The 112,784-nt window shown below is 62.2% G+C and carries 100 protein-coding genes, 2 tRNA genes and 2 pseudogenes; 37 read left to right on the forward strand and 67 right to left on the reverse strand.

Going from position 1 to position 112,784, the window contains the following annotated elements; translation table 11 throughout:
* Positions 1–504, forward strand: a 504-nt coding sequence (locus tag KLP40_RS03845; protein ID WP_215592339.1) for an ATP-binding protein, incomplete at its 5' end; no start/stop codon positions are given.
* A 163-nt stretch (positions 505–667) separates the two neighbouring features.
* On the forward strand, positions 668–1,093 hold the full coding sequence (locus KLP40_RS03850) for a BLUF domain-containing protein (RefSeq protein ID WP_215592340.1): 426 nt from the start codon (positions 668–670) through the stop codon (positions 1,091–1,093).
* A 62-nt stretch (positions 1,094–1,155) separates the two neighbouring features.
* Here KLP40_RS03850 and KLP40_RS03855 read toward each other — a convergent pair whose 3' ends face one another.
* Positions 1,156–1,377 (reverse strand): hypothetical protein, encoded by a 222-nt coding sequence (locus KLP40_RS03855; protein WP_215592341.1) that lies wholly within the window; start codon positions 1,375–1,377, stop codon positions 1,156–1,158.
* 20 nt (positions 1,378–1,397) lie between these two features.
* A complete protein-coding gene (locus KLP40_RS03860) occupies positions 1,398–1,802 on the reverse strand; it encodes a thermonuclease family protein (protein ID WP_215592344.1) in 405 nt (134 codons plus the stop codon).
* A gap of 101 nt (positions 1,803–1,903) precedes the next feature.
* Here KLP40_RS03860 and KLP40_RS03865 point away from each other — a divergent pair, with 101 nt between their 5' ends.
* The 4 genes from KLP40_RS03865 (at position 1,904) to KLP40_RS03880 (ending at position 4,331) form a co-directional block, all read left to right on the forward strand.
* Entirely contained in the window at positions 1,904–2,092 is a 189-nt protein-coding gene (locus KLP40_RS03865; protein ID WP_215592345.1) for a hypothetical protein, read from the forward strand.
* A gap of 20 nt (positions 2,093–2,112) precedes the next feature.
* Entirely contained in the window at positions 2,113–3,630 is a 1,518-nt protein-coding gene (locus KLP40_RS03870; RefSeq protein WP_215592346.1) for a S41 family peptidase, read from the forward strand.
* Between the two features lie 87 nt (positions 3,631–3,717).
* The gene (locus KLP40_RS03875) at positions 3,718–4,092 is read left to right on the forward strand and encodes a hypothetical protein (RefSeq protein WP_215592347.1); all 375 of its coding nucleotides are present in this window, start codon (positions 3,718–3,720) and stop codon (positions 4,090–4,092) included.
* Positions 4,089–4,331, forward strand: coding sequence for a hypothetical protein (locus KLP40_RS03880; RefSeq protein ID WP_215592348.1), 243 nt, complete (start codon positions 4,089–4,091; stop codon positions 4,329–4,331). Before KLP40_RS03875 ends, KLP40_RS03880 begins: the two co-directional genes overlap by 4 nt.
* 82 nt (positions 4,332–4,413) lie before the next feature.
* On the opposite strand, the gene KLP40_RS03885 is transcribed toward KLP40_RS03880, so the two are convergent.
* From KLP40_RS03885 to KLP40_RS03900, 4 genes are all read right to left on the reverse strand, one after another.
* On the reverse strand, positions 4,414–5,727 hold the full coding sequence (locus KLP40_RS03885) for a tyrosine-type recombinase/integrase (RefSeq protein ID WP_215592349.1): 1,314 nt from the start codon (positions 5,725–5,727) through the stop codon (positions 4,414–4,416).
* A gap of 149 nt (positions 5,728–5,876) precedes the next feature.
* Positions 5,877–5,949 (reverse strand) — tRNA-Thr (locus KLP40_RS03890).
* 156 nt (positions 5,950–6,105) lie between these two features.
* The gene (locus KLP40_RS03895) at positions 6,106–8,424 is read right to left on the reverse strand and encodes a DUF349 domain-containing protein (RefSeq protein ID WP_215592351.1); all 2,319 of its coding nucleotides are present in this window, start codon (positions 8,422–8,424) and stop codon (positions 6,106–6,108) included.
* Between the two features lie 53 nt (positions 8,425–8,477).
* Positions 8,478–9,044: a YqgE/AlgH family protein gene (locus KLP40_RS03900; RefSeq protein ID WP_215592352.1), complete on the reverse strand. Its 567-nt coding sequence runs from the start codon at positions 9,042–9,044 to the stop codon at positions 8,478–8,480.
* A gap of 239 nt (positions 9,045–9,283) precedes the next feature.
* Between KLP40_RS03900 and pdxH the strand changes: the two genes are divergently transcribed.
* The 3 genes from pdxH (at position 9,284) to KLP40_RS03915 (ending at position 12,074) form a co-directional block, all read left to right on the forward strand.
* Positions 9,284–9,934 (forward strand): pyridoxamine 5'-phosphate oxidase, encoded by a 651-nt coding sequence (gene pdxH / locus KLP40_RS03905; protein WP_215592353.1) that lies wholly within the window; start codon positions 9,284–9,286, stop codon positions 9,932–9,934.
* A 146-nt stretch (positions 9,935–10,080) separates the two neighbouring features.
* Positions 10,081–11,403 carry a DUF1015 domain-containing protein gene (locus KLP40_RS03910; protein WP_215592354.1) on the forward strand — a complete coding sequence of 441 codons (1,323 nt, stop codon included), beginning with the start codon at positions 10,081–10,083 and terminating at the stop codon, positions 11,401–11,403.
* A 59-nt stretch (positions 11,404–11,462) separates the two neighbouring features.
* On the forward strand, positions 11,463–12,074 hold the full coding sequence (locus tag KLP40_RS03915) for a Maf family nucleotide pyrophosphatase (protein WP_215592356.1): 612 nt from the start codon (positions 11,463–11,465) through the stop codon (positions 12,072–12,074).
* A gap of 87 nt (positions 12,075–12,161) precedes the next feature.
* Here the strand turns inward: KLP40_RS03915 and KLP40_RS03920 are convergent, their stop codons facing one another.
* From KLP40_RS03920 to parS (KLP40_RS03945), 6 genes are all read right to left on the reverse strand, one after another.
* The gene (locus KLP40_RS03920) at positions 12,162–12,563 is read right to left on the reverse strand and encodes a DUF4259 domain-containing protein (RefSeq protein ID WP_215592357.1); all 402 of its coding nucleotides are present in this window, start codon (positions 12,561–12,563) and stop codon (positions 12,162–12,164) included.
* Positions 12,564–12,712: 149 nt separating this feature from the next.
* Positions 12,713–13,366, reverse strand: a complete 654-nt coding sequence (locus KLP40_RS03925) for a flavin reductase family protein (RefSeq protein ID WP_215592358.1) — start codon at positions 13,364–13,366, stop codon at positions 12,713–12,715.
* Between the two features lie 152 nt (positions 13,367–13,518).
* Entirely contained in the window at positions 13,519–14,091 is a 573-nt protein-coding gene (locus KLP40_RS03930; protein WP_215592359.1) for a fasciclin domain-containing protein, read from the reverse strand.
* 224 nt (positions 14,092–14,315) lie between these two features.
* Positions 14,316–15,746 carry a L,D-transpeptidase scaffold domain-containing protein gene (locus KLP40_RS03935; RefSeq protein ID WP_215592360.1) on the reverse strand — a complete coding sequence of 477 codons (1,431 nt, stop codon included), beginning with the start codon at positions 15,744–15,746 and terminating at the stop codon, positions 14,316–14,318.
* 182 nt (positions 15,747–15,928) lie between these two features.
* Complete coding sequence (locus KLP40_RS03940; RefSeq protein WP_215592362.1) at positions 15,929–16,381, reverse strand: RES family NAD+ phosphorylase; 453 nt, start codon at positions 16,379–16,381, stop codon at positions 15,929–15,931.
* A gap of 70 nt (positions 16,382–16,451) precedes the next feature.
* A complete protein-coding gene (parS, locus tag KLP40_RS03945; RefSeq protein WP_215592363.1) occupies positions 16,452–16,904 on the reverse strand; it encodes a type II RES/Xre toxin-antitoxin system antitoxin in 453 nt (150 codons plus the stop codon).
* A gap of 137 nt (positions 16,905–17,041) precedes the next feature.
* Here parS (KLP40_RS03945) and KLP40_RS03950 point away from each other — a divergent pair, with 137 nt between their 5' ends.
* The 7 genes from KLP40_RS03950 to KLP40_RS03980 all read left to right on the forward strand — a co-directional run bounded on the left by KLP40_RS03950 (position 17,042) and on the right by KLP40_RS03980 (position 25,598).
* Complete coding sequence (locus tag KLP40_RS03950) at positions 17,042–17,737, forward strand: HD domain-containing protein (RefSeq protein WP_215592364.1); 696 nt, start codon at positions 17,042–17,044, stop codon at positions 17,735–17,737.
* Positions 17,738–17,821: 84 nt separating this feature from the next.
* Complete coding sequence (locus tag KLP40_RS03955) at positions 17,822–18,043, forward strand: hypothetical protein (protein WP_215592365.1); 222 nt, start codon at positions 17,822–17,824, stop codon at positions 18,041–18,043.
* 91 nt (positions 18,044–18,134) lie between these two features.
* Positions 18,135–18,377, forward strand: coding sequence for a hypothetical protein (locus KLP40_RS03960; protein WP_215592366.1), 243 nt, complete (start codon positions 18,135–18,137; stop codon positions 18,375–18,377).
* A gap of 140 nt (positions 18,378–18,517) precedes the next feature.
* A complete protein-coding gene (gene gyrA / locus KLP40_RS03965) occupies positions 18,518–21,103 on the forward strand; it encodes a DNA gyrase subunit A (RefSeq protein ID WP_215592368.1) in 2,586 nt (861 codons plus the stop codon).
* Positions 21,104–21,189: 86 nt separating this feature from the next.
* The gene (locus KLP40_RS03970) at positions 21,190–22,329 is read left to right on the forward strand and encodes a tetratricopeptide repeat protein (RefSeq protein ID WP_215592369.1); all 1,140 of its coding nucleotides are present in this window, start codon (positions 21,190–21,192) and stop codon (positions 22,327–22,329) included.
* 943 nt (positions 22,330–23,272) lie between these two features.
* Positions 23,273–24,250, forward strand: a complete 978-nt coding sequence (locus tag KLP40_RS03975; RefSeq protein ID WP_215592370.1) for a hypothetical protein — start codon at positions 23,273–23,275, stop codon at positions 24,248–24,250.
* A gap of 334 nt (positions 24,251–24,584) precedes the next feature.
* Complete coding sequence (locus KLP40_RS03980) at positions 24,585–25,598, forward strand: GDP-mannose 4,6-dehydratase (protein ID WP_215592371.1); 1,014 nt, start codon at positions 24,585–24,587, stop codon at positions 25,596–25,598.
* 97 nt (positions 25,599–25,695) lie between these two features.
* Here KLP40_RS03980 and KLP40_RS03985 read toward each other — a convergent pair whose 3' ends face one another.
* From KLP40_RS03985 to hisG, 12 genes are all read right to left on the reverse strand, one after another.
* On the reverse strand, positions 25,696–26,388 hold the full coding sequence (locus KLP40_RS03985) for a lipid-A-disaccharide synthase N-terminal domain-containing protein (RefSeq protein WP_215592372.1): 693 nt from the start codon (positions 26,386–26,388) through the stop codon (positions 25,696–25,698).
* 10 nt (positions 26,389–26,398) lie between these two features.
* A complete protein-coding gene (locus tag KLP40_RS03990; protein ID WP_215592373.1) occupies positions 26,399–27,178 on the reverse strand; it encodes a glycosyltransferase family 2 protein in 780 nt (259 codons plus the stop codon).
* A 790-nt stretch (positions 27,179–27,968) separates the two neighbouring features.
* Positions 27,969–28,499, reverse strand: coding sequence for a GNAT family N-acetyltransferase (locus KLP40_RS03995; protein WP_215592374.1), 531 nt, complete (start codon positions 28,497–28,499; stop codon positions 27,969–27,971).
* Positions 28,500–28,598: 99 nt separating this feature from the next.
* Positions 28,599–29,237 carry a bifunctional phosphoribosyl-AMP cyclohydrolase/phosphoribosyl-ATP diphosphatase HisIE gene (gene hisIE / locus KLP40_RS04000; protein ID WP_215592376.1) on the reverse strand — a complete coding sequence of 213 codons (639 nt, stop codon included), beginning with the start codon at positions 29,235–29,237 and terminating at the stop codon, positions 28,599–28,601.
* A gap of 94 nt (positions 29,238–29,331) precedes the next feature.
* Positions 29,332–30,090: an imidazole glycerol phosphate synthase subunit HisF gene (gene hisF / locus KLP40_RS04005; RefSeq protein WP_215592377.1), complete on the reverse strand. Its 759-nt coding sequence runs from the start codon at positions 30,088–30,090 to the stop codon at positions 29,332–29,334.
* Positions 30,091–30,307: 217 nt separating this feature from the next.
* The gene (hisA, locus tag KLP40_RS04010) at positions 30,308–31,024 is read right to left on the reverse strand and encodes a 1-(5-phosphoribosyl)-5-[(5-phosphoribosylamino)methylideneamino]imidazole-4-carboxamide isomerase (protein ID WP_215592378.1); all 717 of its coding nucleotides are present in this window, start codon (positions 31,022–31,024) and stop codon (positions 30,308–30,310) included.
* Positions 31,025–31,142: 118 nt separating this feature from the next.
* Complete coding sequence (gene hisH / locus KLP40_RS04015) at positions 31,143–31,733, reverse strand: imidazole glycerol phosphate synthase subunit HisH (RefSeq protein ID WP_215592379.1); 591 nt, start codon at positions 31,731–31,733, stop codon at positions 31,143–31,145.
* Positions 31,734–31,949: 216 nt separating this feature from the next.
* Positions 31,950–33,062: a bifunctional histidinol-phosphatase/imidazoleglycerol-phosphate dehydratase HisB gene (gene hisB / locus KLP40_RS04020; protein WP_215592380.1), complete on the reverse strand. Its 1,113-nt coding sequence runs from the start codon at positions 33,060–33,062 to the stop codon at positions 31,950–31,952.
* 62 nt (positions 33,063–33,124) lie between these two features.
* Positions 33,125–33,556, reverse strand: a complete 432-nt coding sequence (locus tag KLP40_RS04025) for a hypothetical protein (RefSeq protein ID WP_215592381.1) — start codon at positions 33,554–33,556, stop codon at positions 33,125–33,127.
* 241 nt (positions 33,557–33,797) lie between these two features.
* Entirely contained in the window at positions 33,798–34,850 is a 1,053-nt protein-coding gene (gene hisC, locus KLP40_RS04030) for a histidinol-phosphate transaminase (RefSeq protein WP_215592383.1), read from the reverse strand.
* A 170-nt stretch (positions 34,851–35,020) separates the two neighbouring features.
* Positions 35,021–36,322: a histidinol dehydrogenase gene (gene hisD, locus KLP40_RS04035; RefSeq protein ID WP_215592384.1), complete on the reverse strand. Its 1,302-nt coding sequence runs from the start codon at positions 36,320–36,322 to the stop codon at positions 35,021–35,023.
* Between the two features lie 128 nt (positions 36,323–36,450).
* Positions 36,451–37,302, reverse strand: a complete 852-nt coding sequence (gene hisG, locus KLP40_RS04040) for an ATP phosphoribosyltransferase (RefSeq protein ID WP_215592385.1) — start codon at positions 37,300–37,302, stop codon at positions 36,451–36,453.
* A 552-nt stretch (positions 37,303–37,854) separates the two neighbouring features.
* Between hisG and KLP40_RS04045 the strand changes: the two genes are divergently transcribed.
* The 4 genes from KLP40_RS04045 to KLP40_RS04060 all read left to right on the forward strand — a co-directional run bounded on the left by KLP40_RS04045 (position 37,855) and on the right by KLP40_RS04060 (position 41,811).
* A complete protein-coding gene (locus tag KLP40_RS04045; protein WP_215592386.1) occupies positions 37,855–38,790 on the forward strand; it encodes a DUF2911 domain-containing protein in 936 nt (311 codons plus the stop codon).
* 264 nt (positions 38,791–39,054) lie between these two features.
* Complete coding sequence (locus KLP40_RS04050; protein WP_215592387.1) at positions 39,055–40,284, forward strand: PQQ-dependent sugar dehydrogenase; 1,230 nt, start codon at positions 39,055–39,057, stop codon at positions 40,282–40,284.
* Between the two features lie 93 nt (positions 40,285–40,377).
* Positions 40,378–40,944 (forward strand): Crp/Fnr family transcriptional regulator, encoded by a 567-nt coding sequence (locus KLP40_RS04055; protein ID WP_215592389.1) that lies wholly within the window; start codon positions 40,378–40,380, stop codon positions 40,942–40,944.
* 72 nt (positions 40,945–41,016) lie between these two features.
* Complete coding sequence (locus KLP40_RS04060) at positions 41,017–41,811, forward strand: sterol desaturase family protein (protein ID WP_215592390.1); 795 nt, start codon at positions 41,017–41,019, stop codon at positions 41,809–41,811.
* Between the two features lie 113 nt (positions 41,812–41,924).
* On the opposite strand, the gene KLP40_RS04065 is transcribed toward KLP40_RS04060, so the two are convergent.
* From KLP40_RS04065 to mnmA, 6 genes are all read right to left on the reverse strand, one after another.
* The gene (locus KLP40_RS04065; protein ID WP_215592391.1) at positions 41,925–44,486 is read right to left on the reverse strand and encodes a TonB-dependent receptor; all 2,562 of its coding nucleotides are present in this window, start codon (positions 44,484–44,486) and stop codon (positions 41,925–41,927) included.
* Positions 44,487–44,512: 26 nt separating this feature from the next.
* Complete coding sequence (gene rpe / locus KLP40_RS04070; RefSeq protein ID WP_246558634.1) at positions 44,513–45,211, reverse strand: ribulose-phosphate 3-epimerase; 699 nt, start codon at positions 45,209–45,211, stop codon at positions 44,513–44,515.
* Positions 45,212–45,451: 240 nt separating this feature from the next.
* The gene (locus KLP40_RS04075) at positions 45,452–45,772 is read right to left on the reverse strand and encodes a hypothetical protein (protein ID WP_215592392.1); all 321 of its coding nucleotides are present in this window, start codon (positions 45,770–45,772) and stop codon (positions 45,452–45,454) included.
* 180 nt (positions 45,773–45,952) lie between these two features.
* Positions 45,953–47,662 (reverse strand): S8 family serine peptidase, encoded by a 1,710-nt coding sequence (locus KLP40_RS04080; protein ID WP_215592393.1) that lies wholly within the window; start codon positions 47,660–47,662, stop codon positions 45,953–45,955.
* A 156-nt stretch (positions 47,663–47,818) separates the two neighbouring features.
* Positions 47,819–48,568, reverse strand: coding sequence for a hypothetical protein (locus tag KLP40_RS04085; RefSeq protein ID WP_215592395.1), 750 nt, complete (start codon positions 48,566–48,568; stop codon positions 47,819–47,821).
* Between the two features lie 170 nt (positions 48,569–48,738).
* Complete coding sequence (gene mnmA, locus KLP40_RS04090; RefSeq protein ID WP_215592397.1) at positions 48,739–49,872, reverse strand: tRNA 2-thiouridine(34) synthase MnmA; 1,134 nt, start codon at positions 49,870–49,872, stop codon at positions 48,739–48,741.
* A 268-nt stretch (positions 49,873–50,140) separates the two neighbouring features.
* On the opposite strand from mnmA, the gene KLP40_RS04095 reads away from it, so the two are divergent.
* Entirely contained in the window at positions 50,141–50,767 is a 627-nt protein-coding gene (locus tag KLP40_RS04095; RefSeq protein ID WP_215592398.1) for a beta/alpha barrel domain-containing protein, read from the forward strand.
* 91 nt (positions 50,768–50,858) lie between these two features.
* Here KLP40_RS04095 and KLP40_RS04100 read toward each other — a convergent pair whose 3' ends face one another.
* The 9 genes from KLP40_RS04100 to KLP40_RS04140 form a co-directional block, all read right to left on the reverse strand.
* Positions 50,859–51,698, reverse strand: a complete 840-nt coding sequence (locus KLP40_RS04100) for a maleylpyruvate isomerase N-terminal domain-containing protein (RefSeq protein ID WP_215592399.1) — start codon at positions 51,696–51,698, stop codon at positions 50,859–50,861.
* 337 nt (positions 51,699–52,035) lie between these two features.
* Positions 52,036–52,698 (reverse strand): tRNA (guanosine(46)-N7)-methyltransferase TrmB, encoded by a 663-nt coding sequence (gene trmB / locus KLP40_RS04105; protein ID WP_215592400.1) that lies wholly within the window; start codon positions 52,696–52,698, stop codon positions 52,036–52,038.
* A gap of 131 nt (positions 52,699–52,829) precedes the next feature.
* The gene (locus KLP40_RS04110; protein WP_215592402.1) at positions 52,830–54,131 is read right to left on the reverse strand and encodes a bifunctional folylpolyglutamate synthase/dihydrofolate synthase; all 1,302 of its coding nucleotides are present in this window, start codon (positions 54,129–54,131) and stop codon (positions 52,830–52,832) included.
* A 282-nt stretch (positions 54,132–54,413) separates the two neighbouring features.
* Entirely contained in the window at positions 54,414–55,295 is an 882-nt protein-coding gene (locus KLP40_RS04115; RefSeq protein WP_215592403.1) for a hypothetical protein, read from the reverse strand.
* Positions 55,296–55,391: 96 nt separating this feature from the next.
* On the reverse strand, positions 55,392–55,796 hold the full coding sequence (locus KLP40_RS04120) for an ExbD/TolR family protein (protein WP_215592404.1): 405 nt from the start codon (positions 55,794–55,796) through the stop codon (positions 55,392–55,394).
* 135 nt (positions 55,797–55,931) lie between these two features.
* Positions 55,932–56,663, reverse strand: a complete 732-nt coding sequence (locus KLP40_RS04125; RefSeq protein ID WP_215592405.1) for a MotA/TolQ/ExbB proton channel family protein — start codon at positions 56,661–56,663, stop codon at positions 55,932–55,934.
* 249 nt (positions 56,664–56,912) lie between these two features.
* Complete coding sequence (locus KLP40_RS04130; protein WP_215592406.1) at positions 56,913–58,145, reverse strand: HU domain-containing protein; 1,233 nt, start codon at positions 58,143–58,145, stop codon at positions 56,913–56,915.
* A 192-nt stretch (positions 58,146–58,337) separates the two neighbouring features.
* Positions 58,338–60,035 (reverse strand): TonB-dependent receptor, encoded by a 1,698-nt coding sequence (locus KLP40_RS04135; RefSeq protein WP_215592408.1) that lies wholly within the window; start codon positions 60,033–60,035, stop codon positions 58,338–58,340.
* 153 nt (positions 60,036–60,188) lie between these two features.
* Positions 60,189–63,389 (reverse strand): tetratricopeptide repeat protein, encoded by a 3,201-nt coding sequence (locus KLP40_RS04140; protein ID WP_215592409.1) that lies wholly within the window; start codon positions 63,387–63,389, stop codon positions 60,189–60,191.
* Positions 63,390–63,734: 345 nt separating this feature from the next.
* On the opposite strand from KLP40_RS04140, the gene KLP40_RS04145 reads away from it, so the two are divergent.
* The 3 genes from KLP40_RS04145 (at position 63,735) to KLP40_RS04155 (ending at position 67,998) form a co-directional block, all read left to right on the forward strand.
* Positions 63,735–66,731 carry an Eco57I restriction-modification methylase domain-containing protein gene (locus KLP40_RS04145; RefSeq protein WP_215592410.1) on the forward strand — a complete coding sequence of 999 codons (2,997 nt, stop codon included), beginning with the start codon at positions 63,735–63,737 and terminating at the stop codon, positions 66,729–66,731.
* Between the two features lie 130 nt (positions 66,732–66,861).
* On the forward strand, positions 66,862–67,515 hold the full coding sequence (locus KLP40_RS04150; RefSeq protein ID WP_215592411.1) for a helix-turn-helix domain-containing protein: 654 nt from the start codon (positions 66,862–66,864) through the stop codon (positions 67,513–67,515).
* A gap of 63 nt (positions 67,516–67,578) precedes the next feature.
* Positions 67,579–67,998: a hypothetical protein gene (locus KLP40_RS04155; RefSeq protein ID WP_215592412.1), complete on the forward strand. Its 420-nt coding sequence runs from the start codon at positions 67,579–67,581 to the stop codon at positions 67,996–67,998.
* Positions 67,999–68,323: 325 nt separating this feature from the next.
* Here the strand turns inward: KLP40_RS04155 and KLP40_RS04160 are convergent, their stop codons facing one another.
* Positions 68,324–69,391 (reverse strand): LLM class flavin-dependent oxidoreductase, encoded by a 1,068-nt coding sequence (locus KLP40_RS04160; RefSeq protein ID WP_215592413.1) that lies wholly within the window; start codon positions 69,389–69,391, stop codon positions 68,324–68,326.
* A gap of 261 nt (positions 69,392–69,652) precedes the next feature.
* Here KLP40_RS04160 and KLP40_RS04165 point away from each other — a divergent pair, with 261 nt between their 5' ends.
* Positions 69,653–71,368, forward strand: a complete 1,716-nt coding sequence (locus KLP40_RS04165; RefSeq protein WP_215592414.1) for an alpha/beta fold hydrolase — start codon at positions 69,653–69,655, stop codon at positions 71,366–71,368.
* Between the two features lie 6 nt (positions 71,369–71,374).
* On the opposite strand, the gene KLP40_RS04170 is transcribed toward KLP40_RS04165, so the two are convergent.
* From KLP40_RS04170 to holA, 5 genes are all read right to left on the reverse strand, one after another.
* Positions 71,375–71,638 carry a hypothetical protein gene (locus KLP40_RS04170; protein ID WP_215592415.1) on the reverse strand — a complete coding sequence of 88 codons (264 nt, stop codon included), beginning with the start codon at positions 71,636–71,638 and terminating at the stop codon, positions 71,375–71,377.
* Between the two features lie 55 nt (positions 71,639–71,693).
* Positions 71,694–72,155 carry an RES family NAD+ phosphorylase gene (locus tag KLP40_RS04175; protein WP_215592417.1) on the reverse strand — a complete coding sequence of 154 codons (462 nt, stop codon included), beginning with the start codon at positions 72,153–72,155 and terminating at the stop codon, positions 71,694–71,696.
* Positions 72,156–72,167: 12 nt separating this feature from the next.
* Positions 72,168–72,629, reverse strand: coding sequence for a type II RES/Xre toxin-antitoxin system antitoxin (gene parS, locus KLP40_RS04180; protein WP_246558635.1), 462 nt, complete (start codon positions 72,627–72,629; stop codon positions 72,168–72,170).
* Between the two features lie 179 nt (positions 72,630–72,808).
* Positions 72,809–73,405: an FMN-dependent NADH-azoreductase gene (locus tag KLP40_RS04185; protein WP_215592418.1), complete on the reverse strand. Its 597-nt coding sequence runs from the start codon at positions 73,403–73,405 to the stop codon at positions 72,809–72,811.
* Between the two features lie 160 nt (positions 73,406–73,565).
* On the reverse strand, positions 73,566–74,642 hold the full coding sequence (gene holA / locus KLP40_RS04190) for a DNA polymerase III subunit delta (RefSeq protein ID WP_215592420.1): 1,077 nt from the start codon (positions 74,640–74,642) through the stop codon (positions 73,566–73,568).
* A 181-nt stretch (positions 74,643–74,823) separates the two neighbouring features.
* Between holA and tyrS the strand changes: the two genes are divergently transcribed.
* Positions 74,824–76,173: a tyrosine--tRNA ligase gene (gene tyrS / locus KLP40_RS04195; protein ID WP_215592421.1), complete on the forward strand. Its 1,350-nt coding sequence runs from the start codon at positions 74,824–74,826 to the stop codon at positions 76,171–76,173.
* A gap of 180 nt (positions 76,174–76,353) precedes the next feature.
* On the opposite strand, the pseudogene KLP40_RS04200 reads toward tyrS, so the two are convergent.
* Positions 76,354–76,521, reverse strand: a pseudogene (locus tag KLP40_RS04200) (histone H1); the annotation flags it as partial.
* Positions 76,522–76,761: 240 nt separating this feature from the next.
* The gene (locus KLP40_RS04205) at positions 76,762–78,012 is read right to left on the reverse strand and encodes an aminotransferase class I/II-fold pyridoxal phosphate-dependent enzyme (RefSeq protein ID WP_215592423.1); all 1,251 of its coding nucleotides are present in this window, start codon (positions 78,010–78,012) and stop codon (positions 76,762–76,764) included.
* 337 nt (positions 78,013–78,349) lie between these two features.
* On the opposite strand from KLP40_RS04205, the gene accC reads away from it, so the two are divergent.
* Positions 78,350–79,858, forward strand: coding sequence for an acetyl-CoA carboxylase biotin carboxylase subunit (gene accC, locus KLP40_RS04210; RefSeq protein ID WP_215592424.1), 1,509 nt, complete (start codon positions 78,350–78,352; stop codon positions 79,856–79,858).
* Positions 79,859–79,870: 12 nt separating this feature from the next.
* Here accC and KLP40_RS04215 read toward each other — a convergent pair whose 3' ends face one another.
* Positions 79,871–80,206: a hypothetical protein gene (locus KLP40_RS04215; RefSeq protein ID WP_215592425.1), complete on the reverse strand. Its 336-nt coding sequence runs from the start codon at positions 80,204–80,206 to the stop codon at positions 79,871–79,873.
* A gap of 173 nt (positions 80,207–80,379) precedes the next feature.
* Here KLP40_RS04215 and KLP40_RS04220 point away from each other — a divergent pair, with 173 nt between their 5' ends.
* Positions 80,380–81,837, forward strand: coding sequence for an aldehyde dehydrogenase family protein (locus tag KLP40_RS04220; protein ID WP_215592427.1), 1,458 nt, complete (start codon positions 80,380–80,382; stop codon positions 81,835–81,837).
* A gap of 75 nt (positions 81,838–81,912) precedes the next feature.
* Here KLP40_RS04220 and KLP40_RS04225 read toward each other — a convergent pair whose 3' ends face one another.
* The 9 genes from KLP40_RS04225 to KLP40_RS04265 all read right to left on the reverse strand — a co-directional run bounded on the left by KLP40_RS04225 (position 81,913) and on the right by KLP40_RS04265 (position 92,001).
* A complete protein-coding gene (locus tag KLP40_RS04225) occupies positions 81,913–82,566 on the reverse strand; it encodes a membrane-associated protein (protein WP_215592428.1) in 654 nt (217 codons plus the stop codon).
* A gap of 348 nt (positions 82,567–82,914) precedes the next feature.
* The gene (gene bshB1 / locus KLP40_RS04230) at positions 82,915–83,634 is read right to left on the reverse strand and encodes a bacillithiol biosynthesis deacetylase BshB1 (RefSeq protein WP_215592429.1); all 720 of its coding nucleotides are present in this window, start codon (positions 83,632–83,634) and stop codon (positions 82,915–82,917) included.
* 95 nt (positions 83,635–83,729) lie between these two features.
* On the reverse strand, positions 83,730–84,863 hold the full coding sequence (locus tag KLP40_RS04235; protein WP_246558636.1) for a M23 family metallopeptidase: 1,134 nt from the start codon (positions 84,861–84,863) through the stop codon (positions 83,730–83,732).
* A 141-nt stretch (positions 84,864–85,004) separates the two neighbouring features.
* On the reverse strand, positions 85,005–85,952 hold the full coding sequence (trxB, locus tag KLP40_RS04240) for a thioredoxin-disulfide reductase (RefSeq protein ID WP_215592430.1): 948 nt from the start codon (positions 85,950–85,952) through the stop codon (positions 85,005–85,007).
* Between the two features lie 177 nt (positions 85,953–86,129).
* On the reverse strand, positions 86,130–86,993 hold the full coding sequence (locus tag KLP40_RS04245; RefSeq protein WP_215592431.1) for a sigma-70 family RNA polymerase sigma factor: 864 nt from the start codon (positions 86,991–86,993) through the stop codon (positions 86,130–86,132).
* A gap of 136 nt (positions 86,994–87,129) precedes the next feature.
* Positions 87,130–89,289 (reverse strand): polyribonucleotide nucleotidyltransferase, encoded by a 2,160-nt coding sequence (gene pnp / locus KLP40_RS04250; RefSeq protein WP_215592433.1) that lies wholly within the window; start codon positions 89,287–89,289, stop codon positions 87,130–87,132.
* A gap of 198 nt (positions 89,290–89,487) precedes the next feature.
* Positions 89,488–89,763, reverse strand: a complete 276-nt coding sequence (gene rpsO / locus KLP40_RS04255; protein WP_215592434.1) for a 30S ribosomal protein S15 — start codon at positions 89,761–89,763, stop codon at positions 89,488–89,490.
* A 281-nt stretch (positions 89,764–90,044) separates the two neighbouring features.
* Positions 90,045–91,469 carry an LptF/LptG family permease gene (locus KLP40_RS04260; RefSeq protein ID WP_215592435.1) on the reverse strand — a complete coding sequence of 475 codons (1,425 nt, stop codon included), beginning with the start codon at positions 91,467–91,469 and terminating at the stop codon, positions 90,045–90,047.
* A 118-nt stretch (positions 91,470–91,587) separates the two neighbouring features.
* On the reverse strand, positions 91,588–92,001 hold the full coding sequence (locus tag KLP40_RS04265; protein WP_215592436.1) for an START-like domain-containing protein: 414 nt from the start codon (positions 91,999–92,001) through the stop codon (positions 91,588–91,590).
* 137 nt (positions 92,002–92,138) lie between these two features.
* Here KLP40_RS04265 and KLP40_RS04270 point away from each other — a divergent pair.
* From KLP40_RS04270 to KLP40_RS04295, 6 genes are all read left to right on the forward strand, one after another.
* Positions 92,139–92,212 (forward strand) — tRNA-Met (locus KLP40_RS04270).
* 531 nt (positions 92,213–92,743) lie between these two features.
* On the forward strand, positions 92,744–93,196 hold the full coding sequence (locus KLP40_RS04275) for a hypothetical protein (RefSeq protein ID WP_215592437.1): 453 nt from the start codon (positions 92,744–92,746) through the stop codon (positions 93,194–93,196).
* A 1-nt stretch (position 93,197) separates the two neighbouring features.
* Positions 93,198–93,605: a hypothetical protein gene (locus KLP40_RS04280; protein WP_215592440.1), complete on the forward strand. Its 408-nt coding sequence runs from the start codon at positions 93,198–93,200 to the stop codon at positions 93,603–93,605.
* An 84-nt stretch (positions 93,606–93,689) separates the two neighbouring features.
* Positions 93,690–94,028: a hypothetical protein gene (locus KLP40_RS04285; RefSeq protein ID WP_215592441.1), complete on the forward strand. Its 339-nt coding sequence runs from the start codon at positions 93,690–93,692 to the stop codon at positions 94,026–94,028.
* 480 nt (positions 94,029–94,508) lie between these two features.
* Positions 94,509–94,802 (forward strand): hypothetical protein, encoded by a 294-nt coding sequence (locus KLP40_RS04290; protein ID WP_215592442.1) that lies wholly within the window; start codon positions 94,509–94,511, stop codon positions 94,800–94,802.
* Positions 94,803–95,013: 211 nt separating this feature from the next.
* Positions 95,014–95,445, forward strand: a complete 432-nt coding sequence (locus KLP40_RS04295) for a hypothetical protein (protein WP_215592443.1) — start codon at positions 95,014–95,016, stop codon at positions 95,443–95,445.
* A gap of 304 nt (positions 95,446–95,749) precedes the next feature.
* Here the strand turns inward: KLP40_RS04295 and rplT are convergent, their stop codons facing one another.
* The 8 genes and pseudogenes from rplT to KLP40_RS04335 form a co-directional block, all read right to left on the reverse strand.
* Entirely contained in the window at positions 95,750–96,094 is a 345-nt protein-coding gene (rplT, locus tag KLP40_RS04300) for a 50S ribosomal protein L20 (RefSeq protein ID WP_119654080.1), read from the reverse strand.
* A 164-nt stretch (positions 96,095–96,258) separates the two neighbouring features.
* A complete protein-coding gene (gene rpmI, locus KLP40_RS04305; protein ID WP_215592444.1) occupies positions 96,259–96,453 on the reverse strand; it encodes a 50S ribosomal protein L35 in 195 nt (64 codons plus the stop codon).
* 228 nt (positions 96,454–96,681) lie between these two features.
* Positions 96,682–97,239: pseudogene (gene infC / locus KLP40_RS04310) on the reverse strand (translation initiation factor IF-3); the annotation flags it as partial.
* Between the two features lie 264 nt (positions 97,240–97,503).
* Positions 97,504–99,453: a threonine--tRNA ligase gene (gene thrS / locus KLP40_RS04315; RefSeq protein WP_215592446.1), complete on the reverse strand. Its 1,950-nt coding sequence runs from the start codon at positions 99,451–99,453 to the stop codon at positions 97,504–97,506.
* 178 nt (positions 99,454–99,631) lie between these two features.
* Positions 99,632–100,750, reverse strand: coding sequence for a tetratricopeptide repeat protein (locus KLP40_RS21515; RefSeq protein WP_215592448.1), 1,119 nt, complete (start codon positions 100,748–100,750; stop codon positions 99,632–99,634).
* 56 nt (positions 100,751–100,806) lie between these two features.
* Positions 100,807–101,682, reverse strand: a complete 876-nt coding sequence (locus tag KLP40_RS04325) for a tetratricopeptide repeat protein (RefSeq protein ID WP_215592450.1) — start codon at positions 101,680–101,682, stop codon at positions 100,807–100,809.
* Positions 101,683–101,885: 203 nt separating this feature from the next.
* Positions 101,886–104,669: a DNA gyrase/topoisomerase IV subunit A gene (locus KLP40_RS04330; RefSeq protein WP_394369985.1), complete on the reverse strand. Its 2,784-nt coding sequence runs from the start codon at positions 104,667–104,669 to the stop codon at positions 101,886–101,888.
* 249 nt (positions 104,670–104,918) lie between these two features.
* Positions 104,919–106,829 (reverse strand): DNA topoisomerase IV subunit B, encoded by a 1,911-nt coding sequence (locus KLP40_RS04335; RefSeq protein WP_215592452.1) that lies wholly within the window; start codon positions 106,827–106,829, stop codon positions 104,919–104,921.
* A 198-nt stretch (positions 106,830–107,027) separates the two neighbouring features.
* On the opposite strand from KLP40_RS04335, the gene KLP40_RS04340 reads away from it, so the two are divergent.
* Together KLP40_RS04340 and KLP40_RS04345 are read left to right on the forward strand one after the other, a co-directional pair.
* Positions 107,028–108,212 carry an AI-2E family transporter gene (locus KLP40_RS04340; RefSeq protein WP_215592454.1) on the forward strand — a complete coding sequence of 395 codons (1,185 nt, stop codon included), beginning with the start codon at positions 107,028–107,030 and terminating at the stop codon, positions 108,210–108,212.
* 219 nt (positions 108,213–108,431) lie between these two features.
* A complete protein-coding gene (locus KLP40_RS04345; RefSeq protein ID WP_215592455.1) occupies positions 108,432–109,943 on the forward strand; it encodes an exonuclease domain-containing protein in 1,512 nt (503 codons plus the stop codon).
* Positions 109,944–109,965: 22 nt separating this feature from the next.
* Here the strand turns inward: KLP40_RS04345 and KLP40_RS04350 are convergent, their stop codons facing one another.
* Positions 109,966–110,403: a hypothetical protein gene (locus KLP40_RS04350; protein ID WP_215592456.1), complete on the reverse strand. Its 438-nt coding sequence runs from the start codon at positions 110,401–110,403 to the stop codon at positions 109,966–109,968.
* A 169-nt stretch (positions 110,404–110,572) separates the two neighbouring features.
* Here KLP40_RS04350 and KLP40_RS04355 point away from each other — a divergent pair, with 169 nt between their 5' ends.
* Complete coding sequence (locus tag KLP40_RS04355; protein ID WP_215592457.1) at positions 110,573–110,992, forward strand: hypothetical protein; 420 nt, start codon at positions 110,573–110,575, stop codon at positions 110,990–110,992.
* Positions 110,993–111,101: 109 nt separating this feature from the next.
* Here KLP40_RS04355 and KLP40_RS04360 read toward each other — a convergent pair whose 3' ends face one another.
* Positions 111,102–112,697 carry a hypothetical protein gene (locus KLP40_RS04360; RefSeq protein WP_215592460.1) on the reverse strand — a complete coding sequence of 532 codons (1,596 nt, stop codon included), beginning with the start codon at positions 112,695–112,697 and terminating at the stop codon, positions 111,102–111,104.
* Positions 112,698–112,784 lie beyond the last annotated feature (87 nt).

The raw sequence follows: 112,784 nt of genomic DNA on the forward strand, positions 1-112,784 counted from the left end.
CTGGATCTGGCCCAGACCGTACAGACGCAACGCGCGCACCAGGACCCGGTGGAGTTGCTGGACATGGGCCTGCTGCTGGAAGAAGTGCTGCTGGGATTGCGCGGGCAGATCATCGACCAACAGGCCCAGGTGGAGGTGGAGGTGGCCCAGGCCCCCGGCCTGTACTACAGCCGGGCCAACCTGCGCTCGGTCGTGCACAACCTGGTCAGCAACGCCCTCAAGTTCGCCCACCCCGCCCGCCCGCTTCGGCTGCGGCTGCGCACCTACCTCACGCCGCAGGGGCACCCGGCCCTGGAAGTAGCCGACAACGGCCTGGGCATGAACCTGCAGGATCCCTTCAACCCCGTCTTCCAGCTCTTCAGCCGCCAGCACCCGGCCATCGAGGGAACCGGGGTGGGCCTGTACCTGGTGCAGCGCATCGTGCGCAGCAACGGCGGGCAGGTGACGGTAACCAGCACCCTGCAGGAGGGCACCACGTTCACCATTCACTGGAAAAACTCGTAAGCCCTCCCGCCCGCATCTACCAGGGCAGGCGGGAGGCTTGTTGACCCGCAATCAGCTACGCGCGTATCATCTAATGATGAGCCGGTTTGCTCCTGCGGCACTTCGTCGTGGTTAGCCCTTCTCTGTTCACCCCCCTCCAGCGCATTCACAACCGTAAAAGACAATGCTCCATCACCTTATTTACATGAGCCGCGAGGCTCAACCGCTGCAGGAGCCCGAGCTCAAGCACCTTCTGGTGCAGGCTCAGCAGGCCAATGCTGCGCAGGGCATCACCGGCGTGCTGATCTATGGCGACCAGCAATTCATGCAGATTATCGAAGGCGAAGAGGCCAGCCTGGCCCGGCTGTACGCGAAGCTGTTGAACGACCCGCGCCATACCAGTGTGGTGAAGCTGGCGGACAAGCAGATCAGCCAGCGGAGTTTTGCTTCCTGGTCGATGGCCTTTCAGGTGGCCTCCCCCGAGGAGTTTCGCAAGCTTACGGCGTACACAGCGCCCGAACAGCTGGAATTGCAAAAACCTACGATGAGTGCGGCGGATGCCTTATTGCTGGAAATGATGCAATCCTTTGTTTTAAAGAAGTCTTCCTGAGCAGCGGATGAGTCAGTGCGCGCCAAAACTGCTAGCGCGCAATTTTCACTGTATTTTGCTTTTCACTGCCGCTGACCGAGTGAGCCTGGATTTGCTTTAAACATCCGCCATGGCTCCCAGAGGCGTTTGCTCGCCCCGTCCTCGAGGCCGGGGCTGCCGTCGCCGCGGGTCACGTCCGCGTCGGCCGAGCCCACCACCCGGCCGGTGGCCTTGTTGACCACCACGGCCTTGACGCCATCCGTGTCCAGGGCCGTGTTGCCGTTGCTGTTGTCGGCGAAGCGCACGCTCACGCGGCCCGTGGCCTTCAATGCCGCCGAGCAGGCTCCGAATACGTGCCATCGGAAAAATGGAAAAGAGGTGAGAAAAACGGCTGCTTCAGCGGCCTTGCTGCAGCCGGGGGCAGCCGCCCCGGTTGCGCCGATTCGTTTCGTTGCCCAGGCCGCGCCACAGGTGGGGCTCCACCGGTTACGGGCTCGGGCCCGAAGGGCTGGTCCGCTTCCGGAGCGTCGTCCCCCAGCAGGTGCACCCGGACCCGGCCGCCGCCGGCGGCCACCTCGTAGGTGTCGGCGTCCACCACCCGCTCCACCCGCAGCAGCTGCCAGACCGGGGAAGTCGGCAGCGTAACGGCGGCCGGGGCAGGGAGCAGCAGCCGGGCCAGCCGGCTGGCGCGCACCTGGGCCTGAGCCGACCAGTTACTGGTCAGCAGCATACTCGCCAGAAGTGCTCTGAATACCTGCATAGGCCGAACTTAGTACGGCATCGGGCTGGTTCGTATCTTCACTTTCCGATACTACCCCACGATACCCCGATATGCCCCAGGTCTGCGTATTTCCCAAGGACGTGGCCACGCTCACCGGCCACAGCAACGAGGGCGCCAAGCGCCTGCTCCAGCGCCTGCGCCGGCAGTTGGGCAAGCCCGCCGGCTCCTACGTGTCGGTAGGGGAGTTCTGCCGCTTCACCGGCCTGCCCGAGCAGGAGGTAGCCGCCGCCCTGCGATGAGGTGGTGGCCCTGGGGGCTGTTGGCCGTTCTGCTGCTGCTCGCCGGTCGCCCGGGGCTGGGCCAGCCCGCTCCGTTTCCAGCCAGTCCCCATCTGACCCGGGCACAGGCCCTGGCTGATCTGCAGCTGCTGCGTCAACTGCGCGAGCGGGCGCACGCCGGGACGTACAAATACCGTACGCGGGCCCAGCTCGACAGCGCGTACGCCGCGGCCAGCCGTCAGGTCGGGGAGGGCCTGAGCGTGCTGCAGCTCTACCGGCTGGTGGTCGGGCTCACGGATCTGGAAGGCAGCCTGCACAACGATACCGAACTGCCCGCGAAGCTGCAGCAGGCAGGCGAGCAGCAGCCGGCGTACTTTCCGTACCTGGTGCGCCTGGTGGCGGGCCGGCTGCGGCTGGACGACCGGCAGGGCCCCTGGCCGGTCGGCACCGAGCTGCTGACCATCAACGGGCAGGCGCTGCCGGAGCTGCAGGCCACGCTGGGGCGCTACTACACCACCGACGGTACCAATACCACCGGCCGCTACCCGGCGCTGGGGGAGCACTTTGCCCGGTTCTACCATGCCGCTTACGGCCCCCAGGATACGTTCCGGGTGGCCGTGCGGCTCCCGGGACACTCCGCGCCGGTCGTGCGGGCGCTGCCTGCCGTGCCGTATGCGGCCGTTGTGGCCCGCCGCCGGCAGCGGCACTCGCGCCTGCTCGACTCCCTGCAGCAGCCCGCCGCCAGCCGGCCGTACGGACTGCAGCTGCGCGGGGCGGCCGCCGTGCTCACCATCCGCTCGTTTGACATCGGCGACAACGCCCGCTCCGGAGCGCACCGGGCCTATGCTCTCTTCCTGGATTCGTGCTTCACCCTGATTCGCGACCGGCCGGCCATTGCCGCCGTTCTGGTCGATATCCGTGGCAACGGCGGCGGCTCCGACCCTAACGATCTGCTCACGTTCAGCTACCTGGCCCGTCAGCCGTTTCGGGAAAATACGTCGGCCTTCGTGCGCTGCCGCCGTCTGCCCGCCCGGGCGCACCAGCTCACGGAAAGCCGGGGCCTGGCCCGCTGGGTTGAGCAGCTGGCAGAAACCTGGGCGTTGCACCGGGAATTCGGGCCGGCCGATACGGCCGGCCGCCACTACCAGCGGGCCCGCTGGAACCCGGTGTGGCCGCCCAATGCCTTGCATACCACCAAACCCCTCTACCTGCTGGTGGATCAGGAAGTGGCTTCTGCCGCCTCCCTGTTTGCGGCCCTGGTGCGCGGCAATACCGAGGCGGTGGTCATCGGCACGGAAACCATCGGGGGGTACTACGGGCACACGGGCCATACCCCCGTCGCCTACCAGCTGCCGCACTCCGGCATCATCACCCGGTTTTCGCTGGTCGATCTGGAGCAGCAGGTGCTCCGGCGCGCTACGCAGCCAGTGGGCCGGGGCATCCTGCCCGACATAGAAGTAGTTCAGTCCTACGAAGATTATCTGCAGCACCAGGATACGCAGTTACAGACTGCCCTGCGGCTGCTGGAAGCGCAGGCAGCCTCCCGTCACGCCCGGTAGGGAGCCCGCCGGGCGGGCTGCGGTTTTGCCCTGGCCCCGGAATGATTTGTAAGTGCTTCCTTGCCGTTGAGTTCTCTGATTCCGCCCATGCTGCCCGTCTTCCGCCCCCTGCTGCTCACCGTCCTGCTGGCCGTGCTGGCGCTGCTGCTGGGCTTCGCCGTCAACTCTGCCGCCCCGCACCCGCCCACGGCGGCGCTGGTGGCCGGCCGTTGCACCCGCTTCTGCCACGACCACGCCTGCCCGCACGCAACGCCGGCCACCAGCCCGGCCTACTACCGGCTGCGCCCGCTCTACGGACTTACCATCCGCGTGCTGTCGGCCGGCGGGGGCGGGGCCGCCTACGTGCTGGCCAACCTGTTCGTGTTCCTGGTCGTCATCCCGCTGCTGCTGCTGCGCCTGACCTACGCCGTGCTGCGCGACGCCCGCGCCATCCGCCACCTCTCTCACTCCGTCCGTCCATGATCGGCTCCTTCTTCTCCCTGCTGCTGCGCCTGGGCCGGCTGGCCTACTGGTACTGCGTCGACTTCATGGTGAACCTGGCCAATCTCACCGGCACGAGCTACCCCGAGGCCAATACCTGGGTGCTGCTGCTGCTGATTCCGGGGCTGCTGGCCTTGCTGCTGTTGGTTCGCCTCTGGCAGCGCCGCCGTCTGCGGCAGCTGCGCGACCAGATTCGTGTTACCCCAGCCGCACTCAGATAATGCGGGGCCTGTACTGGCTATACCCAAACACCCCGACTCACTCAGTGGGCCGGGGTGTTTGGGTAGCACATACGCTGCCTGATCAGGCGGCCGACGATTCCACCGTGCAGATCGTATCGGCCGCTACCGGTGCGGGTGTGGGGGCGTCTTCCCAGATGCGGCGCATGGTCTGGTGCTGGAAGTCCTCCACGATTTTGGCGTACACGAGCGTGGTCTTGATGCTGGCGTGGCCGAGAATCTTCTGCAGCACTTCCACGGGCATGCCGCGCAGCAGACTCTGGGTGGCAAAGGTGTGGCGGGCCGTGTGCATGGTCACCAGCTCGTGCTTGGGCCGCATGGACTTTATCACCTGCCCGGCCCGTACCTCCACGACTTCCACGCCGGCCGTGACGCCGGCCAGCTGACAGATGCGTTTGAGGTAGCGGTTCATCACCTGGTTCTGGTAGACGGGCAGCAGGCGGGCGCCCGGGCCTTCGCGCTCGGGACCGGCGTATTTTTCCAGCAGGCTGGCGGCGGCGGCTGTCAGGTAGACGCTCACCCGGGTGCGGGTCTTGGTCTGGGTCAGGCGCAGCACCCGGCCCGAGCCATCGGGCAGGGCCTCCACGTTGCCGCCGTGCAGCTGCAGCACGTCGGAATAGCGCAGCCCGGTATAGCAGCAGAACAGAAATACATCCCGTACGGGCGCCAGCGTGGTAGGCAGCACCGTCACCCGCAGGCGCTCCAGCTCCGGCCCCGTGAGGTACACTTTCTCCGTGTCCTGACAGGCCACGCGCAGCTTGCGGGGCTCCACGCTCACCGTCAGGCCCCGTTCCTCGCGCAGGTAGCCGAAGAGGCGCCGCAGGTCCTTGCCCACGGTGTAGAGGGAATTGGGGCTGAGGGCCCGCTCGTGGCGCAGGTAGGCCAGCACCAGGTCGTGGGTGGCCAGGTCGTAGCCGCTGACCGTGAGCTTGCGGCCGGCCCACCGCTCGAAGTCGCGCAGCCAGTTGGCCGTGACCAGGTAGTGGCGCAGCGTGTTCCACATCAGCCCGCGCCGGCGCATGACCTCGCGGAAATCCATGATTTCCGCGACCACCAGCCGCTCGGGGGCGGGCGCGGGCGCCGGGGCCGGCCGCAGGGCGGCTTTCAGGCCGGCTACGGTAGGGGTCTGGCCGGCAGCGCGCACGGCGCGCCACCAAGCCAGCACGTCGGTGGCCATGCGGGCCAGTAGGGCGTTGGCGTCCTCGGCCAGCGGGTAGGAGCGCCGGAACTGTTGCCGCTCGGGGTTCCAGTCGGTGGGTTTACACTTTTCGCCGGTGGAGCAGGCCAGCCGGGCCCCGTCGAAATAGACGAGCAGGTACACGGGACAAGCTCCCGCTTTGTTTTGCTTCTGCTTACGCAGCACGAATTGGGTAACCATAAAGGGTAGCGTAGAGGGTAGCGTCGCTGCCGCCTTAAAGTGAAAGATTCGCGCCCGGAAGTACCAATTCCCCGAAACGCAAAAAACCCGGAAAACGCCTTTCTCGGTGCGAGAAAGCATTTTCCGGGTGCTTCGGTAGGGATAATGTGAGCCTCCTGTCGGGATCGAACCAACGACCTACTGATTACAAGTCAGTTGCTCTACCAGCTGAGCTAAGGAGGCGGGGAAGTGGTGCAAAAGTAGGCGGCTAAAGTCAAGGGGCCAAACTATCAGGCGGATTTTCTGTGCTCCTAAAACTAACTAACTGAATTTCCGCAAACTAAAAACACCTCCCCGCATTCGGCAAGGAGGTGTTTTATGAAAGAGACTATGACCAGGTTAGCTCCGGACGGCGCGCAGCTGACGCTTCAGGCCATCGATGCGGGCTTCGGCCTCGTCGATGCGGCCCTGGTACTCCTGGCGGAGCTGGCTGGCATTCTTGGAGCGGGCGAAGAATTCCAGGTTGGTTTTGAGCGTCGAAATGTCGTTTTCCAGCTCGTTGATTTCCCGGCGCAGGGTCTGCTCCTTCTTGTAAAGCAGCTGTTGCGAATCGGGAGACGCTTTCAGGCGCTCGACCTGCAGGCTGAAGAGCAGGTCGGTGCGGTCGGCGTAGGAGAGGTCGGGCACCTGGGTCAGGTACTGGTCCATCAGGGCCTGGAACCGCTCATCGGCCTGGCTGGCGTTGCGCGAGGCGGCTCCGTCGAAGGCGCGCCACTCGGCTACCTGCTGGCGGAAACCCTCCAGGGTGCCGGGCTGGTCGGCCGAAAGAGCGGCTACCGTTTCGCTTACCCGGCTCAAATGCTGGGTCTGCTCCTGGCTCAGCTGCTGGGCCTGGTGCTCGCGCTGGCGGCCTTCCTCTTTCTTGCGGTCAAAGAAGGCGTCGCAGGCCGTGCGGAACCGGTTCCAGACCTTATCCGACTGCTTTTCGGGGACCCGGCCGATGAGCTTCCAATCCTTCTGCAGGCGAATAACGGTCTGGCGGGCTTCCTCCCAATCGGGGTTCTGCAGGGCCGCTTCGGCCTGCTCGCACAGGTCCAGCTTGCGCTTGAGGTTGGTGCTCTTTTCCTCGTCGAGGGCCTTGAAAAACTGGTTTTTCTTCTGGAAAAAGCCCTTATAAGCGCCCCAGAACTGCTTGTTCATCTGTTCGGCCTTGTCGCGGGGCACGAGGCCGGCGGCATCCCAGGCTTCCTTGAGCTTCTGCAGCTCGTCGGTTTTGGCGCGCCACTCGTTCACGCGCTCCGTCTCGAAGTCGCCGAAAGGCAGCAGCTGCTCCAGCAGGGCCGTTTTGCGCTCCAGGTTGGCGTTTTCCTGGCTCTGGCGGGCCGAGAGGAACTCCTGCTTGCGGTTGTGCACCTGCTCGGAGGCCTGCAAAAAGCGCTGCCACAGGGTTTCGCGCTGCTCATTGGGCACGGGGCCGATGTGCTTCCACTCTTCGTGCAGCTGGCGCAGCTCCTGCAGGGCCTTATTGATGCTGCTCTGCTGGGCCAGGGCCTCGGCCCGCCCGATGAGGGCTTCCTTGGCTTCCTGATTGCGGCGGCGGTCCAGCTCCTTCATCTCGAAGAACAGGCCGCGGTTGTTGTAATAGATGTCGAGCAGGGCGTGGTAGCTGTTCCAGAGTTCCTGGGCCTCCTGCTGGGGCACCGGGCCGGTGGCTTTCCAGTCGTTCTGCAGGGCCTTGATGCGGGCCGAGCTGTCCTTGGTTTCGGCCGACTCCACCAGCTGACGCAGCTGGGAGAGCAGGTACTGCTTGTGGGCCAGGTTTTTGCCGCGCTGCTCGTCCTCGGCCTTGGCGTCGCGGGCCCGGGAGTCGCGGAATTCCTGGTAGGCTTTGGTCAGTTCGGCGTGGCCTTCGGGGCCGGCGTAGGAGAATTCCTCCTCCGCGCCGCCGCCCGCCAGAAACTGCTCCCGGCTGCTGGCGCGCTCGGTCTTGAGGGCCGTATCGTAGCGGCGGTAGAGGTCGGAAATGGACTTGCGGTTCTTGCGGGCCTGGGGGTGGCGCAGCAATTCCAGCAGGTGGGTGGTCTGGCCCGCCCGATCGAGTCCGTCGAAATCAACGGTGGGCGTGGCCGGCTCCGGGGTCGGGGCAGCTTCCGCAGTAGCGGGCGTAGTGGCGGCCGCGTCGGAGGAGGTCGGCAGCGAGCCCACCGTCGGTGCGTTTTCCAGCGCTTCGGCTACGGTTTCGGTGGGTGCCACGTCTACTACCGGCGTGACGTGCGGAGCCTCGGCTTCCGGCTGTTCGGCGGTGGGCTGGGCCTCGGGGGCTTCCGATTCCGGCTCCGCTTCGCCGTGGGGAATGGTGCCGTAGTGAGCCACGGCCCGGGCCTGGCTGGCCGAATGCACGTCGGGCGCGTCCGCGTTGTCGGGCAGGTGGGGTACGGATTCTGGCAGGGCCCCGGCTTCAGGCGAACCGGGCCCGGGCGTGGTGGCTTCAGTCGTGTCGGCGTCCGGTTCGGCGGTACCGGCGCCGGTGGGCTGGTCGGCGGGCAGGGGCGGGGTGCCCTGGACGGGGCGCTCGGTAATGTCTTCGGAAGCGGGGGCAGAAGCGGGGGAAGCCGGGCGGGCACTGAGCTCGGCCAGGCGGCGCTCCAGAATCTGCTGGGGCGACTCCGCCGGGGCGTTGGAATCCGTGGAGTTGGGGGTCGGTTGGTCGGGTTGCATATGCATCAGAAAGGAAGCCCCCGCGGCGGCGGCGGGGTGCTGGATGAGGCGAATTAGTTCAGGCGCGGGTCGGTGGGGTAGTTGGAGAGCATGCGGTAGCGGCCGCCTTTTTCCCGCAGGATGGCCTGCCAGAAGGCATCCGTAGTCAAAGTAAACACTTTCGCGGCAGCATTGGGGTGTACAATCCAGACATTTTCCCGCACTTCCTTCGCCAGCTGCCCCGCCGTCCAGCCCGAATAGCCCACGTACAGGCGCACGGCATCAGGGGAAAGCCGGCCCTGAAGGAGCTGGTCCAGCAGCTGGCCGAAGTCGCCGCCCCAGGCCACCGCCTCGCCCAGGGCCACGGCCTGGGGCAGGTCGGGGAGCCGGTGCAGGAAGTGCAGGGTGTCGGGCTGGACGGGGCCGCCGATGCCCAGGGGCAGGGCCGCGGCCAGCCCGTCCGCGCCGCCGGGCAGCTCCAGCACGTCGCTGAGCTGCAGGTTGGCGGGGCGGTTGAGCACCAGCCCGAACGAACCATCAGTCTCCGAGTGGGAGCAGAGCAGCACCACGGTGCGCTCGAAGTTCGGGTCGCCCAGAAAGGGCTGGGAAATGAGCAGACTACCAGGACGAAGACGCGGCATGGGGAGTCGGGATTTAGTGAGCGAAGGGTAGGGCGGCGCGAAGGGCGGAACCCGCTGCCGCCGCAGGCCGGTTCCTGCCTACGTTGGACGGACCGAAACGGGTTCCCCGCCGACGGGCATTGTGCTACCTTTGCCCGCGTGAGCTCCCCGCCATAAGTTGCCAGCAGGCGCACGTTGTGTAAACCAATCAGCCGGCGTATCGCTTGTAGGTGGCGACTCCTTTTAGCTCCATTCCGCTTATGAACGACCAGCAACTGGCCGATTTGCGCCAGACCTATTCCCAGCGTACCCTCACCGAGGCCGACGTGCTGCCCGGGCCGGTGGCCCAGTTCCGGCGCTGGCTCGAGGAAGCCCTGGAAGCCCGCCTCGACGAGCCCACGGCCATGAACCTGGCCACCGTGGACGCGGCCGGCCAGCCCGCCGCCCGCATCGTGCTGCTCAAGGGCCTGCCTAATGATGAAGGCTTCCTGTTTTTCACCAACTACGACTCGCGCAAGGGCCGGGAGCTGGCCACCAGTCCGCTGGCGGCCCTCACGTTTTTCTGGCCGGGGCTGGAGCGGCAGGTGCGCATTGAGGGCCGGGTGGAGAAAGTGCCCGAACCGGATTCCACCGCTTACTTCCAGAGCCGCCCGCGCAGCAGCCAGATCGGGGCCTGGGCCTCCCCCCAGAGCCAGCCCATTGCCAGCCGGGAGTTTCTCGAAGCCCGCGAGCAGGAGGTGGCCGCCCGCTTCGAGGGCCAGCAGCCGCTGCCGCGCCCCGAATTCTGGGGCGGCTACCTGCTGCGACCCCACCGGGTGGAGTTCTGGCAGGGCCGCCCCTCGCGCCTGCACGACCGCATCCTCTACGAGCACACCGCCGGCACCTGGAACCGCCATCGCCTGGCCCCCTGACTTATTAGTGCCTAGTGGGTAGTGCATAGGACTTAGTTTTTTGACAGTGGGCAGAATATCACACCTCAAAGATTTTATGGACCTATACATCGCCCACTAGGCAGCAGCTTGCCAAGCACGAAGCACTACCTACTAAACACTACATCTTGGCCGAAATTCAACCCCTGCGGGGCTGGCGCTACAGCCCTGCGCTAAGCCAGCAGATTGACCAGTACGTGTCGCCGCTCTTCGACGTGGTGTCGGCCCGGCAGCGGGAGGCGCTGTATCAGAACGCGCTCAACAGCATCCACCTCTCGGTGCCCCGGGGCGAGGACCCGGCCGGCGCGGCCCGGGCGCGGCTGCAGCAGTGGCAGCAGCAAGGCATTCTGCAACTCGATGAGCTGCCGGGCATTTACGCCTACTACCAGTACTTCCGCTTGCCCGGCAGCTCCCGCGAGTTCTGCCGCAAGGGCTTCATGTGCCACATCCGGGCCTACGACTGGGCCGAGAACGTGGTGCTGCGCCACGAAAACACGCTGCCCGCCGCCGTCAACGACCGGGCCGAGCTGCTGGCCCGCACCGAGTTCCAGACCAGCGCCACCCACGGCCTCTACCGCGACGAGGACTTCGAGCTGGAGGGCTACCTCGACGAGGCCATGCGCCACCCGCTCTACGAAACGGCGGAGGACTACCAGGGCGCCCGCGACGTGCTGGCCGTGATTCAGGACGCGCGCATCATCCGGCGGTTTCAGCAGGTACTGGCCGCCCGGCAGGTGATTCTGGCCGACGGCCACCACCGCTACGAGGGTTCCCTGGCCTACCGCCAGGCCCGGCGGGCGGCGGGCGGCGCTGCCTACACGGGCCGCGAAGCCTGGAACTTCCACCTGATGTACCTGACCAACGCCGCCGCCGACGACCTGCGCATTCTGCCCACCCACCGCCTGCTGCTGGAGTTGCCCGGCATCAACAGCCCGGCCGAGCTGCTGGCCCGGCTGGAACCCTACTTCACGGTGCTCACGCTGGAGGACCCCTACGACCTGCCCGAACGCATTGCCGGCAAGCCCTGGGCCTTCGGACTCTACCTGGGCGAGGGCGAGGTGTACAAAATCCGCCTCCGCCCCGAAGTGCACGCCCAACTCGACTGGCTGACTACGCCTGAGGTGAAGGCCCTGGACCTGACGGTGCTGCACTACTTCGTGCTGGAGCGGGTGCTGGGCATCGTCGGGCCCGAGGCCCAGCGCCAGTGGCCCGGGGTGGCCTACGTGCGCAACTTCCCCGAGTGTCTCACCCGCGTGGACCGGGGCGAGGCCCGGGCGGCCTTTATTACCAGTGAGGTGACGATGGCCGAGGTGGAGCGCGTGTGCCATTCCGGGGCCGTGATGCCGCCCAAATCCACCTTCTTCTTCCCCAAAACCATCGGAGGATTTCTGTTCAGCAGCATCCGCGAATCCGAAACCGAGGCCCCGTTCCTGTCCGTCTTTCACGTTTAAATCTGCCCGTCCGGCCCGACCCGCGGTGTTGCGCGCCGGGCCGGACGCTGCTGCCCGCTATGTCGTTACCTGCTCCTGATCCGATACCCGGCCGGCCCCGGCTGGTGCTGGCCTCCGGCTCGCCCCGCCGCCGCCAGCTGCTCACCGACCTGGGCCTGCGCTACGAAGTGCGCCTGCGCGAAGTCGAGGAATCCTTTCCCGCCACCCTGCGCCGGGCCGAAGTAGCCGAATACCTGGCCGCCCACAAAGCCGCCGCCTACGCCCCCGACCTGGCCCCCGACGAGCTGGTCATCACGGCCGATACCATCGTGTGCCTCGACGACGACGTGCTCAACAAGCCCGCCGACGAGGCCGAGGCCGTGGCCATGCTCCAGCGCCTGCAGGGCCGCGCCCACGAGGTGTATACCGGCGTGTGCCTGCGCTGCGCCGACGGCCGCCAGGTGATATTTTCCGACGAAACCCGGGTGCACTTCCGCCCGCTCACGGAATCCGAAATCACGCACTACGTCCGCCAGTACCAGCCGCTCGACAAGGCCGGGGCCTACGGCGCCCAGGACTGGATCGGGATGGTGGCCGTCACGCGGCTGGAAGGTTCCTACTTCAACGTGATGGGCCTGCCCGTGCACCGCGTGTGGGAAGAGCTGGCCAGACTGGGCGCCGTGGGCGTGTAGCTTCTCGGGCGTACCAAAACACCCCAGCCCGTCGTTGTGAGCGGTACTCAGTACGACGGGCTGGGGCGTTATCGGGTCAGGCGGGTTTTATTCGGCGCTGAGGCGCTGCAGCAAATCCTGCTGCACGGCCCGCCACTGGGCGAGCTGGCCCGAGGCCTGCCACAGCTCCTGCAGTTCCGACTTGGCGGACTGACCCAGCGCCGCCTGCACGGCCCGGCGGGCCAGGTCCGGGAGCTCGTCCTCGTCGCTCACGTCCAGCTCGTCGGTGGGGGCCAGCAGCTCGGGCGGAAAGGCCGGGGCGGGGCTGCCCCGCCAGGCGGCCACGATTTCGGCGGCGGCCAGGGCGGCGGCGGCGGCATCGCGCTCCAGGTAGCCTTCTTCTTCGGCGGCCGTTACCAGCACTTCTAGCAGCTGAACCTCACTCGGGTCGTCGGCAAAGTCAGCCAGAAAATCGGCCGCGTCATCGTTATCAAAGTTGTGCAAAGCCATCGGCGGGTTGGGGTTGGGGGAGTTGGCCGGGGTTCAGAACAAGAAGCCCCCAGCCCCGCAAAGGTAACAGTTCCCACTCCCAGGAGCCGCCCGCCGTATTTTACTCACTACTCACTACTCACTACTCACTACTCACTACTCACTACTCACTACTCACCGTCAAGCGAGAGCTCGGGCAGGGGCTGCCCGGGGCGGGCGTAGCCGTAGCGGGCCACGGGGCGGGCCGCGTAGTACGTATCGAGGCCACTCAGGGCCACGGTGCCGGCGGCGGCCAGGTCCAGGGAACCATCAGGGCGCAGCACGCCGGGCGTATCGGGCAGGTAGACGTGTTCCACCTGGCCGATGACGAGGACCGTACCGTTGGCCTCGATGGGCACGTGCTGAAGAAGGCGCAGCCCTATTTTTATCGGGCTTTCCAGTACATATGGCGCTGGGAAGCCATCGAGAAACTCTTCCGTCAGGCCGGTTGCTGCAAACTCGGAAACTTCCCGCGGATAATTGGCGGAGGTCAGGTGGGCGGCGGCGGCTATGTCGGTGTGCACGTGGTTAAGCGTGTAGGTGCCGCCGGCCCGGATGTTGTCGTAGGAGTGGCGCTCTACCGAGGGCGGGCGCATCACCAGGCCCAGCAGGGGTGGGTTGGAGCCCAGGTGCACCACCGAGCTGATAACCGCCAGGTTGGTCTGGCCCGAGGCGGCCACAGTGCCCAGTAGGTTGACGGGTTTGAAGCCGGTAATGGCATTGATGAGGTTGAGCCGGTACACTTTCTCCAACTGGTGGATATGCTCGGCGCTGAAATGAGGCATAAAAAAACGGAGGTGACAACAGGTAGAATAGCACAACCCATAGCATGTGGAAAAGTTGTGAAATGAAAATAGCATTAAATAAAACGGGTTTCTCCTTTCAATTAATTTAATTGAAAGGAGAAACCCGTTTTATTTAGAACGTTGCTGCCGTACTAGGGCATCAACACGCTGTTTATTACGTGAATGACGCCGTTGCTTTGCATGACATCGTAAGTTGAAATCGTAGCCAGGTTGCCTTTCTCGTCCTGCAGTACAATATTTTTCGGGCCGTTCATCATGGCCTTCAGAGTGCCGCCACTAACGGTCTTGAGCGTAGCCGTGCCTTTGCCGGCTTTGATGGCGGCCATAATTTTGTCCGCCGTCATGTTGCCGGCTACCACATGGTAGGTCAGAATGCTGGTGAGCGTGGCTTTGTTTTCCGGTTTAACCAACGTTTCTACGGTGCCGGCGGGCAGGGCGTTGAAAGCGGCATTCGTGGGGGCAAACACTGTAAATGTGCCTTTGCCTGCCAGGGTTTCCACCAGGCCGGCCGCTTTTACGGCGGCTACCAGGGTGGTGTGGTCGGCCGAATTAACCGCGTTTTCCACAATGTTTTTATTCGGGTACATGGCTTGTCCACCCACCGTAACGGTGCCGGGAGTCATCTTGGCCTGGGCCGAAACGGAAGTAGCAGATGCGGCGCTGAATAAGGCAAGGAAGGCGAGGGAAAACAAATGCTTTTTCATCAGGATTCGGGGGATTTGAAGGAGGATTTTGAATTTATTTCCCTCACTTACGCCCCATGTTCCCTGTTGGATTGACCCCGGTAATAAAAACAACGGATCCGGTCCTGCTGGCTATGGGCAACAACCTGATGATGCGTGCATTCTGTGGCTAAAAAAAGACAGCAGAAATAATTAAAAAAACAGGAAATGATGCTGAAGATATCCGGTTATTCCTGGCCATTTTGTCAGCTGTTTTCAAACAAGGCCGCCGCCAGCTGAGCATCCTGGTGGTAAACATCGGGCAGGAATACCAGCCGTCCGTTGTCGGTTTCGCAGGTGTAGTAGCGCAGGTAAATCGGGAGGCTGCGCTGTAACCGGAATGTCTGCTTCTCGTGGGCCTTTACCCGCTGGTAGAGGCCCACGAGCTCCCGGGCCCGGCCTTCGCGGCGCAGCAGGTAATCGGCGAGCTTAAACGGGTTTTCTACCCGCACGCACCCGTGGCTCAGGGCCCGGTCCGCCAGGCGGAAAGCTGCGCGGGCGGGCGTATCGTGCAGAAATACGGTGTGTTGGTTGGGAAAGTAGAACACCACATTACCCAGGGCATTAAAGGAGCCGGCCCGTTGCCGGATAGCATAGACGAAGGTTTCCGGGGTAATCTTTTTCCAGTTAATGTGCCAGGGGTTTACCGGGCGGTTACGGCCGTCGTAGAGGCGGTAGTGGTGGTCGGAGAGGTAGCCCGGGTCGCGCCGGAGTTCGGGCAGAAACTCGCGTACGGCAATGCTGTAGGGTACGCGCCACTCCGGCGCCACCACAAACACCACCACCTCGCTGCTGAGTACGGGCGTCGGAAACTCCGGCTTGCCCACAATTACCCGGTGGGTCAGCACCACCCGCCCGTCGCGCACGAGCTGCAGCCGGTAGGCGGGAATATTAACGACGGCGTACTCCGAGTCGGCGGGAGCACTCCAGCGCAGGCGCTCCAGGTTCAGGGCCACGCGCCGGAAGCCGGCCGTGGTATCCTGCATAAGCCGGGCTGAATCGAGCGGGGACTGATGCAGGGCCTGCACCCAGGCCGACTGAAGCAGGCGGTAGGCGCGGGCAGTGGGCTGGTTGCGCAGCAGGGCCGGCGCCAGGTCGGGGGCCGCCAGGGCCGCGTGCAGCAGGTCGGCGGTGGCCTGCGCCGTCAGGCTGTCGGCCGTGGGGCGAGGCGTGAGCGTATGGGCTGTGAGCAGGCCGTAGCGCAGCTCGTGCAGGTACTGCAGCAGGGCATCGGTGAGATGAAGCTCCGCCCGGGCTAGGTCGGCGGCCGGCACGGGTACCTGGGCCGGCAGATCGGTGAAAGGCGGCCGGCTATAACGGGCCGGGTCGAGGCCGACGTCGGCTGAACGATGCAGCAGCGCCAGTGCTTCCCGGGCCCGGGGCGTCCAGCCTGAATCGGCTACCCAATACGTGGTCGACTCGTGCTGGCGGTAGAACGCCCGGACGGTAGCTTCGGCCCGCAGGCCCAGGCCCTCGTACCGGGCCACTGCCTCCGCGCTGGCGTCCAGCAGCTGACGCAACTCGGCCCGGGCGCCGGTGGGCGTTGGGGCGGCCGGACCCCCGGCGGCGGCTCCCGGGCTCAAGGACAAGGCCAGCGCCAGGAAAACCAGCTGGGTAATCCTTCTGATGCGGTTCATGCCGGCTGGGAAAGAAGATGACCGAACCCGGGCCCGCTGTAGAGATGGGCCCGGCCCCCAAGCCGGCAGGTGGTACCCGCTGGCTCAGGGCTACTTCTATAAGTTCAGCAGAAAAATCGATTTATCCTATTGGCATAGCCGGCACGGGTTCCGTTGGCCAGGCCGACTCTTGCTGGCCGGACTTACTTCAGGCGGGCATCAAAGGGGTGAGGCTCCACGCTCAGCACCCGCAGGAGTCGGTTGTGGTCGGGGTGCAGGGGGTTGAGCAGGTAGTTCCACTCGTCGGGAGCGTGGGCCGAGGACACGCGCAGGATCCAGTACCGGCCCTCGGCCAGCCAGGCGGCGCCCAGTTCGGCCAGTACGGCCGGGTAGGGGACCTGCTGCCAGTTGGCCGGCAAATCGGCCGGACGGTACTGCAGGTAGGGCGTGTCGTCGGGGATTTCCAGCGTGAGGGCGAAATACTTGCGCGGCAGCACCGGCGAATTAGCCAGCACCTCCAGCTTGGCCAGCGACAAATGCTCGGCCGTGTACAGAATCTGGCTCCCGATGCGGTGCCACCGCCCCCCGTAATACAACCCGCCCTGCCCCGACGTATCCGCTATATAAGGCGCTTTGCCCAGCCGGTAAAGTTTCATGTTTGAGGAGTCAGGAGTGACGGAGAGAGGAGTTAGAATTCGGAATTGGTGCTCCCGGCTCCTGGCTTCTTCAGGAGAAGTGTCCGTGTTCGATGCGGCCGAGTACGTCCTGAACCTGGGCGCGCCCGATAACCGAGTGCAGCAGGTGCTTGGGTTTTTGCCCCCCGAGGGCTGGAATGGGGGAGTTGAGCCAGAAATGCAGCTCCTGCTCGTCCTCGAACACCTCCATGCCCTTGGCCAGCACGGCCGAGAGCTGAATGGCTTTTTCGCCTTCGTCGAGGGTGAGGGGCTTGCGGGTTTGCTCGCGCCGGGTCAGGGTGCTTTCCGATACGCCCAGCACGGCACTCATTTCCCGGTTGGAAAAGCCCAGGTGACGCTGCAGGGCCCGCACAGCCTGCACCGAAATGCCCTTGATGGCCACGGCCAGCAGATCCATCTCGTTGCGCACGAGCTGGGGAATCACGGCCGGGCCGCCCATCAACTCCACCATGCTGGCGACGGAAGTGTTACGAACAGTTGTCATTTGCGGAAATTTTACGCGTCATTTGACGACAATATACGAGTAAACTTCCAAACCGGCCGCTTGGTTCCGCCGCCGTGCCCGGATGACGTGGCCCGTTTTGCTGTACTTTTGCCCGACACCCTTTTCCCTTGCTCCTGATGGCTCTTTCCGCCGCCGATGCTGACCTGATTGCCCGCACCGCCGAGTTTATCCGCGCTAAATTCCTCCACGAAGGCTCCGGCCACGACTGGGAGCACATCCGCCGGGTGTGGGAGGTGGCCCGCCGCCTGGCCGCCCAGACGCCCGGGGCCGACCCGCTGGTAACCGAACTGGGCGCCCTGCTCCACGACGTGGCCGACTGGAAATTCCACGACGGCGACGAGGAGGCCGGCCCCCGCGCTGCCCGGGCCTGGCTGACCAGCCAGCAGGCCAGTCCCGCCGTTATAAACCAGGTGGAGGCCATCATCCGTGAAATCAGCTTCAAGGGGTTGGGCGTGGCCACGCCCATGAGCACGGTGGAAGGGGAACTGGTCCAGGACGCCGACCGGCTCGATGCCATCGGGGCCATCGGAGTGGCCCGGGCCTTCGCCTACGGGGGGCACAAAAACCGCCCCCTCCATGACCCGGCCGTTCCCCCCGTCACCCACGACTCGTTCGAGAGCTACAAGCAGAACACGGCGCCCACTATCAACCACTTCTACGAAAAGCTGCTTCACCTGCGGGAACGGATGAACACGCCCGCCGCGCGCCGGGTGGCCGAGCAGCGCCACGCCTACCTGGAGCAATTTCTGGCCCAGTTCCTGCGCGAGTGGGAAGGGGAGGACGTGGGCGAACAAAAAGGCCAAAAACTGTAGTGCGAAGCGTTTGCTTCGCGTTTTGCCGAGCCGTATCCAGCCTGTCCTGTTGCCAAGCTTCAGCCTTTCCTGTCCTCTGCCACCGTGTCTATACTCAATTGCCTGATCGGGTGTTTAGACCCGGTTACGGGCACGAAGAAATACCTCAAGATTATCTGGCCAATCAAGGAGGCGGTCACAGTGAACGAACGGCGTCGGCAGGCCGGTTTTGAGCAAACGGTGGAGGACAATGCCCGGCGGCTGGGTATTGTGTACCATGTGTACACGCTGGCGCAGGTACACCAACTGAAACAGGCCGGGCACTAAAGGAATTTTGAGTTCGGGGGGCGGGTCTGGGGCACGCCGGTGGCGGCTGGTACTGCAATGGGCCTGCACCTAATTTGATATCTTTACTCGAATGAATACACGTCTGTTGCTCTCCCGCCTTTCTGTACTGGTGCTGACGGCCCTGCTGGCCGTTTCCTGCCGTACCTGTCCCATCGAGTCCTGCCATACCCGTAAGGTGCACTTCCACAACGGCAGCAAGTTCCGTGGTCAGCCCTGGTTCAAGAAGCAGAACCCGGCCATCGGGGAGAAAATCAAGACCCACAACCCCAAGTCGGGCCAGCATAAAAACGACCGGAGCAAAACGCTCAAATAGGCGCCCGGTGGAGCCCGTAAATCGGGTTTTAACGGCGGCAGAACGCGTTTTTTTGTGTATCTTGCAGGCTTAACGAAGTTCACTCTCACGGGCTGTCCAACCCCCTTAGCCGGGGCTGGCCGGCCGACTACATGCTCCCTATGGCGGAAGGCGAAAAGATCATTCCGATAAACATTGAAGATGAGATGCGTGGGGCCTACATCGATTACTCGATGTCGGTTATCATCTCCCGGGCTTTGCCCGATGTGCGCGACGGCCTGAAGCCCGTGCACCGGCGCGTGCTCTACGGTATGTCGGAACTGGGCGTATCGTACAACAAATCCTATAAGAAAAGTGCCCGTATCGTGGGCGAGGTGCTGGGTAAGTACCACCCCCACGGCGACTCCTCGGTCTACGACACGATGGTGCGCATGGCCCAGGAGTGGAGCCTGCGCTACCCGCTGGTGGATGGCCAGGGCAACTTCGGCAGCATCGACGGCGACTCGCCGGCCGCTATGCGCTACACCGAAGCCCGCCTCAAGCGCCTCTCCGACGAAATGCTCGGCGACCTGGATAAGGATACGGTGGACTACCAGCCCAACTTCGATGACTCCCTGGAGGAGCCCTCGGTGATGCCGGCCAAGTTCCCCAACCTGCTCGTCAACGGCACCACCGGCATTGCCGTGGGCATGGCCACCAACATGGCCCCGCACAACCTGACGGAAGTAGTGGACGGTATCGTGGCCTACCTGGCCAACCCCGATATCACCATTGCCGAGCTCATGGAGCACGTGACGGCCCCCGACTTCCCGACCGGCGGTATTATCTACGGCTACGAGGGCGTGAAGCAGGCCTTCGAAACCGGCCGCGGCCGGGTGGTGATGCGGGCCAAGGCCCACTTCGAAACCACCCCGACCGGCAAGGAGCAGATCGTCATCACCGAAATTCCCTACATGGTGAATAAGGCCTCGATGATTGAAAAGACCGCCGGCCTGATCAACGAGAAGAAAATCGAGGGCATTGCTGACCTGCGCGACGAGTCGGACCGCGACGGGATGCGCATCGTCTACGACCTGAAGCGCGATGCCATGCCCACGGTCGTGCTCAACAACCTCTACAAGTACACCCAGCTGCAAAGCTCGTTCGGCGTCAACAACGTGTGCCTGGTAAAAGGCCGCCCGATGACGCTCAACCTCAAGGAGCTGATTCACTACTTCGTGGAGCACCGCGCCGACGTGGTGGTGCGCCGCACCCGCTACGAGCTGGCCGAAGCCCAGAAGCGGGCCCACATTCTGGAAGGCCTGCTCATCGCGCTGGATCATCTGGATGAAGTCATTGCCCTGATCCGGGGCTCGCGCGACGGCGATGTGGCCCGGGCCCAGCTCATCGAGCGGTTCACCCTCAGCGAGGTGCAGGCCCGCGCCATTCTGGACATGCGCCTGCAGCGCCTCACGGGCCTGGAGCGCGACAAGCTCATGCAGGAGTTCAACGACCTGATGGCCCTCATCGACCACCTGAAAGCCGTCCTGGCTTCCGATGAGATGCAGCGCGACATCATCCGCCAGGAGCTGGCCGAAATCAAGGAGCGCTACGGCGACGCCCGCCGCACCAGCATTGAGTACGCCGGCGGCGACTTCTCAATGGAGGATATGATTGCCGATGAGAGCATGGTCATCACCATCTCCCGCGAAGGCTACATCAAGCGCACGGCCCTTGATGAGTACCGGGCCCAGGGCCGGGGAGGAGTGGGGGCCCGCGGGGCTGCCTCCAAGCAGGACGACTTCACGGAGCACCTGTTTGTGGCCACCACCCACGAGTACCTGCTGTTCTTCACCGAAGCCGGCCGCGTGTTCTGGCTCAAAGTGTATGAAGTGCCCGAGGGCGGCAAGAACACCAAGGGCCGGCCGATTCAGAACCTGATCGAGATTCCGCGCGAGGACAACATCCGCTCCGTACTCAACGTGCGCGGCCTGCGCGACCCGGATTACCTCGATAATACGTACCTGATGTTCTGCACCGAGCAGGGCACAGTGAAGAAAACCCCGCTCGAAGCCTACTCGCGCCCCCGCACCGCCGGTATCAACGCCATCACCATCAACGAAGGCGACCGGCTGCTCGACGTGCAGCTGCTCAACGGCAACTCCGAGGTCGTACTGGCGCTGCGCTCCGGCCGGGCCGTGCGTTTCCCCGAGCACAAGGTGCGCTCCATGGGCCGTACCGCCGCCGGCGTACGCGGCATTACGCTCGACGAGAGCATGGCCAATGACCGGGTGGTGGGTATGGTGTGCCTTGACAAGGACAGCGAGCAGGAATTGCTGGTGGTGTCCGAAAACGGGTACGGCAAGCGCAGTCCGCTCGAGGAGTACCGCATCACCAACCGCGGCGGTAAAGGCGTGCGGGCCATGAAGCTGACCGATAAAACCGGTCTGCTCGTGACCATCAAAGCTGTGGACGACACGGATGATCTGATGATTATCAATAAGTCGGGTATTACCATCCGCCTGCGCATGAGCGAGTTGCGCAGCATCGGCCGCGCCACCCAGGGCGTGCGCCTGCTGAAAATCAGTAACGGCGACGAAATTTCGTCGGTGGCCAAAGTGGCGGCCGAGGAAAAGGAAATTGAGCCGGAAACGGAGCCGCTGGCAGGGCAGACCCCCAACGGTAACGCGGACGGGGAGGGGCCGGCCCCCGCACCCGACGCGGACCTGACCGGGCTCACCGACCCGGATTTGCTCAGCGCTAATTAACTTGCGACGGCAGAACTCCCCCGGGAGTTCTGCCGTTTGCGTTACAATTCCTTTCCACCAAACCGCACATTCTTCAGCAAACTCCCATGAAGAAGACTATTTTGACACTCGTGGCCGCTGCGGCCCTGCACACCGCTTCGGCCCAGAACTCGGCCGTTACCAATGCCATCCTGTACCAGCGCCAGGGTACGCTCGATAAAGCCCGCGTCGAAATCGACAAGGCAGCCATGAACGAGAAAACCCAGGGCAAAGCCAAAACTTGGTATACCCGGGGCGAAATCTACGAAGGCATCGTAGCCAGTCCGATTTATGGCAAATCACTGCCCGTGATGGAAGGCACCAAAACGGCCTTCGAATCGTATTCCAAAGCCCTGAGCCTCGACGGCAAAGACGGCGAGTTCGGAAAGCAGGCCGCAGCTAAGCTCGACGGCTTATACGGACTGGCGCTGAATGCCGGTGTGGAGAGCTACAACAGCAAGGACTTCGCCAAGGCCATTGACTCGTACCGGATGGCCCAGGAAATCCGTCCGCAGGACACGACGGCGTATCTGTACGCTGCCTATGCTGCGGAAGCCAACCAGGATTTTGGCGGGGCCAAGGAAATGTATGGCAAGCTCCAGGGTATCGGCTACAAAACGCCCCAGATGTACGGCCGCCTCTTGCAGATTGCCCGCCAGGAAAAAGATGATGCCGCCGCTATGAAAGTCGTGCAGGATGCACTGGTGGCATACCCGACCAATAAAGGGTTCATGCTTGAGGAACTGAACATGTACCTGAGCGCCGGCCGGGGCAAAGAAGCTCTCGAAAAAATCGACCGCGCCATTGCCGCTGACCCCACCAACGCAAATCTGTATGCCGTAAAAGGCGGCATTCTCGACCAGGATAAGCAACCCGCTTTGGCTTTAGCTGCCTACAAAAAAGCGGTTGAGGTAGAGCCGGCAAATTTTGAAGCCAACTTCAACCTGGGTATCTATAACTACAACAAAGCGGCTGAGCTTTATACCAAAGCCAGTAAAATGACTCTGGCGGAATACCAGAAGTCGGGCAAGAAATACGAAGCCGATGGTAAGAAGTACTTTCAGGACTCTTTGCCGTACTTTGAGAAAGCGCTAGAAGTGCAGCCGGATGACCGGGCGACCATCAGTGCTTTGCAGAAGGCATATCTGCGAGTAGGTCGTACAGCTGACTCGCAGCGTATGTCGGCTAAGCTGGACTCGATGAAGTAGCATGTGAAGTGCCCCTGAGTGAGATAGGGGATGATGATTTAAGGCCCACTGCCTTGTGGGCCTTAAATTACGGAACATTACTTAACATAATATAAATTATAAGACAAAAATACTAGTCGATATTTGGCGCGTTTATGTTGCTCTATTCATCCAAGTACACTGCGCCTGCGCGGCAAGTGGCGTAGCGACTTGATCTTGTCCTGCACCCTGACCCTACACAACCTATGTGCGCGCAGCCCCCAGCGAGCCGCGCGCCCGATAAACTCAACACATTAGGAGCCGACCTACAGTTGCCTTATCTGATCAGCGGGGCCAATAATAGCTAAATGCTAGAGATTCTGAAGCGGCTTCAGAAGCGGCTTCAGATTTCACCATCCTGTGTAATACCTGTGTAATAAGCGCCACCCATCATACACAGCTGGTCAATAACGAGTGTTCTCTTGCAGAACCTTAGCCAGCCAATTACTTCGGCCTCACTCTGAGGGATTAAACTGCTTATGGGTGCGTGTAGCTCAGAAAGCATTTCCCTGCAAGCGTCTCCACTCCTACTTCTTGTGACCAGATACAAATTACAAATTTTAAAGCAGATAGAAAATCTGATTTGCGGTTCATGCCATTGAAGGCCTTTAATCCTATCTGTAGTGAAGCTATTAGATTCGGGGATAAATCATGGCATCACTTAGCTGAAAATCAGGCTAAGGCGCATGTAAGGTCTGAATATTAGGAACTATTGGTTGGTTCCGCCCCCCCGGGCCGATTATAAGAAAGGTATTTAATTATGTAATGTGATATAAGAGTTGATAGTATCATAAATAAGTAAATAAAAGTACAAAAAGTATAATAAAGTTTAACTTTTATATACTATATACTGCTTATTATTACTTTATGCTGCTTATTTTATCCTATTATCCTTTATTTTTGCCAAACCTAATCCTGTATTCCCATGCCCAAGACTATAGACTACCCACGTACTTCCTACCAGAGCGCCTGGGAGGTAGCTGAAGTTGTTGATGATACGGGTGGCAAGTGTGCCATTGAAACTGCCGCCCGCAAGTTGAACCGTAAAGTCAGTGGATCCTTTAAAGCTATCATTGGCTCCGCGGTTAAGTTTGGCTTACTTACCAGTAAGCGGGAACTCCTGACTACTACCAACCTCTTCCGTCGTATTAAAAATGCCTACGATAAGCAGGAAGAGAAAATATACCATCGGGAGGCATTCCTGCATCCTCCTCTCTTCACGCAGATCTGCCGTAAGTTTCGTAACCGCGAGTTACCCGTTCACATGTTTGATGTGATGCTGGTCCGGGAGTTTGGAGTAGAGGAAATCAATACGCAGAACGTTTCCCGAGCTTTCATCGAAGGCGCCCGCATGGCTGGTATTCTGAACGAGCAGAACATTATCGTCGATATTGACCAGTTACTAGCCCAACAGGTGCCCCGACGAGAACTAGCCAGCACGGAAATGCCCCTGAATGTATTCCAGGTACCGACAGTTACTCCGGCTCCTTCAGGCCCTACCGATGTACCAGGACTATCACTTTCCCCCGGTATATTGCCCGCACGCCCGGTTGTACCCTCCGCCCGGACACTGGATGTAGTATCCAGCCTCTTCGGACTCGACACGGATGACCTGGATGCCGCGGAGCAGGCACCTACTCCTGCATCCGTACCCGAGCCTGTCTCAGAACCCATAGCTGTCCCAAAGGCCACAGCGCAGCCAGTTATACCAATACCGGAGAGTTTGCCTGTAACCGCCGCACCCGAAGCCGGGACTGCACGTACCGGGATGCCTGACGCAACCACCTTTGCCATCCATATTCATGGACCAGGCCTGGATACTCATCTGACTATCTCTGATCAGGAAGACCTGCTACTCGTGAATGCTTTACTCAATAAAATCCGTCGTCAACTGCCAGAATAGAGCATTCATCGGGTGGGCTTCTCCCCCTTAGCGTCATCTAAAAAGTGTGGCCCAGCTTGCGGAGAGTTGGGCCACACTTTTTTAAGCATGTTCGTCACTTAGTTGCTATATAAATATTATGTTAACATATGATCTAGATCAAATAACTTGTAATCAGTCAGTAATGAGTCTGAGCTTATTAAACAGAATATAATATGATCCAGTATGTATCATGTAAATCGAAGACAGATCTGCTCCGAGCGAAACTGCCTGCCGACCGGGTAAATACGATTACATTTGCGCCAGTGGCTTTTTACTGACTGCTTTCGATTCTCTTCCTCCCTGCATTACACGCATGGCATCCATTCTGGTAACGGGCTGCGCGGGCTTTATTGGCTCACACCTGACCGAACGCCTGCTCCGCGACGGGCACCGCGTGGTCGGCATAGATAACTTCGCCCCGTTCTACAACCCTGATCATAAGCGCCGCAATCTGGCCACCAGCCTGAGTCATCCCCGGTTCAGCCTGCACGAAACCGACCTACGTCACGGCCTTGATGCATTGGTAGATGCCCTCCCCGCTGATCCGATTGACGTAGTGGTACACCTGGCGGCCAAAGCCGGCGTGGGCCCCTCGGTAAAGGAGCCGGTGGCCTACCTTGAGAACAACATCATCGGCACCACTCACTTGCTGGAGTGGATGCGCCATCGTGGCATTGTCAAGCTGTTCTTTGCCTCTTCCAGCTCCGTGTACGGCAACACCCGCGAACAGCCCTTCCGGGAAGATATGAACCTGCTGAGCGCCTGCATTTCGCCCTATGCGGCCAGTAAACTCAGCGGCGAGCAGCTTACCGCCACCTACCACCACCTCTACGGCCTGGACGTGCTCAACGCCCGGTTCTTTACTGTATACGGTCCCCGCCAACGCCCCGACCTGGCCATTCATAAGTTTGTGCGCCTGCTGCGGGCCGGAAAGCCCATTCCCGTATTCGGCGACGGCAGCACGGCCCGCGACTACACTTTCGTGCTCGATACAGTGGACGGCATCAGTCGGGGCGTGGACTATCTGCTCAGGCACACGGGATTCTACGAAACCATTAACCTGGGTAACAACCGCCCCATACCCCTGCTGGAGCTCATTGCAGCCGTGGGACAGGCCGTGGGGGTTGAACCGCAGCTGGCATTCCAGCCCATGCAGGCCGGCGATGTGGACGTGACCTACGCCGATATCCGCAAGGCCCAGGAGCTACTCGGCTACTCTCCCCAAACCAGCTTATCCGACGGTTTGCAGGCCTTTGTGGAATGGCTGGCTGAAGTCCCGCAACCAGTTAGCGTGACGCCCTATCCCCCGCACTCTTCGGCCAGGTGATTGGAGCGGGGCAAGGACTCACCCCGTCGGCAGGATGAACAGGGGTTCCCAACTTCACATCAAGTTGGGAACCTCTTTTGCTGAGATGGAGGATGCTTCAGGAAATGGCTTCTGTTTCGCTGGCTGCGTTTTGGACCACCACGGCCGGCATCCCGCGCAGTTCCCGGCGCAGCAGCACCATGTTACGCGCGTACACCACAGTACCAAAGACGTTACCAATAACCAGGACCGCATCACGCCGCATAATAGCATACGTCAAAATCAGCACCGAGCCCACCAGACTGATAACCCAAAAGCTGAGCGGCAGCGTCGACTCGCCCTTGCGCTCGGAGTAAATCCACTGATACACGAAACGGAGCAGAAAAATGACCTGCCCCACGGCCCCGAGCAACAGCAGTCCGCCCGGAATTTCGGTACCCAGCATGGTCCGCAGGCTGAAGTGCTGGTTGCCGGCCACAAACCAGCCCAGCATGGCCACCGGAAACGCGTAAGCCCCCGCCCGAAACCACGGACTCAACTTGCCCCACTCCCGCAGCAGCTGCAGGTTACGGATGTAGATGGCGTAGCTGATGAGCTGAGCCCCCAGAATGACCGGATCGTGACGCAGGATACCGTACACAATCATCAGAAATGACGACACCAGGCTGATTTGCCAGAACAGCGTGGGTACCAGCACGCGCTTGGCCCGCTCGCTCTGAATCCACTGCAACACGATGCGGCTCGAAAACAGCAGTTGCGAGACCAGCCCAATCACCAAAGCCACGTTGGCCGTTGTCAGGAGCGACTTCATAACGGCCGGCTTACTGCTCGGTTACGGGCTCAAGGGATTCGGGCTGGCGCTGCTGCTCCCCGATTTCGTAATTCTTCCAGCGGCTGCGGATCCAGCGGAAGCCGAACGTATCCACCAGCGGCTTCCAGGCCCGGTTCCAGAGGTTGTACTTGGCCGTACCCGCAAAGCGCGGAAAGTGGCGCACCGGCAACTGCTTGACCCGGCCGCCCTGCAACTGCACCAGCGCCCCCAGGAAGCGGTGCATGCCGTGAAACAACGGAATCCGGCGGGCATGCTCGGTTTTGATGATTTTCAGCGGGCAGCCCGTATCCTGAATGCCGTCGTTGATGAGCGTGCGGCGCACGGTATTGGCCACCAGCGACGACATCTTCTTCACGAACGTATCCTGGCGCTTGGCCCGGATGCCGTTCACCATGTCAAACTCGGGCAGGAACTCGAAAAAGGTCAGGAAATCGAGCGGGGTAGTCTGAATATCGGAGTCGATGTAGCCGATGAGCGTGGTGCGGGCGTGGTCGATGCCGGCTTTCACGGCCGTGCTCAGCCCCCGGTTCTGACTCAGGCTGATGAACTCATACTGGGGCTTCTGCCGGCACACGTCGCGCAAAATGGCGACGGAGCCGTCGGTAGAGCCGTCGTTCACGAACAGCACGGTAGTGGGCACCGGCGTTTCGGCCAGAAACTTGTCCATCTCCACCACGAACTGCCCCAGGCTTTCTTCTTCGTTATACACGGGTACCAGTACCGTCAGACTTTGGGAGGCAAGGTAAGCGGCGTGTTCGGGAGCAGACATAGAAACAGAGGGGTAAAACGGGCTGCAAGGTACGGAAGGTTTAGCAGCGAATAGTTGTACCGGACTGCAACCATCGGCCCATCGGCAGTATCTTACTGCCAGCTATCCGAATAGGTTCTATGCACTACCGAATGAGCGGCCTACTGGCCTTGGTTTCTCTACCCACGTTCATTGCTTCAGCTCAGACGATTGAGCCCATCAGTATTCCGCGCCCGGTCAAGCAGGTTCTTAAAATCGGGCTGCGCGCATTTGACCAGCCCGATATAGCCCTTAGTTACGAAAGGCGGCTATCTGCCCGCTGGAGCCTGAGCAGCACGTTGGGCTATTTTCCCCAGCATTATTCTTCCTATGGGTTGTGGTACACAACCGCGGCCGGGCAGCAGCAGCCAACCGTTGTACGGGGGGTAAACAGGTACTATAACGTTGATGTGCAGGTCCGGCACTATTTTCGGCGGCGTACAGTTGGCCAGCCCCTGACGGGTTGGTATGCTGCCCTGGTGGCACATGGTTCCCACATCCGTACCCGGCAGGAGCATGAGTCCACGCCCACCACGGCGGCCTACGTCACACATGCTGCCAGTACCCGCACACAGCCCCAGCTTCAACTGGGCCGCCAATGGGCCCTGGGCTCACGACTCGTACTAGACACGTTTGTAGGAACGGAAATTTTGCGGCGGGCCACTTCTCGCAACACCCGCAACCGGTATCAGCCCCTCAACCGAGGAGCAGGCCTGCAACTGGGTATACGGTTGTGAGCCGCAGAGTAGCCACGTACTTCCCTTTCATTTCTTTATCGGTCACGCCACTCCTCCCGCAGAACTGACATCACTAGCTTATCGTGAAAGGCCCCGTTGCGGAAACACGCCTGCCGCAGCCGGCCTTCCAGCTGAAAACCGGCCCGCTGGTACGCTTTCACGCCGCCCTGATTGGGCTCCGAAACCGTGAGCATCATCCGGTTCAGGCCCAGCTCCGCGAAGCCGCGCGCCACCACTTGCCGGGTAACCTCCGTGGCAATACCCTGGCCCCAGTACTGTTTTTCGCCCAGCAGAATAAAATACTCGCCCGCCTGATTGACCGCGGAAATACCGGAAATACCGGCGTGCCCGATCAACTCCTGCGTCTCGGCCAGGTACACCCCCAGGTTCAGGCAGCGCGCATCCGCCAGCGTAGCTTCCAGCCACTGCGAAACCTTCGCCAACGAATCCATCTGCTGAAAGGCATTCAAGGAATACAGAATAACCTCCGGGTCCTGAATCCAGCGGTGGAAAATTGCAGCCTGGTCAATTCGCAGGGGTACTAACTGAATAGCGGCAGAAGGCATTGGAAACGGAACTAGCAGGGTTGCAGAAATGGAAAAACGCTGCCCGAACCTACGGAGGGCACCGGCAGCGTTTTCGAATTTGTTTGAAAGCGAAGAACGTTACTCCCGGCGTACCCCGCCGGAAATGGTGGTGTGGCGCTGCTTGAGCACTTCTACCACGTCTTCCATGGAGAGTCCGGAGGCCGTCAGCAGGACCAACAAATGGTAAAGCAGGTCGGCGGCCTCGCCTTTCAGGCCCTCCACGTTGCCCCCCACGGCGTCGATGACGGTTTCCACGGCCTCCTCTCCCACTTTCTGGGCGATTTTGGGCATGCCCTTGCGGAACAGGGAGGCAGTGTACGACTTGGGGTCTTCGTCAGGGTGCTGGTGGCGGCGCTGCACCAGGCGCTCCAGCTCCGCCACGAAACTAACGGCCGGCGCCGGATAGCGCGTCTGCCGGGGCTGCTCGAAGCAGCTGGTGGTACCCCGGTGGCAGGTGGGGCCGTCAGGGCGGGCCAGAATGAGCAGGGCGTCCTGGTCGCAGTCCTCGTGCTCACTCACCACGGTGAGGTAGTTCCCGGAGGTTTCGCCCTTGGTCCAGAGGCGCTGCTTGGAGCGGGAGAAGAACGTCACGCGGCCCGTCTGGCGGGTCACGCGCTGCGCTTCCTCGTTCTGGTAGCCCAGCATCAGCACCTGCCCCGTGTGGGCATCCTGCACAATCACCGGAATCAGCCCATCGGGCATTTTAGCAAAATCCATTGGATCTAGTTGTTAGTTGGGAGTTGGCAGTTGTTAGTACAGGCGCGAGCAGTCAATAAACTGACAACGGATAACTACCAACTGACAACTAAAATTACAGCCGCACGGCAATGCCGTCCTGGCGCAGGTGTTCTTTCAGCTCGCGGATACCGATTTCGCCGAAGTGGAAGATACTGGCGGCGAGGCCGGCGTCGGCGTGGGCCTGCTGGAACACGTTGGTGAAGTCCTGCTTGGAGCCGGCGCCGCCCGAGGCAATGACCGGAATGGTTACGGCCCGACTCACGGCCCCGGTGATGTCCAGCGCGAAGCCGTCCTTGGTGCCGTCGTTGCTCATGGAGGTCAGCAGGATTTCGCCCGCGCCCCGCTCGGCGGCTTCCCGGCACCACTGCACCGCGTCGCGGCCGGTGTTGTGGGTGCCGGCCCGGGTGTAGATCAGCCAGCCGTCGGCGTCGTTATACCGGGCATCGGCGGCCACCACAATGCACTGGGACCCGAAGCGGGCCGCCAGCTCGTCAATCAGCTCGGGGCGCGCCAACGCGGCCGAGTTGATGCTCACTTTATCGGCCCCGTTCATGAGCAGGGCTTCCACATCGGCCACCGTGCCGATGCCGCCGCCCACGGTGAACGGAATGTCCAGTTCCCGGGCCACGTCGCGCACCAGGGCCACTAGGGTGGCGCGCTTCTGGTTGGTGGCGGTGATATCGAGGAACACCAGCTCGTCGGCACCTTCGCGGGCGTAGCGGGCGGCCAGGGCCACCGGGTCGCCGGCGTCACGCAGGCCCTCGAAGCGCACCCCTTTCACGGTGCGCCCGTCCTTCACGTCGAGGCAGGGTATGATTCGTTTGGTTAGCATGTTTGGTTGGTTTTCAGAGTTTATAGAACGTCATTCCGAGCGAAGGCGGAGCCGTAGTCGAGGAATCTCGCGTGCTGACGTTGTGGTAGTAATCTAACGGAACTAGTAGAGATGCCTCGACAAGCTCAGCATAACGTTCTTTTTTCAACAACGTCAGCACGCGAGATTCCTCGACTACGGCTCCGCCTTCGCTCGGAATGACGTTCTGTATTACAACTTACAGCCAGGGCTGCAGCTGCTCCAGCGTGATGGTGCCTTCGTAGATGGCTTTGCCGATGATAGCCCCGTGCATGCCCACGGCGGCCAGGGCCTCCACATCGGCAATGGTGGTTACGCCACCGCTGGCAATGAGGCGGGCAGCGGGCAGCTGCTCGCGTAACTCCGTGTACGTAGCCAGCGACGGGCCCTGAAGCTTGCCGTCCTTACTCACGTCGGTGCAGATGAAGGTGGTGCCTCCGCTGGCCAGGTATCCCTGCACAAACTCGCGCAGGGTCCGCTCGCTCTGCTCGGCCCAGGCGTTGATGGAAATGTGATTGTCGCGGTAGTCAGCCCCGATGATGATGCGCTCGGCCCCGAAGGCACGGAGCCAGCCGTTCACGATTTCGGGCTCGCGTACGGCAATGCTGCCGGCCGTTATCTGCCGGGCTCCGGCGTCGAAGGCCTGGCGTACGGCGTCCTCGCTCTGCAGCCCGCCCCCGAAGTCGATGTACAGGCTGGTGTGGCGGGCAATGCGCTCCAGCACGGGCAGGTTTACGGGGCGCTTGGCGCGGGCCCCGTCGAGGTCCACCAGGTGCAGGCGCTTCACGCCGGCGGCCTCGAAGCGTTGGGCCACGGCCAGCGGGTCGGCGTCGTAGGTGGTCTGCTGGGCAAAGTCGCCCTCCGTCAGGCGCACGCACTGGCCGCCTATGAGGTCAATAGCGGGAATGATTTCCATGTTGGGTTTAAGAACAGTTCATCTGTCATCCTGAACGGAGCGAAGGACCTTATCACGTTGTAACGATTCGTTCTGGTGTGATAAGGTCCTTCGCTCCGCTCAGGATGACAGAAAGGGCTTACAGCTTGAGAAAATTTTCCAGAATACGGGTGCCGACGGGGCCGCTCTTTTCGGTGTGGAACTGCACGGCGTAGAAGTTCTCGTGCTGCACGGCGGCGCTGAACGGCGTGGGGTACGCGGCCTCGGCAATGGTATACTCGCCCACCGGGGCATAGTAGCTGTGCACGAAGTACACGTAGTCCTCGGCGCTGAGGCCTTCGAACAGCGGACCGCGTAAGGCCTGCAGGTTGTTCCAGCCCATGTGCGGCACTTTGTACTCCGGCGTGGCCGGGAACCGCACCACGTCGAAGGGTAGAATACCGAGCAGGTCGGTGCCGCCGCCCTCTTGGGTGTGGCGGCCCAGCAGCTGCATGCCCAGGCATATACCCAGGAACGGCTGCGTGAGCGTGGGCAGCAGCTCGTGCAGATCCTGGGCGCGCAGCTCCCGCATGGCGGAGGCGGCCTCGCCCTCACCCGGGAACAGCACCTTGTCGGCGCGGCGAATCACGTCGTGGTCGGCCGTGAGCGTGGCCTGCACGCCCAGCCGTTCCAGCGCAAACAGCACCGACTGCACGTTGCCGCCTTTGTAATCAATGATGGCTATTTCCATTTGAAAATATCAGAAGTCAGCGGGTGTTTATTCTTATGTTTAAACAAATGTGTAAAGGTGTTTAGATCTATCATCCTGAACGGAGCGAAGGGCCTCATCACGTATGAACGGTTAGTTCTGGTGTGACAAAGTTCTCCGCTCCATTTAGAAGAAAGGGTACGCACACAACGCACACCCAAACAACTGTTTATCCATTTGTTTAAACATATGGGTAAACTACAGAATGCCTTTCGTGCTGGGGATTTCCATACGGCCGGCATCGCGCACCAGAGCCATTTTGATGGACTTGGCTACGGCCTTAAAAATAGCTTCGATCTTGTGGTGCTCGTTCTGCCCCTCGGCTTTGATGTTAAGGTTGCAGCGGGCAGCGTCGGAGAAACTTTTGAAGAAATGGTAAAACATTTCACAGGGCATATCCCCTACTTTTTCGCGCTTGAACTCGGCATCCCACACAATCCACGGGCGGCCCGAGAAATCGATGGCGGCCTGGGCCAGCACGTCGTCCATGGGCAGCAGGAAGCCGTAGCGGGCCAGGCCGCGCTTGTCGCCGAGGGCCTGAGTGAAGGCTTCGCCCAGGGCAATGGCCGTGTCCTCGATGGTGTGGTGCTCGTCGATGTGCAGGTCGCCCTGCACGGTGATTTTCATATCCACGCCCGAGTGCTTGCTGAGCTGGTCGAGCATGTGGTCGAAGAAGCCCAGACCAGTGTGCATCTCGGGGCGGCCGTTGCCGTCGAGGTTCAGCTCGATGCTGATTTTGGTTTCGTTTGTGTCGCGTTGTACCACGGCGGTACGGGCGGGCAGCCGCAGAAACTGGTATATTTTTTCCCAGCTCATAGTGGTCAGCGCGGCGCGGTCGTCGCCCTCCCCTTCCGGCTTCAGCAGGATGGACTGGCAGCCCAGGTTCTGAGCCAGTTCTACGTCGGTCAGCCGGTCGCCGATGACGAAGGAGTTTTTGAGGTCATAGCCGCTGCCCTCGCCCAGATATTGGGTGAGCATACCGGTGCCGGGCTTGCGGGTGGGCAGGTTCTCGTGGGGGAAGCTTCGGTCGATGTGCTCGCGCACGAACTCCACTCCTTCCGAGCGCAGCACGTCGAGCATCATATTGTGCGCCGGCCAGAAAGTATCCTCCGGGAAGCTCTCGGTGCCGAGGCCGTCCTGGTTGCTCACCAGCACCAGCTCGTAATCCAGCTCGCGGGCAATGCGCGAGAGGCCGGTGATGGCACCGGGCACAAACTGAAATTTTTCTCGCGTCAGCGCGTCCACTTGGAAATCCGTCGGCGGCTCGATGAGGATGGTGCCGTCCCGGTCAATGAAGAGTACTTTTTTCATGAGTTGGTTAAGCCTGTCAAACAGTGACAGGGTATCAGTGCAAAATGTAAGACAGCTGAAAATTACTTCAGCTTTATGCGTTCCAGCAGTTTCAGCAGCGCATCCCGGTTTTTGGCGGATTTGATAAACTGCGGCAGCCGCTCCACCATCGTCATGTAACGCGGTTGATTCCGTTCCCGCAGCTTAGCCCCAATGTACTCCTCCAGATAAAGCAAGTGCTCCGAACCATAGGCCCAAAGCAGTTCATCTTTGAAGGGAGCCTGATACCAGAGCGGCAGTTGGAAAAAAGGATCGACGCCATCGAAGCTGTAAGAATAGCCTACGTGTTCGATGTACGTGGGCTTATAAGATTCCTCACAGCCGCAATCGGGGCAGCGGACTTTGATGGCCTCCTTCCTATACCCCACCTCTGGCGTTTCCACCACAATCCTGAAGTTGCATAGTTTGCAATACTCCTTCACCACTATATCAAAAAACACCAATGGCTTGTCCAACTGATAAAAGCAGCTCGGGCAATGAAGGCGGCTATGACATAAAGTAAAGTCTGTGGAAACCTCCGCCCTCTTTTCACACTTGGGACAGCACACTGAAATGCGCTCCTCAAAGTGTCGAAGGATTTTATTCTGATCCTTGAACCGAGTGGACGAAGCTATTCCCATAACATCAACTATTCAGATGGAGTGATGGAAGATCCTGAGAATGCTATTCGTGAAACTGCTTTACTCCTTATATATACTACCCCGCAAACTCCCGCAGGGCCTGGAGCAGCAGCTCGTTCTCGGCGGGGGTACCCACGGTGAGGCGGAGTGTGCCGGCGCAGCCGGGCTGGGTGGTGCGGTTGCGCACGATGATGCCCCGGGCTACCAGGAAATCGTACACGGCCGTGGCATCGGGATGGAAACGAACCAGCAGGAAATTGGCATCCGAGGGGAACACCTCCGCCACGATGGGCAGCGCGGGCAGGCGCTCGGCCAGCCAGTCGCGGCCTACCAGCAGCTGCTGGCGTAGCGCCTCAAACCGGTCGGCGTCGCGCAGGGCCTGCAGGGCGAACCGCTGCGTAGCCTCCGACACGTTGTAGGGGGGCTTGATTTTGTTGAGGTAGCCGATGATTTCCGGCGAGGCAAAAGCCATACCCAGGCGTAGGCCGGCCAGCCCCCAGGCCTTCGAGAAGGTTTGCAGCACCACCAGGTTAGGGAATTCGGCCAGGCGGGTGGTCCAGCTGGGAGCGGACGCGAAATCGGCGTAGGCCTCATCTACCACTACCAACCCGCGAAAACCGCGCAGGATTTCCTCCATGTACTCGGCGTGGAGCAGGTTGCCGGTGGGGTTGTTGGGCGAGCAGAGCCACACGATTTTAGCATCCGAAGCCAGCACGCCGGCCACGATTTCGGGCGAGAGCTGGAAGTCAGGCGTCAGCTGCAGGCGCTCCACGCGCACGTCATTCAGGTTGGCGGCCACCTCATACATGCCGTAGGTGGGCGGCAGGATCAGCAGGCTGTCGTGGCCGGGCACGCAGGTGAGGCGCACCAGCAGGTCGATGGCCTCATCGGAGCCGTTGCCGAGGAAAATCTGCTCGGGGCGCACGGCTTTGAGCTGGGCCAGCTCCTGCTTCACGGCGCGCTGCAGCGGATCAGGGTAGCGGTTGAACTGGTCGGGGCCGGCGCTGCCGAGGCTGTTCTCGTTGGCGTCGAGCATGACCTGGGCCTCGCCCTGAAATTCGTCGCGGGCCGACGAGTAGGGCTTCATATCCCGCAGGTTGGGGCGTACGAGGCTATCAAGGTTGAACATGAATCACGGATTTAAACGGATTATTCGGATTTCACGGATTTTGTAGAACGGCCGGCGGCGGTTCCATAGCCCAGGGTTTAAACCCTGGGCTATGGAGCGGTTGTCGTTTTGGCGTCGGCAAGCGAGATGCTTCGACAAGCTCAGCATGACGTTCTACTGTTATCCTATACTTATTCCTCCCCGCCGGCCAGAGCTTCCAGGCGGAGGGTCACGGCGCGGGCGTGGGCGCGGAGGCCTTCGGCTTCGGCCATGGTTTCAACCACGGGGCCCACGTTCAGCAGGCCTTCGGGGGTGAGGCGCTGGAAGGTGATTTTCTTCAGAAACGAATCGAGCGACACGCCGCTGTAGTTGCGGGCGTAGCCGTTGGTGGGCAGCGTGTGGTTGGTACCCGAGGCGTAGTCGCCCACGGCTTCCGGGGTGAGGTGGCCCAGGAACACGGAGCCGGCGTTGGTCACGCCTTCGGCCAGCTGTTCCGGATTTTTTACGGCCAGAATCAGGTGCTCGGGAGCGTACTGGTTCGAGAAGTACAGCATTTCCTCCGGCGTGCGCAGCAGGATGGCGCGGCTTTCGGTAAGAGCCTGGGCAGCCACCTCGGCCCGGGGCAGCTCCCGCAGCTGGCGCTCCACCTCGGCTTTGGTCTGCTCCAGCATCGACAGGGAGTCGGAGAGCAGAATCACCTGCGAGTCGGGGCCGTGCTCGGCCTGGCTGAGCAGGTCGGCGGCCACGAAGGTCGGCGTAGCCGATTCGTCGGCAATAACCAGCACCTCGGAGGGGCCAGCCGGCATATCAATGGCCACGCCGTAACGGGTAGCCAATTGCTTGGCGGCCGTCACGTAGCGGTTGCCGGGACCAAAAATCTTGTCCACGGCCGGCACCGAGTCAGTTCCGCCGCTCAGAGCGGCCACGGCTTGAGCCCCACCGGCTTTCACGATAGTGGTGATGCCCAGCAGCTCGGCCGTGAACAGGATGATGGGGTTTACCGAGCCGTCCTTCTGGGGCGGGGTGCAGAGCACAATTTCGGGGCAGCCTGCCAGCCGGGCGGGCACGCCCAGCATCAGCAGAGTGCTGAACAGCGGCGCGGTGCCGCCCGGAATGTAGAGGCCCACGCGCTGCACGGGCACCGCCCGCCGCCAGCACGTCACGCCCGGCATGGTTTCCACGCGCTCCTCCTGCGGAATTTGCGCTTTATGGAACCGCAGAATGTTGGCGTGCGCCTGTCGGATGGCCGTTTGCAGCTCGGCCGGCACCTGGGCCGCGGCGGCTGCCAGCTCCCCGGGCCCCACGCGCAGGCCGCCCGCAAGGTCGGCACCGTCGAACTGCCGGGCGTAGTCGAGCAGGGCCGCGTCGCCGCGCTGGCGCACGTCCTCGAAAATCTGCTGCACGCGCTGCTCCACGTCCTGAGCCTGCTGCTGGGCCGCCCGCTGCTGCAGCGCCGCCCACTCCGGCTGGGATGGATATTGGAAGATGTTCATGGTAGAAGGAGTTAGGAGTTAGGAGCCAGGAGATAGAAGCAAGGTGTCAGGAGTTGTCATAGGAGGAGAACCAACAATTCGATTCTAACTCCTGACTCCTTGCTTCTATCTCCTAATTCCTAGCTTCTTCACGAAATCATTTTCTCAATCGGGAGTACCAGGATGCCTTCGGCCCCGACGGCTTTGAGCTGGCTGGTGATGTGCCAGAAGTCGTCCTCGTTTACCACCGACTGCACCGATACCCAGCCTTCTTCGGCCAGCGGCGTAACGGTGGGCGACTTGATGCCGGGCAGCAGCTGCTTTACCGCATCCAGGGCCGCCACGGGGGCGTTGAGGATGATGTACTTGTTGCGGCGGGCGCGGCGCACGGCCTGCATCCGGAACTGGAGTTGCTCGAGTAATTCCTTTTTCTCGGCGCTCAGGCTCTGGTTGGCAATGAGCACGGCTTCGGAGCGGAACACGGTTTCCACCTCGCGCAGGCCGTTGCCCAGCAGCGTGGAGCCGCTGCTCACGATGTCACAGATGGCCTCGGCCAGCCCGATGCTGGGGGCAATTTCCACCGAGCCGCTGATGGTGTGCAGGTTGGCCTTCACGCCGCGCTCCGTAAGGTACTGGCCCAGAATCTGGGGGTACGAAGTGGCAATGTTCACGCCCTGCAAATCCTCAATGGAGTCGTAGGTCGCGGCGCGGGGTACGGCCAGGCTCAGGCGGCACTTGCTGAAGCCCAGGCCTTCCACTTCCAGGTTGGGGAAACCGGCTTCCACCAGCACGTTCTGGCCCACAATGCCCAGGTCGGCCACGCCGTCCTGCACGTAGCCGGGAATATCGTCGTCGCGCAGGTAGAGGATTTCGAGGGGGAAGTTGGTGGCTTCGGTTTTGAGCTTGCTGGAAGCCGCAAGGAAGCTGATGCCGCACTCCCGAATCAGGTTCTGGGAGTCTTCGCTTAAGCGGCCCGATTTCTGGATGGCCAGACGGAGCATATCGTTGAATTAAGAAGTAAGAATTAAGAAGTAAGAATTGGCTGGTTGTGCCAAGTACTTAATCGTAATTCAAAAGAAGGTGGTGGGGAAACAGGAAAGGGGACCCGGGCGTTGGGAATGGGCCAAACTACGGCCGGGCCACCGGTTTTTCGGGGGCCGGGGAACCAACTGTGGTTCGCCCAACGGGGTCAATATGATGCGTATATTCCTCTAGAAAGAGGAATGGTGCCCGTGGTGATGGTGATGCTTCGACTCAGACGCGCAGGCCTCGGCCAGGCGGCCCGCTACGGGGGCGGCCAGGTGGCTGGAAGGGCACAGGAAAAGCGCGGAGGATGGCATACGGGGCTTAGAGTAGCGGGGCAAAGGTAAGCGCGCCGGGCAGAGAAGAAAACTTTTTCCCGGAAATTTTACCTTAAAAGGCGGACCTTCGTGTTTCCGGTACGGGGCAAACCGCTTTTCTGGCACCATTGTTTCGGTATCAGGCTTACTCCCGCCTGCCTGGGCGGTCCGTGTTTCGACTTTTCTGCCGCCCGTTCTGCTGCTTTCTGCCCTATGCCTATTTCCCGCTTGCTCGCTTTTCGTTTTGGATTTCTGCTGGCTCTCACGGCCGGCTCCCTCTCCGCTCAGGCCCAGCAAACTGACGCCTCCGCCCCGCTTCCGCCGCCCACCACGGGCGTACCCACCGGTATCGAGCTGCTGCTGCCCCAGGCCAGTCCTCACGCCGTGGTTCAGCAAACGGTGGGCCTCACCGACGTAACGGTGGACTATCATTCGCCCTCGGTACGCAGCCGCAGCGTGTGGGGCGGCCTGGTTCCTTACGATGAAGTATGGCGCGCGGGGGCCAATGAAAACACGCTCATCCGCTTCTCCACCCCCATTTTGCTGCGCGGCCAAACCGTGCCGGCCGGCCAGTACTCCCTTTTCGTGGTGCCCCACCAGGACCGGGACTGGGAAGTGGTGCTCAACCGCGTAACCACGCACTGGGGCAGCGAGGGCTACGACCAGCGCAACGACGTTATCCGGGTGCCGGTGGTAACTGAAACGGCCCAGTTTCAGGAAAGCCTGCTCTACTGGTTTTCCAGCGTGCGGCCCAACGGCGCCCACCTCAACCTGACCTGGGAGCGGCGCACCGTGGTGCTGCCCTTTGAGGTGGAAGTGCACAAGCAGGTGCTGGCCAGCGTGGAAAAGGCCCTGCAGCAACAGCCCAACGACTGGCAGCTGCTGGCCCAGGCGGCCGAATACCTGGTGCAGAACAACCTCCAGCCCGAGCGCGCCCTGAACTGGATCAACGAGTCGATCCGGTTGCAGGATGCACCGACCAACAACTGGATCAAGGCCCGCCTGCTGGCCCAGCAACAGGATTATGGCACGGCCATCGTGTATGCCCGCAAAGCCATCAAGCTCGGCGACAAAGATGACGCCGCCTTCAAGTCCCAGCTGCCCAACATGCGCCTCTCCCTCACCGAATGGCAGGCCCGGGCTTACTGAGCACGCTATGCAGCCAGTCCTCTATTGGCCGGTTTCACGCCCGCTTTGGCCTCGGCAACGGTCAGAGTGGGCGACATCTGAGGCGCTGAAGCGGGCTTCGTAACGCCGTTTGCGCCGCGCCGGCCGGCTTGCTCTGGAGAGCCTGCTTACCGAGGCAGCAGGAGCTTACGCCCGCGGCCCGGCCGGCATTAGGGCCCCGCTTGGCCGCAACCCCGCCCCCGGAAAACGAGTTGAAAAGAAGCAACCACTTCTTTCCGACTTGTCATGACCAAGATTCCTTTCTTCCTCGCCACGGCCCTGGCCACCACCTTCACGGCGGCCGCGCAGAACGATTACCAGCAGTCGGTGCAGGCTTCCTACGACGGGCACATCTTCAAGCCCAAGCAGGTAGATGCCACCGACCCGCGCGTGGCCCAGCTCCAGGTGCCGGCCGGGTTTACGGTCACCAAATTTGCCGATCAGCTGGAAAAGCCCCGGATGCTGGCCGTCGCCCCCAACGGCGACGTGTACGTGTCGAACCGCGACCAAGGCACCATCACGCTGCTGCGCGACACCAACCAGGATGGCAAAGCCGACCACACCCGGCAAGTGGCGCAGGCCGCTAACCTGCACGGGCTGGCCATTCGCGACGGCAAGCTCTACGCGGCCGCCATCCGCGACCTGTACGTGGCCGATATCCAGCCCGATGGTTCGCTCAGCCCGCTCAAGCGCCTCTACAACGATTTACCCGACGCGGGCCAGCATCCCAACCGGACCCTGAATTTCGCGCCCGATGGTACGCTCTACCTCTCGGTGGGCAGCACCTGTAATGCCTGCGACGAAGCCAACCCGGAAAACGCCACGCTCTTGCAGGTGAAGACCGACGGCTCGGGCCGGAGTGTGTATGCCAAGGGCCTGCGCAACACCATCGGGTTTGGCTGGCACCCGCGTACCGGCCAGCTTTTTGGGTTCGACCACGGCATCGACTGGCTCGGCGACGAGCAGCAGCAGGAGGAACTCAACGAAATCAAGCAGGGCGCCGATTACGGCTGGCCCTTCGTGTTTGAGAACGGCCAGCCCAACCTGGCCGACGAGCCGCCGGGGGGCCAGAGCTACGCGCAGTACGCGGCCCAAACGCAGCTTCCCAAACTGCTCTACAAAGCCCATTCGGCGCCTTTGGGCATGGTATTTTACCAGGGTCATCAGTTTCCGAAAGAGTACCGGAACGATGCGTTCGTGACCATGCACGGCTCCTGGAACCGCGCTGAACCTTCGGGCTACAAGCTGGTACGGGTGCATTTCAACGAGCAGGGTCAGCCCGAAAAGTTCGAGGACTTTGCCACCGGCTGGCTGCTGAACGGCAATAAGGAGCAGTTCGGGCGCGTGTGCGGCATTGCCCAGCACGCCGATGGGTCGCTGCTGGTATCGGATGATGCCAACGGCGTGGTGTACCGGGTGGCGTATGCCGGCAGTGGGAAGGCCGCGCCCAAAGGCAAGCCAAAGAAACGCGGGTAGCCGCCCCGCCGCCGGGGCGACAGGTTCCGGCCGGAAACGAAACAGTCGTTGCGTAAGGCAGCGGCTGTTTTTTTGTGGTTTACCTTCGGCCTCATGGACGCCTTTCTGACCTTATGCCGCGCCATTCATCCGCTGACGCCCGCCCTGGAAGCTGCGCTCCGGCGGCTGGCGCAGCCCGAAACCGTGCCGGCCCACACGCAGTTGCTCGTGCCGGGTAGTGTGGCCCAGCGACTGTATTTTCTCGAAACCGGGTTAGTGCGCAGCTACTACCTCCGTGAAGGCCGGGAGGTGACATCGTGGTTTATGCCGGCGGAGAATTTTGTGGTTTCGATCCTGAGCTTCTTTTCCCGCCAGCCTTCGCACGAGTACCTGCAGGCCCTGGAAAGTTGCCGGCTCTGGTCCCTGCGCTACGAGCAGGTGCAGACCCTGTATCAGCAGTTTCCCGAGTTCAACTTCATCGGCCGCGTACTCACCGAGCGCTACTACGTGCTCAGCGAGCAGCGCGCCCTCGATTTGCGGATGCTGCCCGCCGCCGAGCGCTACGCCCGCCTGTTGCGCGACTTCCCCGATCTGCTGCAACGGGTACCGCTGCACATGCTGGCCTCGCACCTGGGCCTCACCCCGGAAACCCTGAGCCGCCTGCGCGCCCGCCGTTCTTGATAAATGTCAAGGGATGCGGGGGGTAGCCGCCGCACCTTTAGAGCATGGTTTCACCCACTAACACCTGCTCCAATGAATTTGCTGTTTTTGCTGCCACTGCCAGACTGCGGCGTATCCTTGCCTGGCTTCAGCGCTCCGCCCCTGCTGGTCGTGATTTTTGCGGCCTTTGTCTTTTGTTTTATTCTGGAGCGCATAATGCCGGGCTGGAAGCTGCCGCGGGTGGCCACCTGGCCGCGGCGGGTGCTGCTCCTCAACGGGGCCCAGCTGCTGGTGGTAGTAGTGGCGGGCCTGACCTGGGAGAAATGGTTTTCGGCCTACTCGCTGCTGCACGTGTCGCGGCACCTGGGGCCGGTGGCGGGCGGGCTGCTGGCCTACGTGGTGACCACGTTCCTCTTCTACTGGTGGCACCGCTGGCGCCACACCCAGGATTTTCTCTGGCTGCACTTCCACCAGATTCACCACAGCCCCCGCCGCCTGGAGGTTATCACCTCTTTCTACAAGCACCCGCTCGAAATGACCGTCAATTCCCTGCTGGGGGGCCTGCTGGTGTACACCGTGCTGGGACTGAGTCCGGCGGCCGGGGCCGTGTACACGCTCTGCACGGCGCTGGGCGAGTTCTTCTACCATACCAACGTGCGCGCGCCCCGCTGGGTGGGCTACGTGTTTCAGCGCCCCGAAATGCACCGCGTCCATCATCAGTACCAGCAGCACAGCCACAACTACGGCGACCTGGTCATCTGGGACTACCTCTTTGGCACCTACCGCAACCCCGCCACCTTCGAGGCCACCTGCGGCTTCGACCCCGCAAAAGAAGAGCGCCTCCCCGACATGCTCTGCTTCCGGGATGTGCACGAGCAGGTGAGCTAGTTAAATGGTGAACTGGTGAGCTTGATGTTCAATCGGTCCAAGCTGCGCCGCTTGCGCAAACTAGCTTCTGGAACGTCAGCTCACTAGTTCACCACCTCACTAGTTCACCGCTTCTAGAACCGCGCGATAACGCGCAGATTTACCAGTCGCTGGCTCAGGAAGTTGGGCACGCCGTAGGTGCGGCCGTTCAGGTCCTGCACGTAGTTGTAGCCGGCCAGGTTATCGGCGCCCAGCACGTTGAGGATTTCCAGGCTCATCCACAGGTTTTGCAGCTGCACGCGGCGGCCGGCGGCGCGCTCGGCCTCGGTGCGCAGGCCCAGCACTTTGGTAAAGCCCAGGTCGGCGCGCTTGTAGGAGCGGGTGAGCTTGCTGGTGCCGCGCAGCTCGGGCGCGTCGGGCGGACTGAAGGGCAACCCGGTGCCGAAGACCAGGTTCACGTAGCCCTTTACCGAGGGGTTGTCGGGCAGGTTGTCCTGCAGAAAAATGCCCAGGTTGAGGCGCTGGTCGGAGGGCCGGCGGATAAAGCCCTTCGATACCCGTCCGGTGGCGTTGCCGTTGGCATCAAACGTGGTGAGCGAGTCGCCCGCCAGGTTTTCGCGGGTGGTCAGCAGGCCCAGGCTAAACCACGATTCGGTGCCGGGAATGAACTCCCCGCTCACCCGGGCATCGAGGCCGGCGGCGTAGGCCTTGGCGTCGTTGGTGGCCTGGTAGCGCAGGCGCACGTTGTCGATGTCGTAGGGCACCACGTCGGTCAGGTACTTGTAGTACACTTCCCCCGTGAAACGGAACGGGCGGTTCCAGCTGGTAAAGCGCAGCTCGTTGCCCACGATGACGTGCACGGAGCGTTGGGCCCGTAAATCGAGGTTGAGCACGCCTTCCTGGCGCTGGGGCGCGCCGGTCTGGTAGCGCAGCTCCCGGTAGAAGGGCGGCTGGTGGTACACGCCCACGGCCGTCTTCCACGACAGGCGCGGGTTACGGGCGCTGGTGAAGGCGTACTGCACCCGGGGGCTAAAGGTGGTCTGCCCGTTCACCGTCCAGTAGCTCATGCGCGCCCCGTAGGTGAGCGTGCGCAGCGAATCGAAGCGCAGCGTGTGCTGGGCAAAGCCCTGGGTGCGGGTGCTGGTCAGGTCGAGGTCGGACACCAGGCGGGTGCGCCGGGCCTCGGGCACGTAGTCGGCCGAGTCGATGAAGCTGTACTCGTTGAGCGCGTCCTGGATCTGCTCCCGCCCCGTTTTCAGCCCCCAGCGCACTGAGTGGCGGGTGCCGGGCGTCCAGGTGCCGCGGGTTTCGAGGGTGGCAATGCGGGCCTCCAGGGTGTTGCGCGAGTGTTTGAACAAGGAGCCCACGCCCCGGCGGTTGATATCGGCCCCGAATGTACCCTGCTTCGGGTCGCGGTTGATTTCGGCAATCTGGTAGCCGGCCTCCACGTCGCGGTACTCAAACTCGCGGGAGTAGAGCAGGCCGCCAAGCAGCTCCAGGCGCAGGTTAGGGCGCACCGCGTGGGTCAGCCGCAGGCCGCCCTGGTAGGTATCGTACTGCATCCGCTCCCGGCCCGCGTAGGCAATGTAGAGCCGGGTGGCCTGGGCCGCGCCCGTATTAAAGGTGGTTTCGCCACTTTCCGGGTTGAAGCGAAAATCGTTGTGGGCGAAGGTATTGAACACGCCCACCGTCGTGCGCTCCAGGTTATCCCGGGGGCCCAGGGCCAGGGTAATCAGGCTCTGGGCATCGTAGAAGGTGGGGTTGTAGCCGCCCTGCTGCTGCTGCAGGGAGTTGAACACGTAGGTGGCATTCTTGTAGCGCACCCCGGCCAGGTAGCTCACCCGCTGGCTGGGCGAGGCCGCCTCCACGTGGGCCGAGCCCCCCACCAGACTGGCCGTGGCCGAGCCCCCGAATTTCACCGGCTGCTTGTACTCAATGTTGAGCACCGAGGAGAGCTTGTCGCCGTACTTGGGCTGCCAGCCCCCCGTCGAAAACTCGATTTTGTTGACCAGATCGGGGTTTACGAAGCTCAGGCCCTCCTGCTGGGCCGTAGTTACCAGAAACGGCCGGTACACCTCGAAGCCGTTCACGTAAATCAGGTTTTCCTCGTAGTTGCCACCCCGCACCGAGTAGGTGCTGGTCAGCTCGTTGGTGCTGGCCACCCCGGGCAGGGTTTTGAGCACGGCCGCGAAGTCGCCGAAGGGCGAGGGTATTTCCTTGGCCGTGCGCGGCTCCAGTTGCAGCACGCTCACCTGCTCACGGGTGTCGGCGGCATCGGTGCGGCCGCGCACAGTCACGTTGTCCAGGGCCCGGCTATCATCCTGGAGCGTGAGCGTGAGTTCCCCCAGCGGCTGGCTCAGGTTGAGAACGAGGCGCTCGGTGCGGTAGCCCAGCCGGCGCACCACCAGCACCGGGGCCTTGCCGCCGGCACCAGCACTCAGGCGCAGGGCAAACCGGCCCCGCGCATCGGTGCTGGTGCCACCGGGCTGGCCCTCCACGCCCACCACCACCTGCTCCAGAGGCTGGCCGGCTGCGTCGCGCACCACTCCCTCGAGCAGCACCCGAAGGGGCGGCGCGACCTGGGCCAGCGCGGGCCGGGCGGCGAGACCCGCCAGCAGCAGGGCCGCGCCGGCGGGCACCGGGCCACCGAGCAGGCGCAGTCCCAAACGGGCAGTAAAGCGAAAAGGCAAGGCCATGCGCAGACGCGTTAGGAAGCAGAGTTTCAGGAGGCAGATTCGAGGGCCGGGGGGGCCAGCTCCGCCCGCATGCGGGCCAGCGTGCCCACCGGGTCGCCGCCCTGGAACACGAACGAGCCGGCCACCAGTGCATCGGCGCCGGCCGCCACCAGGGCGGCGGCGTTGTCGAGGGTCACGCCCCCGTCAATTTCAATCAGGGCCGAGGAGCCGCTGTCCACCAGCAGTTCTTTGAGCTGGGTGACTTTGCGCAGGGTGTTCGGAATGAACGCCTGCCCGCCGAAACCGGGATTAACCGACATAATAAGCACCAGGTCCAGGTCGGCGGCCACGTCCTCGAGCAGGCTCACGGGCGTGTGCGGGTTGAGGGCCACCCCGGCCCGGCAGCCGAGCTGCTTGATTTGCTGAATCACGCGGTGCAGGTGGGGGCAGGCCTCGTAATGCACCGTGATGTTGGCCGCCCCGGCGTCGCGGAAGGCGCTCAGGTAGTGCTGGGGCTCCTCTATCATCAGGTGCACATCAATGGGCTGGCGGGCGTGGCGATGCACGGCCTGGAGCACCGGAATCCCGAAGGAGATGTTGGGCACGAAGCGGCCGTCCATCACGTCGAAATGCAGCCAGTCGGCCGCGGAATCGGCCAGGCGCTCAGTTTCGGATTGCAGATTGCCAAAGTCGGCGGCGAGAAGCGAGGGCGCCAGCAGCGGAGCCATACGACGGGTAGGGTTCATACCGCGAAAGTACGCGTTAGCACTGGGTTGACAGGTATCGGCGGCCCGATTTGGCGGCGCCGGCCGGATAATTCTGCATCCGCCGGCTCCTCAACGCGCCCACCGGCCATTCTGGTATCCCGCCCGCCGCCGCGGCCAGCGTCATCGGGCCTGCTTACCCCACAAGGCGTGACCCCGGACACAACAGCAGCGTTGTGTCCGGGGTCACGCGCCGGAGCCGGCCGGTTGCACCGCGGCGGTCTAGCTGGGCTTTTCGTAGGCGCGCCAGTCGAGCTTGCCGTCCTCGGTTTTGCGCAGAAATACGGTCTGATCGTCGTCCTGGCGCTTGCCGAAGGTCACGTCGCCGCGACAGTCGAGGCACTTGAGGCTGGTGTATTTAAACTTGCCCTGGGCTTCGCGGGCGGTCAGGTCGAGGTTGTCGGAGCCGCAGAGGCCGCACTTGGCCACGTCGGGGAAGCTGAGCCGGTCGTACTCGGCCACGGTTTCGTGAAAGTTGGCGCCCTGCACCGTGAAGTGAAACTGGCGGCGCCCCAGGCGCTTGGTGACCATCATCTGTAACATGGAGGAAAAATAAGGGTGATGCGTGATAAAGCGGCAACATAGACAAGCGCTAAATCATTGCCAATTTACTAAATATATTCGCAATCATGAAACCAATTACATTAGCATTCAGAGCGGATTAAAAAAAAGAAGCCGGCTCCCGCGGAGCCGGCTTCTGGCCTTGGGCACACGGGGCGCGGCTTACAGCTTCACGAAGCGGACCGTGCGCTGCTCGCGGCCATTGCTGACGGTGCAGGTGAACACGCCCTTGGTGAGCAGGCCCGGCTGCAGGCGCACGGCGGCCGACGAGGTGGGCGCCACCTGCTGCTCGGCCACCAGAGCCCCGCGGGCATCAAAAATGCGCACCTGCAGGGGCACCGACTGGAAGCCCACGGCCAGCTGCAGGTACAGTTCGTCGTCTTTGCTCGGATTGGGGTAAATCAGCAGCTCGTGGCGGGGCACCACGGCGGCGGCGGCCAGCGGGGCGCCGGGGTTGGCCAGGTTGTAGGCCCGTCCGAAGTGGGGAATACCGTACCCGATTTCGTCGTTGGGCACGGTAGCCCGGGAGCCGGAGCGTTGCAGAAAACCGATAACCTGCTGGGCCGTGAGCCGGGGGTTGGCCTGCCAGAAACCGGCCACCATCCCCGCCAGCACCGGGCAGGAATAGGAAGTGCCGTCGCCCCGGCTCACCCTGCCGCCCGGCGATACGATGGCCGTCTGCACGCCCATGGCGGCCAGGTTGGGCTTGATGCGGCCGTCGGCCGTGGGGCCGCGGGAGCTGAAGCCGGCCACCACGGCCAGCGAATCGGTGGCGCCCACCGTCAGGATGGAGTCGGCGTCGGCGGGGGCGGTGATGTAGCGCCAGCCCCTGTTGTTGCCCTCATTGCCGGCCGAGCTCACCACCACCATGCCCACCCGGGCGGCCACCGTGGCGGCCCGGGTCACGAGGGCCGTGCGGCCGTTCATGTCGGCGTAAGTATAGTTGATGGACGGGAAATCGAAGGTGCTGTAGCCCAGCGAGGAGCTGATAATATCCACCCCGGCCGAGTCGGCGTATTCGGCGGCAATGAGCCAGTTGGCCTCTTCTACGGGGTGTTCCGAGAAGATATCTTCCGTCACGAAAAGCCGGAACGTGGCCTTGGGGGCGGTGCCGATGTAGGTACCCGGCTCGTTAGCGCCGATGGTGGACAGGCAGTGGGTGCCGTGACTGTCGCGCAAAAACACCTGATCGTTCTTCTCCACCACGTTGAAGGTGCTGGCCAGACGGTTTTCCTGGGTAATGGAGGAAAAAGGTGAGGCCGTATTCACGCCCGGAAATCCGGCGTCGAAGACGGCAATCTGCATGCCTTCGCCCCGGAAACCGGCGTCGTGCATCTGCACCGCACCCAGCATCTGGGCCTGGGCATACGCCTTGCCGTACTGGCTGCGCGTGCCGGCCGTACGCCCGGCCGTTGCGTCGGGCTCGTCGGTTTTGGGTTTGCGGGTGCCGGGCAGGCCGCGGTTGAGCGTCTGGGCCGAGCGCACAAACGGCAGGGCCTGCACCTGCTGGAGCGTAGCCGAGTCGCAGGCTACCACGGCGGCATTGAACCAGCGGGAGGTGTACCAGAGCTGCGTTCCGGGCACGGCCTTCACCTGCTGCACGTAGGCGGGGCTCACGGGCAGGTCGCGGGGCAGCACGGCAATCTGCTGACGCTGACGCCGCGCCAGGGCCCGGGCCGAGAGAAATGCCTCGGGCTGGCTGACGCTGAAGGGCGTGCCGGCTTTGTCCTTGAAATAAATAAGATGCTTGCGGACGGTGGCCGTGGGCCGGGCCGTTTCGGGAGGCGGGGTACCGGGGCCGGCAGCGGCAGTCCGGGCCCCAAACGCCGACGCACACAGGCCGGCGGCTAGCAAAAGGCGGGATAAAACCATTTGGCGCAGAAGTTAACTTGCCGGAAGATACAACGCAATCCGCTAGGAAACGGGGTAGCAAGCCTCAACAGGCAGGTTTAAACCCTGCAAGCCGCAAGAACCCCGGAAAAGCACCTGCTTTCCCGGGGTTTTTGCGGCTTGTAGTGAAAAAACGGGCTATTTCCCGCTATCAATGAGCACCTCACTGCGCGACTGCCCTGCGTAGTTGATGGTATTATCACAAGGTCGCCCGCCGCCGGGGTCGTGCACGAAAGATCGGCTGACCCGGTAGACCGGCCCCACGCCCTGGGCAAAAGTGGTCCGCTTCACGGTGGTGTAGCAGGCATTCACGTCCTCGGCCAGGTTGTTGGTCGTAGTAACGGAGTTGTCGTAGCGGTAGGTTTCACCGTCGCGCTCCACACTGAAGGGCTGGCCTACGCGGGTATAGCGGCGGTTGAGGGCCGTGATGGTATCCTGGCTGTTGAAGGCGTTCAGGTTCCAGAACTTCTCCTCCTGCACCGGGAATACCAGGGCCACGGTGCGGCGGTTGTTGAACTGCTCGGTAATGGCCCGCTCCCCGACCCTAACAGTAAACACCGAATCGGCCCGCCAGGCATCGGTGGCGGTGGGCCGGCGGGAACGAATCACGCGGTACACCACTTGGCCGGTGGCATCGGGCGAGAGTTCGGTATCGACCTGCTCGCGGAACTGGAAGCGGCTGACGGTGGCCTGGGCGTTATTCCAGACCGTATCGGCCACGTCGTAAATGCGGTAGCTGCCCACTTCCAGCGGGTAATACTCCGGCCCCAAGAAGGGCTGCACCTCGCCGTTGTCCTGGCAGCTGGTCAGGGCCGCCGCGCCCAGCAGAGCCGGCAGCACCCAGCGCATCAGGCCGCACCGGGTGGGCAGGGAATAGTTCTGATTCATACAAAGAGTTTAGCAGCCCTTAAAGTAGCACCGGTCGGCGGAAAACGCCCGCCCCGGTCGCCATAACGCGTAACCAGAAAAATCAGTGCCCGGCGTAGCTTAGTTGTTAGTTGTTAGTTGTTAGTTGTTAGTTCGTTCTGACAACTGACAACTGACAACTAACAACTAAGCTACGCCGTTACGGGCTCGGGAATTTCGCCGATGGTGTGGCGCTCGATCCAGCCCCCGCCCAGCACGTCCTCACCCTCGTAGAAGACGGCCGCCTGCCCGGGGGTTACCGCGTGCACGGCTTCTTCGAAGTAGACGTAGATTTTGTCGCCCTTCTGCTCCAGAAAGGCCGGGGAGCCATCGTGGTTGTAGCGGATTTTGGTAGTGCTGGGCACCAGGCCGCGGCCTTCGAGCGAGGCGTACTTGCCCATGTTGAGCTTGCCCACCACCGTGCGGGTGCTGGCCAGATCCTCGAAATTACCGAGCACTACCCGGTTGGTTTCGGGGTCGATGGCCGTTACGTAGGCCGGGAAGCCCAGAGCCACGCCCAGGCCCTTGCGCTGCCCGATGGTGTAGAACGGGTAGCCCTCGTGCTTGCCCACCACGGTGCCGTCGCGGAGCACGAACTCGCCGCCGGCCACGCGCTCCTCCAGACCCGGCACGCGCCGGCGCAGGAAGCCCCGGTAGTCGTTGTCGGGAATGAAGCAGATTTCGTAGCTCTCGGGCTTATTCACGAGCTCGGTGAAGCCCCGCTCCCGGGCAAAGTCGTAGATGGCCGTTTTGCGCAGCTCGCCCAGTGGGAACAGCGTGCGCGAGAGGCTCTCCTGGCTCACGCCCCAGATGGCGTAGCTCTGGTCCTTGTTGTCGTCGAGGCCTTTGCTGACTACGTAACGGCCGTTTTCCTCCCGCACCTGGGCGTAGTGGCCGGTGGCGATGAACTCGCAGCCGAGCTGGTCGGCGCGGCGCAGCAGCGCGTCCCACTTGATGTGGGTGTTGCAGAGCACGCAGGGGTTGGGCGTACGTCCGGCCAGGTATTCCTCGGTGAAGTTGCTGATGACGAAGTCGCCGAACTCGTCGCGGATGTCGATGATGTAGTGCGGGAAGCCCAGGTCCACGGCAATCTGGCGGGCATCGTTGATGCTGTCAAGGGAGCAGCAGCCGGTTTCCTTCTTGCTGCCGCCCGCCGAGGCGTAATCCCAGGTTTTCATGGTCATGCCCACCACCTCGTACCCTTGCTCGTGCAGCAGCACGGCTGCCACGGAGCTGTCGATGCCGCCGCTCATGGCGACGAGCACCCGTCCTTTCGTTGTATTCATACGTGAATCAAATTGCGCCCGAAGCGTGAAAGGTTCCGGCCGAATGCGCAAAGATACGAAGCGGTAAATGAGTGAATGGGTAAATGGGTGGATGAGTGAATCGGTGAATGGTAGGATGTCGGTTCACGCATAGACGTATTTGCCACGTGGCGCATTCCCTCATTCACCGAGTCCCTCATTCACTCATTCACTCTTAAGCCAGAAGTCCCGATTATTGCAGCGGCAACGGCGGTAGCGCCGGAGCCGGTTCTCCTCAACTCCTTCTGCTATGGCTTTGCTAGTTCCCGTGATGGTGCGCGGCATCAACAACCTTTCCGATGCCCGCTACTGCGCCGGCATGGGCGCCGACTCTCTCACGTTCCGCCTCGACCCGGCCCTGCCCGGCTACCTCACGCCCGAAGTAGTGCAGGAGCTCAGCGGCTGGGTAGCCGGCGTGGAACTCCTTGGCGAGTTCGACACGCTGCCGGTGGCCGAAATCAACGCCCTGGTGCAGCAATGCGGCCTGCACGCGGTATTGCTGCACCGCCGCCGTACCCCTGAGGAGCTGGGCCAGCTCTCGGTGCCGGCCCTCAAACTGATTCGCTGGGTGCCCGATATGCTGCCCGAAGACGTGGACCTGCGCTTCCGCGAGCAGGCGCCCTCCTACCTGGGCTTCGTGCTGGCCACCCCGCCCGAGCCGCTGCCCAACCCGGCCGAAACCACCCGCCTCACCGAGCAGGCCCGTACCTACCCCGTCTGGCTGGGCTCCGATTTTGCCCCCAACGGCACCCTGCGCGCCTACGTGGAGCAGCTGCGCCCCGCCGGCATCGTGCTTCAGGGCGGCGACGAGATCAAGCCCGGTCTGCGCGACTTCGACGAAATGGAAGCCATTTTCGAGCAACTGGAAGAAGAGTAAGCTCCCCGATTGCCCTCAGCAAGGTACCCCGGCGCGATGCGGCCGGGGTACCTGCTGCCTGATAGCGGTTCACGAAAGGGCTTTAAAGAGGTCAGGCCATCACCGTCAGCAGCGAGTGAATGGGCTCCGTGAGTTCCGCAGGACCGTGCAGGCGCAGGTGGCGGGCGGCTTCGGGCCGGGGCAGACTGTTGGTAAACAAACGCCAGGCCACGGCCCCGTTCAGCTCCACCCGGGCCGCCGGGGCGCCGGCGTACCCCTGCCCCAGCTCCCAGTCGGCCGGGCGCCGGCGTAAAAACCACGTGACGGACGCGGGGCCGGTCAGCTGCACCTGCACCACCGTGCCCGGCGCGGCGGCCACGGCACGGTAGTGGTGCGGCAGGGCCCGGGCGCAGGTGGCCAGAAACGGCGCGTACAATGCCGGCTCCAGCAGCGGCCCCTCCTGCCCCACGGCCTGGCGGATCTGCTGCTGGTGGTGCCACTTTTCGGTGTACTCGCGGGCGATGTGGAAGTGGTTGGTCGATTCCGCCTCCCCGGCCCAGGCAACGGCGAAGGTGGCCGGCGCGGCCGGGTCGAGGGTTTCCAGGAAGGCTGTGTACCGGGGGCCGATGTGCTCCAGCAACTCCAGCACTACTGCCGGACTCAGCCGCTGCCCCGCCCGCACCCAGCTGCCGTTCAGCTCGTTGAGGTAGCCCACCACGTCGGCGTAAGCCCCGCTGGCCGGCCCCGGCCCGCTAAAGTGCCCGTCGCGCAGCATGGACAGGCTGCGCAGGCTGCCATCGAGCAGGTGCAGGGCCACGGCGTGCACCGTCCAGCCGGGCGCCAGCGTGGGCCGTTGCCAGTCGGCGGCGCTCAGGCTGCCCAGTACCTGCAGCAGGCGCTCATCCAGCACCGCAAACAGCGGCAGCGTATCAGGAATCCGAACGGGTTGCATCAGGAGTGAGTAGTGAGGAGTGAGGAGTGAGGAGTGAGGAGTGAGGAGTGAGGAGTGAGGAGTGAGGAGTGAGGAGTGAGGAGTGAGGAGTGAGGAGTGAGGAGTGAGGAGTGAGGAGTGAGGAGTGAGGAGGCACGCAAAAGCGGAAATACGGGTTGCCGGATTTCCGCTTTTGCGTGGTTTGGCTTCTTATTCAGAGCTGTTCGCAGGCTGCAGCACAGTAGCACGAACGGTGTAGTTCACGCCTCAGAACGACAACCGTGGTAACGGCGCGGGGGCGCGAACTACCCGGTTCGCACTACTGTCGGTTACACATACACGGGCCGAACAGTCCGTTTTAACTCACCTGAAACTGCAGGTACTTGATGGGCACGCCCAGCTGGCGGTACTTGCGCTCGAAGGTAGTCTGGATGTCCTCGGCGTGGGGCAGCAGCTCGGGCGTGGCGTAGAGGTCCTTGGTGTGGGCCAGAATGGTAGCCCCGGGACGCTGCTGCACGGTTTCGAGGGAGTAGTCGAACAGGTCCTCGTTATCGGTTTTGAGGTGAATCAGACCGCCGGGACGCAGAATCTGCTGGTAGAGGTCGAGGAAACGCGGGAACGTGAGGCGGCGCTTGATGTCCCGGTCGCGGGGGCGCGGGTCGGGGAAGGTAATCCAGATTTCGTGCAGCTCGCCGGGGGCAAAATGCGTGAGCAGGTCGTGGGCGCGGGTGCGCACCCAGCCCACGTTGGTCAGGCCCATTTCCTCGGCCCGGGCATTGCCCCGCCAGATTCGGTCGCCCTTGATGTCGAGGCCTAGGAAGTTGCGCCCGGGGTAGCGCTCGGCCAGGCCCACGGTGTATTCGCCCTTGCCGCAGCCCACCTCCAGCGTAATGGGGTTCGGGTTCTGGAAAAAAGCCTCGTGCCAGCGGCCGCCAAGCTGCTGGTAGGTGTCTTTCCCGGGTTCTACCACACTGGCCCGTTCGGCATTCTCGGCGAAGCGCTTCAGTTTTACTCGACTCACTGGATTGGTTTTTGGTGGGTGGTTTTTGGATTTAGGCGGCCATTGGAAGTTGCCGCCCGGTTGGTTTTGGTTGGAGTGGCGGTATTTGCGCGAAGGCCAACAACCGTAAACCACCCACCAAAAACCAGATTCTACAGCTCCTCAATCTCCGCCACCACAAAGGTACTGCCCCCGATGAAGACCACGTCATCGGGGGCGGCGGCGGCGCGGGCGGCGCGCACGGCGGCCGGCACCGGGCCGTACACGGTGCCCGTGAGACCCAGGGCGGCGGCCCGTTCGGCCAACTCGTCGGCCGGCAGAGCCCGCGGAATGCTGGCTTGGCAGAAGTAGTACGTCGCGTCCCGGGGCAGCAGGGCCAGCATCTTGCTCACGTCCTTGTCGTTCACCACGCCCAGCACCAAGTGCAGGCGGCGCCGGGGCAGGCGCGCCAGCTGGGCCACGATGAAGCGGATGCCGGCCTCGTTGTGGCCCGTGTCGCAGATAACGAGCGGACGGCGGCCCAGGATGGTCCAGCGGCCGCGCAGGCCCGTGAGGCGGCCGACTTCGCGCAGGCCTTCCCGCAGGTGCGCTTCGCTGATGACAAAGCCCTGGCGGCGTAGCTCGGCCACGGTGGCCAGCACGCCGGGCAGGTTCAGGCGCTGGTAGTCGCCCACCAGGGCCAGCTCCAGCTCATCGAGCTCCACGGCGCCCTCGCGGCGGATGCGCAGGTGCTGCACGGCCTCGTCGGGGCCCGGCTCGCGGAGCAGCTCGGCGCGGTAGTGCTGGTCGGCGAACAGCAGCGGGGCCCCCTCCTGCCGGGCCTTCTGCTCGAACACGGCGGCCACCTCGGGCTGGGTCTGGCTGATGATGGCCGGCACCCCGGGCTTGATAATGCCCGCTTTTTCGGCCGCAATCAGCGGCAGCGTATCGCCCAGCAGGTGCTGGTGGTCGAAGCTGATGTTGGTGATGAGCGAGACGAGGGGCCGGATGATGTTGGTGGAATCAAGCCGCCCGCCCAGGCCCACTTCCACCACGGCCACGTCTACCTGCTCCTGGGCGAAATAGTCGAAGCACAGGGCCACGCACATTTCAAAGAACGAGGGCTGTACCGTCTCGAACAGGCCCCGCCAGCGTGCCACCCAGTCCACCAGAAACGCCGGGGCCAGCTCCTGCCCGTTCACGCGGATGCGCTCCGTGAATTCCTTGAGGTGGGGCGAGGTGTAGAGGCCCACCTTGTAGCCGGCGGCCTGAAGCACGGCGGCCAGCAGGTGGCTGGAGCTGCCCTTGCCGTTGGTGCCGGCCACGTGTATGCAGCGCAGCTGCCGCTCGGGGTGGCTCATAGCGGCGGCCAGGGCTTCGGTGCGCTGCAGGCCCGGCTTGTAGCCCGCCTCGCCCACCCGCTGGAACATGGGCAGTTGGGCGTAGAGAAAGTCGAGGGTTTGCTGATACGTCATGGTTTCGGCCGTTCGGGGCCGCAAAGGTAGTTTTCTTCCGCCGCGTGGCCCGTGGTAACGCAGCATTTCATGGCAGGGCGTTAGGCGGATGAGTGACGTGGGGTAAAACCGCAGCTACCCCCGTAAGGAGCAGACGCGAAGTGTCGCGTCTGCTTCTATCCGCGCTAAACCGTCTGGCGGAACGCCAGGAACCGTGCCGCAAGCCCCTGCTGGAAACGCCCACCGCCGCCCCGGCTACCCGGGGCGGCGGTGGTAAGCGCCTTATCAAAGTGCTTGTGTGAGTTAACGCACCGTGAATTTGAAGGTGTAGAAACCGGTGGCCCCGCCGTTGGCGGAATTGGTGCGGCGGAACTCGGCATTTTCCAGGGCGTCGCGGCAGGCCCGCTCTTGGGCGGCCGATACGTTGCCGGACACCTTGGTTACGGCTTCCACTTCGCCATCGGAGTTCACTTTGATTTTGAAGCGAACGAAGCCCGAGTTGTTGTCGAGGGCGGCGGCGGTAGGGCGGTTTACGAAGGCCCAGCCGCTCATTTCGAGGCCACCGCTGCCGGGGCTGGTGCCGCGGCCGCCGCTGCCGGGCTCGCCCGAATAGGCGGTGCCGCCGTAGGTGCCGCGGGGGTCCCCTTTGTCGCCCACGGTGCCGGGGTTATCGCCGTTGTTATTGCCGGTGGGCGCGTTGCTGGTGCCGTTCACGCCGTTGCCACCGCCGTCCGATTGGTTGGCGCGGGGCGTGAACACGGCGCGCTGGTCTACTTTGGGCTTGGGCGGCTCGGGCTTTACTTCCTCGCGGGGCACGGGCGCGGCTTTGGGGGCTGGGGGCACCGTTACGGGGCTTTCCTCGGCCTCACTGGTCACCACGCGCTCCTCGCTGGGGGGCGTAGGGTCGGGCGGGGTGGTGGGCTGGGGCGGCGTGGGGTCGGGCTGGGCGGCGGGCGGGCGGCTGTCCTCGCGGTTCTGCGACTCGTTGGCCGGGGCCTGGCTCTGGATGTCGCCGGAGCCGACCTCGTCCACCCCGTAGTTCAGCTCCACCCCGTCGCCGCCGAGCGTTTCCAGAGGCGGATCGGGCCCCTTGAAGACGGCGAAGAAGAACAGGGTCGCCAGGGCCACGTGAAATACCACGGTCCCCAGTAAAGCCTCGCGCCGATGTTCTTCCCGGTATTCCATATCAGTTGTCAGTTATCAGTTGTCAGTTGCCAGTTGGGTAGTTCACAGTTGCCGCTTTCAAAACAGCCTGACAACTGCCAACTGGACACTGGCAACTCATTTCCCCTGTTGGGCCTGGGTGGCCATGACCATTTTTATCTTGAGGCGGTTCCCGATTTCGAGGATGTCCACCAGTTTCTGCACGTTGAGCGAGGCATCCACGCGCAGCACGGCGGTGGGGCTTTCCAGGCCGGCAATGCGGCGGGCCAGCTCGGGTTCCAGCTCGGTGGGCGTGATGGGGGTCCGGTCCAGGAAGTAGGTGCCCGCCCCGTCCACCGAAATGGTGATGGGCTGCTTCATGGCCTGCTTGCCCGAGCGGGCGTTGGGCAGCATGAGCTTGATCACGTTCGGGTTGACCATCGTCGAGACAATCAGGAAGAACAGCATCAGAAAGAACATGATGTCGTTCATCGAGCTGGTCTCGACGTGGGAAGAAAGCTTACGGCGCCGGCTGAGGTTCATAATAGCAAATGTGGTAGAATATGGGTAATGTGAAAAATGTGAAAATGAATGGCTTACCCTATCTGCACCATCTTGGGCTGAACGGCAGTACTCCTCACATTATCACATTTCCTCCACATTACTCACATTAAAAATCTAGTTATCCTGCAGGATGTCCATGAACTCCACGGCGGAGTGCTCCATGCGGAAGACCATGCGCTCGACCATGATGCTGAGCCAGTGGTAGCCGATGTGGGCGATGATACCCACGATGAGGCCGGCCGCCGAGGTCACCATTTTGGTGTACAGACCACCCGAAATCTGGGCAATGCCGAAATCACCGGTGGAGCTGATAGCGTAGAAAATCTTAATCACCCCAATAATGGTGCCCACGAAGCCCAGCATGGGCGCGATGCCGGCCACGATGCCCAGCACGTTGATGTTCTTTTCGAGGCGGGCAATTTCGATTTTGCCCACGTTTTCCACGCTGGCTTCGATTTCGCTCAGCGGCAAACCCACCCGGCGGATGCCCTTCTCAATCATACGGGCCAGGGGCGTGGCGTTCTGGGCGCAGAGCATTTTGGCGCCCTGCAAATCCCCCTTCACCATCAGGTTCCCGATGCCGGGCATGAACGACTCGGGCACGGCCCCGGCCTTGCGGATGGTGAGGTAGCGCTCCAGAATGATGTACACGGAGAGGAACAGCAGCGCAAACAGGGGCAGCATAATCCAGCCCCCGGCCAGCACCAGGTCGATGAGCGAGAGGCCCGAGGAGGCCGCCACGGCCTGATCGGCGGCCAGGGCGGCGGAGTCGGCGGCGGCGGGAGCAGCAACCGGGGCCGCGTCGCCGACCTGGAGTTGCAGAAACAGGGAGAGCAGGAGCGTCATGCGAGAAAAACGGAGAGAACTGAAAGCAAAAGAAAAGCTAAAACCAACCGGCAGTAACGCACTGTCGCGGTGAGTTTTAGCTAGTCAACATTTCGTACTACTGAGGCAAGGATTGGGTGGGTTTCAGGGCCTGGTTTCTAGTTGTCAGTTGTCGGTTTTTAGTTGTCAGTGAGTTGACGCCTTGCTGTTTTCAAAGCACCAACTGATAACTAAAAACCAACAACCAACAACTAAAAACCAGGCACTACATTAATACTGCTTGATCCACAGGTCGCCCATGCGCTTGCGCAGGATGCTGGCCTGTCGGTCGGCGGAGGCCCGGTCGGCGTAGTCGGCTACCGACAGCATGAACTGGCGGCTGCCGGGGGCGGGCAGGATCACGCGGGCCGGGTGCCCCAGGCGAACCAGCGCCTGCCGGCCCTTCTCGGCGTTGGCCAGGCTCGTGTAGGAGCCGGCCACCACGAAGTAACGACCGGTGCGGCTTTTAATTGTCGCGTTGTCGGCCACCGGGGTTGCATTGGTGGCGGCCGCTTTTTCCCAGCCCGGCGCTTTGGCCTTGGCCGGGGTGGCCCCGGCGGGTTTGGCAACCGGCTTAGCCGCCGCTTTGGCAGCCTGCACCGGCGCGGCGGCCACGGTTACCGCGGGCTTGATGGCGGAGGCCGGGACCGTTATCTTTTTGGCGGGCTCCACTATGACCGGCGCGGGCTTGGCCGCGGGCACAACTACCGTTACGGCAGGCGCGGCGGGTACTGCATCCCAGTCGCTGGCCGGCGCCGGGGCCTCGGCAACCGGGGCCGCTTCCAGCGGCGTTGCCGGGCTGGTAATGCCGGCCTGTTGGCGCCGCAGCACGGGCTGCTCGGCGGCATTCAAGGACTCCTTCTTCAGAGCCGAAATCTGCAACGACTCCGGCACCCGGTCCAGCATGTTCAGGTAGAGATACTCGGCCGAGGCGGCCAGGCTGATAACGGCGGCCACGCCCAGGGTGCGCAGCCAGGCGCGGCGGCGCGAGGAGCCGCCCAGCTGCGGAACGGCCGCGGGACGCTCCCGGGCCAGCAGCGCATCGGTCGCGCGCACGGGCCGCGACACCAGCTCGGGCAGGCCGAAGCTGGCCCCGAGCAAGTTCTGGGTGCCGGTGTATTCGAATTCGAGGCCGCGGCCGGGGGCCTGGCGGAACGTGCCAATGCCGCTGAGCTCGGTGCGGCGGCCGGCTTCCAGCTCCTGCTCCATGCCCAGCACCGCGTCGCGGACCAGCTGGCGGGCCTGGGCCGTGCTCAGGTTCAGCTTCGCGCTCAGCGCATCCACCAGCAGGCCGTCGTTGCGGGTCAGGCTCTGGTTGAAGGCCACGCGCTTGGCCGGGGGGCTCAGCGTGTGGCGCACCGGATGAATGCGGGCGGGCGCGTAATCAGCAATCAGACCGCCGAAATCGGGAATGATAACGCAGTCGTGGTCCTGGAGCAGGGTGCGGATATGGTCAGCGAGCATAGGCAGAAAGGGGAAAGCAGCAGCAGCAATACGATACGGAAGCCGAAATATACAAAACTGCCCGTCAGTGCAAGGACCCCGAAGAGCCGAAAAAGAAGCGCGCACCTGATGCGGGGCTTCTTCTGCGGTCCTGCGGGGCCCTTGCGCTGACGGGCTTATGGGCGGCCGCCGCCGGGCCGCCGGGGCCGAAAATTAAAAGTCGTAGGTCACGCCGGCCAGCACGTTGAGGCCTTTTACGGGGTAGTTGAGGAACCGCTCGTTCTGGCGGCCCAGCAGGTTATTGCCCATCGCGAAGACGGAAAGCTGCTCCATCATGCGGTAGTCGGCGCGCAGGTTCAGGTCGATAACCGCGTCGGTAGGCCGGGTATCGAAGGCTTTGTTGGCGGGAAAACCCGGATCGGTCGTCGGCGAAGTTATTACGCCGCTGCCGTAGCTGGCGCTGTAGGTGTAGAGCTCCGCGCCCACCAGCAGCTTGTCGTAGAAATTATAGGTACTGAAAAGTACCGACTGGAAAGCCGGGCGGTGGAAGGCCTGGCTGAGCGTCTTCACGTTGTAGCCGTTGTAGTCGGCCTTGAAGCCCAGGCGGAACTTCTCGGCGGCGTTGTACACCACCTCGCCGTGCACATTCACCAGCTGGGTGGCCTTCTTATCGTAGACCAGCTCAAACTTGGTGGTATCGCGCCGGGAGTTGTTGTAGAAGTACAGGTTCCGGTCGTTGGAAAGCGTGACGCGGGCATTCACCGACAGGGCCCGGACGGGCGTGGCGTTGAAGCCGAAGTACACCGTGGGGCCACGGCGGGTATCGGCCACCCGCACGTTGGGGGCCAGCCAGGGGTTTTCGGTGGTCAAATCATACAGCGTCACGCGCTGAATGGCCCCGCCCAGGCCCGCGAAGGCCACCAGCTTGTCCTCGGTCACGGTGTAGGCGGCCCGCACGGCCGGGTAGGCGTTGAACTGGCGGGCGTTGTTGATGGTGTCGCCGGTATAGCCCAGGGTGGCACCCACGCTCAGGGCCAGGCGGTTCAGGGTCACCTCGTAGGCCGGCGTCACCTGCACGAAGGGCCGGCTGACGGTGAGCGAATCCTTGTGGGAGATGAACGATACGTCCCCGTCGACCCGCGCGCGGCTGGTTTCCGTGAGACGGTAGGCGGAGCGCAGGGTGGCGTACACGTTGCTTTCCCGGGCCTGGAAGGCATCCGACCAGTAGTTGAAGCCCAGGCCCAGGTCGTACTGGAAGGCGGCGGCCTGGTCGCGGTTGCGCACGTAGATTTTAGTGGCCACCCGCTTGAACACCTGCTTGAGGCTATCCTCCCGGGGCAGGTCCAGGGCGTTGCGGTTGTAGCCGTAGAAGTTGTACCGCTCCCGGCCCAGGTCCACCTTGGCGCCCAGCGTGAGCGGGCCGCGGTAGGTTTCGCCGTTCAGGCCCAGGCTGGTCTGACTCTGGCGGGAGTTCTGCTGATCAACCGGCCCCCGGGAGGACGACAGGTGCTGGAGGTCGAGGCCGTAGCTGGCGTTTTCCGAGCGGGTGTTGTGCAGGTAGGCCCGGCCCAGGAAGGTGCCGTAGTTACCGATGCCGGCCTTGAGGTAGTTGCCCGTGAGCTCGGGCAGCTGCTCCTGGCGGATGGTGAGAATGCGCACCGCGGGGTTGAGCTTATCGGCCGGCAGGCGGAAGTCGGGGTAGGTGTAGCTCAGGGGGGCGGGCGTTTTGGCGGGCGCCTCAATTTTCACCTTCTCGAAATTGCGGGTGGCCTCGGGCAGCTCGTTTACCCGCTCCTTCACAATCTCAATTTCGGCGTCCTCAATCTTGCCGCGGGTCTTCTGCGCCCAGGCGCTGGAGGCCGGGGCGGTGGCAGTCAGCAGGGCCGCGGCGGCCAGGAGTTTATGATTCATGGTTGGGGTCTTGGGGGCTTGGGGACTTAGGGTCTTGGACTCGTGCTCCGGCAGCGCAAACCGCCACCAGCCTCTCCCCTATTTAATTTTGATTTTCAGTTGGATGTACTACCCTTCTTCAACTACTGCTGAAGAATAAGCCGACCACCGGCCTTACTCCTCCACCGGCACGGTGCTGGGGTTGCCGGTGGTATCGGCGGCGGGCACCAGGGAGTTGCGGGCCGGAGTTTTGCCAGCGGGCACTTTGCCGGCGGGCTTGGTGGTTTTGGCAGGCGCTTTGGCTGGGGCCTTGCCGGCCGGGGCCGCCGGGGCCGGGGCGTTCGGGTCGGCGGGCAGGGCGGCCAGGCGCTGTTTGGCGCCCTCCACGATTTCGGCTACCGGGAATTTGTTGTCGATGATGGAGTTGAGCGTAGCCCGGGCCTGGAAGATTTCGTTCTGCTCCCGGTAGGTGTCGGCAATCAGCAGGAAGGCCCGGCCCAGCCACAGGTCGTAGCCCGCGAAGTCGGCGTTGCTCTTGTAGGCCGCGTCGAGGGCTTCGGCGTACTTCTTCTGCTGAAACAGCGTTTGGGCCAGCAGGTACTGGGCTTCGGCCCCGCTCTCATCCTTGGCCGCGTTGGCGGCGGCGGTCAGCTCTGTCACGGCCTGGTCGAGGTTGCCGGCCTTCTGGCTGGCCTTGCCCAGGTAGAGCAGGGCCAGGTTGGTGGCGTTGAGCGAGGCCCCGCCCTGGGCCTGGAGCTCCTGGGCCACCCGGCGGGTGGTGCCCAGGTCGCCGGCCTCGTAGCTGCTCTTCATCAGCCCGATGCCCGCGTTGGCCACTTCGCGCTTGTTCTGGGAAGCTTCCCGCAGGCGACCGTAGTATTTGGCGGCCTCGGGGTAGTTCTGGTTCTCAAATTCGAGGTCGGCCACCCGGCCCAGGGCCCGGTTCACGAACTCGCTCTTGTTTTCTTCCACCACCGCTTTGAGGCGGGGCAGGGCCTCGGCCTTGCGGTCGGTGCGCAGGTAGGAGTCGGCCAGGAAGTAGCGGCCGTCGGCGGCCAGCACCGTGCCGGGGTACTGCTTGAGGTAGTTTTCGAGGCGCGGAATGGCCTGGGCGTACTTCTCGGCCAGGTACAGCGACTTGGCCGCCTCAAACTCCACGCTCTCCGAGGCCTTGCTGTCGGGGTTCTGCTGGCGGAACTGGGCCAGGTACTGGTCGAACTCCTCCGTTTTGCCCTGGGCCGTGAGGCTTTCCTGGAGGCTGTAAATAGCGCTCTGGGCCGATTTGGTGCGCGGGAACTGACTCAGCACCCGCTTGAAATCCTCGGCGGCCTTGGGGTGCTGGTCGAGGTTCTGGTAGGCCACGCCCCGCTTCTGCAGCGCCGGCGCCAGCAGTGGGGAGTTGGGCCGGTTGGCAATGAGCCGGGAGAACCCGTCCACGGCGGGCTGGAATTCCCCGGCCTCGTAGTCGAGCTGGGCCTGCTGGTACACGGCGTCGTCGGCGTAGCGCGAGTTGGGCGTGGTTTTGAGCAGGGTGCTCAGGGTGCTGGCGGCCTCGTCGCGGCGGCCCAGCAGGCCCAGCACCACGCTCTTCTGGTAGTAGGCGTAGTCCTTGTCGGCGGCGTTGGCCACAATCACCTTGTTGTACTGCTCCAGGGCCGTCTGGTACTGCTTGGCCAGGTAGTAGGTGTCGCCCAGACGCAGGGTCACGTCGTAGTAGTTGGCGTCGGTGGGCTTGGCCACGGGGTCCTGGAGCCAGGCCTGGAACTGCTGACGGGCCCGGTCGTAGTCCTTGGTGTTGTAGTAGGCGTAGCCGAGGCCGTAACGGGCCTGCTGGTCGAAATCGGTATCGGCGGCGGCCCCGCTGCGGGCGGTGCGGGCGGCGGCGGTGTAGGCCGTGATGGCGGGCGGATACTGCTGGCCGATGGAGTAGATTTCCCCCTTCAGCACCTGGGCAGCGGCGCGCAGGGCGTCGTCCTGGGGGTACCGGAGGCTCTTGTCGAGCAGGGGCAGCGCGTCCTGGTAGCGGTTGTTGTTGTAGAGGGTGGCGGCCTGCAAATAGGCCACGCGCTGGTAGGTGGCGTTGAGCTTCTGGCTCCGGTCGTCGAGGTTGTCGAGGTAGTTGAGGGCCTGGGCGTAGTCGGAGGAGTTGAGGAAACTCTCGCTCAGCAAATCATCCACGGCCGGCTGGTTCTTGGAGCGCGGAAACCGCTTCTGGAAGTCGCGCAGGGCGGCAATGGTTTCGGGCCCGTTGCCGAGCTCGTAGCTTACCTGGGCGTACTTGAGGGTGGCGTTTTCGGTGATGAGCTTATCGAAGTTCAGCTGCCGGGCCGCCCCGAAGGAGTTCAAAGCCAGCTGCTTCTGGTTGGTTTTAAGGTAGCTCAACCCCAGGTGGTAGGCCGCGTTCTGGCCCAGCGAATCGCGGCGGGCGGCCACGCCTTTAAGGCTACTGATGGCGCCCTTGAAGTCGCCCTGCTTGAAGTTGGCGTAGCCCACCTTGTACTGCACCTCGGGCTCAATCTTCTTGCGGCCGGCGGCGTACTTATCGAAGTACTCGGCGGCCTGCTTGAAGTCCTGCTGCTGGTAGAAGGCGTCGCCCACCAGCAGCTGAATTTCGTCGGCGCTCTGGGGCGGCGGGGTTTGCTGAAGCACGGGCGTGGCGTAGGCAATCAGCCCGTCGTAGTCACCCTCCTTGTAGTAAATCTGGCTCATCACGGCCGGCACCACGGGCTTGTAGGCGTCGTTCTGCTCGGCCACGGCCAAATCCTTACGGGCCCCGGCAAAGTCGCCGGCCCGGTAGGCCAGGTAACCCGCGTAGTAGGAGCTGGCGTAGCGGTACTGGTGGTTGCCGGCCTTGTTGCGGTCGAACTGGAGCTTGGCCTTGTCGAACTCCTTCTGGGCAAAGTAGCTGTAGCCCAGCTTAAACTCCGATTCGGCCCGCTGGTCCTCGCTCAGGTTGTCGGGCCCCACCTTCTGCAGGTAGTCGATGGCCCGCACGTAGTCCTTCTTGTTGAAGTAGAACTTGCCCAGCTCGAAGTAGGCCTGGGTGGCTTTGGGGTGGGTGGGGTTGTTCGAGGCGAAGCCCAGGATGCGGTCCTCGGCATCGGGGTGAAACAGGTAGAGCCCGGCCACGGCGTAGTAGTACTCGGCGTCGGCGAGGCGGCCGGGTGCGAGCTCGCCCTGGCGGCGCTCGGTGAGGCTGAGGTAGCGCTGGAAGGCCTGCTGGGCGGCCCCGTACTTGCCGCGGTCGAAGAGCTCAAGGCCTTCCTGGAAGGGGCGTTCATCGGAGGTGAACACCTGCGTTTGCTGGGCCAGCGCGGCCGCGGGCGCGGCAGCGGTGAGGGAGGCGGCCAGCGCCAGGCGGGGGAATAATTTCATCTAAAGGTCGTTGCGCAGTAAGGTCCCGCAGCCGCCGGCGGCCACGGGAGGAATCCAAAAGTAGCGAAAAGTTCGGGCGGGGTTGCCCCGGAATGGGCGTTTGCGCCGGTTTTAACGCGGCAAGGGGGTGATTTGGTGTGGAGCGGGGTACGTACCGGAGCGCTGCCAACCGAAGCCGGCCCGACAAAATACCCCTCCGGCCTCGGGCATTCCGGGGCGAGCGGGAGGTGGTGACGCGAACAGCAGGTGCGCCACCATACCCCCGCCGGTAGCAATAGAACGCCCAACTATCCCTAGCTTCGGCGCAGCCGAGCTGTTTCGGCACCGTTTCTTTATGCTACCCGCGTGTTTCAACCCCTATCCAAAGAACAGGCCCGCCTCGAAATTGGCCGCCTCGTCGAAAACTTCCGTCACCAGCTGCCCGACTACAAGCGCGGCAAGTACAATGAAACCGAAGTCCGCGTTCAGTACATCAACCCCTTCTTCAAGGCCCTGGGCTGGGATGTCAACAACGACAATGGCGCCTCCTCGGCCTACTGCGAGGTAGTCCACGAGGCCCGGGTGCGGGTGGGCAAAGCCACCAAGGCCCCCGACTACCTGTTCCGCCTGCCCGGCGGCCAGAACCTGTTCTTCCTGGAAGCCAAAAAGCCCAGCGTCGATATCAAGGACGACGTGCTGCCCGCTTATCAGGTGCGCCGCTACGGCTGGAACGCCAAAATGGCCCTGAGCCTGCTCACCGATTTTGAGGAGCTGTCCGTTTACGACTGTACGATTCAGCCTGCCCCGAAAGACAAGGCCCGCAAGGCCCGCCTGCACTACCTCACCTTCGAGGAGTACGCCGACAAGTTCGATTTCCTCTGGGACAACTTCAGCAAGGAAAGCGTGCTGCGCGGCAACCTCGACCGGTTTGTGGCCTCAGGCTCCAACCGGCGCGGCAAGGAAACCGTGGACCAAGCCTTTCTCGATACGCTGGAGCAGATGCGCGCCGCCCTGGCCCAGGGCCTGGCTGCCCGCAACCGCCACCTCGAGGCCGAACAGCTGCGCTTCCTGGTCCAGATGCTGCTCGACCGGCTCATCTTCCTGCGCATTACCGAAGACCGAGGCGTGGAAGGCTACGGCGACTTACAGGCCGCGACCAAAGCCAAAGGCAAGGACGGCATCTACAAGGCCCTGCTGGGCCGCTTCCGCGAGGCGCAGAACCGGTACAACTCCGGCCTGTTTGACTTGGTGAAGGACGACTTGTCGGCGCAGGTAGAGTTAGGCAACGACGTGCTGGCCCCCATCATCAACGGCCTCTACTACCCCGAGTCGCCGTATGAATTCTCCGTTATCGGGGCCGAAATCCTGGGCTCGGCCTACGAGCGGTTCCTGGGCAAGGTCATTGAGCTGGAGCCCGACGGGACGGTCGTTATCGAGCAAAAGCCCGAAGTGCGCAAGGCCGGCGGCGTGTTCTATACCCCCGCCTACATTGTGGAGTACATTGTCAGGAACACGGTGGGCAAGCTCTGCGAAGGCAGCAGCCCCCAGCAGGTAGCCAAGCTGCGCATCGTCGACCCCGCCTGCGGCTCGGGCTCCTTTCTGCTGGGGGCGTATCAGTTTCTGCTCGACTGGCACCTGAACTACTATCAGACCCACCCCACGGCCGCCCTGCCCCCCACCCTGGCCCCGGCCGGCGGCCCCCGCAAGGCCGGCCCGGCCGCCCGCCCCTCCGGCAGCGGCAAGGCCCTCACCCCCGATGGCCGCCTGACCACGGCCGTGAAGAAAACCATCCTGCTCAACAACCTCTACGGCGTCGACCTCGACGAGCAGGCCGTGGAAGTCACCAAGCTCTCGTTGCTGCTCAAGTGCCTGGAGGGCGAAACCTCGGCCAGTATGCAGCAGAGCCTGGGCCTGGAACGGGTGCTGCCCACCATCGACCAGAACATCCGGGTGGGCAACTCCCTGGTCGATGTCGATTTCTACGACCAGGAGCTGGACTTCACCCCCGGCACCGAGCGTACCGTGAAGCCCTTCAGCTGGCGCGACGAATTCGCCGAAGTCTTCCAGCAGGGCGGCTTCGATGCCGTGATTGGCAACCCGCCGTATGATGTTCTAGAGAAAGAACGTCTTGGTTCTGATTCACCTCACAAACTCGTACATGAATACTTGACAAATCGCAAAGAATATCATGATGCATTAGGTGGCAAGCTAAATCTATTCCGATTCTTTGTAATCAAGTTCATAGATTTGTGTAAGCCTTCCGGACAATTCGGTCTTATTATCCCCCTATCTATTTTAGCTGATATTAGTTGCGCAAGCAGCAGAAGCTTCGTATTTAGATCAAGTAAGAGCTTATTAATTGACTGTTTTCCTCAAAAAGACAGTCCAGCAAATCGAATATTCACAGAAGCCAAGCTTTCAACCGTAATATTAACAGCTACAAAAGATATAGTTAAAACATTAAACAAGTTTTTGATACGAACTTTCCCTGGAAAAAGCCTTGAAGATTCTCACAAATCAGCTGTTATTCAGTTAAAAGATTTACAAAAAGTCGACAGTAAAAATCTACCTGTTCCGCTCATCGATGAAACAGACTGGAATGTTCTGAAGAAACTACACTCGAACCTTAACACAGTGAGGTTTGATGACTCAAATACAGGCTTTAAGATAACAAGAGGCGAAGTAAATCAAACTATACTCAGAGAATATATAGATCAGCGGCCCCAAAATACCAGAATGTTAAAGGGAGTTGAAGTAGGCAGATACGTTCAAAATATAAAGCTTAGCCAAGGATATCGCGAATGGTTTGACGAAGTCAATTTTCTAAGAAAAAATAATCCCAAATCTGCAGTAAAACACAGAAGAATAGCTACTCAAAGGATAACGGGAGTTGACGAAAAGTTAAGAGTCGTTGCTACTGTTATTGAACCAGACTGTTACTTTGCAGACTCTACTAATTCAGTCATTAAACTGGATTCAGGTGAATATGACTTACTTTATTCGCTCGGCTTACTGAACTCAAAACTTTTTCAATGGAGGTTTAAGCTAACGAGCACGAATAATAATGTTGGCACAAATGAACTTGGAGCTTTACCATTCAGACTTTTAGAAGCGAGTGAAAGACATTATCACGATGCCGTGGTAACCCTCGTCGAGCAGTTGCTGGCGCTGCACCCGCAGCTGCGGGCCGCCCGCCTGGCCACCGAGCAAAGCCAGCTGCAAGCCCGCATCCGCCGCCTCGATCAGCGCCTCGACCACCTCGTGTACCTGCTCTACGGCCTGAGCTACGCCGAGGCCCTGGTAGTGGAGCCCGCCCTGGCCCAGCGCCTCACCGAAGCCCAGTACGCCGTGTGGCCGGCCTAGCGGCCCGACCGCGCCCCATTTTGCGCGCTTTGGCGCAGATTTTATAAAAAACAGCGCAACCGGGAGGCATCCGGTTGCGCTGTTTTTTTATATTTCCGGGAAAAACCGCGCAACTTTTCCGCCCTCTCCGATGCCCCCTTCCGCTCCTTCCCTGGTGGCCCGCGTACGGGCCTGGTTCGGCCTCAGCCAGGCCGAGCTGGCCCTGTACCTGGGCATCAGCCCGCCTTTGGTCCGCGACCTGGAAACTAACCGCCGCCCCCTCACCCCGGCCGTGCGCGCCGCCCTGCTGCCGCTGCTGCTCCAGTTGCCCCCGCCCGAGGTGCCGGCAGCCCCCGGCCCCGATGTGGCCCTGCCCCCCACCACCCCTCTACCCGACGCCGCCGATCTGGCTTTGCGCCGCCGCCAGTGTCTGCACCGCGCCGCCGGCCTGCTGCGGGAAGCCGACGCGCTAACGGCCCGCGCCCACGTAGCCGCCCGCTGGGCCGCCGCCCTGCCGGCCCTGCTCCCCCCCGACCCCGCCGCCCCCGGGTTGCCCCCCACGGCGGCCACTAGCCCGGCTCAGCAGGCCCTGGCCGCGGCCCTGGCCCAGGCCGCCGACCCCACCGACCCCAGCCGCGCCGCCGACCACGCCCGCTGGCTGCGCGGCTGGCTTACGTTTCGCGCCGCGCCCCTGCCGGCCGCCGACGTGACGCGCCTGCACCGCCTGCGGGCCCAGGCCGCCGGGCTGCTGGCCGAAGCCGCCGCCCTGGCCGCCACTTTGCCCCCGCCCCCATTGCAAAACTGACGACCATTCTCCTATATTCGACCCGGTATCTTTTTCTTTTCCAACCCTTTATTCTACCCTACCATGAACCCCGATTATGCCTTATTGACCACCCGCGCCGAGTGCGACGCCGCCACGGCCGACGTCACGTTCGAGCTCAAAACCTTCAGCCACCGCGACGCCGGCCTCGACATTGCCGACGAGCGGGCCAGCCGCAGCCAGGCCAGCGGCGCGGCTGCCCTGGCCAAGAAAGACGCGGAAATCCTCGTCGCCCAGGGCCAGGCCGCCGTGCCCGGCCTCACGCCCGAGCAGCAGCAGGACGCCAACGACGCCCTGGAGCTGCTTCAGGCCCAGCGCAAGAAAATCATGAAGAGCAACCGCACCAGCGCCGGCACCGCCCGGTTCCTGAGCACCGTGGATGCCGCCCAGGTGCAGGGCCAGGTGGAGGTGCTCACGGCCGTGCTGGCCGGCATTGCCGCCCACCGCGCCACCCTGCCCGCCTAAGCCGCGGCGCCCGTCTGCCCACAAAAAAACCACCCCGGCACCAGGTGTCGGGGTGGTTTTTTTGTAGGCCACCAGCAAGCGGAAGCCCGGGAGAAGTACGCCGGTTAAAGCCCCCGCGAAACGCTGGGCGTTCCGGGCACCGCTACGCGGCGCGACTGTTCCTTTATTCTACTATTCTACAAACCGACGGCCGCGCTGCGGCCACTTGGCGGCCTGACGTTGGCGGGCTGCTTGATTAGCAGGAGCAGGCAGCCCCCCCCCCGATTCGGCTGGCTCCCCTCTTCCCTGGAGAGGCAGCCGGGGGAGAAGGCAAACCGGCCGAGGCCTACCGGGCTTCCGCGCCCACCACCCCGGCTTCGGGCTGGGCCTGGGGCAGGGCGCGCAGGGCTTGGGCCAGCAGCTGGTAGGAATACACCCGGGCCTCGTGGCTGAACATATTGGACACGGCCATGAGCTCATTCACCTGCGTCTGCTCCACGAACTCCTGCAGCTCGCGCTGCATGGTGGCCTGGCTGCCGATGAAGGCGTAGGCCAGCATCTGGCCCACGGCGTACTCCTGGGCGGGCTCCCACAGCCCACGCATGGACTCCACGGGGGGCTGCAGGGGTGCGGGCCGGCCCTTAATCACGCCCAGCATGAACTGCTGCAGCGAGGTGGAAAGCCGCCGGGCCTCGGCGTCGGTGTCGGCGGCCACCACGTTCACGCAGGCAATCACGTAGGGAGCCGCCAGGTGGGCCGAGGGGCGGAAGTGCTGGCGGTAGATTTCCAGGGCCGCCAGCAGCTGGCCCGGGGCGAAGTGGCTGGCGAAGGCGTAGGGCAGGCCCAGGGCGGCGGCCAGGTAGGCGCTGTCGGTGCTCGAGCCCAGGATGTAGAGCGGAATGTCCAGCCCTTCGCCCGGGATGGCGCGCACGGCGTTGGTGCGGTTGGTGGTCGAGAAGTAGGTTTGCAGCTGCTGGATGTCGCGCGGGAAGTCCTGGGCCCCGCCGAAGCGGCTGCCCCGGATGGCCTGGGCCGTAAGCTGGTCGGAGCCCGGGGCCCGGCCCAGGCCCAAATCAATGCGGCCCGGGTAGAGCGTGGCCAGGGTCCCGAACTGCTCGGCCACCACCAGCGGGGCGTGGTTGGGCAGCATCACGCCGCCCGAGCCGATGCGCAGGGTGGTGGTGCCACCCGCCAGGTGCCCGATAAGCACGACAGGGGCCGAGCTGGCCACGCTGGCCATGTTGTGGTGCTCCGAGAGCCAGTAGCGGGTGTAGCCCAGGCGCTCCACGTTCCGGGCCAGGTCGAGGCTGCGGCGGAAGGTATCGGCCGGGGTGCTGCCGGCGTTGATGGGGGCCAGATCGAGCACCGAAAAGGCCAGCGGAGAAGCGGAGGAAGAAGAAGAAACGGAAGACATGCAGCACGAAAAGAAAGGGAGATTCCGGCGGCCCGGATGCCGGGGCGGCGAAACCGCGTGGGGCCGCCGGACGACGTTCGCCCCGCGGCAGAACGGTATAACCGCCGCCGGCCCAAATTGATTCTGGCAGTCCGGCGGGCAGCCCGCGCCGGCCCGGCAATTGCCTGCCTTCCCGTTCCGGAATCCGGGGGCGCCCGCTCCGGCACGCAACCTTGGGGGCCCGGGCGGGCTCCTCCCCCCAACCTCACCCTTCCCGCTCCCATGCGCTTTTGGCTCGCCCTGCTCCTGCTGCTCCTTACGTTTTCCGCGTTTTCCACCTTTGCCCAGACCACCCGCCTGCGGGGCCGCGTGCTTGATGCGGCTACCCGGCGGGCCGTGCCCTTCGCCTCGGTGGGCGTGCCCGGCCGGCCCTTCGGCACGGTGGCCGATTCGGCGGGCTGGTTTGCGTTTGGGTTGCCCGATTCGGTGCGGGGGCCGGTGGTGGTATCCTGCGTGGGCTACCAGCGTGAGGTAGTGCCGGTGGCAAGCCTGCGGGCCGGGGCCGGGGCGGTGATTCGGCTCCGGCCCGCCGCCGTGCCCCTGGCTGCCGTTACGGTACGCCCCGGCAAAGCCCGCGCCCGCACCACCGGGCGCACCGCCGCCAGTACCTTCATGACGGCCCGCCTGTACACCGAGCCCGGCCCGGGCCAGGATGAGCGGGCCAAAGAGCAGGGCACCGTGCTGGTCCTGCCCGCCGACTGCCACCTGCGCACCCTGCGCCTGCACGTGGCCTTCAACCGGTTCCGGGCCGTCACGTTCCGCCTGCACCTGTACGCGGTGCGCGCCGGGCGGCCCGCCCAGCCCCTGCTCACCCAGGACATCCGCTTCACCGTGACCCAGCCCCGGGGCTGGGTGAGCGTGGACCTGGAGCCCTACCACCTCTACTTCCGGAACCGCCGGGAAGTGGCGGCCACCATCCAGTGGCTGCGCAGCGAGCAGCGGCCCGACAGCGCGGCGGGCTTTGCCCTTTCGGCCGTGCCGGGGCCGGGCCACGCCATTCTCACCCGCGACAAAAGCCAGGCCGAGTGGCAAACCGCGCCCGGCTACCTGAGTCTGAACCTCACCCTCGACGACTACGGCCGCCCCACCAGCGGCGGTGCCTCGCCTGAGCCTGATTATGAGCTACCCGACAGTCTGCGCTACCTGCGCGAACTGGCCAGCCCGGCCGAAGCCACGGAAACCGCGCCGGCGGCGCCTGACCTGGTGGCTTACGGGAGCAATCCGGCGGCCGGCCACTACCTGCCCGTGCGGGGCGGGCGCCTCTATTACGAACGTTACGGCCGGGGTACCCCGCTACTGCTGCTCCACGGCAACAGCCAGTCGATTGCCGCCTTCCGCTACCAGCTGGGCGAGCTGGCGCGGCACTACGACGTCATTGCCCTCGACACCCGCGCCCAGGGCCGCAGCCCGGATTTCACTACCGCGGATTTCTCCTACCGCCTCTTTGCCGACGACGTGGGCCAGCTGCTCGATTCCCTGCACCTGCCGCCGGTAGACATACTGGGCTGGAGCGACGGGGGCAACACGGCCCTGGAGCTGGCCCGGGCCCACCCCGCCCGGGTGCGCCGACTCGTGCTCATGGGCGCCAACCTCTTCCCCGGCCCCGCCGCCCTCGCCCCCGATTTGCTGACCTTGCTCCACCGCCAGCGCCGCGAAGCCGAGCTCCACCCCGATTCCCGGGACCCCCACCGCGCCCGCCTGATCCGGCTGCTGCTCCAGGAGCCCCAGCTCACGTTCGCCCAGATGGCCGCCATTCCGGGCCCGGTGCTGGTCATGGCCGGTGAACACGATGTCATTCGGGAAGCCCACACCCGGGCGCTGGCCCGCAGTCTGCCCCGGGGTGAGCTGCTGATTTTGCCCGGCGCCACCCACTACGCCCCCCACGAAGTACCCGCTACGTTCACCCGGGCCGTCCTGGAATTTCTGGCCCGGCCCTGAGGCGGGCTACTCCACCCGCACCAGCGTCACCTCGTCGCGGGTGAAATCGAACTGCTTCTTATCCACCGGGCCGCGGCAGACCACCACCCGGGGCGGGGTTAGCTTGCCCCGGCGGCCGGGCTCGGTTTCGGCCTCGCCGGTGACGTCCACGGTGGCCACCAGCTCGCCGTTGCGCCGCAGCTCCCAGGGGCCGGGCTGGATTTTCCCTGCGGGGTAGCCTACCAGAAACGTTTCCTTGGGCGAGAGGGCAATAATATCGAGAACCTGCATAGTCGGGAGTAGGGAAAAGAGCAACGGAAAACAGCGTCAGCCCGAGGGCTGGAACTTAGGCCGCGTCGTCGGCCTTGATGCGGGAATCGAACCGGAATTCTTCCCGGCGCACGATGCGGATGCGCTTAAAATCGGGGTGGCGACTGTGCAGGATATAGTTGAACTCCTGGGGCACAATGGACGAGGGCACCCGCAGCACGGCCGAGGAGCGGCGGCGGTACCAAGCGTCGCCCAGGGGCTGGCACTGGGCGTAGCGGCTGGCCCCTTCCCAATCGGCGGGCAGTTGCTCGGGCCGAATCTCCTCGATCAGCAAATCGTCGGGAATTTCAATCACCAGCACCCGAAACAGCTCGGTGAGGCCTTCGCCGCTGCGGTGCACCACGTTTTCGAGGCAGGCCAGGGCCCGGGTCGCGGCCGTGTAAATCACGAACTGGTCGCGGTAATTCCAGCGCGCCCGGTAGCCCGAGGCGAACAGGTCATCGGCGTACTTGGCCAGGCAGATGCGGTAAACCAGCATACGGGCTCCGGCTCAGGACAGGTCGCCGTAGGCGATGCGCGTGAGCTCCTCGGCCACCAGATCAATGCCGCCGCTGGTTTCGAGCAGGCGCAGGGGCACTTCCTGATCGAGGCCGTGGGCGGGCTTGGCCAGCCAGCGCAGAAACGCGGCCGCCTCGCCGAATACCTCCAGGCCGCGCTGGTAGAGGCTGATGATTTTGAGCGTCTTCTCGCTACGGGCGGCGCTGAGCGTCTTGTTTTCCTGGGAGTAGGTGCGCAGCGTTTTGGTCGAGAGCTCGTAGATGGCTTCCAGCTCGGGGGCCTGCAGCTGGTAGGCCTCGGCCACCTCGAAGGCCGTGGCGGCCGGTACGCCCTTGCGCGCCGCCATCACCAGGGCGTAGGCATCCTGGCCGGTGCGCCCCCAGGCGGCCCACCTTTTGCGCAGGGCGGCCGGCATCGGAACCGTGACTTTGGGCTGGTGGGCGGCGGAGTGCATAGGGCTAAACGTTAACGGGTCGAAGCTAGGAAATTTTTCCATTCAACGCGGAAAAATTTCCGGGGGTTCGACTTTCTGCTGATTAGCTGACTGTCGCCTGACTGCTCCCCCCGGTGTCTTAGACACAAAAAAGCGGCGGCCCATTGCCGGACCGCCGCTTTTACCGGGCGCAATTCCCCTTACAGGGTGATGCTGTCGATGCCTTTCTGCAGGGCAATTTCTGCCTGGCCGGGCATGGCAGTGCCCTCGACCCGGAATACGGTTACGTCGGTCATGCCCAGGAAGCCGAGCACGGCCTTGAGGTAGGGTGCCACGAAGTCGTAGCCGGCGGCCGGACCTTCGGAGTACACCCCGCCGCTCGACATGGCCACGTACACTTTCTTGCCTTTCAAGAGGCCTTCGGGGCCGCTTTCGGTGTAGCGGAACGTGATGCCGGCGCGGGCGATGTGGTCAACCCAGGCCTTGAGCGTGGAGGGAATACCGAAGTTGTAGAGGGGGGCGCCAATCACAATGACGTCGGCGGCCTGAAGTTCCGCAATGGCATCGTCGGAGTGAAGGGCCGCTTGCTGCTGCTCGGGGGTGCGGTTGGCGGGGGGCGTGAACAGGGCCGTCAGCTTGGCTTCTTCCAGCTGCGGGAAGGGACTGGTGGCCAGGTCGCGGGTAGTGACGGTGCTGCCGGGGTTGGCCGCCTGGAGCTTATCGAGGATGGCGTTGCCGAGTTTGATGCTGTAGGAAGCGGCCCCGCGGGGGCTGGAAACAACGTTGAGAATGTGCATGAAGAGGGGAAGAAAAATGAATTGCTACCTGTTTGCTCGCGGCCGGCGGGCAGAAACGACTGCCGACCGCGCTACAAATGTAACTACATTAAATGTATCTACATTGTTCAGCGGTGTATCAATTATTTTTTTCTTCCTGCTTGCGCGTCTCTCCCGTCCGCTACGCGCCTACCGCATGCCGGGGCACCGGGTGCAGAATCAGCCAGATCAGCTCGCGCAGGATTTCGCCATCGGTCATCGAGCCCGAGTCGATGCCCTTACTCTGGGCATCGGCGCGGCGGATGAGGTGCACGATGTCGCGGGTGCGGTGGAAGTCGAACACCTTCAGGCCGGTCTGGTAGTCGCGGCGGGCAAAGGCGCTGCGCACGCCCAGCTTGAGCCAGTCGGCATCCGACGGGTTGGGGTTCTGGTGCAGGGCCAGCAGGCGCGAAAAGTAGTTGAAGAGCAGCGTCAGGTTGGGGATGAGCGGGTTGTTCTTGGGGTTGGCCTCGAAGTAGAGCAGGATGCGGTTGGCCTTGAGCACGTCGCGCCGGATCAGGGCCGTTTGCAGCTCGAAGATGTTGTACTCCTTGCTGATGCCCACCATGCGCTGCACCAAGTCCTCGTCGAGGCTGTGGCCGGGCAGCAGGTTGAGCAGCATCTTGTCCACCTCGTTGGTGAGCCGGCTCAACTCGCCCCCGATGTATTCGGCCAGCATATTGGTGGCCTGGGGCGTAATCTGCTGGCCTTTGCTGCGCACGTAGCTCGTGAGCCAGGGAGCCACCTGGTTGTCGTAGAGCTTCTTGCTGGTCATGAGCACCGTACCGGCCGGGGCGGGCTCCTTTTTATCACCGGCGAGCAGCTTGCCCAGCTTTTTGCGGGCATCGAGGGTTTTGTGCTTGTAGCAGAACACGAGCACGGTGCTCGGGAGCGGGTTTTTGAGGTAGGCTTCCAGAAACGGCCAGGCCTTCTCCGTTTCCAGATCGGCCACGGCCTGGGCTTCCTTCACAATGACGACCGAGCGTTCGGCCATCATGGGGTAGCGCTTGGCCTGGCTCAGAATGCCGGCCACGTCGGTATCCTTGCCGTAGAGCACCACCTGATTGAAGCCCTTGTCGGGCTCAGGCAGCACGTGCTGCTCGAGCAGGTCGGCCACCAGGTCAATGTAGTAGGGCTCCTCCCCCTGCAGGAAATACACGGGCGCAAACTGCCGCTGCTGGAGCTGCTTGAGGATTTCGTCGGGACTGGAAACGGGCATAAGGAGTTGTCAGCGGGTCGTTGTCAGTTGTCAGCCTCGCACAGGCCTTGGTGGGCGCCAGTAGGAAAGGCGTGGCAAAGGTACCGCTAGGCCGTTACCTTTGCGGCTTCCCCAAATCCGGAAACCGGAAATAAGGCGACCCGACCTGACAACCGACAACGATCAACTGACAACTTCCCTGATGAACTTAATCGACGAACTGCGCTGGCGCGGGATGTTTCACGACATGATGCCCGGCACGGAGGAACACCTGCTCCAGCACGCGCCCATCACCGGCTACATCGGCTTCGACCCCACCGCGCCCTCCCTGCACATCGGCAACCTGGCCACCATTATGCTGCTGGTGCATCTGCAGCGGGCCGGCCACCGGCCCCTGGCCCTGGTGGGCGGGGCTACCGGCATGATTGGCGACCCCTCGGGCAAGTCGGCCGAGCGCAACCTGCTCGATGAGGACGCGCTGCGCCGCAACCAGGCCGGCATTCAGGCTCAGCTGGAGAAGTTTCTCGACTTCTCGGAAGGCCCCACCGGCGCTAAAGTGGTCAACAACTACGACTGGTTCAAGAACTTCGGCTTCCTGCAGTTCCTGCGCGAAGTGGGCAAGCACCTGACGGTGAACTACATGATGGCCAAGGACTCGGTCAAGCGCCGCATCGGCGGCAACGAGGACTCCGGCGCCGACGGCATCAGCTACACCGAGTTCAGCTACCAGTTGCTCCAGGGCTACGACTTCGTGCACCTGTTCCGCGAATATGGCTGCACCCTGCAAATGGGCGCTTCGGACCAGTGGGGCAACATCACAACCGGCACCGAGCTCATCCGCCGCATGGGCGGCGAGCCGGAAGGCACTGACATAGCGAGCCAACAACCAACAACTAACAACCAACAACCAACCAAGGCCTACGCCCTCACCGGCCAGCTCATCACCAAAGCCGATGGCACCAAGTACGGCAAGAGCGAAACCGGCACCGTCTGGCTCGATGGCTCCCTGACCAGCCCCTACCAGTTCTACCAGTTCTTTCTCAACGCCGCCGACGCCGACGTGCCCCGCCTCATCCGGGTGTTCACGCTGCTGAGTCAGGCCGAAATTGAGGCCCTGGAAGCCGAACACGCCCAGGCTCCCCATCTGCGCACCCTGCAGAAGGCCCTGGCCAAGGACGTCACCATCCGCGTGCATTCGGAGGCGGCCTACGAGGCGGCCCTGGCGGCCTCGCAGGTGCTGTTCGGCGGCGGCGAGCTTAGCTCCCTCGACGAAGCCACCCTGCTCGACGTATTTGCCGGCGTGCCTCACGTAGCGGTGCCCCGCGCCAGCCTCGCCGAGCACAACGTCATCAGCCTGCTCAGCGAGGCCACGGGCGGGGTCATCTTCGCTTCCAAGGGCGAGGCCAAGAAAATGATTCAGGCCGGGGGCGTGAGCCTGAACCGTGAAAAAGCCACGCTCGATCAGGCCGCTACCCAGGTGCCCCTGCTGCTGGATAAGTACGTAGTGGCTCAGAAGGGCAAGAAAAATTACTTCCTTATCAAGGTAGGGTAAGCGGCCACTCACCGAATTACCCACGCACAAAGAGGCCCTGCCGATACGTCAGCAGGGCCTCTTTTTTTCGGTAGTTGCTCGGGCCGCGCGGGGCGGCCCGGTCACTTACTTCTTTTTGGCAGGAGCCGCTTTTTTAGCAGCAGGAGCCGCTTTAGCAGGGGCCGCAGCAGCAGGAGCGTCGTTCTTCTTGTTCTGAACTTCGGTGCGAATGGTCTGGGCCATGTTCTTCAGCTCCTGCATGCCTTTGCGCACGCGGGTACCAGCGGCCGAGTTGCCCTTATCGTAGAACTTTTCGAAATCGCCTTCCAGCGACATTACGAGGTCCTTCAGTTCGCTAAAATTGCTCATGTTGGGAGGGGTTAATTGGTGTGGAAAAGTGTTTACTGGGCCCAATATACAGTGATTTCAAATACAAGCAAGAGGAGGTGTTTTTTTCTCAAACGCCTTTTCAAGCCTGATAACGCACTTTTTAGTCCCCATTTTCCCCTCGTCACCCGCATACTGGCCCCGGTCTGGCCGGGAATAATCCTAAAACAGAAAGCCAGCCTCCGGTTCGGAAGCTGGCTTTTGTACTTAGCCGAGGCCGACCTAGCTTTGCAGCCCGGCAGGGACTTCGGCTTTGGAATAAAGCCCTTTGGTGAGCTTGTCCTGCACCGCCTCGAAGGCCTTGATGGTCTGGGCCACGTCGTCGAGGCTGTGGACGGCCGTGGGGATCAGGCGCAGCATGATCACGTCCTTGGGTACCACCGGATATACCACGATAGAGCAGAAAATACCGTGATTTTCACGCAAATCGAAGGTAATCTGGGCCGCGTCCGAAATCTGTCCGCTCAGCAGCACCGGCGTCACGCACGACGTGGTAGTGCCCAGGTTGAAGCCTTTTTCGCGCAGGCCGCTTTGCAGGGCCCGCACAATTGTCCAGAGGTTTTCCTTGAGCTCGGGCTGGGTGCGCAACAGCTCTAGGCGCTTCAAAGCCCCCACCACGAGCGGCATGGGCAGGCTTTTGGCGAAAATCTGGCTGCGCATGTTGTAGCGCAAATATTCAATTACGTTCTCAGGACCGGCCACGAAGGCCCCGATGCTGGCCATGGACTTGGCAAACGTCGAAAAATAAAGGTCGATGCCCTCCTGCACGCCCTGCTCTTCGCCCGTACCGGCGCCCGTAGCGCCCTGGGTGCCGAAGCCGTGGGCGTCATCCACGAACAGGCGGAACTGGAATTTCTCCTTCAGCTTGAGCACCCCGCGCAGGTCGCCCTGGTTGCCCGACATGCCGAACACGCCCTCGGTAATGACGAGGATGCCGCCGCCGGTTTCGTTGGTGATGCGCTCGGCGCGCTCGAGCTGCTTTTCGAGGCTGGCCATGTCGTTGTGCACGTACACGAAGCGCTTGCCCGCGTGCAGGCGCACGCCATCAATGATGCAGGCGTGCGACTCGGCGTCGTACACAATCACGTCGTGGCGGTTCACCATCGCGTCGATGATGCTTACCACGCCCTGGTAGCCGAAGTTGAGCAGCATGCAGTCGGGCTTCATCACGAACTCGGCCAGCTCGCTTTCCAGCTGCTCGTGCAGGTTGGAGTTGCCGCTCATCATGCGCGCGCCCATGGGCAGGGCCATACCGAATTCGGCGGCGGCCTCGGCATCGGCGCGGCGCACCTCCGGGTGGTTGGCCAGGCCCAGGTAATTGTTCAGGCTCCAGGTGAGCACCTCCTTGCCGCGGAAAATCATGCGGGGCTTAATTTCTCCCTCCAGCTTGGGGAAAGCAAAATAACCGTGCGCGTAATGCGCGTGGGAGCCCAGCGGGCCGCGGTTGGCGGCAATCTTCTCAAATAGATCCACGAGGGAACGGGTTGAATGTGAAAGGAAATCAGTAGTTACGGGTGAGGCCTTAACCGCTGAGTAATGTACAAAGTTATGGCAATCCGCAAAGGTAACCGTTGCCCGCCCGGTATCCAACCGGCCAGGAATTGCCGGGGCCGTTTTTTGGTGCGCCCGGAAGGTCGTTTCTTTGGGTGATAGAATAGCATTGCTCACGTCCTCCGGTTACCAGGGCTGAAGCCCTGGGCTAGTTAGCGGACTCCTGGTTTTTCGCTGCGTAGCCCAGGGCTTCAGCCCTGGGGCGCCGGGGCCGCCCGCTCTTCAGTTCCTACTCTCCCACCCGCCTACCCTCTCCTACATGACAAAAATCAAGAAGCTGCTCGTTGCCAACCGCGGCGAAATTGCCCTGCGCGTGCTGCGCTCGGCCAAGGAAATGGGCATTGCCACCGTGGCCATCTTCTCGGAGGCCGACCGCCAGGCCCTGCACGTGCGCTACGCCGACGAGGCCGTGTGCGTGGGCCCGCCCGCCAGCAAGGACAGCTACCTGCGCGGCGACAAAATCCTGGAAGTCTGCCGCCAGCTGGGCGTCGATGCCATTCACCCGGGCTACGGCTTCCTGAGCGAAAACGCCGAATTTGCCCGCCAGGTAAAGGAAGCCGGGCTGATTTTCGTGGGCCCCTCGCCCGAGGCCATGAACATTATGGGCGACAAGCTCGCGGCCAAGCAGGCCGTGCAGGCCTACAACATTCCGCTGGTACCCGGCACGGCCGAGGCCATTTCCGACGTGGCCGAGGCCCGCCGCATTGCCGCCGAAGTGGGCTACCCCATCCTGATCAAGGCCTCGGCCGGGGGGGGCGGCAAGGGCATGCGCATCGTAAGCTCCGACCAGGAGTTTGAGGAGCAGATGCAGCTGGCCATCAACGAGGCCGTCTCGGCCTTCGGCGACGGGGCCGTGTTCATCGAGAAGTTCGTGACCGGGCCGCGCCACATCGAGATTCAGGTGCTCGGCGACGAGCACGGCAACATCGTGCACCTGTTTGAGCGCGAGTGCTCGATTCAGCGCCGCCACCAGAAGGTGATTGAGGAAGCGCCCTCCTCGGTGCTCACGCCCGCGCTGCGCGCCGAAATGGGCCGCTGCGCCGTGGATGTGGCCCGGGCCTGTAACTACGCCGGGGCCGGCACCGTGGAGTTCCTGCTCGATGACCAGCACAACTTCTACTTCCTGGAAATGAACACCCGCCTGCAGGTGGAGCACCCGGTAACCGAGCAGATTACGGGCCTCGACCTGGTGAAGGAGCAGATCCGGGTGGCCGAGGGCCAGCCCCTGCCTTTCCGCCAGGAAGACCTCACCATCACCGGCCACGCCCTGGAGCTGCGCGTGTACGCCGAGGACCCGCAGAACAACTTCCTGCCCGACATCGGCACGCTGACCACCTACGTGCGCCCCCAGGGCCCCGGCGTGCGCGTGGACGACGGCTTCGAGCAGGGCATGGACATCCCGATTTACTACGACCCCATGATTGCCAAGCTCGTGGTGCACGGCGCCACCCGCCAGGAAGCCATTGCCCGCATGCTGCGCGCCATCGAGGAATACCAGATTACCGGCATCGAAACTACCCTGGCCTTCGGGACTTATGTGCTCCAGCACCCGGCCTTCGTGAGCGGCAACTTCGATACCAACTTCATCCGGGACCATTTCCCGGCCGGCGCCCTCCAGCCCGCCGCCCCCGATGAGGCCACCGCCCAACTCGCCGCCGTGCTCACGGCCATGCTCCTGACGGAGAAGAAACCCGCCACCCCGGCCGCCGCCGAGGCCCCCGCCGCCACCGGCTCGGCCTGGAAACGCAACCGGCTGGGGGCACGGTAGAAAGTTAAATTTTCAGGTAAAAGAAACGCCCGGCCGGTTTGGCCGGGCGTTTCTTTTACCCTTCATGGCCATTGCGGCACTTCCATCGGATGGGACAGCAGGAAAATGAAACTCAACGCGCAAACCACCAGCACGAACCCACCAGCCCAGCCGGCTTATCAGCAGAACCCAATCGGTTTTATTGGTAAACCGGTTTTGAAACCGCTTGTATCCGAGGTACACTCCAGCCAGCCCGTACGTAACTATTGGTAATACGAAAAACAGCATAAACTCTTCATTCAACGGCATTTTACGCTGTAGCCTGATTCTTAAACGAACACAAATCCATCCATTGAAGATAGAAGGCATTGCCTCCGCAAGCAGGAGCTCATAAACCGGTTGACCGTGCCCAGCGGCCTGTTGAGGCTGGAAAACAAGTCGGCGGCCTGGGGAGTTGTACTGTCTTTCTCTCTCCGGCTACGTATCCGGTTGGCCGTTTTCAACGGGCCGCCGGGAGCCGGTTCATCAAGCAGTCCTTTCTCATGCAGCAATATCAAAATCTCCACCAGCAGTACATTGATGGCGAATGGCGCGACGGCCGCACCGCCGATACCATCGAAGACCTGAACCCTTTCGACGGGCAGACGCTGCTCACCTTCCGGGCCGCCGGCCTCGACGAGCTGAACGAAGCCTACGAAGCCGCCTACCGCGCCGCCCCGGCCTGGGCCGACGTGCTGCCCCAGGAGCGGCGCAACATCCTGCTCAAGGCCGCCGAGCTGCTGCTGGCCCGCCAGGATGAGTTTGCCGACTGGCTGGCCCGCGAATCGGGCAGCGCCCCGGCCAAGGCTACTATTGAGGTGATGGCGGCCCGCGAGATTATTCTGGAAGCGGCCTCCTTCCCTACCCGCCTGCACGGCCTGATTCTGCCCTCGAGCACGCCCGGCAAGGAAAGCCGCGTGTACCGCCGCCCGCTGGGCGTAATCGGCATTATCAGCCCCTGGAACTTCCCGCTGCACCTGTCCATGCGCTCCATTGCGCCGGCCCTGGCCTGCGGCAACGCCATCGTGGTGAAACCCGCCTCCCAGACGCCCGCCACGGGCGGTACGCTGGTGGCCAAGCTCTTCGAGGAAGCCGGCCTGCCCAAGGGCGTGTTCAACGTGGTGGTGGGCAAGTCGTCGGTTATCGGCGACGCCTTCGTGGTGCATCCCGTGCCGAAGATGATTTCCTTTACCGGCTCCACGCCCGTGGGCAAGGGCATCGGGAAGCTGGCCGGGGAACACCTGAAGAAAGTGGCCCTGGAGCTCGGCGGCAACAACGTATTTATCGTGCTCGAAGACGCCGACATCGACCGCGCCGTGGACGCGGGCATGATGGGCAAATTCATGCACCAGGGCCAGATTTGCATGTCCATCAACCGCTTTCTGATTCACGAGAAGGTGTACGACGAGTTCCGCGACAAATTCCTGGCCCGCACCCGGGCCCTCCACGCCGGCGACCCCACCGACCAGCAGACCCAAATCGGTCCGCTTATCGACGAAAAGCAGGTCGAGCGCATTCAGCAGGATATTGCGGCCAGCGTGAAGCTGGGCGCCAAGCTGGAAACCGGCGGCCAGGCCGAAGGGGCCCTGCTCCAGCCCACCGTGCTCTCCAATGTGCGCAACGATATGCCCATCGCCCAGAACGAAATCTTCGGCCCGGTGGCCGGCCTGATTTCCTTCAAGGACGAAGCCGAAATGCTGGAAATGGCCAACTCCTTGGACTTCGGCCTGAGCGGCGCCCTCCACACCCGCGACGTGGAGCGCGGTGTGCGGCTGGCCCGCCGCATTGAAACCGGCATGATCCACGTAAACGACCAGACGGTGAACGACCAGGCCAACGCGCCTTTCGGGGGCGAAAAGGGCTCCGGCATGGGCCGCTTCGGTGGCGAGTGGGTCATGGATGAAATGACCCGGGTACAATGGGTAACCGTGCAGCACGCCCCCCGCCAGTACCCCATCTAGCCTTCCATTGCACACGCAAGGGCCCCTTCCGAATCAGCCGATGCTGCTTTGGAAGGGGCCCTTGCGTGTGCGCGGTTATTTCGCCCAGGTCAGTTGCCCGGCCGGCATCTCCGGTTCAATTGAAACAGCCTTCGGGGCCCGCCAGCGGCGCAGGGCCCAGTGGGTGGGCAGGTAAATAACCGCCAGCAGCGTGAGCAGCCAGCCGACGAGGTAGAGCGGGGCGGGCAGCCAGGTTTGGGGGTGGGCGTCGTCGAAGCCGAACACGTAGTTGATGTTGACCGGAATCTTGGGGTCGGGCACCGCCGCACCGGCGGGTGGCAGCCAGAAGTAGGCCACCAGACACAGGCCCCAGGCCAGCAGCGTCCAGGCCGGCAGGGCGCGCCGGTCGTAGCCCAGGCGCTTCACCAGAAACAGGATCAGGAAGGGCAGCCAGCCGTGAAAGAACGAGAGCCCGCGCAGAAACAACGAGCGGTTGGGGTCGAACATGTACGACGTCATGCCGATGAGGTGGGTGCCGCCCAGCTCGCCCAGAAAATCGGCGCACCAGAAGACTTGCGGCAGCAGAATACCCACGGCGGCCATAGAAGCCGGCAGGCGCCGCTCGGTCCAGACGCTGATCAGGCACAGCAGCAGGGCCACGTCGCAGAAGTACAGAAAGTTGGTGGGGCCGTAATTCACCCAGTACACCGGCACCATCACCAGCAAAAAAGCAGTAAAGGCTAGTTTCAACCAAAGCGGTAAGCGAGCAGGCACATGATTCATGGGAGCGGGAAATGAGGTGAGGATACGCATCGTCTTGGTCCGCCTCCCGTGGTAACCCGACCATTTGCTTTACCCGGAGAGGACGCCCGAAATAGCACCCGGCAACTCATTCCGCCAGTTCAAACTTCGCAGAAATCAGACTTCTAACTATTCAATACATTCAGCCTGGATAGTATAATGGTGCAGTTACAGCTCTTTTGAGTAGACTTTACAAAAGTCGGTTTTCAGTCAGAAAACCCCTGCTGCCTCTCTCTTTCTAACGCCAGCAGCCCAACCTGACGGCTGGGCTGCTGGTGGTTTTGGAAATGATACGCCTTAGATCAACTCCGTGATATCGCGCACGCCTACGGGGCGCTGGCGGGTGAATCCTTCCCCGAACTCCACCCCGATCAGGTGGCCGAACTCCCGGGCCCGGGCTTCGAGGAAGTTGCTGAACACCGGCGTGGAGAGGTAGGTAATCGGCTCGGTGCTTTCGGGGTCGTGAAACTGGGTTTTGTAGGCCAGAATGGACTCCCACTTCTTCGCCCAGTGCGGGGTAATATCCACCACCAGATCGGCCGGCAGCTGGCGGTCCTGGATGTAGTGGTACACCACCCGGGGGCGCCAGGGCAGTTGGGGCTGGCCATCGTCGCCGAGGGTTTCTACCCGGCGCAGCCCGCTCAGAAAGCAGGCATCCGAGGCCAGCTGGGCGCCTCGGCCGTGGTCGGGGTGGCGGTCGTGAATGGCGTTGCAGAGCACCACGTCGGGCTGGTAGCGGCGCAGGGCGGCTATCAGGGGCAGCTGGTGCTCCCGGTCGTTGCGAAAGAAGCCGTCGGGCAGGCCCAGGTTCTCGCGGGCGTGCAGGCCCAGAATGCGGGTGGCGTTTTCGGCCTCCTCGGCCCGCGTGAGGGCCGTGCCGCGGGTGCCCAGCTCGCCCCGGGTAAAATCGACGATGCCGATTTTCTTGCCCACCGCCGCCGCCGCCAGCAGCGTGCCGGCGCAGGACATTTCCACATCATCGGGGTGGGCCCCGAAGGCCAGGATATCAAGTTTCATCTTGTTGAAAGGTTCTCAGTTACTAATTGTCAGTTGTCAGCCTTTGTATATCCTGAGAGAAGAGGACCAACAACCGACAACTCACAACCGACAACTCATTTAATGCGTAACGTCCGGCCCACGCGCAGGGTGCCGACGCTGCCGTTGAGGCGGCGGATCTGGGCCTGCGAAACCCCGTACTTCTGGGCAATTTCCGAAAGCGTGTCGCCGCTGCGGATTTTGTGGGTGACCACGCGCCGGGCCTGGGTGGGCCGGGCACTGCTGCTGCTGCTGCCCGCGCCCGGTACGCTGCCGCCCCGGTACTTGAGGGCCTTGCTGTAATAGGCAAACAGGGTCGAGGTGATCTGAAAGTTGTCTTTGATCAGGCGATAATCGGGGAAGTCGTAGAGCTTCTCGGGGTCGATGGGGTTGCCCTCGTAGCGCACCTCGAAGTGCAGGTGAGAGCCGCTGCTGCGGCCCGTGCTGCCGCCGTAACCAATGAGCTCCCCCGCCTTCACAAAGGTGCCGGGCGTGACCACCGCCTTCTGCATGTGGCCGTAGAGCGTTTCGATGCCGTTGTAGTGGCGCACCAGCACGTAGTTGCCGTAGCCCGAGCCGTCCCATTTCACCAGGCGCACCACCCCGTCGAAGGCCGTTTTCACCGAGTCGCCGGTTTCCAGGTCGAGGTCGGTGCCGTAGTGCCAGCGGTAGCCGCGGAAGCCGAAATCGGAGGTAACGGGGGTGCTGTTGAGGGGCATTTTGGCGTAGCGCTGCCGTTCTGGCTCGATGAGCCGCAGGTTGAGCGTGTCCTTGATACGGCGGCCATCTACCCGGTAGGGGTTGATGTTGTGGGTGTCCCAGATGGCGTAGTAGCCGGCCACCTGAATCCAGGAAGAGTCAATTTTGACTTCCTCCTTCACCTCCACAATGTGCTGCTCCCCTTCGTTGAGGGAGGTGGTGTCCTCGCTTACAATGGAGAGGGACTTGGCCGGGTTGAAGAAAATAGACTTGGCCGCGTCGGAGCCTTCATCGGGCAACTCCTCCGTCTCGATGAGAATGGTGGTATCGGGCCGCACGTAGCGGATGGTGGGCGATTTGATGCGGAAGAAATCCTTCCGCTTATCCGGGGCGCCGGCTTTCGCCTTGGGCTGGGGCACTTTTCGCCGCTGGGCCAGCAGCTGACCGGGCAGGGCCAGCAGGAGCCCGATCAGTAGCAGCGGCAGCAGCCAGTGTTTCGCAAAATTCAGCAAGGGCAGGGCAATGAGAGGGTGAAATAGTGAAATGGTGGAATGGTGAGTTTTATTGTTCGGCCCCTCCCAACGAAGCAGCCGACCTGGTAAAGTAATGCGAACATCCACTCACCATCTCACCATTTCACCACCTCACCGCTGCTAATGGTCGCCGAGGGCGGCCAGGTAGCGTTCCGCGTCGAGGGCGGCCATGCAACCCGAGCCGGCGGCCGTCACGGCCTGGCGGTAGGTATAGTCCTGCACGTCGCCGCAGGCAAAGACGCCGTCCACGTTGGTTTTGGCCGTACCGGGCAGGGTTTTGAGGTAGCCCTGCTCATCGTGGTGCAGGTAGGGCTGGAAAATCTTGGAGTTGGGCTCGTGGCCGATGGCCACGAAGAAGCCTTCGATGGCCAGCTCGCGGGTGGTGCCGTCGAGCACGTTTTTCACCCGCACGCCATCCACGGCGTGCTCGCCCAGGATTTCGTCGGTCACCGTGTTCCAGAGCACCTCAATCTTGGGGTTGTCGAGCACGCGCTTCTGCATGATCTTGGAGGCCTTCATTTCGCCCTTGCGCACAATCATGTACACTTTGGAGCACAGGTTGGCCAGGTAAGTGGCCTCCTCGGCGGCCGTGTCGCCGGCGCCCACGATGGCCACGTCCTTGCCCCGGTAGAAGAACCCGTCGCAGACGGCGCAGGCCGATACGCCCGAGCCGTTGAGGCGCTGCTCGGAGGGCAGGCCCAGCCACTTGGCCGAGGCCCCGGTGGCAATGATGACCGTATCGGCCGTCAGCTCCAGGTTTTCGTCCACGGTGATGCGGCGCGGGTGGCTCTCGAAGTCCACGGAAGTGGCAATGCCGTAGCGGATGTCGGTGCCGAAGCGGGCGGCCTGCTTCTTGAGGTCTTCCATCATCTCGGGGCCCATAATGCCGTCGGGGTAGCCGGGGAAGTTCTCCACGTCGTTGGTGATGGTGAGCTGGCCGCCGGGCTGCAGGCCCTGGTACATCACGGGCGCCAGGCCCGCGCGGGAAGCGTAAATTGCGGCCGTGTAACCGGCCGGGCCGGAGCCAATAATCAGGCACTTGATGTGCTCAGGAGTGGAATTCGCCATAAGTCAACAAATGGCACCGGGGCAAACCGGTACCCGCAGGAAAGAAGTTTTGGGGGTACAAAGGTAACAAGCGCGGCCGGTTGCGCCGATTCCGAACGTATCGGGTAGTCAACCGGACTTATTACCAACAAAAAACCCCAACCAAAGGTCAGGGTTTGATGCCGGGGAGTAGCATAACTACCCCAGATACGGTTTGAGCGCTTTGCTGCGGGAGGTGTGACGCAGACGGCGAATGGCCTTCTCTTTGATCTGGCGCACCCGCTCCCGGGTCAGGTTAAACTTCTCGCCGATTTCCTCCAGCGTGAGCGAGTGTTCCCCGTTCAGGCCAAAGTAAAGGGTGATAACGTCGGCTTCGCGCTTGGTGAGCGTGCTCAGGGCGCGCTGCACTTCCTTGCGGAGCGAGTCGTTCATCAGGCCCATGTCGGGGCTCTCCTCGTCCTCGTTTTCGAGTACGTCGAGCAGGCGGTTTTCTTCGCCCTGCACGAAGGGAGCATCCACCGATACGTGGCGGCCCGAAATCTTGAGCGTGTCCACCACTTCCGAGGTCGTCAGCTCCAGCACTTCGGCAATTTCCTCGGGCGAGGGCTCCCGCTCGAATTTCTGCTCCAGCTCCGAGAACGACTTGCTGATTTTATTCAACGAGCCAACCCGGTTCAGGGGCAGGCGCACGATGCGCGACTGCTCGGCCAGGGCCTGCAGAATCGACTGGCGGATCCACCAAACGGCGTAGGAAATGAATTTAAAGCCCCGAGTTTCGTCGAAGCGCTTGGCGGCTTTGATCAGGCCGAGGTTGCCCTCGTTGATCAAATCGCCCAGGCTCAGACCCTGGTTCTGGTATTGCTTGGCCACCGACACCACGAAGCGCAGGTTAGCTTTGGTCAGTTTTTCCAGCGCCTGCTGGTCACCTTCCCGGATGCGTTGCGCCAGCGTTACCTCCTCGTCGGGGGTCAGCAGGTCCACCTTGCCAATCTCCTGGAGGTATTTATCCAGCGACTGGCTTTCGCGGTTGGTGATCTGCTTGCTGATTTTTAGCTGTCTCATTGCGGGCGCGAGAGAATGAAGTTGTTGATGCTAGTAAACGTCGTTTCTGATCCGATGTACGGATGCGGCCCTTAGGCGGGTACCGGACTCAGTTAAGTGCAACAGTCCGGTACCTGCTTAAGTTCGCCGGGGCCGATTAAGCTGCCCCGTTGGAGTCGGCTGCCCGCTCGGGTTTGGCCAGCAACACCTTGCGCGACAACCGGTACTTGCCCGTCTTCTTGTCGATGTCCAGCAATTTCACATCAATCTCCTGCCCTACTTCCAGCACACCTTCCAGCGTGGCGAGGCGTTCGTGCGCCACCTCCGAAATGTGCAAGAGGCCATCTTTACCCGGCATGATTTCCACGAAAGCACCGTAGGGCTGAATGCTGCGCACCTTGCCTTTGTAGGTTTCGCCCACTTCCGGCGTGGCCGCAATGGCCCGGATCCGGTCGATGGCCGCCTGCATGTCTTCCTGGTTGGAAGCGTAGATGCTCACGTGGCCTTTCTCGTCCTTCTCCTCGATGATAACCGTGGCGTTGGTGTCCTTCTGGATCTGCTGAATGACTTTGCCACCGGGTCCGATAACGGCCCCGATGTACTCCTTGTCGATCAGCATTTTGTGCGAGCGAGGCGTATGCGGCTTCAGCTCAGCAGCCGGCTGGCTGATGGTCTTGGCCATCTCACGCAGGATGTGCAGGCGGCCTTCGCGGGCTTGGTGCAGGGCCGCCGTCATGATTTCGGCGCTCAAGCCCTGGATTTTGATGTCCATCTGGCAAGCTACGATACCTTTTTCGGTGCCGGTTACTTTGAAGTCCATGTCGCCGAGGTGGTCCTCATCGCCCAGGATGTCCGAAAGCACGGCGTATTCGCCGGTTTCCTTGTCCTGCACGAGGCCCATGGCAATGCCCGAAACGGCCGAGCGCACCGGAATGCCCGCGTCCATCAGCGCCATCGAAGCCGCGCAAACGGTAGCCATCGACGAAGAGCCGTTCGACTCCAAGATGTCCGACACGATACGCACGGTGTAGGGGTTCTCGTCGTCGGAAGGCATCACCTTCTTCAAGGAGCGCTGGGCCAGGTTGCCGTGGCCGATTTCGCGGCGGCCGGGGCCGCGGTTAGGCTTCACCTCACCGGTCGAGAAGGCCGGGAAGTTGTAGTGCAGCATGAACTTGCTGTAGCCCGAAGTCATGGCCGTGTCGATGATCTGCTCATCGAGCTTGGTGCCGAGGGCTACGGTGGTCAGCGACTGGGTTTCGCCGCGGGTGAACAAGGCCGAGCCGTGGGCACCGGGCAGGTAGTTCACTTCGCTCCAGATGGGGCGGATTTCGGTGAGCTGACGACCATCGAGGCGGGTGCGCTCCTTGATCATCATGTCGCGAATGGCCTTCTTCTCGGCCGACGAGTAGTAGCGGCCGAACATTTTCATGTCCAGCTCGGGCTGCTCTTCCAGCAGTTTCTCGGTCAAGGACTTTTTGATAGCGCCAAAACCTTCCTTGCGGCCGGCCTTGCTGGGGTTGCCCGAGTGCGCCACTTTATAGGCCTGCTCGTACACGCCCTCCTGAATGCGCTTCTTCAGGTCGTCGTTTTCCTCGTATTTGGGATACTCGCGCTTCACGTGGGATTTCTCCACTTCGGCGGCCAGCTCCAGCTGCACGCGCACCTGCTCCTTGATGGCTTCGTGGGCGAAGGCAATGGCTTCTACCATTTCCTCTTCGCTCACTTCGTTCATTTCGCCTTCCACCATGGCTACCGAATCAGCCGTGGCCCCTACAATCAGGTCGATGTCGGCGCGGGCAATGTCGGCGGTGAGGGGGTTGATCTGCAGCTTGCCGTCAATGCGGGCCACGCGAACCTCCGAGATGGGGCCGGCGAAGGGAATATCCGAAATCGAGAGGGCAGCCGAAGCAGCCAGGGCGGCCAGCGCGTCGGGCTGCACGGTTTTATCGGCCGAAATCAGGGTAATCATCACCTGCACCTCGTAGTGATAGTCCTTGGGGAACATCGGGCGCAGGATACGGTCTACGATACGGCACACCAGGATTTCGTAATCCGAGAGGCGGCCTTCGCGGCGCTGGAACGAGCCGGGAATGTTGCCGGCACCACCGAATTTCTCCTGGTAGTCAACCGACAGGGGCAGGAAGTCCACGTCGCCGCGCGAGCTGGGCTGCGACACGACCGTTGCCAACAGCATGGCGTCGCCGAGGCGCACCACTACGGCGCCGTCGGCGAATTTGGCCAGTTTGCCGGTTTCGAGGGAAATCTGCCGTCCGTCGGGCAGGGTAATGTGTTTGGTAACCGCGTGGTAGTTGGGCATCGTGGGTTGCTTTGGTAGAAAGCGTGGCAGCGGGCGAGCAGCCGAAAAAACCGGACCGGCCATGGTCCCGTTTTGCTCTGGGAAAAGATTGATTCGGAGAGTAAACAACAAAACCGGCGGAAACAGGCGGCCGGCTTTGGACAAAAAAAGAGCAGGGAACCTTCCAAGCTGAAAGGCTCCCTGCTCCGGAAGGTGAGCTTACTTACGCAGGCCCAGTTCCTTGATGATCGCGCGGTAACGGTTGATGTCGCGCTGCATGAGGTAATCCAACATGCTGCGACGCTTACCTACGAGTTTGAGAAGACCCAGACGGGTCGAGAAGTCCTTCTTGTTCACCTTGAGGTGCTCGGTCAGGTCCAGAATACGCTGAGTGAAAAGCGCAATCTGCGACTCGGCCGAACCGGTGTCTTTGGAGGTCTTCTGAAGGCTGTTTTTCTCGAAAATGGCCTTTTTTGCTTCGGTGGTCAGTTGCATCGGCAGATAGGTTTCCCCGTCTTAGATTAAAAAGTAAGAAAATTCACCCCGCACCTCGGGGTGGCCGCAAAGGTAGGTATTTAATGTGATGAATGTGGGGTAAATGGGAAGTAATGTGTTTGGGATGAGTCTGAAATCTGATGAATGTGGGGTAAATGTGTTTGGAATGTGGCAATTCAGTCCGTTGCTTATCTCTCCCAGTTTTTCCCGCATTCCTCACATTCCCAACACATTCATCCCATTCCAGACACATTTTCCACATTCAACACACATTACCAATCCTAAACCACCTTCTGGTAGCCGGGGCGGAAGCGGCGCGGGATCAGGCGGACCCAGTCGATATCGAGCAGGCCGGAGTCGTGGCGGGCCTGGTAGAGGAAGAACAGGCCAATGGGCAGCAGGATAGCCGCCGACATCCACATGCCCACGCCCACGGGCATCACCATCTCGCGGCCGTACTTCTCGCCCATGATGGAGAAAACGTAGTAGATGATGAAAAACACGATGGACACCAGAATCGGCACGCCCAGCCCTCCCTTCTTGATGATGGCTCCCAGGGGCGCCCCAATCAGAAACATGAGCAGAATGGCCGCCGACTGCGTGAACTTGCGGTAAGTTTCGATGCGAAAGTTGGCCGTTTCCTTGCGCAGGCTGGTCAGCCGCTCGGCCGAGGTAGCCAGAAACGACTGCACGTTGCGGGCCCGGTTGGCGGCCTGCTGGGCGACCTGGTAGTTATCGGGCTGCAGGCGGGCGGCCGTAATTTTCCAGTTCTCAACCCGTTGCAGCGCCGTGCGGCCGGTGGTATCGAGGCGCAGGTAGGTGTAGTAGGGATTGAGCTGCTGAATGAGTTGGCGCCGCTCCAGCCCCAGGCGCCGGTGCAGTGAATCCGTGGTGAAGTTGAGCTGATTCAGGTTGAGCATCATTTTATTTTCCTTGAAGAGCTCCTTCTTGGTGCGGTCGAGGCCGAAGGAGGCCAGGGAAAACGTAATCAGGTTACGGTCGAACTTCTGGCGGATAAAGCTGGCCCCGGACCGGCTGTTGCTGCTGGGTTGTTCCACGTAGGAGCGCCCCTGAAACAGCTCCAGCCCCAGGTACTGCCCTCCGAAGCGGGTAAACATGCGGCCCGAGTCGGCCAGAATCACGGTACTGCTGCCCCGGCCCTGGGTGTGGTCATAAATCATGACGCCCTTGAGCAGGTCGCCGTTTTCGCCGGCCTTCTCATTGACCTTGATGGTGTAGCCCGGAATGCCGTTATAGAAGACCCCCTCCCGGATGTCGAGGGCCAGTTTCTGCTGGCGCACGTCCCAGAGCAGGCTGTAAGCCTCCAGATTGGCCAGGGGCACGATGGTGTTGTTGAACCAAAATGCCCCCCCGGCCAGCAGCACGCTTACCAGCAGTACCGGCCGCAGAATGCGGGTAAGCGAAATACCGGCCGTTTTGATAGCCGTCAGCTCATGGTGCTCTCCCAGCGTCCCGAAGGTCATCAGGGAGGACAGCAGCACGGCCAGGGGCAGAGAAATAGGCACGATGAGCACGCTGAAGTAAAACAGCAGCTGGGCAATAACGCCCAGGCCCAGGTCCTTGCCCACCAGATCGTCCATGTATTTCATCATGAACTGCATCAGGAAAATGAACTGGACCACCGCGAAGGTGAGCAGAAACGGCCCGGCAAAGGCCTGTAGAATCAGTTTATCGAGTTTTTTCATAGAACTGGCCGCCATTGCTCCCCGGCCGTCACCGGCCCAGCATGAAACAGGGAGCAAACGCGAAACGAAGATACGGCTCGTTTCGCGTCTGCTCCCCGGCAGTGAGGCCCAACAAAGATCAGCCGCCGACCTGTTCGCGCAGTTTCTGGATGAGGCTATCCCACATTTCCTGCAGTTCCACCGTATCGGTTTCTTCCGAGTAATCCAGAATACGCAGGTACACCTCCTGGGTCAGCTGCGATTCTTCGATGAGAAAATCCAGGTAATTGGCATCGGGCAGGGAGCCGCGGTTATCGTCGAGGAAAACAAAGCGCACGGAACGATTCGTACGGTGCGAGGCCATTTCGGCGTAGTGCGGCTGATTGTCCCAAACAAAGTTGAAGCGTTGCGGTCCGTCCACTTTCACGCTCTGACAAAACCACTGTTCCAGGCCCGAGGCCGAGGCCAGGTAAGGATACAGGATTTTAGGAGAGGCATTTATGGAGTATTCCACCAAAAAACGATGTTTGAGGCGAGTAGCGGAAAGGGGCATAAGCGGAACAGAGTAAAGATTTTAGCGGAGGGGGATGACCAGAGAAACCCCTCCGACAGCCAATATACGCGGGTTTTTTTTTGCACAACACTTGCATCAGGTTAAATCTTGTCCCTACCTTTGCACCACCAAAACAGGGCGGGGTAGCTCAGTTGGTTAGAGCACAGGATTCATAACCCTGAGGTCACGAGTTCAACTCTCGTCCCCGCTACTTGCAAAAACGGCCTTTCCATTGCGGAAAGGCCGTTTTTTTGTGCGTTTTGCTTTTATCACGGTTTTATCACAACACCATGTACGAGCCTGAGTACACGCCCCGGCTGTTCGATGCGGGTGGGGACATGTCCAAGCGGTGGTATATCGATTATCGAATTGATTGAACTGCTAATACACCTATTGCTTTAACTCAAATGTCCACACTCGTCCACCGGCGGGCTGAGCTTTGCCGACTGGCAAAACCGGTCAGCCTGTATCCGGCTCCGGTAGATACCGCTCGCACGGCCCCAGCTCTGCGCCTTGCGCCCGGCGACACGGTAAACATCGTAGGTGACTATGCCGACCAATGGATCGTCGTTACGCGCCTGGAAAACCAGCGTTTGAGCACCTACTATGTACCACAGTTGGCTCTGATCGGATCCTTTATAGTCAAGCGCGCCAAAAGGCGCGAGTCGTCTGGCTCATCCAACTAGCTACCTGACCATGCCCTTCCAGCGCCAAGAAACCACCTACTACTTTCCCCGGTAGCATGCCCTCATCCCTCCGCCGAGATTACCTTATCGCCTCCCGCCTGTATTTCGTGCTCCTGGTACTTTACCAGCTGCCGGCACTTTATCTCTTCCTGCCTGAGCCTATCGGCCCAGCTCGGCATGCCAGTGCCCCGCTTGGGGAGATACTCGGGCCTGCGCTGCTTACCACCGTATTGCTGTTGGCCATGTGCATTGGCCTCGGCCTGGGCATCCGCGCCGGCAAGACGTGGGCTAAAATCGTTTACGCCCTGCTGCTGGCCTACGCAGTCTACGTTTTCGGCAGCGCCCTCCCCTTTTTCCCCCAGCGCAGCGCTTGGACTGTGACCAGGGAAGTTTTTGCGCTGGTTATGATGCTGGGCGTGGGTTTCTGCCTCTTCCGGCAGCAGTTCACGCGCCGCTCGGCTCCCGCTGAAGCGGATATGGCAGCCAGTGAACATACTCCGTCGAACTGATATGGCCGTTACCATTCCCGCCAACGACCGCAAGGCAGTCTGGTGTATTATCGTCAGCTTCGGCATTGTTCTGCTGGCGAATGCGCTTTACTCGACTCCTTCCATCGGCCTCCGGTTCTCCGTTGGCACCTTGATCGGCCTGCTTCTAATGGGGACACCCGTTGCCCTAGTGCTCTGGGCCGTTTGGCGGGGACAGTACTGGGCCAAAGTGCTGGTTATCCTGGTCACACTCTATGGGTTCACCAGACCTCTCTTCCACGTTACTGAGTTGCAGCTGCCCAACTACACGCCCCGTTTCGCGCTGCTCATGCTTTCCCTAATCCCACGTATCGCCTCTACGATCCTCCTCACCCGCGACCTGCTGCGCCGGCCGGTGGCCGGAGAGGCGGGAAGTCATCCTATTTCCTAATCCCAGGACGTACCGAAGCTACCGTATGGCCTAATTATTGCGCCTCTCTGCTGCATTAGTGTCCCTTCCGCTATTCCCTCTTCTATGTTCCGCCGTTTATCACTGCTGCTGCTGCTGCTCACGTCGGCAGCCACTCCGGCCGCCCTGGCCCAGTCTTCCCCCCCCAGCGCAACGCCCGCCGCGGCAGCTCCCGCCCAGTACGGTGTTGCCCAAATCGTAACTTTCCCCAGCCTCGGGTGTAAGCTGGCCTTTCAGGACGGCGTGACCCCTAATCTGCTGCTTAGGTGGTATGAGGAAAACGGGAAGGATAAGCGCTTCGCCGATCTGGCGGCCGCCCTTAACTTTCTGGCGGCCCAGGGCTGGGAAATCACGCCTTATGGAGGATCGAGCGACCGTTACCTCCTCAAACGCCGAGCCCAGTAACCGGCACCCGCTGTTTATGGTTGTGTTTTGGTTCGTCCCTGACCTGTTTCGGCCCACAGGTTTTATCATTCCGGGTCGCAAGTGTAAAAAGGGTCGGTTTTGGTCTCAAAAACGTCACCATTTTATCATAAATGTGCCTGAAACCTGCATCGTAGCGCCGAAAAAAACTACCTCTACGCGCTGCAAACGCGGTTTCGTTCGTCTGGCAACCAATTCAACTCTCGTCCCCGCTACTTGCAAAAACGGCCTTTCCATTGCGGAGAGGCCGTTTTTTTGTGCGTTTTGCTTTTATCACCGCCTCCATCAGCATCGGCGGATGACCACACGGCTTCTTTCACTAGCAGACTGTCTGCCTCTTCGGAGGTCTTGTGCAGACTTGCCTGCCTCTGTTTAGCAGCCGATTACCTCTTTCAGCCCTTATTGCATTTGCCAGGGCAATATTCTATATTCCATAGTTCTGATTCCGCTAACCACACACCTATGCAGTTTTCTACAACTAGTGAGCAGTTCAGCAACCTGCTGAACGCCACCCGCGTGCCTGACCTTCACGAGGACGAACTGGCCGGCATGGAGACAACCGTTCGGAATACACTCGACCAACTTCACAGCTACCGGCTGGCGGCGGCCTCCCCGGCGCAGATCCAGGAATATTTCCGACTACTGGAAGCCTTTTCCCACAACTTGGCTTTGCTGCTGCCGGTCCAGCGGCAGATGCTGATTCGTCAGGGACTGCACTTGCTCCGCGATATTTCCCACGGCCCTGCTACCGCGTAGCGGGCAACGCCGGATGCTCCACCCAGTGTGTCTCTCCCCAACGCGCCGCTTTCTTACAACGACGGTGCGTCCCTGTCCGGGGCCGGCTGGCACACTGGCTTTCCGGCATGCCCCGAAGGCTCGCTTTGTGAAAGTGTCACCTAACCGACGACTATCGTTCGTTAGTCTAAATAACTTGACCATTGACCGAGAGTTTGGCTTCTTGTTCGTTATGCGTCAGGAATTCATAAACTCATTCGGCGATACTTTCCTCACCGCCGAGTTCGACCAACAAAACCACTGGATTTACAACGACTGGCGAGGCTTGCTGACGACCGATAACGTCGTACAAGGCTCCCTGGGAGTCCTGCACGTGTTGCAGCAAACGCACTGCCCCTACATTCTCAACGATAACCGCACCGTGCTGGGCTCCTGGAAACAGGCCAACGACTGGATTGAGCACACCTGGATGCCGCAGGCCCTGGCAGCGGGCCTGCGCTACCACGCGCACATAGTGGCCCCCGGCGTCTTCGGTCAGGCTTCGGCCGAGGATATGCACCTGCGCGTGGGCTCCCACTTTCAGATGCGCCTGTTTGAAGGGCTGGAAGAAGCGGAAGCGTGGTTACGGGAAATGCAGACGCTTGAGCAGCAAACCCATCTCTAGCCCCCGCGCCCAGGTTCCCGGGTACAAACGGATCAGAGCCGCCTTTCCCCCGAGAAAAGCGGCTCTGATCCGTTTGTACCCGTCAGAACCAAATTTAAAGATGAGGTCTGCCTGGCCTTTACTCAGGACGTCGGTTTTAACTCCTCGACCGGCCTGCTATTTGTTGCATTGCTGCCTTGCCCAACCAGTAGCAGCAACGCGGGTAACTGCTGCGGGCTCCGGTAACCGATCAGCCGTAATGCAAAACCGCGCCTGATCCGGAACGGACCAAGCGCGGTTAGCGGTAGCAGGCTTAGGCAGCCGACTACTTGATTTTCTCCACGATGCCTTTGAAAGCTTCGGGGTGGTTCAGGGCGAGGTCGGCCAGCACCTTGCGGTTGAGCTCGATACCAGCCTTCTTGAGGCCACCCATGAACTGGGAGTACGACAGACCATGCTCGCGGGCCCCAGCGTTGATACGCTGAATCCAGAGGGCGCGGAATTCGCGCTTCTTTACTTTCCGGTCGCGGTAAGCGTAGAGCAGACCTTTCTCAACCGCGTTTTTGGCAACGGTCCAAACGTTTTTGCGACGGCCATAGTAGCCCTTCGCCAAACGCATAATCTTTTTCCGACGGTGGCGCGAGGCCGCGTGGTTGACACTTCTTGGCATAACCTGTTTGTTTTTGGCGGCCGGCGGCGGACTTACTGCCGCAGCTTGGGTTCCTACCGGACGCCCGGTTTTTTTGGGAAATTAAAAATTAAAAGCTGAGAGTTAAAAATTATCGATGCCGACTCAATACGTCGCATCCTTAACTTTTAACTTTTAACTTTTAATTAGAGATTAAGCATGTCCTTCACGCGGTTCATGTCGGCCGAGCTAACCAGCGTCACATGCGTCAGATTACGCTTCTGCTTGGTGGTTTTCTTGGTCAAGATGTGGCTCTTGTAGGCGTGCTTACGCTTGATTTTGCCCGTGCCGGTCAGCGAGAAACGCTTCTTGGCGCCGGACTTGGTCTTCATTTTCGGCATTGTGGTGATAATGAAAGGGTGAAAAATGCGGCGGTCGGCTGCCTAGGGCCGGTGCGCCAGCTCAAAAAAGTCGGAGCAAAAACCCCAGACAGTGCGTTATTCAGCGGCTTCGTTGGCCGATTTGACCTTCTTACCCTCTTTCTCCTTAGCAACTGCTTCATCAGTTCCTTTGGCTTTGTCGGCGGGTTTCGCCTTGTCAGCCTCTTTGGGAGCTGCGGGAGCCGCCTTTTTGGGCGGAGCAATTACTTTGGGGGCCAGGTACAGGAACATACGCTTGCCTTCCAGCTTGGGCAGCTGCTCCACTTTACCAAGGTCCTCGAGGGCCTGAGCAAACTTGAGCAGCAGGATTTCACCCCGCTCCTTAAAGACGATGCTCCGGCCTACGAAATGCACGTAAGCCTTGATTTTAGCACCTTCCTTCAGGAATTCCTGAGCGTGCTTGAGTTTAAAGGCAAAGTCGTGGTCGTCGGTGTTGGGTCCGAAACGGATTTCCTTGATGACAACCTTGGTTTGCTTGGCCTTCAGCTCGCGGGTTTTCTTCTTCTGCTCGTACTTGAATTTCGAGTAGTCGATGACCCGGCACACGGGCGGAGTAGCGGTGGGGGAAATTTCCACCAGGTCCAGGTTCTGATCCTGCGCCATGCGCCGGGCCTGATCGGTGGGGTAAATGCCCTGCTCCACGTTGTCGCCAACGAGACGGACTTCACGGGCCGTAATCTTGTGATTGATTTTGAACGGCTCCTCGACCTGGGCGCGAGGGATATAGCGGCGGTTGGGGGTAGCTATGGCGGTTTCTCCTTAAGGTGAAAGTCGATTTTGACTAGGGCTACTACCACACGAACGGGTTCGAATGGGTTCACTCAGCGGGCAAATATCCGCCATTTTTTCCAAACCCTCAACAAATACTATATAAAAAACCGCCCCGGCAGCCACACAACCCCAATTTCAACCTCGCAAAACAGGGCCTTTCCCCGTCGCAGCCCGCCCCAAACGCGGGGCCGCTGAACCGGGAAAGGCCCTGCTGGCAAGGCTCCTTTTATGGCTGGCCGACTATTCGGCTTTGCCGTCCATGAGGGCCGTCACCTTGGCCTGGAAGTCCTGGATGAAGGCATCAATGGGCATGGCGCCCACGTCGCCTTCGCCGTGGCGGCGCACCGAGACGATGCCTTCGGCCTGCTCCTTCTCGCCCACGATGAGCATGTAAGGCACTTTTGACACCTCGGCGTCGCGGATTTTGCGGCCGATTTTCTCGTCGCGGTGGTCCACGGTGCCGCGCAGCTCGGCGCCCACCAGCTGGTCGTAGACCTGCTGGGCGTAGTCGTGGTACTTCTCCGAAATGGGCAGCACGGCAAACTGCTCGGGCGAGAGCCAGAGCGGGAAGTTGCCGCCGCAGTGCTCAATGAGTACGGCCACGAACCGCTCCAGCGAGCCGAACGGGGCCCGGTGAATCATGACGGGGCGCTGGCGGGAGTTGTCGGGGGCCACGTACTCCAGGTCGAAACGTTCGGGCAGGTTGTAATCCACCTGAATGGTACCGAGCTGCCACTTGCGGCCGATGGCGTCGCGCACCATGAAGTCGAGCTTGGGACCGTAGAAGGCGGCCTCGCCCAGCTCCGTGACCGTGCGCAGCCCCTTCTCGGCGGCGGCTTCCTGAATGGCGCTTTCGGCCAAGGCCCAGTTCTCGTCGGAGCCGATGTACTTGGTCTTGTTCTCGGGGTCGCGCAGGGAAATCTGGGCCGTGTAATCCTCAAAACCCAGGGCCTTGAACACGTAGAGAACCAGATCAATGACCTTGGTGAACTCCTCCTTTACTTGATCCGGCCGGCAGAAGATGTGGGCGTCGTCCTGGGTGAAGCCGCGCACCCGCGTCAGGCCGTGCAGCTCCCCGCTCTGCTCGTAGCGGTACACCGTGCCGAACTCGGCCAGGCGCACCGGCAGGTCGCGGTACGAGCGGGGCTTGGTCTTATAGATTTCGCAGTGGTGGGGGCAGTTCATGGGCTTGAGGAAGAACTCCTCGCCCGGGTTCGGCGTCTTGATGGGCTGGAACGAATCAGCCCCGTACTTCTCGTAGTGGCCGCTGGTCACGTAGAGTTCCTTGGAACCGATGTGGGGCGTTACCACGGGCTGGTAGCCGGCCTTCATCTGGGCGCGGCGCAGGAACTGCTCCAGCTTTTCGCGCAGCATGGTGCCCTTGGGCAGCCACAATGGCAGCCCCGCTCCTACTTTCTCCGAAAACGCGAACAGCTCGAGCTCCTTGCCCAGCTTGCGGTGGTCGCGGCGCTTGGCTTCTTCGAGGCGCTCGAGGTACTCAGAGAGTTCCTTGGCTTTGGGGAAGGTGATGCCGTAGATGCGCGTGAGCTGCTTGTTCTTCTCGTCGCCGCGCCAGTAGGCGCCGGCCACGTTGAGCAGCTTCACGGCCTTGATGTTGGCTGTATCGGGCAGGTGGGGTCCGCGGCAGAGGTCCACAAAGCTGCCCTGCTGGTAGAACGTGATGGAGCCGTCTTCGAGGCGCTCCAGCAGGTCCAGCTTGTAGGGGTCGGCCTTCTCCGTGAAGTAAGCCACGGCGTCGGCCTTGCTGACTTCGCGGCGCTCGAATTTGCTTTTCTGGCGGGCCAGCTCCAGCATTTTCTTCTCGATTTCCGGGAAGTCCTCGCTGGAAATGGTGCGGCCTTCGCCCAGGTCGATGTCGTAGTAGAAGCCGTTCTCGATGGCCGGCCCGATACCCAGCTTCACGCCGGGGTACAGGGCTTCGAGGGCTTCGGCCAGCACGTGGGCCGAGGAGTGCCAGAAGGCCATCTTGCCGTCGTCGTCGTTCCAGGTCAGAATGGCCACGTGGGCATCCTGTTCGAGGGGGCGGTGCAGGTCGCGTACTTCGCCGTTAACGCGCACGCCCACGGCATTGCGGGCCAAGCCTTCGCTGATGGCGGCGGCTACGTCGTAGCCCGTGGCGCCATCTACAAACTGGCGCACCGAACCGTCGGGGAGGGTGATGTTAAGCATACTATAAGAGGGGGCTAGTGGCTATACAAACAGCCGTGAAGCCGCAAGTTACGGAAATGGTGAAATGGTGAGGTGGTGAAATGGTGAGTTTGATGTTCAGTTGGTCATGATTGCGCCGCTTGCGCAAATGGGGCCACTGAACGTCAGACTCACTATTTCACCACCTCACTATCTCACCTCAAAGCCCCGGCTTGTGCAACACTAGCGGCTCGATGGCCTCCACCGGGGCCGGGCGTGGGGCTTCGTTCACGATAATTCCGCGGGCGCGGTTGCCCACCTTCCAGACCTTATAACTCCAGTGGCGGTTACCGGGGTTTTCCTGGGCCAACAGGCGGTACTGGTCGGCGGCTTCGGCCCAGCGGCCCAGGTTTTCCAGGCTTTCGGCCAGCATGGAGCGGCCATCGAGCAGGCGCGGCGAGCGGCGCAAAGCCCGCTGGAGATGGGGCACCACGTCGGCGTAGCGGCGGCTTTTGAAGGCGGCCAAGCCCAGGCGGTAGTCAGCACGGTAGAAGGTGGTGTCCAGTTGCACGGTGCGGGCGTACACGCTGGCGGCGCTGTCGGGCTGGTTCTGGAGCTCAAACTGGCGGCCGTAATCGTACCAGAGCGGGCCGTAGGTGGGGTCGAGCTTCAGGCCCCGGGCCGCGTACAGGGCCGCTTTATCGGGCTGACCGTAGGCATTGGAGAGAAAGGCCAGCTGGTGCAGAATTTCCGGCTGCCGCGGGTCGCGGGCCAGACTGGCACGCAGGTAGTCGAGGGCCTGCACGGTATCCCGGAGGCCGATGTAGGCCACGCCCTTGTAGAACAGGGCCGCCGCCAAGTCGGGCTCCTGCTGGAGGGCGCGGTCGAGCTGATCCACGGCATCCTGGTAGCGGCGGGCGGCCAGATGCATCTCCCCCACCATCAGGTTGAGCGTGGGCGAGGCAAAACCGCGGCGGGCCGCCTCGTTGGTGGCCGCCAAAGCCGATTCCAAATACCCCTGGGCGCGCAGAGCGCGGGCCTTGGTGTAGTAGAATTCACCGGGAGTGTCGTCGAGCTCCAGAGCCTGGTTGATGTCGCGCAGACCTGCCTCCACCTGGCCCGCATCGAGGCGGAAAGCGGCCCGGCGGGCATAGAGCGAGGCATTACCGGGTTGGCGCCGGATGGCGCCGTCCAGTTCTTCGGCCTGAATACGGGGGCCGCTTTCCACCGTTTGCAGGTTGATCATGGTGTCGGGCCGTTCCTCCGGCGCGTCGGCGCAGGCCGGGGCGAGAACGGCCGTCAGCAGCACAGCAAACCGGGAAAAGCGAACAACAGGCACTGTCAGGCAGAAATGGTTTCGACAAAGATACAGCCGCCGGCTTACCGCCGCAGAGGTCAGAGCTTTTTCAGATGGCGCTGCACTTGCCGGCGCTGGCGGCGGTTGAGCTGCTCCAGCATCAGTCGGCAGCGGCGGCTGATAACCAGCTCGTCGGCCGTGACGGGCGGCAGTTCCACGGCGGCCTGGAGCACGTCCGTAGCGCGGGACTGCTGGCTACGGTTGAGGTGGACACGGGCCAGGTCGTAGGCATACTCGATGCGGGTAGAATCGAGCTGGTGGGCTGTGCGCAGAGCTTCAATGGCCAGCAATGTACTGCCGCCCACCGGCACGCCGCCCAGAAACAGCCGGCTGTAGAGGCGCTCCACCAGGCTGTAGTGGTCGACGCGGTAGTGCCAGCGCCCCAGCAGCTGCCAGGCTTCGGCCCACTCGGGACGCAGCTCGGTGGCCCGGTACACGTGGGGGCGCATTTCGCGGTAGGCCAGCAGACGGCCCCGCAACGGCAGCAGCGGGGCCTGGGTAGCCAGGGTCAGGGCCTGGGCGTAGTGTCCCTCGGCCCCGTTGGGTTTTACCACCAGGGCGCGGTTGGCGTAAAGGCGGGCGGCGCTGAAGTAGGCGGCTTTGCGGGTCTCGTCGGTGTAGCGGTTGCCGATGCGCACGCTGAGCACGGCCGCCGACCACAGGGCCTCATAGGTCGCGGGAGCTTTGGCCAGCGCCTGCTCGTAGAGGCCCAGGGCCTGCGACTCGTGGTAATCGGCCTGAAGTTTCCGGGCTTGCGCCAGCAGGCGGGCTAGAGCCGGATCGGGCGCGGCGGGAGCCAACTTGCCGGCCGGCCGGCCGGGCCGGGCCGGCGGCTGAGCCGAAGCCGCCCCGGCCGTCAGCCCCCACAGTGCCAGCCCCCACAGCCAAACCAGCGGGCGAAACGGTAGGCGCACAGACAGAAACACAGACACGAACAACGAGCAACAACAGGTCAGCGAAAGACACCCCCCAGGACGCAACGTTGTCTAGGAGTGAAATAACGAGGTGGTGAAACGCTAAGTTGCTGTTTGAACGGGCCAATTTGCGCCATCGGCGCCAACCGGGTTCCGGAGCCGCAACTCACCATTGCTCCACCTTGCCACTTCACCTTGAGCCGCTAGAACAGCTTGAGCTGCGACTTGGGGGTTTTGAGCACGGCCTGGGCCTGGGCCACGTCGGCGGCGGAGATGTCCACCGGACCGGTCTGGTCGGGCAGGGGCTCGTGGGGCACGGGCGAAGTGGCAGCCGCGGCGCGCGGAATGGTGGCGGGCCCCACCTTCTTCTTGGCCACCTTGCGCTCGGGCTCGGGGCCTTCGTCGGTGAGCAAAGCGGCGGAATGGACCTTGAAGTAATTCAGCTTGTTGCCCATGGCCTTCCAGCCCTTCACGTCGATGAACTCGGTGAGGCGGAGTTTCTCGGATTCCTTGTCGGCCTTCTTGTCGCGCTGGATTTTCAGGTCCACTTCCGGCTCGGGGTGGGCGGTGGCCAGCAGCAGCTTGGTACCCTTGGTTTCGGGCAGGAAGGCGAAACGCTTGGCCACGGTGCTGGTTTCGATGCGGAAGCGCTTCACGTAGTGGGTTTTCGACTCGCCTTCGAGGTAGAGCGCGCTCAGCACCGTCTGGGCATCGAACTTGCGCAGCACCAGCAGGTTGGGCACCACGAAATCAATGGCCGGATCGGGCGCGGTCAGCTCGTAGGTGCCGTCCTTGTACACGGCCAGCACGGTGTCGTCGGTGTCGAAGGTGCCCAGGTAGCGGCCGTGGCCGTCGGCGTTGAGGCGGCCCACCACGCTGTCGAAGAACATTTCCCGGCCGCCCAGGGTCGAGTCGCCGAGAGCCTTCTGGGTGATTTTCTTGATGGGCTGCTTGGTGACGATGTTACCCATCGAGCCCTTGCCCTTGATGGCCAGCTCGGCGAAGTCGAAATCGAACTGCTTGACCCGGGCCGGGGCTTTGTCGTGGAGCTGGATGCCCACAATTTCCGACTCCGAGTTAGGGTTGGCCGTCAGGTAGAGCGTTTTGGTGCCCTTGGTGCCCTTGGTCAGGTCGTAGACTTTGTCGCGGGTGATGCTCGTGACCAGGAAGCGCTTGGCAAAGCTGATGCCCGAGGCCCCGTCCTGGTAAATCATGTTGTACACCAGCCGGTCGTCGTTCTTGTTGTAGACGCCAGCGTGCAGAATGTCCTTGCCCACGAAGGTTTTTTCGGCGATGCGCGTGACCATGAACGTGCCGTCGCGGCGGATGGCGATGATGTCGTCGAGGTCGGAGCAATCCGTCACGGCCACGGCTTTTTCGTCCTTTTTGAGGCCGTAGCCCACGAAACCGTCGGCGTAGTTCACGTAGAGCTTTTGGTTGGCCACGGCCACTTTCTGGGCCGTTACCACGGCAAACGTGCGCAGCTGGGTGCGCCGCTCCCGGCCCGCGCCGTACTTCTTGAGCAGGCCCTCAAAGTAGTTAATGGCATAGCGGGTGAGGTGGGCCAGCTGGTCGGCCACTTCGGTCAGCTCCGTTTCCAGGCGCTGGATGTGCTCGTCGGCCTTGAAGCCGTCGAACTTGCTGATGCGCTTGATGCGGATTTCAGTCAGGCGGGTGAGGTCTTCCTCCGTAATGGGGCGGGCCAGCACAATGCGCGCGTCGTTGGCTTTCTCCTTCTCCCCGGCCACCCGCGTGAATTTCTTCAGGCCGGCTTCAATGGTTTGCAGAATATCGGCCCAGGTTTCGCACTCCTCAATTTTGCGGTAGATGCGGTTTTCGATAAAAATCTTTTCCAGCGAAGCCGAATGCCACTTTTCGCGCAGCTCGTCCTGGCGGATTTCCAGCTCCCGCTCCAGCAGGCGCACCGTTTTCTGGGTGCTCAGGCGCAGCATGTCCTCCACGGCCACGAAGCGCGGCTTGTCCTCAATGATGACGCAGGTGTTGGGCGAGATGCTGATTTCGCAATCGGTGAAGGCGTAGAGCGCGTCCATGGTCAGGTCGGGACTCACGCCGGCGGGCAGGTGCACCTGCACTTCCACCTCGGCGGCCGTGTTATCGACCACCTTGCGGATTTTGATTTTGTTGGCTTCCGAGGCCTTCACGATACTTTCCATGAGCGCCGTGGTGGTGGTGCCGTAGGGAATGTCGCGAATCACGAGCATGGTCTTATCGACCTTCTCAATGGTGGCCCGCAGCCGGATTTTGCCCCCCCGCTGCCCGCTTTGGTAGTTGCTCACGTCGGCCAGACCGCCGGTCGAGAAATCGGGGAAGAGCTGGATGTCCTTGCCCCGGAGCACGGCAATGCTGGCCTGGCACAACTCGCGGAAGTTGTGGGGCATGATCTTGGTGCTCAGGCCCACGGCAATGCCTTCCACGCCCTGGGCCAGCAGCAGCGGGAACTTCACGGGCAGCGTGGTGGGCTCGCGCTTGCGGCCGTCGTAGCTCATCTGCCACTCCGTGATGTCGGGGTTGAAGACCACGTCGAGGGCGAACTTGCTCAGGCGGGCCTCAATGTAGCGGGGCGCGGCCGCCCCGTCGCCGGTCCGGATGTCGCCCCAGTTGCCCTGGGTTTCAATCAGCAAATCCTTCTGGCCCAGGTTCACCATGGCGTCGCCGATGCTGGCGTCGCCGTGGGGGTGGTACTGCATGGTCTGCCCGATGACGTTGGCCACCTTGTTGAAGCGGCCGTCGTCCATTTCCTTCATAGCGTGCAGAATGCGGCGCTGCACGGGTTTGAGGCCGTCCTCGATGGCGGGCACGGCGCGCTCCAGAATCACGTAGGAGGCGTAGTCCAGAAACCAGTTCTGGTACATGCCGCGCACGGTGGCCACGTCGTGAATCGTTTCGCCGGGGGCGAATTTGGCTTCCTCCTCTTCCTGCTCCTCGGCTTCGGCCGCGAGGGGCTCGGGCTCGGTAATGGCTTCCACGTCGGCGCCGGATTCGGCCAGCACGTCGTCAAATTCGGTGGGTTCGGCCGCGGGAGCGGCGGCCACGTCCCCGAACTCCACGGAGTCGCCGGCCGCGTATCGGTCGGGCTGGAAATCGGGGTTCAGGTCCTGGGGAGTCGTTTCTTCTGACACAGTTGGGGGTGGCATCGGCCACGGTTATTGTTCTTGTACCACTCTTCGCCCGGACCCGGCCCGGACGAAGGAACGCAAAAAAGGCGGGCGGCGCGCCTAGGCCAGATCCTCCTCCGGCACCTCGGCCACGGGCAGCACGTCGGAGGTAATAAGGTCTTTTTCGAGGCGCAGGTTGTCGATAATGAATTCCTGGCGGGCGGGCGTGTTCTTGCCCATGTAGTAGGTCAGAATCTGCTGCACCGAACGCTCGGCCTGTAGAATCACGGGCTCGAGCTTGATGTTCTCGCCGATGAACTTGCCGAACTCGTCGGGGCTGATTTCGCCCAGGCCCTTGAAGCGGGTGACTTCGGGGTTGCGGCCGAGCTGGCGCATGGCCTGCTGCTTTTCCTGCTCGTTGTAGCAGTAGATGGTCGATTTCTTGTTGCGCACCCGAAACAGCGGCGTTTCCAGGATGTACACGTGCCCGTTGCGCACCAGGTCGGGGAAGAATTGCAAGAAGAAGGTGAGCAGCAGCAGGCGGATGTGCATGCCGTCCACGTCGGCGTCGGTGGCAATCACCACGCGGTTGTAGCGCAGGTTCTCGATGCCCTCCTCGATGTTGAGCGCGTGCTGGAGCAGGTTGAGCTCCTCGTTCTCGTACACGATTTTCTTCTTCAGCCCGAAGCAGTTCAGGGGCTTGCCGCGCAGGCTGAACACGGCCTCCGTTTCCACGTTGCGGCTCTTGGTGATGGAGCCCGAGGCCGAGTCGCCTTCGGTGATGAAGAGCGTGGTCTGGGCCTCGGCCTCCTGCTTGCCCTCGCCGAAGTGGAAGCGGCAGTCGCGGAGCTTGCGGTTGTGCAGGTTGGCTTTTTTGGCCCGCTGGTTGGCCAGCTTCTTCACCCCGGCCATGTCCTTGCGCTCCCGCTCGCTCTGCTCGATGCGCTTTTTGAGGGCATCGGCGATGGCGGGGTTCTTGTGCAGGAAGTTGTCGAGGTGCTCCTTAACAAAGTCGACGATGAAATTGCGCACCGTGGGGCCGTCGGGGCCCATGTTGAGGGAGCCAAGCTTGGTTTTGGTCTGCGACTCGAACACAGGCTCCTGCACCCGCACCGAAATGGCCCCGATGACGGAGGCGCGCACATCGGAGGCGTCGTAGTCCTTTTTATAGAACTCGCGCACCGTTTTCACGATGGCCTCGCGGAAGGCGGCCAGGTGGGTGCCGCCCTGGGTGGTATACTGCCCGTTCACGAAGCTGTAGTATTCCTCGCCGTAGTCGTTGCCGTGGGTGAGGGCCAGCTCAATATCCTCGCCTTTGAGGTGAATGATATCGTAACGCAGGCTCTCCCGATCGGCTTTGCGCTCCAGCAGGTCTTTCAGGCCGTTCTCGGAAAAGTACTTCTGGCCGTTGAAGTTGATGGTCAGGCCGGCATTCAGGTAAACGTAGTTCCAGATCTGATTTTCGAGGTACTCCGGGATGAAGCGGTAGTTCTTGAAAATCGAGTCGTCGGGCTGAAACGTCATCAGCGTGCCGTTGCGCTGGCTGGTTTTCTGGGGCTTGGGGTCACTGGTGAGCAGGCCCTGGGAAAACTCCGCCGATTTCATCAGCCCGTCGCGTACGCTCTGGACCAGAAAGTAATTGCTGAGGGCGTTAACCGCTTTGGTACCGACCCCGTTTAAGCCCACAGACTTCTGAAAGACTTTGCTGTCGTACTTGCCGCCCGTGTTAATCTTGCTCACCACGTCCACCACCTTGCCCAGCGGAATGCCGCGGCCATAGTCGCGCACCTGCACGCGCTGGTCGGAAATCTTGATTTCGATGGTGCGGCCGTGGCCCATTACGTGCTCGTCGATGGAGTTGTCGATGACTTCCTTCACCAGCACGTAGATGCCGTCGTCGTAGGCCGAGCCGTCGCCGAGCTTGCCAATGTACATGCCCGGTCGCAGCCGGATATGCTCACGCCAGTCGAGGGAGCGGATGCTGTCTTCGGTGTAGCCGTGGGTAGCGACGGATATCTGTTCTTCAGCCATCAGAGAATGCGGAGTTCAAAAAAGTGAGGTAAAATAACGCAGAAAAACGCCCGTTTCCGCGCACTCATTTCGCTAGTAAAGTTAGTAAATTCTCCTTTCTCCTGCCAGCTCCCCTCCCATTTCGGCCTGCTTTGTTCGTTCATTGCGTTCACCACCCGCCTTTTCTATTGCCTCACCTCTCCCAAATTTTTTAGCAAAATGTTTCCCCCAGCCTCCCAACATCACCTGCCTCCCTCAGGGCACACGCCCAAGCCGGTCATCCGCCAGACGCCCATTATCCAGTTTGCTTTTTTCATGCTGGGGGCCGTGCTGCTGATCTTCACCCTGCACGAGCTCGATGATGTGCTGCTGCCCCTGCTGTTTGCGGCCGTGTTCACGCTGCTGCTGCTGCCTATCTGCCGCTGGCTGGAAAGCCGCAACGTGCCCCGCATTCTGGCCATCATCCTGTGCCTGCTGCTGCTGACGGCCATTTTTGCCGGTATTATCGTGGCCTTTGGCTCCCAGCTTACCCAGTTCCAGAGTGAGCTGCCCAAGCTGCAGGTGAAGATGATGGAGTTTTTCACCCAGACTCAGGAATGGGCCCACCTCAAGTTCGGCTACCAGCCCATGAGCATAGACGACCTGAAGGAAACGACCATGAAGACGCTCAAGAAATCGGGCGGCTCCTACCTGGGCACCACGCTAACCACCACCACCCTGGCGTTGAGCAATCTGGCCCAGGTGCTCATCTACATCTTCTGTCTGCTGCTCTACCGCGACCACCTGCGCCAGTTCATGTTCCGCTTCGTGGACCCCGACAAGCGCACGGCCGTGCTCGCCACCGTAGACAACATCCAGACGGTGGTGCAGGCCTACATTTCGGGGTTGCTGAAGGTGATTGTGATTGTAGCCATCCTCAACGGCATCGGGCTGCTGATTCTGGACGTGAAGTTCGCCATCTTCTTCGCCATTTTCGCGTCGGTGCTGGCCGTGATTCCCTACATCGGCATTATGATCGGTGCTACGGTGCCCGCCATTATCACGCTGGTAGAAACCGGCTCGCCCCTGCAGGCCGCCCTCGTGATTGGGGTATTCGTGCTGGTGCAGTTCCTGGAGGGCAACTTCATTACCCCCCTGATTACCGGCTCCCAGGTGAGCATCAACCCGCTGGCTGCCATTCTGGCCCTGATTCTGGGCAATGAGCTCTGGGGCACGCCGGGCATGATTCTGAGCATTCCGCTGATGGCCGTAATCAAGGTGGTGCTCGATGCCAACCAGGTAACCGAGCCTTGGGGCTTCCTGCTGGGCGATACGGCCGAGGGCGACGACTCAACCAAGCCCGAAAACAAGGAGCCCGGCGTGTTCCTGCGGTTCTGGAACCGCCTGCGGGGCCGCGAGGCGTAAGCCCATGGCCCGCTGCTACGCCACCCGAGCCCGCCCATCCGGCGGGCTCTTTTTTGGGCGGGTACGGCGGGGGCAGAATATGTAAAGCGGAAAAGCGGCGGCCCGCAACCTTCCGGTCCGGTATCTTTGTTACCAATCTGCTTAGCCAACTGCGGCGGGCCGTATCATCTCACGCAAGCTATCAGCCAACCGCTACTAGCCAACAGCTCCGGAACGCATTTGTACGCCATCATCGACCTTGAAACCACCGGGGGCCAGCCCGCTCAGGACCGCATCACCGAAATTGCCATCTACATCCACGATGGCGAAAAGGTGGTGGACGAGTTCAGCTCCCTGATCAATCCCGGCCGGGCCATCCCGTTCTTCATCACCCAGCTCACCGGCATTACCGATGACATGGTGCGCGAGGCCCCGCGCTTTCACGAGGTGGCCCGCAAGGTGGTGGAAATGACCGAGGGCTGCGTGTTCGTGGCCCACAACGTGCGCTTCGACTACTCGTTTCTGAAAAAGGAGTTTGCCGACCTGGGCTACAACTACTCGCGCAAAACCCTGTGTACGGTGCGTCTGAGCCGCTCCCTGATGCCGGGCCAGCCCAGCTACAGCCTGGGCAAGCTTTGCCAGAACATCGGCATTGAGCTCAACGGCCGCCACCGCGCCGCCGGCGACGCGGCCGCCACGGCCGTACTCTTCGGCCGGTTGCTGGCCATCAGCCAGCAGCAGGAAGCGCCGGCGGCGGCCCGGGGCCTGAGCCCGGCCGACACCCTGGCCGTGGTAGATGCCAACGCCCCCGCCGGGCGCAAACCTGCGGCCGCCGCCGCCGCGACCTCCACGACGGGCAAGCAGCCCTCGCCCCGCAAAATTAAAGCGGTGCAGGAGGCCATCAAAACGGCCCTGCTGCCGCCCAACATCAGCCCCGAGCAGGTGGCGGCCCTCCCCCACGAGGCCGGCGTGTACTACTTCCACGACCAGGCCGGGGAGGTAATTTACGTGGGCAAGAGCATCAACATCTACAAGCGGATTCAGCAGCACTTCGCCGTCGATTACAAGTCGCGCAAGAGCCTGGAGTTCAAAAACTCCATCTCCGACATCACCTGGGAGCTGACCGGCTCCGAGCTGGTGGCCCTGCTCTACGAGTCGCACGAAATCAAGCGCCTCAAGCCCCTCTACAACCGCGCCCAGCGCCGCTCCGTGTTTCCGGCCGGCATTTTCCTGCGCACCGACGAAAACGGCTACAAGCACCTCTACTACGGCCGCGCCGACGACCACGCCGAGTCGCACCCGCTCATTGCCCTGGGCAACCAGTACAAGGCCAAGGGCTTCCTGTTTCACAAGGTGGCCAAGTTCAACCTCTGCCAGAAGCTCTGCGACCTGTACAAAACCCAGGGTGCCTGCTTCGATTACCAGGTGCACCGCTGCAAAGGGGCTTGTTTGGGCCTGGAGCCGGCCGAGGAGTACAACCAGCGGGTAGAAGCCGCCATCGAGTCGTTCACCTACGAGCACGGCTCGTTTGTGGTGATTGGCGAGGGCCGGCGGGCCGATGAGAAAAGCCTGGTGGTGGTGGAAAACGGCCGCTACCTGGGCTTCGGCTACGTGGATGAGAGCTTTTCGGCCCGGCGCTTCGCCGATTTCCGGGACGCCATCAAACGCTTCCACGACAATAAGGACGTGCAGCAGATCATCCGCCAGTACCTGCGCACCAAGCACAAGGACAAGGTGAAGGTGTTCCAGTAGCGCCGCCCGCTCCCGTTCGGGCCTAAGCCGGGTTGCCGGCCCGGGGCAGTTGCTGCTGTTGCAGCCAGTGCACGGCCCGCGTTTCGTCGTTGAAGCGCTGCATCCGGTAGGTTTGGGCGGGGGCCTGTTCGGCCTGCTGAAAAGCGGGTTGGGCGTCGGTCAGGGCCTGATACGTGGGCGACAGGAGCTGACTCATAAATACGGGCTGGCCCAGCGCCACGTGCAGACGCGGGAAAAACTCGTGTAGTCCCCAGTGCGTTGTTTCGGCGTCGGCGGGTTGGCGGCGGCGCCCGTCGAGCAGCCAGTACGGGCACTGGCACGCCTGCCCGGCTTCCACAATCAGCTGGTAGCCCTGCCGCGTTTCGCTGCCCGATACCGGCCGCAACCAACGCGCCACGATAAAATTCAGATCGGAGCGGTAGGACAGGTCGAGGTAATCGGGGGTGGCAAAGGCGCGCATGGAGTTCAGCCAAAACGCAAAGATAGAACACAACCGGCCTGTTACCGTCGCGGGCACTCGGCTGCACGCACTTTTAGTTGCTGATTTCGGCCCAATTAGCCCCTGGCGAAACCGTTCGGGCAGACTGCCGTATCTTTGCCCTCCCGAGCCGCTCACTGGCTCCTCCTACATGACCACCGACTCCCCTTACCTTTCCGTAACCTTCCGCCCCGATTTGTCCCTGCTTATCGTGCGCTGGCTGCGCGATATTTCGCAGGTTGAACTCCAGGCTGGTTACGCCGAAGTGCTGACCGTAGCAACTGAGCACCAGGCCAGCCGCTGGCTGGTGGATTCCCGCCGCCGCACCCAGTCCGATGAGCAGATGGTGACCTGGCTGACGCAACACTACCTGCCCAGCCTCAGCCCCCGGCTGCAGGATCAGCCCGTCTATTTAGCGTGCCTAGTAGCGGCCACCTGGCAGCCGGCTACCGCCGGCACCACGCCTCTGGCCGTGCTGGCCCAGGCCCCCGCCCAAACCAGCCACCGCTACCAGATTCAGCTCTTCTCCGATGAGGGAGCCGCTACGCACTGGCTCCAGGAATTCAACTAGCGCCCTTCACACCGGCACCAGAGCGCCAGGGACGGCGGGCAAGCACCCGGCTGGTTTCTGCCCGGCCATCGGGCGAACAGGCCCTCGGTTTGCCCTTGCGCAAGCTGGCTCAATAGAGCCGATGGCGCAGCAACCAGCCAGCCGCGTCAAATTCCTGCGCTTTGGGCTCGTACGCTTCCGTCCTGAACTTGCCGATGCGCAGCGTGTTGCCGTCGGCGTTGTCGTAGATGGTGAGGCGGCTGCCGGGCCGCTTGGCGGGGGCGGGCGTGGCTTCAATCCGGTCTTCGCCGGCTCCGTCGTAGATGCCGATTTCGATTTTAGCCGTGGGCTCGCCCCGGATTTCAAACGTGTCGTTACCGCCCAGCCCGAACAGCTTGAGGGAGCGGGTTTCGGCGCTGGTATAGGTACGCTGGTGCAGTAGCGCGGTCCCGGTGGGCAATAGCCGGAACACCTGCACCCGCACCGCGTCTGGCCCGGCGGGCTCCACCACGAAGCGTTCGGCCTCGTCGGAGCCGGGCAACTCGATGTCGCGGGCCAGCAGGGTGTAGAACTTATCGGCTACGGCGGGCAACTGCTCGCGGCGGGCCCGCAGCTTGCGGGTGAAATCGGCCTGGCTTACTTCCCGGACTTCTGCGGGCCACACGGCCAGAGCCCGGGTAATGGCCGCGTCGGAGAGGGAGTTGCGCAGGGAGTCGGCCACCTGGCGGAAATCCTCCCGGGTCAGGTAGGGCAGCAGCGACTTATCCATGGGCCGGGCGGCGCGGTTGAGGCCCTCCACGTCGGCGAGGCGGATTTTCTCGTGGAAGCTCTGGTAATTTGACTTAATCCAGCCAATCATGTGGGTCAGCAAGCCGTCATCAAACTTGAAGAAGGCGTGGTCCCGGTCGCGCGGAATGGCCTGGTAGGTAGTGCCGCCGCCGGCCGCCGGGAAGCTGGCCCAGCGCCACTGGTCCTCGCGCCGGCTCCAGTCGCCGAGCCACATATCGAAGAGGCGGTTGCGCAGGTACTGGCGGGCATCCACCTGGTAGCGGGTACTGGCCAGCAGGTTGGTAAATACCTTGCGGGAGCTTTCCACCTGCCGGGAGTTGCCGAAGCTGGCCACCCGGCTCTGGTCGCCTTCGGGGCGCTCCTCAAACAAATAGAGCGCGTAGCCGAAACCCTCCCGGAACTCGCCCAGGGCCGGATCATCGGCCACGTACACGAGGCGGGGATTGGTATGGTAGAGGCCCGCGGCCTCGGCCAGCGGAGCCACAATGTAGGCTCCGTAGGGATGGATAACACTGGTTTGGTCCTTCATCACCCGGCCCAGGGCCCCGTCCTGCAGGTTCTCGGGCAAGGCCCGGGTAGCGTCCTTATCAACGGAGCGCAGCACGTACTGCACGCCGTTACGGTCCACCAGGCGCAGGTTTTTGGTCTGAAAAGAGCCGCCTTCCTTGAGGGGCGTCAGCCCCCCGGGCACGGCCGTACGCAGGTTGAAGACGGGCACCGTGACGGGCAGGCTCCAGAGCTCCCGGTAGTGCGTCCCCCAAAAAAACCGGTGGATGGCGCCCCGGTCGTACTGGGGGCCGGCGGCCACCCGCACGGTGGAATCGGGACTGATGGCAGGCCGACGGTCGGGCGGGGTAGGTTGGGCCGGCGCGGAGCAGGAAATCAGCAGCAAACCACTGCCGAACACCGTTCCAAGCCAGGACGCAGAAAAGGACAATAACACGAAGAAGCGGGTAACAGGCGGAACAAGCAGGCCGGTCCCGGACGGGGCGGCCTGCCTTATAGCGCAAAGCCGGCCCCGGCG

The sequence above is a fragment of the Hymenobacter piscis genome, assembly GCF_018760735.1.
GTDB lineage: Bacteria > Bacteroidota > Bacteroidia > Cytophagales > Hymenobacteraceae > Hymenobacter > Hymenobacter piscis.

What these genes read in the sequence shown, in the direction of transcription:
- KLP40_RS03850 (WP_215592340.1), top strand. Translation starts at nt 668, where the DNA reads ATGCTCCATCACCTTATTTACATGAGCCGCGAGGCTCAACCGCTGCAG.
- KLP40_RS03860 (WP_215592344.1), bottom strand. Translation starts at nt 1,802, where the DNA reads ATGCTGCTGACCAGTAACTGGTCGGCTCAGGCCCAGGTGCGCGCCAGC.
- KLP40_RS03865 (WP_215592345.1), top strand. Translation starts at nt 1,904, where the DNA reads ATGCCCCAGGTCTGCGTATTTCCCAAGGACGTGGCCACGCTCACCGGC.
- KLP40_RS03875 (WP_215592347.1), top strand. Translation starts at nt 3,718, where the DNA reads ATGCTGCCCGTCTTCCGCCCCCTGCTGCTCACCGTCCTGCTGGCCGTG.
- KLP40_RS03880 (WP_215592348.1), top strand. Translation starts at nt 4,089, where the DNA reads ATGATCGGCTCCTTCTTCTCCCTGCTGCTGCGCCTGGGCCGGCTGGCC.
- KLP40_RS03885 (WP_215592349.1), bottom strand. Translation starts at nt 5,727, where the DNA reads ATGGTTACCCAATTCGTGCTGCGTAAGCAGAAGCAAAACAAAGCGGGA.
- KLP40_RS03895 (WP_215592351.1), bottom strand. Translation starts at nt 8,424, where the DNA reads ATGCAACCCGACCAACCGACCCCCAACTCCACGGATTCCAACGCCCCG.
- KLP40_RS03900 (WP_215592352.1), bottom strand. Translation starts at nt 9,044, where the DNA reads ATGCCGCGTCTTCGTCCTGGTAGTCTGCTCATTTCCCAGCCCTTTCTG.
- pdxH (WP_215592353.1), top strand. Translation starts at nt 9,284, where the DNA reads ATGAACGACCAGCAACTGGCCGATTTGCGCCAGACCTATTCCCAGCGT.
- KLP40_RS03915 (WP_215592356.1), top strand. Translation starts at nt 11,463, where the DNA reads ATGTCGTTACCTGCTCCTGATCCGATACCCGGCCGGCCCCGGCTGGTG.
- KLP40_RS03920 (WP_215592357.1), bottom strand. Translation starts at nt 12,563, where the DNA reads ATGGCTTTGCACAACTTTGATAACGATGACGCGGCCGATTTTCTGGCT.
- KLP40_RS03925 (WP_215592358.1), bottom strand. Translation starts at nt 13,366, where the DNA reads ATGCCTCATTTCAGCGCCGAGCATATCCACCAGTTGGAGAAAGTGTAC.
- KLP40_RS03930 (WP_215592359.1), bottom strand. Translation starts at nt 14,091, where the DNA reads ATGAAAAAGCATTTGTTTTCCCTCGCCTTCCTTGCCTTATTCAGCGCC.
- KLP40_RS03935 (WP_215592360.1), bottom strand. Translation starts at nt 15,746, where the DNA reads ATGAACCGCATCAGAAGGATTACCCAGCTGGTTTTCCTGGCGCTGGCC.
- KLP40_RS03940 (WP_215592362.1), bottom strand. Translation starts at nt 16,381, where the DNA reads ATGAAACTTTACCGGCTGGGCAAAGCGCCTTATATAGCGGATACGTCG.
- parS (WP_215592363.1), bottom strand. Translation starts at nt 16,904, where the DNA reads ATGACAACTGTTCGTAACACTTCCGTCGCCAGCATGGTGGAGTTGATG.
- KLP40_RS03950 (WP_215592364.1), top strand. Translation starts at nt 17,042, where the DNA reads ATGGCTCTTTCCGCCGCCGATGCTGACCTGATTGCCCGCACCGCCGAG.
- KLP40_RS03960 (WP_215592366.1), top strand. Translation starts at nt 18,135, where the DNA reads ATGAATACACGTCTGTTGCTCTCCCGCCTTTCTGTACTGGTGCTGACG.
- gyrA (WP_215592368.1), top strand. Translation starts at nt 18,518, where the DNA reads ATGGCGGAAGGCGAAAAGATCATTCCGATAAACATTGAAGATGAGATG.
- KLP40_RS03970 (WP_215592369.1), top strand. Translation starts at nt 21,190, where the DNA reads ATGAAGAAGACTATTTTGACACTCGTGGCCGCTGCGGCCCTGCACACC.
- KLP40_RS03975 (WP_215592370.1), top strand. Translation starts at nt 23,273, where the DNA reads ATGCCCAAGACTATAGACTACCCACGTACTTCCTACCAGAGCGCCTGG.
- KLP40_RS03980 (WP_215592371.1), top strand. Translation starts at nt 24,585, where the DNA reads ATGGCATCCATTCTGGTAACGGGCTGCGCGGGCTTTATTGGCTCACAC.
- KLP40_RS03985 (WP_215592372.1), bottom strand. Translation starts at nt 26,388, where the DNA reads ATGAAGTCGCTCCTGACAACGGCCAACGTGGCTTTGGTGATTGGGCTG.
- KLP40_RS03990 (WP_215592373.1), bottom strand. Translation starts at nt 27,178, where the DNA reads ATGTCTGCTCCCGAACACGCCGCTTACCTTGCCTCCCAAAGTCTGACG.
- KLP40_RS03995 (WP_215592374.1), bottom strand. Translation starts at nt 28,499, where the DNA reads ATGCCTTCTGCCGCTATTCAGTTAGTACCCCTGCGAATTGACCAGGCT.
- hisIE (WP_215592376.1), bottom strand. Translation starts at nt 29,237, where the DNA reads ATGGATTTTGCTAAAATGCCCGATGGGCTGATTCCGGTGATTGTGCAG.
- hisF (WP_215592377.1), bottom strand. Translation starts at nt 30,090, where the DNA reads ATGCTAACCAAACGAATCATACCCTGCCTCGACGTGAAGGACGGGCGC.
- hisA (WP_215592378.1), bottom strand. Translation starts at nt 31,024, where the DNA reads ATGGAAATCATTCCCGCTATTGACCTCATAGGCGGCCAGTGCGTGCGC.
- hisH (WP_215592379.1), bottom strand. Translation starts at nt 31,733, where the DNA reads ATGGAAATAGCCATCATTGATTACAAAGGCGGCAACGTGCAGTCGGTG.
- hisB (WP_215592380.1), bottom strand. Translation starts at nt 33,062, where the DNA reads ATGAAAAAAGTACTCTTCATTGACCGGGACGGCACCATCCTCATCGAG.
- hisC (WP_215592383.1), bottom strand. Translation starts at nt 34,850, where the DNA reads ATGTTCAACCTTGATAGCCTCGTACGCCCCAACCTGCGGGATATGAAG.
- hisD (WP_215592384.1), bottom strand. Translation starts at nt 36,322, where the DNA reads ATGAACATCTTCCAATATCCATCCCAGCCGGAGTGGGCGGCGCTGCAG.
- hisG (WP_215592385.1), bottom strand. Translation starts at nt 37,302, where the DNA reads ATGCTCCGTCTGGCCATCCAGAAATCGGGCCGCTTAAGCGAAGACTCC.
- KLP40_RS04045 (WP_215592386.1), top strand. Translation starts at nt 37,855, where the DNA reads ATGCCTATTTCCCGCTTGCTCGCTTTTCGTTTTGGATTTCTGCTGGCT.
- KLP40_RS04050 (WP_215592387.1), top strand. Translation starts at nt 39,055, where the DNA reads ATGACCAAGATTCCTTTCTTCCTCGCCACGGCCCTGGCCACCACCTTC.
- KLP40_RS04055 (WP_215592389.1), top strand. Translation starts at nt 40,378, where the DNA reads ATGGACGCCTTTCTGACCTTATGCCGCGCCATTCATCCGCTGACGCCC.
- KLP40_RS04060 (WP_215592390.1), top strand. Translation starts at nt 41,017, where the DNA reads ATGAATTTGCTGTTTTTGCTGCCACTGCCAGACTGCGGCGTATCCTTG.
- KLP40_RS04065 (WP_215592391.1), bottom strand. Translation starts at nt 44,486, where the DNA reads ATGGCCTTGCCTTTTCGCTTTACTGCCCGTTTGGGACTGCGCCTGCTC.
- rpe (WP_246558634.1), bottom strand. Translation starts at nt 45,211, where the DNA reads ATGAACCCTACCCGTCGTATGGCTCCGCTGCTGGCGCCCTCGCTTCTC.
- KLP40_RS04075 (WP_215592392.1), bottom strand. Translation starts at nt 45,772, where the DNA reads ATGTTACAGATGATGGTCACCAAGCGCCTGGGGCGCCGCCAGTTTCAC.
- KLP40_RS04080 (WP_215592393.1), bottom strand. Translation starts at nt 47,662, where the DNA reads ATGGTTTTATCCCGCCTTTTGCTAGCCGCCGGCCTGTGTGCGTCGGCG.
- KLP40_RS04085 (WP_215592395.1), bottom strand. Translation starts at nt 48,568, where the DNA reads ATGAATCAGAACTATTCCCTGCCCACCCGGTGCGGCCTGATGCGCTGG.
- mnmA (WP_215592397.1), bottom strand. Translation starts at nt 49,872, where the DNA reads ATGAATACAACGAAAGGACGGGTGCTCGTCGCCATGAGCGGCGGCATC.
- KLP40_RS04095 (WP_215592398.1), top strand. Translation starts at nt 50,141, where the DNA reads ATGGCTTTGCTAGTTCCCGTGATGGTGCGCGGCATCAACAACCTTTCC.
- KLP40_RS04100 (WP_215592399.1), bottom strand. Translation starts at nt 51,698, where the DNA reads ATGCAACCCGTTCGGATTCCTGATACGCTGCCGCTGTTTGCGGTGCTG.
- KLP40_RS04110 (WP_215592402.1), bottom strand. Translation starts at nt 54,131, where the DNA reads ATGACGTATCAGCAAACCCTCGACTTTCTCTACGCCCAACTGCCCATG.
- KLP40_RS04115 (WP_215592403.1), bottom strand. Translation starts at nt 55,295, where the DNA reads ATGGAATACCGGGAAGAACATCGGCGCGAGGCTTTACTGGGGACCGTG.
- KLP40_RS04120 (WP_215592404.1), bottom strand. Translation starts at nt 55,796, where the DNA reads ATGAACCTCAGCCGGCGCCGTAAGCTTTCTTCCCACGTCGAGACCAGC.
- KLP40_RS04125 (WP_215592405.1), bottom strand. Translation starts at nt 56,663, where the DNA reads ATGACGCTCCTGCTCTCCCTGTTTCTGCAACTCCAGGTCGGCGACGCG.
- KLP40_RS04130 (WP_215592406.1), bottom strand. Translation starts at nt 58,145, where the DNA reads ATGCTCGCTGACCATATCCGCACCCTGCTCCAGGACCACGACTGCGTT.
- KLP40_RS04135 (WP_215592408.1), bottom strand. Translation starts at nt 60,035, where the DNA reads ATGAATCATAAACTCCTGGCCGCCGCGGCCCTGCTGACTGCCACCGCC.
- KLP40_RS04140 (WP_215592409.1), bottom strand. Translation starts at nt 63,389, where the DNA reads ATGAAATTATTCCCCCGCCTGGCGCTGGCCGCCTCCCTCACCGCTGCC.
- KLP40_RS04150 (WP_215592411.1), top strand. Translation starts at nt 66,862, where the DNA reads ATGCCCCCTTCCGCTCCTTCCCTGGTGGCCCGCGTACGGGCCTGGTTC.
- KLP40_RS04155 (WP_215592412.1), top strand. Translation starts at nt 67,579, where the DNA reads ATGAACCCCGATTATGCCTTATTGACCACCCGCGCCGAGTGCGACGCC.
- KLP40_RS04160 (WP_215592413.1), bottom strand. Translation starts at nt 69,391, where the DNA reads ATGTCTTCCGTTTCTTCTTCTTCCTCCGCTTCTCCGCTGGCCTTTTCG.
- KLP40_RS04165 (WP_215592414.1), top strand. Translation starts at nt 69,653, where the DNA reads ATGCGCTTTTGGCTCGCCCTGCTCCTGCTGCTCCTTACGTTTTCCGCG.
- KLP40_RS04170 (WP_215592415.1), bottom strand. Translation starts at nt 71,638, where the DNA reads ATGCAGGTTCTCGATATTATTGCCCTCTCGCCCAAGGAAACGTTTCTG.
- KLP40_RS04175 (WP_215592417.1), bottom strand. Translation starts at nt 72,155, where the DNA reads ATGCTGGTTTACCGCATCTGCCTGGCCAAGTACGCCGATGACCTGTTC.
- parS (WP_246558635.1), bottom strand. Translation starts at nt 72,629, where the DNA reads ATGCACTCCGCCGCCCACCAGCCCAAAGTCACGGTTCCGATGCCGGCC.
- KLP40_RS04185 (WP_215592418.1), bottom strand. Translation starts at nt 73,405, where the DNA reads ATGCACATTCTCAACGTTGTTTCCAGCCCCCGCGGGGCCGCTTCCTAC.
- holA (WP_215592420.1), bottom strand. Translation starts at nt 74,642, where the DNA reads ATGCCCGTTTCCAGTCCCGACGAAATCCTCAAGCAGCTCCAGCAGCGG.
- tyrS (WP_215592421.1), top strand. Translation starts at nt 74,824, where the DNA reads ATGAACTTAATCGACGAACTGCGCTGGCGCGGGATGTTTCACGACATG.
- accC (WP_215592424.1), top strand. Translation starts at nt 78,350, where the DNA reads ATGACAAAAATCAAGAAGCTGCTCGTTGCCAACCGCGGCGAAATTGCC.
- KLP40_RS04215 (WP_215592425.1), bottom strand. Translation starts at nt 80,206, where the DNA reads ATGCCTTCTATCTTCAATGGATGGATTTGTGTTCGTTTAAGAATCAGG.
- KLP40_RS04220 (WP_215592427.1), top strand. Translation starts at nt 80,380, where the DNA reads ATGCAGCAATATCAAAATCTCCACCAGCAGTACATTGATGGCGAATGG.
- bshB1 (WP_215592429.1), bottom strand. Translation starts at nt 83,634, where the DNA reads ATGAAACTTGATATCCTGGCCTTCGGGGCCCACCCCGATGATGTGGAA.
- trxB (WP_215592430.1), bottom strand. Translation starts at nt 85,952, where the DNA reads ATGGCGAATTCCACTCCTGAGCACATCAAGTGCCTGATTATTGGCTCC.
- KLP40_RS04245 (WP_215592431.1), bottom strand. Translation starts at nt 86,993, where the DNA reads ATGAGACAGCTAAAAATCAGCAAGCAGATCACCAACCGCGAAAGCCAG.
- pnp (WP_215592433.1), bottom strand. Translation starts at nt 89,289, where the DNA reads ATGCCCAACTACCACGCGGTTACCAAACACATTACCCTGCCCGACGGA.
- rpsO (WP_215592434.1), bottom strand. Translation starts at nt 89,763, where the DNA reads ATGCAACTGACCACCGAAGCAAAAAAGGCCATTTTCGAGAAAAACAGC.
- KLP40_RS04260 (WP_215592435.1), bottom strand. Translation starts at nt 91,469, where the DNA reads ATGAAAAAACTCGATAAACTGATTCTACAGGCCTTTGCCGGGCCGTTT.
- KLP40_RS04265 (WP_215592436.1), bottom strand. Translation starts at nt 92,001, where the DNA reads ATGCCCCTTTCCGCTACTCGCCTCAAACATCGTTTTTTGGTGGAATAC.
- KLP40_RS04275 (WP_215592437.1), top strand. Translation starts at nt 92,744, where the DNA reads ATGCCCTCATCCCTCCGCCGAGATTACCTTATCGCCTCCCGCCTGTAT.
- KLP40_RS04280 (WP_215592440.1), top strand. Translation starts at nt 93,198, where the DNA reads ATGGCCGTTACCATTCCCGCCAACGACCGCAAGGCAGTCTGGTGTATT.
- KLP40_RS04285 (WP_215592441.1), top strand. Translation starts at nt 93,690, where the DNA reads ATGTTCCGCCGTTTATCACTGCTGCTGCTGCTGCTCACGTCGGCAGCC.
- KLP40_RS04290 (WP_215592442.1), top strand. Translation starts at nt 94,509, where the DNA reads ATGCAGTTTTCTACAACTAGTGAGCAGTTCAGCAACCTGCTGAACGCC.
- KLP40_RS04295 (WP_215592443.1), top strand. Translation starts at nt 95,014, where the DNA reads ATGCGTCAGGAATTCATAAACTCATTCGGCGATACTTTCCTCACCGCC.
- rplT (WP_119654080.1), bottom strand. Translation starts at nt 96,094, where the DNA reads ATGCCAAGAAGTGTCAACCACGCGGCCTCGCGCCACCGTCGGAAAAAG.
- rpmI (WP_215592444.1), bottom strand. Translation starts at nt 96,453, where the DNA reads ATGCCGAAAATGAAGACCAAGTCCGGCGCCAAGAAGCGTTTCTCGCTG.
- thrS (WP_215592446.1), bottom strand. Translation starts at nt 99,453, where the DNA reads ATGCTTAACATCACCCTCCCCGACGGTTCGGTGCGCCAGTTTGTAGAT.
- KLP40_RS04335 (WP_215592452.1), bottom strand. Translation starts at nt 106,829, where the DNA reads ATGGCTGAAGAACAGATATCCGTCGCTACCCACGGCTACACCGAAGAC.
- KLP40_RS04340 (WP_215592454.1), top strand. Translation starts at nt 107,028, where the DNA reads ATGTTTCCCCCAGCCTCCCAACATCACCTGCCTCCCTCAGGGCACACG.
- KLP40_RS04350 (WP_215592456.1), bottom strand. Translation starts at nt 110,403, where the DNA reads ATGCGCGCCTTTGCCACCCCCGATTACCTCGACCTGTCCTACCGCTCC.
- KLP40_RS04355 (WP_215592457.1), top strand. Translation starts at nt 110,573, where the DNA reads ATGACCACCGACTCCCCTTACCTTTCCGTAACCTTCCGCCCCGATTTG.